At 70.7% G+C, this 111,038-nt stretch carries 108 protein-coding genes, 2 tRNA genes and 4 pseudogenes (1 of these 114 running past the window's edge); 47 read left to right on the top strand and 67 right to left on the bottom strand.

Annotation, left to right across the window (positions count from 1 at the left end; translation table 11 throughout):
• Positions 1-80 precede the first annotated feature (80 nt).
• From NBT67_RS13215 to NBT67_RS13200, 4 genes are all read left to right on the top strand, one after another.
• Positions 81-512 carry a hypothetical protein gene (locus NBT67_RS13215; RefSeq protein WP_251342237.1) on the top strand — a complete coding sequence of 144 codons (432 nt, stop codon included), beginning with the start codon at positions 81-83 and terminating at the stop codon, positions 510-512.
• 122 nt (positions 513-634) lie between these two features.
• Positions 635-2,086 (top strand): single-stranded DNA binding protein, encoded by a 1,452-nt coding sequence (locus NBT67_RS13210; protein WP_251342236.1) that lies wholly within the window; start codon positions 635-637, stop codon positions 2,084-2,086.
• A 184-nt stretch (positions 2,087-2,270) separates the two neighbouring features.
• Entirely contained in the window at positions 2,271-2,702 is a 432-nt protein-coding gene (locus tag NBT67_RS13205; protein WP_251342235.1) for a histone family protein, read from the top strand.
• A complete protein-coding gene (locus NBT67_RS13200; RefSeq protein WP_251342234.1) occupies positions 2,703-3,704 on the top strand; it encodes a histone deacetylase family protein in 1,002 nt (333 codons plus the stop codon).
• Here the strand turns inward: NBT67_RS13200 and cca are convergent.
• The gene (gene cca, locus NBT67_RS13195) at positions 3,701-5,050 is read right to left on the bottom strand and encodes a CCA tRNA nucleotidyltransferase (protein WP_251342233.1); all 1,350 of its coding nucleotides are present in this window, start codon (positions 5,048-5,050) and stop codon (positions 3,701-3,703) included. The genes NBT67_RS13200 and cca overlap by 4 nt on opposite strands.
• A gap of 112 nt (positions 5,051-5,162) precedes the next feature.
• Here cca and NBT67_RS13190 point away from each other — a divergent pair.
• The 3 genes from NBT67_RS13190 (at position 5,163) to NBT67_RS13180 (ending at position 8,031) form a co-directional block, all read left to right on the top strand.
• Positions 5,163-5,235, top strand: a tRNA-Asn gene (locus NBT67_RS13190).
• Between the two features lie 132 nt (positions 5,236-5,367).
• Complete coding sequence (locus tag NBT67_RS13185; protein ID WP_251342232.1) at positions 5,368-6,474, top strand: ABC transporter substrate-binding protein; 1,107 nt, start codon at positions 5,368-5,370, stop codon at positions 6,472-6,474.
• Positions 6,475-8,031 carry an ABC transporter permease gene (locus NBT67_RS13180; protein WP_251342231.1) on the top strand — a complete coding sequence of 519 codons (1,557 nt, stop codon included), beginning with the start codon at positions 6,475-6,477 and terminating at the stop codon, positions 8,029-8,031. It begins immediately after the preceding gene.
• A 54-nt stretch (positions 8,032-8,085) separates the two neighbouring features.
• On the opposite strand, the gene NBT67_RS13175 is transcribed toward NBT67_RS13180, so the two are convergent.
• Both NBT67_RS13175 and NBT67_RS13170 read right to left on the bottom strand, forming a co-directional pair.
• Positions 8,086-8,520, bottom strand: coding sequence for a GtrA family protein (locus NBT67_RS13175; protein ID WP_251342230.1), 435 nt, complete (start codon positions 8,518-8,520; stop codon positions 8,086-8,088).
• Between the two features lie 8 nt (positions 8,521-8,528).
• On the bottom strand, positions 8,529-9,962 hold the full coding sequence (locus NBT67_RS13170) for a sulfatase family protein (RefSeq protein WP_251342229.1): 1,434 nt from the start codon (positions 9,960-9,962) through the stop codon (positions 8,529-8,531).
• A 168-nt stretch (positions 9,963-10,130) separates the two neighbouring features.
• Here NBT67_RS13170 and NBT67_RS13165 point away from each other — a divergent pair, with 168 nt between their 5' ends.
• Together NBT67_RS13165 and NBT67_RS13160 are read left to right on the top strand one after the other, a co-directional pair.
• Positions 10,131-11,033 (top strand): ABC transporter substrate-binding protein, encoded by a 903-nt coding sequence (locus tag NBT67_RS13165; RefSeq protein ID WP_251342228.1) that lies wholly within the window; start codon positions 10,131-10,133, stop codon positions 11,031-11,033.
• Between the two features lie 74 nt (positions 11,034-11,107).
• A tRNA-Ile gene (locus NBT67_RS13160) sits at positions 11,108-11,215 on the top strand.
• A 543-nt stretch (positions 11,216-11,758) separates the two neighbouring features.
• On the opposite strand, the gene NBT67_RS13155 is transcribed toward NBT67_RS13160, so the two are convergent.
• Entirely contained in the window at positions 11,759-12,286 is a 528-nt protein-coding gene (locus tag NBT67_RS13155; RefSeq protein ID WP_251342227.1) for a hypothetical protein, read from the bottom strand.
• A gap of 81 nt (positions 12,287-12,367) precedes the next feature.
• Between NBT67_RS13155 and NBT67_RS13150 the strand changes: the two genes are divergently transcribed.
• Entirely contained in the window at positions 12,368-13,030 is a 663-nt protein-coding gene (locus NBT67_RS13150) for a CRISPR-associated protein Cas4 (protein WP_251342226.1), read from the top strand.
• Here NBT67_RS13150 and NBT67_RS13145 read toward each other — a convergent pair.
• Genes NBT67_RS13145 through NBT67_RS13135 form a run of 3 tightly spaced genes read right to left on the bottom strand, consistent with a single transcriptional unit; the run spans position 13,013 to position 14,390 of the window.
• A complete protein-coding gene (locus NBT67_RS13145; RefSeq protein ID WP_251342225.1) occupies positions 13,013-13,594 on the bottom strand; it encodes an L-threonylcarbamoyladenylate synthase in 582 nt (193 codons plus the stop codon). The two genes, NBT67_RS13150 and NBT67_RS13145, sit on opposite strands and share 18 nt — an antisense overlap.
• Positions 13,594-14,106, bottom strand: coding sequence for a redoxin domain-containing protein (locus tag NBT67_RS13140; protein ID WP_251342224.1), 513 nt, complete (start codon positions 14,104-14,106; stop codon positions 13,594-13,596). Before NBT67_RS13140 ends, NBT67_RS13145 begins: the two co-directional genes overlap by 1 nt.
• Positions 14,106-14,390, bottom strand: a complete 285-nt coding sequence (locus NBT67_RS13135) for a glutathione S-transferase N-terminal domain-containing protein (RefSeq protein WP_251342223.1) — start codon at positions 14,388-14,390, stop codon at positions 14,106-14,108. The genes NBT67_RS13140 and NBT67_RS13135 overlap by 1 nt, the downstream gene beginning before the upstream one ends.
• A gap of 103 nt (positions 14,391-14,493) precedes the next feature.
• Between NBT67_RS13135 and NBT67_RS13130 the strand changes: the two genes are divergently transcribed.
• Positions 14,494-15,873 carry a hemolysin family protein gene (locus NBT67_RS13130; RefSeq protein ID WP_251342222.1) on the top strand — a complete coding sequence of 460 codons (1,380 nt, stop codon included), beginning with the start codon at positions 14,494-14,496 and terminating at the stop codon, positions 15,871-15,873.
• A gap of 1 nt (position 15,874) precedes the next feature.
• On the opposite strand, the gene NBT67_RS13125 is transcribed toward NBT67_RS13130, so the two are convergent.
• The 3 genes from NBT67_RS13125 to NBT67_RS13115 form a co-directional block, all read right to left on the bottom strand.
• Positions 15,875-17,047, bottom strand: a complete 1,173-nt coding sequence (locus NBT67_RS13125; protein ID WP_251342221.1) for an inorganic phosphate transporter — start codon at positions 17,045-17,047, stop codon at positions 15,875-15,877.
• A 51-nt stretch (positions 17,048-17,098) separates the two neighbouring features.
• On the bottom strand, positions 17,099-17,257 hold the full coding sequence (locus NBT67_RS13120; RefSeq protein ID WP_251342220.1) for a DUF7859 family protein: 159 nt from the start codon (positions 17,255-17,257) through the stop codon (positions 17,099-17,101).
• A gap of 442 nt (positions 17,258-17,699) precedes the next feature.
• Complete coding sequence (locus NBT67_RS13115; protein WP_251342219.1) at positions 17,700-18,260, bottom strand: metallophosphoesterase; 561 nt, start codon at positions 18,258-18,260, stop codon at positions 17,700-17,702.
• A 75-nt stretch (positions 18,261-18,335) separates the two neighbouring features.
• On the opposite strand from NBT67_RS13115, the gene NBT67_RS13110 reads away from it, so the two are divergent.
• Entirely contained in the window at positions 18,336-19,277 is a 942-nt protein-coding gene (locus NBT67_RS13110; protein WP_251342218.1) for a cation diffusion facilitator family transporter, read from the top strand.
• 145 nt (positions 19,278-19,422) lie between these two features.
• Here NBT67_RS13110 and NBT67_RS13105 read toward each other — a convergent pair whose 3' ends face one another.
• The 6 genes from NBT67_RS13105 to NBT67_RS18025 form a co-directional block, all read right to left on the bottom strand.
• Complete coding sequence (locus NBT67_RS13105; RefSeq protein ID WP_251342217.1) at positions 19,423-20,445, bottom strand: threonine aldolase family protein; 1,023 nt, start codon at positions 20,443-20,445, stop codon at positions 19,423-19,425.
• Between the two features lie 38 nt (positions 20,446-20,483).
• Positions 20,484-20,777 (bottom strand): GYD domain-containing protein, encoded by a 294-nt coding sequence (locus NBT67_RS13100; RefSeq protein ID WP_251342216.1) that lies wholly within the window; start codon positions 20,775-20,777, stop codon positions 20,484-20,486.
• Positions 20,778-20,900: 123 nt separating this feature from the next.
• Positions 20,901-21,869 (bottom strand): electron transfer flavoprotein subunit alpha/FixB family protein, encoded by a 969-nt coding sequence (locus NBT67_RS13095; RefSeq protein ID WP_251342215.1) that lies wholly within the window; start codon positions 21,867-21,869, stop codon positions 20,901-20,903.
• 2 nt (positions 21,870-21,871) lie between these two features.
• Complete coding sequence (locus NBT67_RS13090) at positions 21,872-22,624, bottom strand: electron transfer flavoprotein subunit beta/FixA family protein (protein ID WP_251342214.1); 753 nt, start codon at positions 22,622-22,624, stop codon at positions 21,872-21,874.
• 2 nt (positions 22,625-22,626) lie between these two features.
• Positions 22,627-25,161, bottom strand: a complete 2,535-nt coding sequence (locus NBT67_RS13085; protein ID WP_251342213.1) for a GcvT family protein — start codon at positions 25,159-25,161, stop codon at positions 22,627-22,629.
• A 139-nt stretch (positions 25,162-25,300) separates the two neighbouring features.
• Positions 25,301-25,435: a hypothetical protein gene (locus tag NBT67_RS18025; RefSeq protein WP_256474650.1), complete on the bottom strand. Its 135-nt coding sequence runs from the start codon at positions 25,433-25,435 to the stop codon at positions 25,301-25,303.
• 98 nt (positions 25,436-25,533) lie between these two features.
• On the opposite strand from NBT67_RS18025, the gene NBT67_RS13080 reads away from it, so the two are divergent.
• From NBT67_RS13080 to NBT67_RS13065, 4 genes are all read left to right on the top strand, one after another.
• Positions 25,534-27,687, top strand: a complete 2,154-nt coding sequence (locus NBT67_RS13080) for a 4Fe-4S dicluster domain-containing protein (protein ID WP_251342212.1) — start codon at positions 25,534-25,536, stop codon at positions 27,685-27,687.
• Between the two features lie 54 nt (positions 27,688-27,741).
• The gene (locus NBT67_RS13075) at positions 27,742-28,830 is read left to right on the top strand and encodes an aminopeptidase (protein ID WP_251342211.1); all 1,089 of its coding nucleotides are present in this window, start codon (positions 27,742-27,744) and stop codon (positions 28,828-28,830) included.
• A gap of 246 nt (positions 28,831-29,076) precedes the next feature.
• Positions 29,077-29,661, top strand: a complete 585-nt coding sequence (locus NBT67_RS13070; protein WP_251342210.1) for a carboxymuconolactone decarboxylase family protein — start codon at positions 29,077-29,079, stop codon at positions 29,659-29,661.
• Positions 29,662-29,769: 108 nt separating this feature from the next.
• Positions 29,770-31,053 carry an L-lactate MFS transporter gene (locus NBT67_RS13065; protein WP_251342209.1) on the top strand — a complete coding sequence of 428 codons (1,284 nt, stop codon included), beginning with the start codon at positions 29,770-29,772 and terminating at the stop codon, positions 31,051-31,053.
• Between the two features lie 39 nt (positions 31,054-31,092).
• On the opposite strand, the gene lrp is transcribed toward NBT67_RS13065, so the two are convergent.
• Positions 31,093-31,551, bottom strand: coding sequence for an HTH-type transcriptional regulator Lrp (gene lrp / locus NBT67_RS13060; protein WP_251342208.1), 459 nt, complete (start codon positions 31,549-31,551; stop codon positions 31,093-31,095).
• Between the two features lie 126 nt (positions 31,552-31,677).
• Here lrp and glnA point away from each other — a divergent pair, with 126 nt between their 5' ends.
• The gene (glnA, locus tag NBT67_RS13055; protein WP_251342207.1) at positions 31,678-33,054 is read left to right on the top strand and encodes a type I glutamate--ammonia ligase; all 1,377 of its coding nucleotides are present in this window, start codon (positions 31,678-31,680) and stop codon (positions 33,052-33,054) included.
• Here the strand turns inward: glnA and NBT67_RS13050 are convergent.
• The 5 genes from NBT67_RS13050 to NBT67_RS13030 form a co-directional block, all read right to left on the bottom strand.
• Complete coding sequence (locus tag NBT67_RS13050) at positions 33,051-33,938, bottom strand: phosphatase PAP2 family protein (protein ID WP_251342206.1); 888 nt, start codon at positions 33,936-33,938, stop codon at positions 33,051-33,053. The genes glnA and NBT67_RS13050 overlap by 4 nt on opposite strands.
• Positions 33,939-34,061: 123 nt before the next feature.
• Positions 34,062-35,312, bottom strand: a complete 1,251-nt coding sequence (locus NBT67_RS13045; protein WP_251342205.1) for a YihY/virulence factor BrkB family protein — start codon at positions 35,310-35,312, stop codon at positions 34,062-34,064.
• Between the two features lie 49 nt (positions 35,313-35,361).
• On the bottom strand, positions 35,362-36,042 hold the full coding sequence (locus tag NBT67_RS13040) for a class I SAM-dependent methyltransferase (RefSeq protein WP_251342204.1): 681 nt from the start codon (positions 36,040-36,042) through the stop codon (positions 35,362-35,364).
• Between the two features lie 290 nt (positions 36,043-36,332).
• Positions 36,333-36,866: a hypothetical protein gene (locus NBT67_RS13035; RefSeq protein WP_251342203.1), complete on the bottom strand. Its 534-nt coding sequence runs from the start codon at positions 36,864-36,866 to the stop codon at positions 36,333-36,335.
• A gap of 287 nt (positions 36,867-37,153) precedes the next feature.
• Complete coding sequence (locus NBT67_RS13030) at positions 37,154-38,275, bottom strand: tRNA (guanine(26)-N(2))-dimethyltransferase (protein ID WP_251342202.1); 1,122 nt, start codon at positions 38,273-38,275, stop codon at positions 37,154-37,156.
• A 126-nt stretch (positions 38,276-38,401) separates the two neighbouring features.
• On the opposite strand from NBT67_RS13030, the gene NBT67_RS13025 reads away from it, so the two are divergent.
• The 3 genes from NBT67_RS13025 (at position 38,402) to NBT67_RS13015 (ending at position 40,318) form a co-directional block, all read left to right on the top strand.
• Positions 38,402-38,749 carry a hypothetical protein gene (locus NBT67_RS13025; protein WP_251342201.1) on the top strand — a complete coding sequence of 116 codons (348 nt, stop codon included), beginning with the start codon at positions 38,402-38,404 and terminating at the stop codon, positions 38,747-38,749.
• A 33-nt stretch (positions 38,750-38,782) separates the two neighbouring features.
• Positions 38,783-39,943 (top strand): acyl-CoA dehydrogenase family protein, encoded by a 1,161-nt coding sequence (locus tag NBT67_RS13020; RefSeq protein ID WP_251342200.1) that lies wholly within the window; start codon positions 38,783-38,785, stop codon positions 39,941-39,943.
• 78 nt (positions 39,944-40,021) lie between these two features.
• On the top strand, positions 40,022-40,318 hold the full coding sequence (locus tag NBT67_RS13015; RefSeq protein WP_251342199.1) for a DUF7853 family protein: 297 nt from the start codon (positions 40,022-40,024) through the stop codon (positions 40,316-40,318).
• Here NBT67_RS13015 and NBT67_RS13010 read toward each other — a convergent pair.
• Together NBT67_RS13010 and NBT67_RS13005 are read right to left on the bottom strand one after the other, a co-directional pair.
• Positions 40,297-40,776, bottom strand: coding sequence for a cupin domain-containing protein (locus tag NBT67_RS13010; protein WP_251342198.1), 480 nt, complete (start codon positions 40,774-40,776; stop codon positions 40,297-40,299). The genes NBT67_RS13015 and NBT67_RS13010 overlap by 22 nt on opposite strands.
• Positions 40,777-40,805: 29 nt before the next feature.
• Entirely contained in the window at positions 40,806-42,671 is a 1,866-nt protein-coding gene (locus tag NBT67_RS13005; RefSeq protein WP_251342197.1) for a PAS domain-containing sensor histidine kinase, read from the bottom strand.
• A gap of 222 nt (positions 42,672-42,893) precedes the next feature.
• Here NBT67_RS13005 and NBT67_RS13000 point away from each other — a divergent pair, with 222 nt between their 5' ends.
• Positions 42,894-44,153 carry an MFS transporter gene (locus NBT67_RS13000; RefSeq protein WP_251342196.1) on the top strand — a complete coding sequence of 420 codons (1,260 nt, stop codon included), beginning with the start codon at positions 42,894-42,896 and terminating at the stop codon, positions 44,151-44,153.
• Here NBT67_RS13000 and NBT67_RS12995 read toward each other — a convergent pair.
• From NBT67_RS12995 to NBT67_RS12975, 6 genes and pseudogenes are all read right to left on the bottom strand, one after another.
• Entirely contained in the window at positions 44,091-45,023 is a 933-nt protein-coding gene (locus NBT67_RS12995) for a CPBP family intramembrane glutamic endopeptidase (protein ID WP_251342195.1), read from the bottom strand. The two genes, NBT67_RS13000 and NBT67_RS12995, sit on opposite strands and share 63 nt — an antisense overlap.
• 40 nt (positions 45,024-45,063) lie before the next feature.
• A complete protein-coding gene (locus NBT67_RS12990) occupies positions 45,064-47,142 on the bottom strand; it encodes a heterodisulfide reductase-related iron-sulfur binding cluster (RefSeq protein ID WP_251342194.1) in 2,079 nt (692 codons plus the stop codon).
• 191 nt (positions 47,143-47,333) lie between these two features.
• Positions 47,334-47,574 (bottom strand): annotated as a pseudogene (locus NBT67_RS18185) (IS6 family transposase); the annotation flags it as partial.
• A 416-nt stretch (positions 47,575-47,990) separates the two neighbouring features.
• The gene (locus NBT67_RS12985) at positions 47,991-48,695 is read right to left on the bottom strand and encodes an energy-coupling factor transporter transmembrane component T family protein (RefSeq protein WP_251342193.1); all 705 of its coding nucleotides are present in this window, start codon (positions 48,693-48,695) and stop codon (positions 47,991-47,993) included.
• Positions 48,692-49,393 carry an energy-coupling factor ABC transporter ATP-binding protein gene (locus tag NBT67_RS12980; RefSeq protein ID WP_251342192.1) on the bottom strand — a complete coding sequence of 234 codons (702 nt, stop codon included), beginning with the start codon at positions 49,391-49,393 and terminating at the stop codon, positions 48,692-48,694. The genes NBT67_RS12985 and NBT67_RS12980 overlap by 4 nt, the downstream gene beginning before the upstream one ends.
• Positions 49,390-49,974, bottom strand: coding sequence for a biotin transporter BioY (locus tag NBT67_RS12975; protein ID WP_251342191.1), 585 nt, complete (start codon positions 49,972-49,974; stop codon positions 49,390-49,392). The genes NBT67_RS12980 and NBT67_RS12975 overlap by 4 nt, the downstream gene beginning before the upstream one ends.
• A 170-nt stretch (positions 49,975-50,144) precedes the next feature.
• Here NBT67_RS12975 and NBT67_RS12970 point away from each other — a divergent pair, with 170 nt between their 5' ends.
• Genes NBT67_RS12970 through NBT67_RS12940 form a run of 7 tightly spaced genes read left to right on the top strand, consistent with a single transcriptional unit; the run spans position 50,145 to position 58,887 of the window.
• Positions 50,145-50,654 carry a conditioned medium-induced protein 4 gene (locus NBT67_RS12970; protein ID WP_251342190.1) on the top strand — a complete coding sequence of 170 codons (510 nt, stop codon included), beginning with the start codon at positions 50,145-50,147 and terminating at the stop codon, positions 50,652-50,654.
• 49 nt (positions 50,655-50,703) lie between these two features.
• Positions 50,704-55,968, top strand: a complete 5,265-nt coding sequence (locus NBT67_RS12965; RefSeq protein ID WP_251342189.1) for an LAGLIDADG family homing endonuclease — start codon at positions 50,704-50,706, stop codon at positions 55,966-55,968.
• Positions 55,968-56,249, top strand: a complete 282-nt coding sequence (locus NBT67_RS12960; protein ID WP_251342188.1) for a DUF7854 family protein — start codon at positions 55,968-55,970, stop codon at positions 56,247-56,249. Before NBT67_RS12965 ends, NBT67_RS12960 begins: the two co-directional genes overlap by 1 nt.
• Positions 56,250-56,300: 51 nt before the next feature.
• Positions 56,301-56,639 carry a DUF7855 family protein gene (locus NBT67_RS12955; RefSeq protein ID WP_251342187.1) on the top strand — a complete coding sequence of 113 codons (339 nt, stop codon included), beginning with the start codon at positions 56,301-56,303 and terminating at the stop codon, positions 56,637-56,639.
• Positions 56,640-56,699: 60 nt separating this feature from the next.
• Positions 56,700-57,524 (top strand): DUF7856 family protein, encoded by an 825-nt coding sequence (locus NBT67_RS12950; protein WP_251342186.1) that lies wholly within the window; start codon positions 56,700-56,702, stop codon positions 57,522-57,524.
• 17 nt (positions 57,525-57,541) lie between these two features.
• Positions 57,542-58,222 carry a DUF7857 domain-containing protein gene (locus NBT67_RS12945; RefSeq protein ID WP_251342185.1) on the top strand — a complete coding sequence of 227 codons (681 nt, stop codon included), beginning with the start codon at positions 57,542-57,544 and terminating at the stop codon, positions 58,220-58,222.
• Positions 58,219-58,887, top strand: a complete 669-nt coding sequence (locus tag NBT67_RS12940) for a nucleotide-binding protein (RefSeq protein WP_251342183.1) — start codon at positions 58,219-58,221, stop codon at positions 58,885-58,887. Before NBT67_RS12945 ends, NBT67_RS12940 begins: the two co-directional genes overlap by 4 nt.
• A 12-nt stretch (positions 58,888-58,899) precedes the next feature.
• On the opposite strand, the gene NBT67_RS12935 is transcribed toward NBT67_RS12940, so the two are convergent.
• Positions 58,900-59,763: a transcription initiation factor IIB gene (locus NBT67_RS12935; RefSeq protein WP_251342181.1), complete on the bottom strand. Its 864-nt coding sequence runs from the start codon at positions 59,761-59,763 to the stop codon at positions 58,900-58,902.
• A gap of 162 nt (positions 59,764-59,925) precedes the next feature.
• On the opposite strand from NBT67_RS12935, the gene NBT67_RS12930 reads away from it, so the two are divergent.
• The gene (locus NBT67_RS12930; RefSeq protein ID WP_251342180.1) at positions 59,926-60,441 is read left to right on the top strand and encodes a DUF7858 family protein; all 516 of its coding nucleotides are present in this window, start codon (positions 59,926-59,928) and stop codon (positions 60,439-60,441) included.
• Here the strand turns inward: NBT67_RS12930 and NBT67_RS12925 are convergent, their stop codons facing one another.
• Positions 60,442-61,188: an AAA family ATPase gene (locus NBT67_RS12925; protein ID WP_251342178.1), complete on the bottom strand. Its 747-nt coding sequence runs from the start codon at positions 61,186-61,188 to the stop codon at positions 60,442-60,444.
• 444 nt (positions 61,189-61,632) lie between these two features.
• On the opposite strand from NBT67_RS12925, the gene NBT67_RS12920 reads away from it, so the two are divergent.
• From NBT67_RS12920 to NBT67_RS12910, 3 genes are read left to right on the top strand one after another with little or no spacing between them, the layout of a single operon-like run.
• Positions 61,633-63,597 carry a peroxidase family protein gene (locus tag NBT67_RS12920; protein ID WP_251342176.1) on the top strand — a complete coding sequence of 655 codons (1,965 nt, stop codon included), beginning with the start codon at positions 61,633-61,635 and terminating at the stop codon, positions 63,595-63,597.
• A 33-nt stretch (positions 63,598-63,630) separates the two neighbouring features.
• Complete coding sequence (locus tag NBT67_RS12915) at positions 63,631-64,545, top strand: hypothetical protein (RefSeq protein WP_251342173.1); 915 nt, start codon at positions 63,631-63,633, stop codon at positions 64,543-64,545.
• 47 nt (positions 64,546-64,592) lie between these two features.
• Positions 64,593-65,033 carry a peroxiredoxin gene (locus NBT67_RS12910; RefSeq protein ID WP_251342171.1) on the top strand — a complete coding sequence of 147 codons (441 nt, stop codon included), beginning with the start codon at positions 64,593-64,595 and terminating at the stop codon, positions 65,031-65,033.
• An 11-nt stretch (positions 65,034-65,044) separates the two neighbouring features.
• Here the strand turns inward: NBT67_RS12910 and NBT67_RS12905 are convergent, their stop codons facing one another.
• On the bottom strand, positions 65,045-66,256 hold the full coding sequence (locus NBT67_RS12905; protein WP_251342170.1) for an iron-containing alcohol dehydrogenase family protein: 1,212 nt from the start codon (positions 66,254-66,256) through the stop codon (positions 65,045-65,047).
• Positions 66,257-66,353: 97 nt separating this feature from the next.
• Between NBT67_RS12905 and NBT67_RS12900 the strand changes: the two genes are divergently transcribed.
• The 4 genes from NBT67_RS12900 to NBT67_RS12885 all read left to right on the top strand — a co-directional run bounded on the left by NBT67_RS12900 (position 66,354) and on the right by NBT67_RS12885 (position 69,910).
• Positions 66,354-67,820 carry a hypothetical protein gene (locus NBT67_RS12900; RefSeq protein ID WP_251342168.1) on the top strand — a complete coding sequence of 489 codons (1,467 nt, stop codon included), beginning with the start codon at positions 66,354-66,356 and terminating at the stop codon, positions 67,818-67,820.
• A gap of 63 nt (positions 67,821-67,883) precedes the next feature.
• Positions 67,884-68,426, top strand: a complete 543-nt coding sequence (locus tag NBT67_RS12895) for a TlpA family protein disulfide reductase (protein WP_251342166.1) — start codon at positions 67,884-67,886, stop codon at positions 68,424-68,426.
• Entirely contained in the window at positions 68,427-69,158 is a 732-nt protein-coding gene (locus tag NBT67_RS12890; RefSeq protein ID WP_251342164.1) for a cytochrome c biogenesis CcdA family protein, read from the top strand. It abuts the gene before it with no gap.
• Positions 69,155-69,910 (top strand): hypothetical protein, encoded by a 756-nt coding sequence (locus NBT67_RS12885; protein WP_251342163.1) that lies wholly within the window; start codon positions 69,155-69,157, stop codon positions 69,908-69,910. The genes NBT67_RS12890 and NBT67_RS12885 overlap by 4 nt, the downstream gene beginning before the upstream one ends.
• A 2-nt stretch (positions 69,911-69,912) precedes the next feature.
• On the opposite strand, the gene NBT67_RS12880 is transcribed toward NBT67_RS12885, so the two are convergent.
• Positions 69,913-70,422 carry an MOSC domain-containing protein gene (locus NBT67_RS12880; protein ID WP_251342161.1) on the bottom strand — a complete coding sequence of 170 codons (510 nt, stop codon included), beginning with the start codon at positions 70,420-70,422 and terminating at the stop codon, positions 69,913-69,915.
• A 326-nt stretch (positions 70,423-70,748) separates the two neighbouring features.
• Here NBT67_RS12880 and NBT67_RS12875 point away from each other — a divergent pair, with 326 nt between their 5' ends.
• Positions 70,749-71,003: a helix-turn-helix domain-containing protein gene (locus NBT67_RS12875; protein ID WP_251342160.1), complete on the top strand. Its 255-nt coding sequence runs from the start codon at positions 70,749-70,751 to the stop codon at positions 71,001-71,003.
• 453 nt (positions 71,004-71,456) lie between these two features.
• Here the strand turns inward: NBT67_RS12875 and NBT67_RS12870 are convergent, their stop codons facing one another.
• From NBT67_RS12870 to phnD, 9 genes are read right to left on the bottom strand one after another with little or no spacing between them, the layout of a single operon-like run.
• Positions 71,457-71,876, bottom strand: coding sequence for an HIT family protein (locus NBT67_RS12870; RefSeq protein WP_251342158.1), 420 nt, complete (start codon positions 71,874-71,876; stop codon positions 71,457-71,459).
• Positions 71,877-71,934: 58 nt separating this feature from the next.
• A complete protein-coding gene (locus NBT67_RS12865; protein WP_251342156.1) occupies positions 71,935-72,579 on the bottom strand; it encodes a uracil-DNA glycosylase in 645 nt (214 codons plus the stop codon).
• A 3-nt stretch (positions 72,580-72,582) separates the two neighbouring features.
• Positions 72,583-73,434, bottom strand: a complete 852-nt coding sequence (gene prs / locus NBT67_RS12860; RefSeq protein WP_251342154.1) for a ribose-phosphate diphosphokinase — start codon at positions 73,432-73,434, stop codon at positions 72,583-72,585.
• A 37-nt stretch (positions 73,435-73,471) separates the two neighbouring features.
• Complete coding sequence (locus NBT67_RS12855; protein WP_251342151.1) at positions 73,472-74,257, bottom strand: HVO_0234 family beta-propeller protein; 786 nt, start codon at positions 74,255-74,257, stop codon at positions 73,472-73,474.
• 58 nt (positions 74,258-74,315) lie between these two features.
• Entirely contained in the window at positions 74,316-75,074 is a 759-nt protein-coding gene (locus NBT67_RS12850) for an HAD family hydrolase (protein WP_251342149.1), read from the bottom strand.
• A 7-nt stretch (positions 75,075-75,081) separates the two neighbouring features.
• A complete protein-coding gene (gene phnE, locus NBT67_RS12845; RefSeq protein ID WP_251342147.1) occupies positions 75,082-75,882 on the bottom strand; it encodes a phosphonate ABC transporter, permease protein PhnE in 801 nt (266 codons plus the stop codon).
• Positions 75,882-76,682, bottom strand: a complete 801-nt coding sequence (phnE, locus tag NBT67_RS12840; protein ID WP_251342145.1) for a phosphonate ABC transporter, permease protein PhnE — start codon at positions 76,680-76,682, stop codon at positions 75,882-75,884. The genes phnE (NBT67_RS12845) and phnE (NBT67_RS12840) overlap by 1 nt, the downstream gene beginning before the upstream one ends.
• Before the next feature lies 1 nt (position 76,683).
• The gene (gene phnC / locus NBT67_RS12835; protein WP_251342143.1) at positions 76,684-77,526 is read right to left on the bottom strand and encodes a phosphonate ABC transporter ATP-binding protein; all 843 of its coding nucleotides are present in this window, start codon (positions 77,524-77,526) and stop codon (positions 76,684-76,686) included.
• On the bottom strand, positions 77,523-78,716 hold the full coding sequence (phnD, locus tag NBT67_RS12830; protein WP_251342141.1) for a phosphate/phosphite/phosphonate ABC transporter substrate-binding protein: 1,194 nt from the start codon (positions 78,714-78,716) through the stop codon (positions 77,523-77,525). Before phnD ends, phnC begins: the two co-directional genes overlap by 4 nt.
• Positions 78,717-78,915: 199 nt before the next feature.
• Between phnD and NBT67_RS12825 the strand changes: the two genes are divergently transcribed.
• Positions 78,916-79,740, top strand: a complete 825-nt coding sequence (locus NBT67_RS12825) for a DUF8054 domain-containing protein (protein ID WP_251342139.1) — start codon at positions 78,916-78,918, stop codon at positions 79,738-79,740.
• Between the two features lie 122 nt (positions 79,741-79,862).
• On the opposite strand, the gene NBT67_RS12820 is transcribed toward NBT67_RS12825, so the two are convergent.
• The 8 genes and pseudogenes from NBT67_RS12820 to NBT67_RS12785 form a co-directional block, all read right to left on the bottom strand.
• Entirely contained in the window at positions 79,863-80,567 is a 705-nt protein-coding gene (locus NBT67_RS12820; RefSeq protein ID WP_251342137.1) for a type 1 glutamine amidotransferase, read from the bottom strand.
• Positions 80,568-80,606: 39 nt separating this feature from the next.
• Positions 80,607-81,380: an alpha/beta fold hydrolase gene (locus tag NBT67_RS12815; RefSeq protein WP_251342135.1), complete on the bottom strand. Its 774-nt coding sequence runs from the start codon at positions 81,378-81,380 to the stop codon at positions 80,607-80,609.
• A gap of 25 nt (positions 81,381-81,405) precedes the next feature.
• Positions 81,406-81,657 (bottom strand): hypothetical protein, encoded by a 252-nt coding sequence (locus NBT67_RS12810; protein WP_251342134.1) that lies wholly within the window; start codon positions 81,655-81,657, stop codon positions 81,406-81,408.
• A 67-nt stretch (positions 81,658-81,724) separates the two neighbouring features.
• On the bottom strand, positions 81,725-84,493 hold the full coding sequence (gene alaS / locus NBT67_RS12805; RefSeq protein WP_251342133.1) for an alanine--tRNA ligase: 2,769 nt from the start codon (positions 84,491-84,493) through the stop codon (positions 81,725-81,727).
• Positions 84,494-84,602: 109 nt separating this feature from the next.
• Complete coding sequence (locus NBT67_RS12800; RefSeq protein ID WP_251342132.1) at positions 84,603-86,060, bottom strand: globin-coupled sensor protein; 1,458 nt, start codon at positions 86,058-86,060, stop codon at positions 84,603-84,605.
• Between the two features lie 88 nt (positions 86,061-86,148).
• A pseudogene (locus tag NBT67_RS12795) lies at positions 86,149-86,760 on the bottom strand (replication factor C small subunit); the annotation flags it as partial.
• Positions 86,761-86,763: 3 nt separating this feature from the next.
• Positions 86,764-88,044, bottom strand: a pseudogene (locus NBT67_RS12790) (NUMOD3 domain-containing DNA-binding protein); the annotation flags it as partial.
• A gap of 21 nt (positions 88,045-88,065) precedes the next feature.
• A pseudogene (locus tag NBT67_RS12785) lies at positions 88,066-88,425 on the bottom strand (AAA family ATPase); the annotation flags it as partial.
• A gap of 82 nt (positions 88,426-88,507) precedes the next feature.
• Here NBT67_RS12785 and samp2 point away from each other — a divergent pair.
• Positions 88,508-89,128, top strand: coding sequence for a ubiquitin-like small modifier protein SAMP2 (gene samp2 / locus NBT67_RS18180; protein WP_425498858.1), 621 nt, complete (start codon positions 88,508-88,510; stop codon positions 89,126-89,128).
• A gap of 62 nt (positions 89,129-89,190) precedes the next feature.
• Here the strand turns inward: samp2 and NBT67_RS12770 are convergent, their stop codons facing one another.
• From NBT67_RS12770 to NBT67_RS12760, 3 genes are all read right to left on the bottom strand, one after another.
• Positions 89,191-89,883 carry a DUF7546 family protein gene (locus NBT67_RS12770; protein ID WP_251342131.1) on the bottom strand — a complete coding sequence of 231 codons (693 nt, stop codon included), beginning with the start codon at positions 89,881-89,883 and terminating at the stop codon, positions 89,191-89,193.
• A gap of 90 nt (positions 89,884-89,973) precedes the next feature.
• The gene (locus NBT67_RS12765) at positions 89,974-91,215 is read right to left on the bottom strand and encodes a DUF2238 domain-containing protein (protein WP_251342130.1); all 1,242 of its coding nucleotides are present in this window, start codon (positions 91,213-91,215) and stop codon (positions 89,974-89,976) included.
• 49 nt (positions 91,216-91,264) lie between these two features.
• Positions 91,265-92,632, bottom strand: coding sequence for a phosphoglucomutase/phosphomannomutase family protein (locus NBT67_RS12760; RefSeq protein ID WP_251342129.1), 1,368 nt, complete (start codon positions 92,630-92,632; stop codon positions 91,265-91,267).
• Between the two features lie 131 nt (positions 92,633-92,763).
• On the opposite strand from NBT67_RS12760, the gene NBT67_RS12755 reads away from it, so the two are divergent.
• On the top strand, positions 92,764-92,925 hold the full coding sequence (locus NBT67_RS12755) for an FmdB family zinc ribbon protein (protein WP_251342127.1): 162 nt from the start codon (positions 92,764-92,766) through the stop codon (positions 92,923-92,925).
• A gap of 17 nt (positions 92,926-92,942) precedes the next feature.
• On the opposite strand, the gene NBT67_RS12750 is transcribed toward NBT67_RS12755, so the two are convergent.
• From NBT67_RS12750 to larB, 3 genes are all read right to left on the bottom strand, one after another.
• Complete coding sequence (locus NBT67_RS12750) at positions 92,943-93,194, bottom strand: GIY-YIG nuclease family protein (RefSeq protein ID WP_251342126.1); 252 nt, start codon at positions 93,192-93,194, stop codon at positions 92,943-92,945.
• A gap of 83 nt (positions 93,195-93,277) precedes the next feature.
• Positions 93,278-93,427: a DUF7563 family protein gene (locus NBT67_RS12745; RefSeq protein ID WP_251342124.1), complete on the bottom strand. Its 150-nt coding sequence runs from the start codon at positions 93,425-93,427 to the stop codon at positions 93,278-93,280.
• Positions 93,428-93,568: 141 nt separating this feature from the next.
• Complete coding sequence (larB, locus tag NBT67_RS12740; RefSeq protein WP_251342122.1) at positions 93,569-94,327, bottom strand: nickel pincer cofactor biosynthesis protein LarB; 759 nt, start codon at positions 94,325-94,327, stop codon at positions 93,569-93,571.
• A 152-nt stretch (positions 94,328-94,479) separates the two neighbouring features.
• On the opposite strand from larB, the gene NBT67_RS12735 reads away from it, so the two are divergent.
• Complete coding sequence (locus tag NBT67_RS12735; protein ID WP_049937578.1) at positions 94,480-94,647, top strand: DUF1931 family protein; 168 nt, start codon at positions 94,480-94,482, stop codon at positions 94,645-94,647.
• Positions 94,648-94,694: 47 nt separating this feature from the next.
• Here NBT67_RS12735 and rpiA read toward each other — a convergent pair whose 3' ends face one another.
• The gene (gene rpiA, locus NBT67_RS12730) at positions 94,695-95,387 is read right to left on the bottom strand and encodes a ribose-5-phosphate isomerase RpiA (RefSeq protein WP_251342120.1); all 693 of its coding nucleotides are present in this window, start codon (positions 95,385-95,387) and stop codon (positions 94,695-94,697) included.
• Positions 95,388-95,483: 96 nt separating this feature from the next.
• On the opposite strand from rpiA, the gene NBT67_RS12725 reads away from it, so the two are divergent.
• The gene (locus NBT67_RS12725) at positions 95,484-95,903 is read left to right on the top strand and encodes a CopD family protein (RefSeq protein WP_251342119.1); all 420 of its coding nucleotides are present in this window, start codon (positions 95,484-95,486) and stop codon (positions 95,901-95,903) included.
• Complete coding sequence (locus tag NBT67_RS12720) at positions 95,896-96,483, top strand: DUF7965 family protein (RefSeq protein WP_251342117.1); 588 nt, start codon at positions 95,896-95,898, stop codon at positions 96,481-96,483. The genes NBT67_RS12725 and NBT67_RS12720 overlap by 8 nt, the downstream gene beginning before the upstream one ends.
• On the opposite strand, the gene NBT67_RS12715 is transcribed toward NBT67_RS12720, so the two are convergent.
• The 4 genes from NBT67_RS12715 to NBT67_RS12700 all read right to left on the bottom strand — a co-directional run bounded on the left by NBT67_RS12715 (position 96,480) and on the right by NBT67_RS12700 (position 101,402).
• Positions 96,480-97,838 carry an outer membrane protein assembly factor BamB family protein gene (locus NBT67_RS12715; protein ID WP_251342116.1) on the bottom strand — a complete coding sequence of 453 codons (1,359 nt, stop codon included), beginning with the start codon at positions 97,836-97,838 and terminating at the stop codon, positions 96,480-96,482. The two genes, NBT67_RS12720 and NBT67_RS12715, sit on opposite strands and share 4 nt — an antisense overlap.
• 58 nt (positions 97,839-97,896) lie before the next feature.
• Positions 97,897-99,021 (bottom strand): ORC1-type DNA replication protein, encoded by a 1,125-nt coding sequence (locus tag NBT67_RS12710; RefSeq protein ID WP_251342115.1) that lies wholly within the window; start codon positions 99,019-99,021, stop codon positions 97,897-97,899.
• A gap of 91 nt (positions 99,022-99,112) precedes the next feature.
• A complete protein-coding gene (locus tag NBT67_RS12705) occupies positions 99,113-101,092 on the bottom strand; it encodes a MutS-related protein (protein WP_251342114.1) in 1,980 nt (659 codons plus the stop codon).
• 49 nt (positions 101,093-101,141) lie between these two features.
• On the bottom strand, positions 101,142-101,402 hold the full coding sequence (locus tag NBT67_RS12700; RefSeq protein ID WP_251342112.1) for a hypothetical protein: 261 nt from the start codon (positions 101,400-101,402) through the stop codon (positions 101,142-101,144).
• A 90-nt stretch (positions 101,403-101,492) separates the two neighbouring features.
• On the opposite strand from NBT67_RS12700, the gene larE reads away from it, so the two are divergent.
• The gene (gene larE / locus NBT67_RS12695) at positions 101,493-102,365 is read left to right on the top strand and encodes an ATP-dependent sacrificial sulfur transferase LarE (RefSeq protein WP_251342111.1); all 873 of its coding nucleotides are present in this window, start codon (positions 101,493-101,495) and stop codon (positions 102,363-102,365) included.
• 18 nt (positions 102,366-102,383) lie between these two features.
• Here the strand turns inward: larE and NBT67_RS12690 are convergent, their stop codons facing one another.
• Entirely contained in the window at positions 102,384-103,013 is a 630-nt protein-coding gene (locus tag NBT67_RS12690; RefSeq protein WP_251342109.1) for a histidine phosphatase family protein, read from the bottom strand.
• A 97-nt stretch (positions 103,014-103,110) separates the two neighbouring features.
• A complete protein-coding gene (gene tatC / locus NBT67_RS12685) occupies positions 103,111-104,499 on the bottom strand; it encodes a twin-arginine translocase subunit TatC (RefSeq protein ID WP_251342107.1) in 1,389 nt (462 codons plus the stop codon).
• Between the two features lie 112 nt (positions 104,500-104,611).
• On the opposite strand from tatC (NBT67_RS12685), the gene tatC (NBT67_RS12680) reads away from it, so the two are divergent.
• On the top strand, positions 104,612-106,789 hold the full coding sequence (tatC, locus tag NBT67_RS12680) for a twin-arginine translocase subunit TatC (RefSeq protein ID WP_251342105.1): 2,178 nt from the start codon (positions 104,612-104,614) through the stop codon (positions 106,787-106,789).
• Here tatC (NBT67_RS12680) and NBT67_RS12675 read toward each other — a convergent pair.
• Together NBT67_RS12675 and eno are read right to left on the bottom strand one after the other, a co-directional pair.
• Complete coding sequence (locus NBT67_RS12675) at positions 106,786-108,135, bottom strand: glycerate kinase type-2 family protein (protein WP_251342104.1); 1,350 nt, start codon at positions 108,133-108,135, stop codon at positions 106,786-106,788. The genes tatC (NBT67_RS12680) and NBT67_RS12675 overlap by 4 nt on opposite strands.
• The gene (gene eno, locus NBT67_RS12670; RefSeq protein WP_251342103.1) at positions 108,132-109,403 is read right to left on the bottom strand and encodes a phosphopyruvate hydratase; all 1,272 of its coding nucleotides are present in this window, start codon (positions 109,401-109,403) and stop codon (positions 108,132-108,134) included. The genes NBT67_RS12675 and eno overlap by 4 nt, the downstream gene beginning before the upstream one ends.
• A 156-nt stretch (positions 109,404-109,559) precedes the next feature.
• On the opposite strand from eno, the gene NBT67_RS12665 reads away from it, so the two are divergent.
• Both NBT67_RS12665 and NBT67_RS12660 read left to right on the top strand, forming a co-directional pair.
• On the top strand, positions 109,560-109,736 hold the full coding sequence (locus NBT67_RS12665; RefSeq protein WP_251342101.1) for a ribbon-helix-helix domain-containing protein: 177 nt from the start codon (positions 109,560-109,562) through the stop codon (positions 109,734-109,736).
• Positions 109,733-110,467 carry a queuosine precursor transporter gene (locus NBT67_RS12660; protein ID WP_251342100.1) on the top strand — a complete coding sequence of 245 codons (735 nt, stop codon included), beginning with the start codon at positions 109,733-109,735 and terminating at the stop codon, positions 110,465-110,467. Before NBT67_RS12665 ends, NBT67_RS12660 begins: the two co-directional genes overlap by 4 nt.
• On the opposite strand, the gene NBT67_RS12655 is transcribed toward NBT67_RS12660, so the two are convergent.
• A protein-coding gene (locus tag NBT67_RS12655; protein ID WP_251342098.1) for a 23S rRNA (uridine(2552)-2'-O)-methyltransferase crosses the window boundary here: on the bottom strand, positions 110,464-111,038 show its 3' portion. It continues 190 nt past the right edge of the window; the window shows 575 of its 765 coding nt (coding positions 191-765); its start codon lies beyond the right edge, outside the window — the gene reads right to left on this strand; the stop codon is at positions 110,464-110,466. The genes NBT67_RS12660 and NBT67_RS12655 overlap by 4 nt on opposite strands.

The raw sequence follows: 111,038 nt of genomic DNA, 5'->3' as shown, positions 1-111,038 counted from the left end.
ACGATCCGTCCCCGTCGGAGAGTCAAAGGATCCTTTGAGGGTACGGAAAGGGTATGTCGTCGCCGGTCAACGGACGAGGCATGGACCGACGGACGCTGCTCGGAACGCTCGTTCCCGTCGTCCTGGGGGGCTGTATCGAGGCGCCCAGGGACGACGAGGAACCACTCCGCCTCGACGAGGCGTCGCTCCGGGACACCGGCCGGTGTGCCGACGCCGAGACGGCGTCGGTGGACGTCTCCGAGTCGCGGGTGCGGGTGACGGGATGTGTCACGGGGCCGAACGGCTGTGCGGTCGCGAGTTTCGGGTCGGCGACGGTGAGCGGGCGGACGCTCGACGTGGTCGTCACGACCCGGCGCGACGCGCCGCCGGACACGGCCTGCACGCAGGCGCTCGTCCCCCGGGGGTACGAGGCGACGATTCGGCTGGCTCGCGGCCGACCGGATCGGGTGCGCGTGATCCACGACGCGGCTGGCGGGAGACGACAGGTCGCCGAGACGGCCGTGGATTCATAGGCGAAGGCGGGGCAAGCGGCGGCCGTGAGCCGGAGCGAACGAGCCCGGGAATCGGGCGACGAGAGCCGGAAAACCGGGGAAGGACAACGCTTAACGGGAGGGTCCGCCTGTTGCACGGTACGATGGGTGTAATCGAGGACGTCTACGAGGACCTCGACACCGACGTGGAGTTCGAGGAGTTCGAGGCCGCCGTCCACGACAAGGTCGAGCAGATGGGGGGACTCGCCGACGAGGAGACGGCGGCGATGCTCATCGCTCACGAACTGGAAGACGAGGAGGTGAGCGGCGTCGCGGACATCGACCCGGGGATGGACGAGGTGAAGTTCCTCGCGAAGGTCGTTGGGATCGGGGATCTGCGGACGTTCGAACGCGAGAGCGACGGCGACGACGACGAGGAGGCCGACGAGGGTCGCGTCGTCAACGTCGACGTGGCCGACGACACCGGGCAGGTGCGCGTCTCCTTCTGGGACCGGATGGCCCAGTCGGTCGCGGACGGCGAACTGGAGGTGGGCGACGTCCTGCGGATCAAGGGCCGTCCACAGGAGGGGTACAGCGGCGTCGAGGTGAGCGTCGATCAGGCGGAGGTCGACGAGGACGCCGAGGTGGACGTCCAGATCCAGGACACCTACCGCATCGAGGACCTCTCGCTCGGCCTGTCGGACGTGACCCTGCAGGGACTGGTGCTGGCGACGGACACGGTACGGACGTTCGACCGCGACGACGGCTCCGAGGGCCGGGTCGCCAACCTGACGCTCGGCGACGAGACGGGGCGCGTCCGGGTGACGCTGTGGGACGAGCGCGCAGACCGAGCCGAGGAACTCGACGCCGGGACGAGCGTCGAGGTGGTCGACGGCTACGTCCGGGAGCGGGACGGCGACCTGGAGTTGCACGTCGGCTCGCGGGGGGCGGTCGAGGAGATCGACGCCGACGTCGCGTACGACCCCGAGACCACGGACGTGGCCGACCTCGAACTCGGCGCGACGGTGGATCTGGCGGGCGGCGTCATCGAGACCGACCCGAAGCGGACGTTCGACCGCGACGACGGCTCCGAGGGGCAGGTCCGGAACGTCCGCCTCAAGGACGAGACGGGCGACATCCGGGTGGCGCTCTGGGGCGAGAAGGCCGACCTCGATGTCGACCTCGCGGACTACCTGGTCGTCACCGACGCCGAGATCCAGGAGGGGTGGCAGGACGACCTGGAAGCCTCGGCGGGGTGGCGATCGACGGTGACGGTCACCGATCCGCCGGCGGACGCGCCGGGTGCCGACGGCGAGAGCGGGAGCGGGAGCGAGAGCGAGAGCGAGAGCGGAAGCGACGGAACCGGACTCGACGCCTTCGGCGACGACGGCGAGAGCGGGAGCGGCGGCGCGGACGACGGCGCGAGCGGCGCCCCCGCCGACGGCGAGACGGTGCAGTTCACGGGGACGGTCGTGCAGGCTGGCGATCCGGTCGTCCTGGACGACGGGACGGAGACGCGGAGCGTCGACACGGACGCGGACCTCCGGTTGGGCGAGGAGGTGACGGTTCGCGGGCCGATCCACGGCGGGCGGATCGACGCGGACGAGGTGTACTGATACGGATCGTTGTAACCGGTTACCGGTGGGTTCGCCGGATCGTCTCGGCGAACCATCGGTACTGACGTACAATAAACCGTATGAGCGGGCGTCGATTCCCGTCCGGGACGACGACCGTACAGTGCCGGAGAGGGGCGTTCGGCCGACGGAAAGGATTATACCCGATACGGACGGGTATCACGGTATGAGCGTCGAGTTACCGTTCGCCCCGGTGGACACGATCATCCGGCGGAACGCGGGCGACCTCCGGGTGAGTGCGGGTGCGGCGGAGGAACTCGCCAGACGCATCCAGTCCCACGGGGCGGACCTCGCCGTCGACGCGGCCGAGCGGGCGACGGCGGACGGGCGAAAGACCCTGATGGCCGCCGACTTCGGCGTGGAACAGGTGGTCGACAGGGGGTCGCTCGAACTGCCGGTGGCGCCGGTCGACCGCATCGCTCGCCTCGAAATCGACGGGCGCTATCGCGTGTCGATGAACGCGCGGATCGCGCTCGCCGACATCCTGGAGGATTACGCGGACAACGTCGCGGCGGCGGCGGCGACGCTCGCGGACCACGCCGACCGACGCACCATCCAGGCGGAGGACATCGAGACGTACTTCGCCCTCTTCGAATAGATGCAGTTCGGCTACACCGAAGCCTGCATGGGGCACGACACCGGGGATCGGCATCCGGAGACCGCCGACCGACTGCGGGCGATCCGCCAGCAACTCGCCCGGCGCCACGGCGTCGAGTACGTGGACGCCGATCCCGCGGCCGTCGAGGCCGTCACCGCCGTCCACGACGCCGGCTACGTGGACGATCTCCGGGAGTTCTGTGCGGACGGCGGCGGCAACTGGGACCCCGACACCGTCGCCTCGGCGGGCACCTGGGAGGCCGCGCTGGCGAGTGCGGGCCTCGCCCAGTGGGCCGCGGAGCGGGCGCTCGCGGGCGACGACGGGCGGGAGACGCCCTTCTCGCTCGGTCGCCCGCCGGGTCACCACGCCGTCGTCGACGACGCCATGGGGTTCTGTTTCTTCAACAACGCCGCCGTCGCCGCCCAGTCGGTCGTCGACGACGGGGCGGCCGAGCGGGTCGCGATCTTCGACTGGGACGTCCACCACGGCAACGGCACGCAGGACATCTTCTACGACCGCGGCGACGTGTTCTACGCCTCGATTCACGAGCGGGGGCTGTTCCCCGGAACCGGCGACGTCGACGAGACTGGATCGGGCGACGGCGAGGGGACGACGTTCAACGTGCCGCTCTCGGCGGGCGCCGGCGACGCCGACTACCTGCTGGCGTGGGAGGCGACGGCGGCCGCGATCGAGCGGTTCGATCCGGACCTCCTGCTCGTCAGCGCGGGGTTCGACGCACACCGCCACGACCCCATCTCGCGGATGCAGGTGTCGACGGAGGGGTACGGCCGCCTCACCGACGCGGTGCGGACGACGGCCGACGAGACCGGCGCCGGCCTCGGGTTCGTGCTGGAGGGAGGGTACGGCCTCGATACGCTCTCGGAGAGCATCGCGACCGTCCACGAGACGTTCGACGGCCGATCGCCGGTCGAGGACGACGGCGACCCGAACGACGCCACCCGCGAGCTACTGGACGAGGTGCGGGCGGCCCACGGTCTCTAGGGTTCGGGGGCGAAGTAGCGGGCGAGTTCGACGCCGAACTCGTCGGCCAGGTCGGCCACCGCGTCGTCGACGAGCAGGTCGTAGCCCTCCGCCAGTGCCGTCTCCACGTGGGCGCCGAGCGCCACGTCGAAGATGGCGTCGCCGCCGAGCAGGGCACGGGGCGTCGTGAACTCGCGGTCGCGTTCGACGACGTAGCGATCCCCGTCGAGGAAGGGGCCGTACACGTCGGCGTCGGCGTAGGCCTCGTAGAACCCGGTCGCGTGCTCGCGGACGTGAACCGGGGGGCCGCCGTGTCGCTGGACGCTCGGGAGTTCGTCGACGGCGAGTTCGACGAGGAGGACGGCCCGACCGGCGGCGAAGGTGGCCGAGCGAACGGGGGCGAACCCCCGGCGGTCGAGTTCGCCCGCGATCCCGCCGAGCGATTTGCGCAGCTGTGGGTAGAGCTGGTCGTCGACGAGGTCGGGCGTCTCGAAGACGACGGCCACCGGGGTGGTGCCCCGGCGGTCGAGGTGGGCGCGGACGTCGGCCGGGTCGACGGGGGCGGGCTCCGAGGGGACGAACGGGTCCTCTCGGGGATCCGAGAGCAGGTCACGGGCGTAATGCTGGAGGCGGGCCACGTTCTCCGACGAGCAGACGGCGGCGACGTTGCGCTCCGGATCGGTGGGGTCGATCACGACGAGCGGGTCGTCGAACGTCGCGGTCCCGTGGTCCTCGGGGTCGAGGCGGACGGGCGGATGCCAGTCGGCGGCGGCGCGAACGAGCGGGACGAACCCGCCGTACTCGAGGACGAGGAGTTCGGAGAGATAGCCCGAGAACCCGCGGGTCCGGAGGTCGCTCCCGTAGGCGCCGATCCCGGTGAGAAAGGCCTTGAACAGGCGCACGTCGCGCGTCAGGTCGTCGTCGAGACGCTCGCGCAGGTAGGCGTCGTGGAAGGGGGTGCGGTCGACCGCCGACTGGATCGCCGCCGCGTCGGCGACGTCGTAACAGGGGACGAGGTCGACGTCGAAGCCGCGGACCTCGCCGGTGACGTAGGGGTGTTCGGCGTACTCCTCGCGGCCGTCGGGGAGGGCCGCGCGGCCGACCGCGAGGCCGTATCGCTCCAGTTCGGCGCGGTCGAGATCCGGCGGGAAGCAGACGAAGAGGTCGATGTCGCGGTCGTCGGCCAGCCACGTGCCGCGGGCGGTCGAGCCGACCTGGACGACGCGCGTCTCGACCGGGAGGTCGGCGGCGGCGTCCCGAACCCGGTCGGTCAGGTCGTCGACGGCCGCCCGGAGCCGCTCCCGTTCGGCGGAATCGGGCGTCACGCGGTCGGCCACCCGCGCGAGCACTCCCTCGAAGTCGCTCATACCGTGGGCATCCGCCCGGCCGGTCGAAAGGGTGTCGGTCGCACGGGACCGACCGACGGGGGGCGGGTGAAAACGAAAGCCCTTTGGGGCGAGTTCGACTACCAGTATCCGAGCCGTCGTAGCTCAGATGGTAGAGCACCTCGCTGTTAACGAGGTGGTCCCAGGTTCGAGCCCTGGCGACGGCGTCTTTCTCCGAGTTCGTACCGGGAGCGACACGTTCGCCAGCGACCGGACCGAGGCGTCGCCGCCACCGCCGTGTCGCAAAAATATACCGATGAAATGTTTAAGTGGGATGGATGCTATCGGCACGCAAGGGTATGCCTTGGCCAACCACCACACGCCGCGGTGCGTTGCGCGCGGCGGGGGCAGCGCTCGGCGTCGGGCTCGCGGGCTGTGTCGGCGGGACGGGGGGATCCGGCGGTTCGGGGGCGACGGGGACGCCAGCCGACCCGACGGACGTCTCGGTCATCCTGAACTGGAAGCCAAACGCGACGCAGGCGGGGTACTTCGTCGCCGACCGGAACGGGTTCTACGCGGAGGAGGGGCTCTCGGTCGACCTGGTGTCGGGGCAGGGCGGGAGCTTCGCCGCCAAGCAGGTCGGCCTCGGCAACCAGGACGTCGGGCTGGGGACGGGCATCGCGCTGTTGCAGGCGCGGAACCGGGACCTCGACGTACGCGCCTACGCGGCGGCACAGGACTCCAACGCCGTCATCTACACCGTCGAGGAGCAGTTCGGCGGCCGGCTCACCGACCCCTCGCAACTGGCGGGCAAGCGCGTGGCGGTCGTCACCGAGTCAGCCAAGACGTTCTCCTACCTGAAGATGCTGCTCGCCCAGGAGGGGATCGGAGAGGAGGTGGAACTCGTCAGCGTCGGCGTCGAACAGCAGACCTCCCACCTCCTCTCGGGCAACGTCGACGCCGCGGTCGGCATCTTCTCCGACCCGCTCGGCCTCGACGCCGAGGGGTACGAGGCGTCGATGCTCTGGCTCGCGGACTACACCCCCTCCATCGGTCGGACGGTGTTCACCCGTCCCGGCTACGCCGCGGAGCACCCGGACGTCGTCCGGGGGTTCCTGCGCGGGACCGCCCGCGGGTGGGCGTGGGCGTCCAACCACCCCGAGGGGGCGATGGACCGGATGGTCGAGGCCCGCGAGAGCCTGTCGAAGTCGCGTGACATCGGCCTGCTCAAGCTGAAGTACACGGCGAAGAACCTCGTGTTGACCGAGACGGTCCGGAACCACGGCTGGGGCTACCAGCGCGGGGACGCCTGGGAGCGGGTGGTCTCGAACCTGGTCGAGGGCGACGTGATCGGCGACGGCGGGTCGGCCGCGAGCGCCTGGTCCAACGAGTACGTGGATTCCGAGGCCGAGTACGTCGGCGACTACGCCGCACAGGTCTCCGTCGACTACGACCTCCCCGTCTGAATGCGGGCGGTTCGCGTTCGGCGGGCCGTCGACGGACTCGCGCGCCCGGCCGTCGCCGCGTTCTCGCTCGCCGTCGCGGTCGGCCTGTGGCAGGCCGCGACGGTCGTCTGGGGGATTCCCTCGATCCTGCTTCCCGCGCCGACCGAGGTGGTCGCCGCCCTGCGGGAGCGACCGGGTCAGGTTGCCGGTCACGTCCTCTATACGAGCTACGAGATCGGTCTGGGGTGGGTCGCCGGCGTCGGCGCCGGGATGGCCGCCGCGGGCGCGATGGCCGCGTCCAGACGCCTCCGTCTCGCGGTCTATCCGCTCCTGGTGTCCGTCCGCATCGTCCCGCTGATCGCCATCGCACCGCTCCTGATCGTCGTCTTCGGGGCGACCCTCCGGACGCGCGTGCTGCTTGCGGCCATCCTCACCTTCTTCCCCGTCACGGTGGCGACCCTCGACGGGTTGCGCTCGGTGCCGCAGGGGCAACTCGACCTCCTGCGGTCCGTCGAGGCGTCGACCTGGAAGCGGATCAGGTACGTCCGCCTGCCCAACGCCCTTCCGAGCGTCTTCGCGGGCGTGAAGATCGCCACCCCGTTCGCCGTCGAGGGGGTGTTGATCGCCGAGTTCCTCGCCGCCTCCCGGGGGCTCGGCCACGCCGTGTTGCAGGCGGCCGCGGCGCTCGACACCCCCCTGCTGTTCGGGGAGGTGACCCTGATCGTCGCCCTCGGCCTCGCGCTGTTCGGCCTGGTCGTCCTCGCCGAGCGGTCGATCCGCTGGGCGGACGACGCGGCCGGCATCGACGGGGTCGGCACCGGTGGCGTCTCGGCACCGACGCCGGAGCGACTCGTCTTCGGCGGCGTCGCGCTGGCCGCGCTCGTCGGGGTCTGGCTGGTGGGCACCGTCACGGTCCCGAACGCGGGCGTGTTCCTGCCGCCGCCGGCGGCCGTCGCCGCGTCGCTCGCGGAGACCCCCGGTCTGTTCCTGCGGGCGTCGGCGTCGTCGCTCCGGAAACTCGTGGTCGGGTGGGGGATCGGGGGCGCCGTCGGCGCGTCCCTCGGTGCCGCCCTCGCGTTCGCGCCCCGGAGCCGGCCGGTGATCGGCCCGTTCCTCGTCGGCGCGCGCGTGACGCCGAGCATCGTCGCCGCGCCGCTGTTGCTGGTGTGGCTGGGTATCTCCGTTACCGCCGGGATCGTCCTCGTCGCACTCGCCACGTTCTTCCCCGTCGCCGTCGCGACGGCGAGCGGGCTCACGACCCTCCCCGAACGCCACCGCTCGCTGCTCGATTCGGTGGCCGCCCCCCGGCGGACGCGGCTGGTCGTCCGACTTCGGTTCGGACTGCCGACCGTGATCGCCGGCGTGAAACTCTCGCTGATCAGCGGGCTCTCCGGGGTCGTCATCGCCGAGTGGTTCGTCGCCAACGGCGGCCTCGGCGTCCTCGTCAATCAGGGGATGCGGAACCTCCAGCCGGCGCTCACCTACGCGGCCGTCGCCTGTCTGTTCTCGCTCGGCATGCTCCTGTTCGGCGGGGCGAGCCTCCTCCAGCGACGCCTCGACTTCTATAGTAGCGATTGAAAGTCATTGCACAGTTGACCGTACACCGTACTGCGATCCGCTGTGCAAACAGTTTCAATCGCTACTATAGCCCCAGGTCCACCGCGAGTCGAGGACGTAGCGGTAGACGCCGCTGACGACGATGCCGACGCCGTTGGCGACGAGGTAGGGGATGGTCGCGGCCGAGACCAGCGCGTACAGGACGCCCACCTGGATCGGGATGGCGGAGCCGCGGACGAGGTTCGTCCGCAGGAGGCCGCGGCCGTACTCCCGCCAGCCGTCGTGTCTGGAGTCGTAGAACGTCCAGCGGTTGTTGACGCCGTACTGGAGGACGATGGTGACCTCGATGGAGCAGACGGCCGCGAGCAGATACTGGACGTTCCCCCACTCGACGAGCGTGCCGAGCAGCGCCGTCTGGAAGGCGGCCGCGACGGCACCGACGGCGAAGAAGCGACGGATCTGCGGCGCCTCGGGACCGACCAGTATCGCCCGCAGCAAGCGCCTGAGCATCGTGTGTGCTACCTGTACCCCAGCGCTTCCAGTCGCGTCTCGAGGTCCTCGTCGACGGCCGCCTCGCCACCCTCGGCGTCGACCGCCGCCAGCGTCTCCGCGTGGTCGACGGTGACCCCGCGGAGGCGGGTTCGGGCCGCGACGACCGCCGGATCGTCGTCGGCCGACAGGTCGGTTCGCTGCTCCGGGTCCGCCCGGCGGTCGTACAGTTCCTCCTCGTCCGTCTCCGTGTTGCGGATGTAGATCCAGTCGGCGTCGCGGGCGCTCACCAGCAGGGCACCCTCGTCGAGCGACCGGGGGATGGGCTGCTGGGTCACGTCGTCGCCGCGGACGGTGACGGTCACCACCGGATCGTCGGGCGGGGCGACGCCGTCGCGGATCGTCGGCAGGAGGCTCTCGCCGGCCCACTCGGGCGCGGGGTCGACGCCGAGCAGGTCACAGACCGTGGGCGGGATGGCGTCGAGGCCGACGTGGGCTGCCACCCTGCGGGCCGGCATCCCGGGCACGTCGACCAACAGGGGGACCTGGACGAGTTCGTCGTAGAGCTTGGGGTAGTGGGCGAGGTGGCCGTGGTCCATGAACTCCTCGCCGTGGTCGCCGGCGACGACGACGGCGGTGTCCTCCGCGACGCCCGCCGCGTCGAGCGCGGAGAGCAGACGGTCGAGGCTGTCGTCGACCTGCCGCACCGCGCCCTGGTACAGCGTGCGAAGGTCCGCGAGGGTGCCGTCCCCGACGGACCACCCCAACCCCGTGCGCACGTGGGCGACCAGCATCCGGACCTTGCCCACCCGGCGGTCGGAGAGGTCGCGGAGGTACCGCGGCGCGGGCACGTACGGCGTGTGGGCGTCCATGTAGTGCACCCACAGGAAAAACGGGTCGTCGGTTCCCTCGACGAAGTCGGTGGCGCCGCGCTCCACGTCGAGCATCCGCGAGGCGTCGGTGAACGGGCGCTCGTCGTCGCCGCCGCGCAGGAGGCTGCCGGCGCGACGGAACGGCGAGGTGAACAGTTGGAGCCACGCGCCCCACGTCGGGTGGGCGGCGACGAACTCGCCGGCGCGGCCGTCCGTCCCGCCGCCGACGAACGCGTCGAAGACGTCGAAGCCGTCGTCGTACCCCCAGTGTTCGGTGAGGAAGCCGTTGGCGGCGTTGAAGCCACCGGTGGCGACGCCCGCCGCGCGCAGCCGTTCGGCGAGGGTGGTCACGGCCTCGCCGTCGACGCCGATGCGACCCGTGTCGGCGAAGACCGGCCGGGAGGCGAGGATGGAGGGAAATGACATGGGCGTCCAGTTGCCGTGGGCGAAGGCGTTCTCGAAGACGGTGCCGCGATCCGCGAGCGCCGCGAGCGTCGGGGTGTCGTACTCGCCGCCGTAAGGTTCGATCGCGTCGGCTCGCAGGGAGTCGACGGTGACGAGAAGGACGTTGGAGACGGGCGTGTCTGTCATGGGCGGATGCGACGGTGAGCGCCGTCGACGCGCCGACCCCCGACGCCGTCGACGACCACTGTTGTCCGTCACAAGGGGGACGACCGTACTCAAGGTTTTGATCGGCAGCCGTCGACGAGACGGTGCGCCATCACGGGGGTTTACCCCCCTCCACCCCGATCACCCTCCGTGCGCGTCGTCTCGCTCCTCCCGTCGGCGACGGAGACGCTCGCGGCGCTCGGTGTCGACCCCGTCGGCGTCTCCCACAGCTGTGACTACCCGCCCTCGGTCCGGGATCGGCCGACCGTGACGGGGACCCGCATCGAACACGAGAACCGGTCGAGCCGGGAGATCGACGAGCAGATGGGGGCGGTCGAGGGTGCCGTCTACGACCTGCACGCGGACCGCCTCGAAGCGCTCGATCCCGACCTCGTCGTCACCCAGGCCACCTGTGACGTCTGTGCCGTCGAGGCGTCGGCGGCCGTCGACGCCGTGTCGTCGCGGGGCCTCGACGCCGACGTCCTGACCCTCGACCCACACTCCCTCGGCGACGTCCTCGACGACCTGCGACGGATCGGCGCGGCCGTGAATCGGGGCGACGAAGCGGAGCGGCTCCGGGAACGGTTGCGGGACCGCGTCGAGTCGGTTCGGTCGAGCGTCGACGACCGCGACCGGCCACGGACGGCCCTGCTCGACTGGACCGATCCGCCGATCAGGGGCGGCCACTGGGTGCGCGAGATGGTGCGACTGGCCGGCGGCGAGGCGTCGTTTCAGCCGGACGGCCCCTCGGAACCCGTCGCCTGGGACGACCTCCGTGCGTACGATCCGGAGCGCCTGATCGTCGCCCCCTGTGGCTTCCCGACGGAACGGGCCCACGACGCCGCGACGACGCTCGCCGCGCGCACGGACTGGACGGGGATGAGCGCGGCCGAGTCGGGGGCCGTCTACGCCGTCGACGGGAACGCGCTGTTCAACCGCCCGGGACCGCGGCTCGTCGACTCGCTGGAACTCCTCGCGGACTGCCTCCACCCGGACCGGCGGGGGGCGAGCCCCGGGACCGACGCCCGGACGCGCCGGGTCGCGTCCCCGTGAGCGGGCGCGCGGATGGGACCCGGCGACGCCGCTCCGGCACGTTCAAGGCGCCGGGGCGTCGACTGGGAGCGTACGGGCCCTTAGCTTAGTCCGGTTAAAGCCCCCGGCTCATACTGGCTGGCGACGCCGCGTCGCCGTCATGGGACACCGGGTGATCGCTGGTTCGAATCCGGCAGGGCCCATCGATTTCCTGCGAACGTCAGTGAGCAGGAAATCGTCCGCTCTGCCGGTTCGAGCCAGGGAGTGAAGCGAGCGGAGCGAGCGGAACGACCGAGGTTCGAATCCGGCAGGGCCCATCCCACTTTTTCCTCGGTCGCTTCGCTCCCTCGCGAAAACGTGGGGAAAAGACCGCAGGATGGACTCGAAGCGAGGAGCAACGCGAGCGGCACGACCGAGATACGGTCCCGGACCGAAGGCCGCTCGGACGCCGCGACGGCCGAGGGGGACGGCGAACCCCGCGGCGCGTTCGCGGTCGTCGTTCGCCCGCAGAGCCTCGGCGACGGGGGTGCCCTCGGCGAGGCCGGCGACGTAGATCCCGCGGGGGCGGTCCATGCCCGGGGGAGGACGACGGCGTCGCCGTCGGTCCCCCTTTCGGTCGGACCGGAACAGCCGGCCAGTGCGGTCGCGAGCGCCGATCCCGTCAGCGTGAGAGACCGCCGCCGCCGTGACACCGGCGACGGGTTCGGCCGCGGGAGGATACGCCCGCCGCTGGCGAGACGCCGGGATTAGTACCGGACGACGGCGTCCAGGATGCCGACGGTCTGGCCGGCACCGACGAGCGCGAGGCCGAGGAGGGAGGAGACGGGAGCGACCGGCGCGGCGGCGTAGACGGCCGTCCCGAGAGCGCAGACGGCCCCGCCGCCGAGGTACGGGATCGACGCGGGAGTCACGGAGCGACCACCCGGCGAGTCGGCGGCGACGGCCACGCCGGTCCGGAGCAGGCCGCCCGCTGGCAGCACCATCCACGCGTAGAGCGCGAGAGCGAGCAGCGGGTCGGCGTCGAGGCGGAAGCCCGCGACGCCGAGGGCCGTGGCGACGACGCCGACGGCGACGATCGACCACCAGGTCCGGAGGACGCCCTCGCGCATCTCCGCCCGACCGGTGACGGCGAAGCCGACGAGGAGCGCGGCCATCACGACGTGGGCGACGAACAGCGCGTGGGTGGAGACGGCGCCGAGGTGGGCACCGGCGACGACGGTCCAGGCGAGGGGCACGAGGAGGCCCGGACCGGTTTCCCGGAGGCGACGGAGCACGGTGGACGGTGGGGGCGGAGCCACAAAGAAGGTCGACTCCCGAGCGGAGGGTTCAAACCCGATGGCGCGGCCACGCTCGCCGTGGCAGAGATCAGCTTCGCTGCCCTCGCCCGGGCGGCGTACTGTCCGCGCCAGTACTACTACGCCCGTCGGGAGGAGGGTGATCGACCGCCCCCGGCGGCCCGGGAGCGGCGCGACCTGGCGTTCCGGTATCCCGAACTCCGGGATGCGGGCGACGCGGCATTGGCGTCGGAACCGATCGAGCCCCCGCCGGCGGCGTATCGCACGGCGCTCGACCGACTCGCGACCCGCGAGGACTGGGCGGCGCTGGTCGACCCCGGATCGAGAGAGGTGGTCCTCTCGGGCCGGGAGTGTCGGGGACTGGCCCACAAGGTGCTGGATGGGGAGCCGCCGACGCCGACGTTCGTCTCCCCCGGGCGGCCGCCGGAGCGGGGGGTGTGGCGCCCCCAGCGGGTGCGGGCGGTGGCGATGGCGAAGGCGCTCGCCTGGGAGCGCGGCCGCGAGGTGCCGGCGGCGCTGGTGGAGTATCCGGCTCACGGCGTCGTCCGGCGGGTGCGGCTGACGACGCGGAACAAGGCGGCCTACCGGCGGACGGTCCGGACGGTCCGAGGGGTCGACGGCCCGCCGCCCCGGATCGACGACGCGGCCAAGTGCGAGGCCTGCGAGTACCGCGAGCGGTGTGGCGTGCGAAGCCGGTCGCTCAAGTCACTGCTCGGCCTCTAACCAGGCGTCGATGTCGTCGGCCATCGCGCCGCGGCGGTGGACGACGCCGCGACCGGGGTCGACGACGGTGCTCTCGGTGCCCGGCGTCTCGCCCCCGTCGAGGACGACGGCGACGCCCTCGCGGACCCGGTCGTCGAGGTCGGCGACGCGGGTGACGCTGGGCGATCCGGAGCGGTTGGCGCTGGTGGCGGTGAGCGGCGGCGTCCGGTCGAGGAGCGACCTCGCGGTCCGGTGGTCGGGGACGCGCACCCCGACCCGGTCGCGGCCGGCGGTGAGGGCCTCGGGGAGCGCCGGCCGGCGTTCGACGACGACGGTCACGGGACCGGGGAGGAAGCGGCGCATGAACCGCTCCTCGCGGTCGGTGGGACGGGTGTGATCGAGCGCGGCGTCGACGTCCGGGACGGCCAGCGAGAGGGGCTTGTCCCGCGGCCGGTCCTTCAGGTCGAAGACGCGCTCGACGGCGTCGGCGTCGGTGGCGTCGGCGCCGAGGCCGTACACCGTCTCGGTGGGGTAGACGACGGCGCGGCCCGCGCCGACGGCGGCGACGGCGTCGTCGACGGACATCAGTCGGCGAGCGCGCGGATCTCGCGCTCCAGGTCGTCGTAGGGCGGGAAGTCCGGCCACTCCTCGGCCACCCACGCGTACCGGACGGTGCGGTCCTCGTCGAGCAGGAAGGTGGCTGGCCGGGGTTCCGAGACGCCGGCCATCCCGTCGAGGTCGTGTGCGACGCCGTACGTCCGGGCCACCTCGTTCGCGGGGTCGGAGAAGAGGTCGAACGCCATGTCCCGCTCCTCGATGAGTCGCTTGTGTTCGTAGGGCGTCGAGATGGAGACGCCGACGACGGTGAGGTGCTCGCCGAGGTCGCGGTCCCGGAGTTCGTTCCAGATGTACGTCGCGGGGAAGGCGCCGTCCATCGGGTAGAAGACGAGACAGACGGGGCCCTCGTCGGTGAGGTCGGAGAGGGCGGCGTCCGCCCAGAACTCGGCGTTGACGAGGGGGCGGGTGAAGTCGGGGGCGCGGTCGCCCTCGGCGACGTGGTCGGTCTCGGGGAGGGAGACCACCTCGAAGTCGACCATCAGGCGTCACCTCCCGCGTCGACGAGGCCGTCCCCGTAGGTGGACTCCAGGTACTCGACGACGTTGGCGGACTCGGACATCGTGACGCCGGTTCGCTCGTCGACGATGGCGGGGACGGGACGCGACCCCGCGACCCGCTTGACGACGTTCCGCTCGGAGTGCATCGGCTCGACGAACCGAGAGGCGTAGTCGAGGTCGAGGTCCTGCAGCGTCCGGACGACGCGCTCGCAGTACGGACAGGCCTGCAGGCGATACAGGGTGATCGGTGGGTCGCCGTCTGACATGTCCCCGCGTACGGCAGGCGGCGGCCTAAGCCCTTCGCTCGGGGCGTTCGGGTCGCGTGAGGGCAACGCTTAATTCAGGGCCGTGATTAGGAAGGGTACTTCCATGGGTTTGTCGTCGACAGCGAGCGCCGCCGGAGTCGGGCCCCCGGCGCAGATCGCCGACATCGTGCCGCTGACCGACACGACCGTGACCATCGCCGGATCGGTCGCGATACTCGTGTTGATCGCGCTGTCGGCGTTTTTCTCCTCCTCGGAGATCGCGATGTTCTCGCTGGCCCGCCACCGGGTCGAATCGCTCGTCGAGGACGGTGTGCCCGGCGCGACGGCGGTTCAGGAGCTGAAATCCGACCCCCACCGGCTCCTCATCACCATCCTCGTCGGCAACAACATCGTCAACATCGCCATGTCGTCGATCGCGACCGGGCTCTTTGCCATCTACCTCTCGCGGGGGCGGGCCGTGATCGCGGCGACGTTCGGCATCACCACGCTCGTCCTCCTGTTCGGTGAGAGCGCGCCGAAGTCCTACGCGGTCGAGAACACCGAGTCGTGGGCGCTGCGGATCGCGCGCCCGCTCAAGTACTCGGAACTGGTGCTCCTGCCGCTGGTGATCGTCTTCGACAACCTGACCCGGGCGATCAACCGCGTGACTGGCGGGCGGTCGGCCATCGAGACGAGCTACGTCACCCGTGACGAGATCCAGAACATGATCCAGACCGGGGAGCGCGAGGGGGTGATCGAGGAGGAGGAACGCGAGATGCTCCAGCGCATCTTCCGGTTCAACCGCACCATCGCCAAGGAGGTGATGACGCCGCGTCTGGACATGACCGCGGTCCCGAAGGACGCGGCCATCGACGAGGCCATCGAGACGTGCGTCCAGAGCGATCACGAACGCATCCCGGTCTACGAGGGCAACCTCGACAACATCATCGGCGTCGTCACCCTGCGCGACCTCATCCGGCAGAAACACTACGGCGAGGGCGACGTCGACCTGACGGACGTGGTCCAGCCGACCCTCCACGTTCCGGAATCGAAGAACGTCGACGAGTTGCTGGAGGAGATCCAGGACAACCGGATGCGGATGGTGATCGTCATCGACGAGTTCGGCACCACGGAGGGACTGATCACGCTGGAGGACATGGTCGAGGAGATCGTCGGCGACATCCTCGAAGGCGACGAGGAGGAGCCGTTCGAGTTCGTCGAGGACGACGTGGTGATCGTCCGCGGCGAGGTCAACATCGACGAGGTGAACGAGACCCTCGGTCTCGACCTCCCGGAGGGCGAGGAGTTCGAGACGCTCGCGGGCTTCATCTTCAACCGCGCCGGCCGCCTCGTCGAGGAGGGCGAGAAGATCGAGTACGACAGCATCACGATCCGGATCGAGCAGGTGGACAACACCCGGATCATGAAGGCCCGAATCACGATCCACGAGGAGGACGAAGAGGAGGAGGAGGAGCCGGCCGACGAGGCCGAGGCCGAGGGGTAGGTCAGACCACGACCGCGTCGATGGCGGTGAAGGCGCCGAACCCGACCGCGAAGGCCAGCAGGAGCGACCCGATCCACGCGAGCACCGTGTAGGCCATCTTGCGGCGACTGACGCCGCTGCCGCCGGCGGCGTAGCCGGAGCCGATGATCGCCGAGACGACGATCTCGTTGAACGAGACGGGGATGCCGAACGCGACGGCGGTCTGAGCGATGGCGAAGGAGGGGATGAGCGCCGCGATCGAGCGCCGAGGACCGAGCGAGGAGTAGTCCTGTGCGAGCGCCTTGATCATGCGCGGGGCGCCGGTCCACGAGCCGAGCAGGAGGCCGAGGCCGCCGCCGGCGAGCACCGCGGGCAGCGGGACCGACACCGTATCCAGCAGGGGGACCAGCGGGCCGATGGCCAGCCCCACCTGACTCCCGCCGGCGGAGAAGGCCACCAGCCCGCCGAGGACGAGCAGGAACCGGCGCTGGGTCGCCTCGGGATGGGTGACCAGTCCGCGGAAGAGGACAGCCGTCACGAGCAGCGCACAGCCGAGGGTGACGGCCGGGGCGCCGCCGGGGACGGCCGGACCGAGGGCGTCCGCGACGGAGCCGCCCTCGCCGGCCGGACCGAGCAGCGTGAACTCGACGGTGGCCACGAGGGCGCCGACGAGGCCGCCGAGCGGGGCGATGGCGTACCGCTCGGGAACGGACGGCGAGCGGAGGATCCGGGCGGTGGCGTACGCGACGCCGCCGCCGGCGAACGGGGTAAGCACCCAGAGGGCCGCGATCTGTCGGTACTTCGCCCACGCGGGGTCGCCGCCGAGGGCGAGGCCGACGCCGACGACGGCACCGGTGACCGTGAAGGCGGTGGCGATTGGGTAGCCCGTGAAGACGCCGACGGCGACGAGGACGGCCGCGGTGAGCAACCCGACGATGGCCGCGGTGGCGGTCAGCGAGACGCCGTCGATCAACCCCGTGCCGACCGCTTCGGTGACGTTCGCACCCTGAAGGACGGCGCCGGCGAAGCCGAGCAGGCCGACGACGAAGCCGGCACGCATCACGGAGATGGCGTTCGCGCCGACGGCGGCGGCGAAGGGAGTCGACCCCGAGGAGCCGGCGCCGATGGCCCACGCCATGAACAGACTCGCTAGCGCGGCGACCACGAACGTCAGCAGCGTCCCAGTGGCGACCATCCGTCCGTGCCCTTCTGAGGGAGGGGGGTACTAAGCCGTACCGGGAGCCGGCTACCGGTACCCCTCGTCGTACCCCTCCCGGAGCGAGAGGAGGGTCCGGCGGACGAGCAGGTAGCCGAAGAAGACGAGCAACAGCATCAGCCCCACGAGCGCGAGGAAGAAGGGGTCCCCGAGGAGGTCCGAGTACTGGAGCACGACGGAGGGAGCCATGGATGGAAGGTGACCCGGGCCGCACAAAGCCGTTTCGCCGACCCGGCGTATCGGGAGCCGTCGGACGTGGTCGACGGAGGGGAACCGCCGACGAGCGGGGGGGTGCCTCCGCGACGGGGGGAGAGGGCTCGCGGCGGTTCCCAGGGAGCCGTACGCCACGAAGACGGACGAGTCCGGTGCTTGAATGAGCCACCAGTTTATCAGTGCCGGCGGCGGCGCGACGAGTGGCTCGACGGCGGGACCGTCTCCCGGCGCGAGCAAACTCAAATGGGCGTTTGAGCCTACGGTGTTTATATTATGGCGTCGGACGTATCCGTGAGTGCGTGGTCCCCCGACCTCGCTTCGGCCCTCCATCGCCGACGCTTCGGCCCTCCATTTCGTTCCCTCTCGTCGCGACCGATCGGGTCCCCGACCGCGGGGGCGACGGCCGGAAGCGACGAACTCAGTCGAGCGGCGGAACGTGAACCGACTCGATCACGTCGCCGTCCGGCGTGCGAACGACGCCGACCAGCCCCGTCGTCGCCGCGACGCGCTCCCGAACGTCCGCGGGGACGTCCGCCTCGGCCGCCCACAGTTCCGCGTGACCGGGGCGGTTTCCGCGCGGGTCGGCGTGGCTCCCCGGGTTGAGCAACACCGGCCCGTCCGCGTCGTCGACGACGGCCGGGCGGTGGGTGTGTCCCGAGACGACGAGAGCGGCGCCGCGCTCCCGGCCGAACAGGGAGAGCGCGGTCGGCCCGCCGCGCTCCGTGTGGGTGACCGCGATAGGGACGCCGGCGTAGGTCGTCGAGGCGGCGGGGGGCAGACGCGCTCGCACGGCCTCGCGGTCGGCGTTGCCGTGGACGGCGACCAGTCGGGGCGACGCCTCGCGGAAGGCGTCGAGGACGGCTGGCGTGGTGAAGTCGCCGGCGTGGATCACCAGATCCGCGGCGGCCACGGCCTCGCGCGTGCGGCCGGTCAGGCGGGGGTCGTCGGTGCCGTGGGTGTCGGAGCAGACGGCGAGCATGGCGGGGTGAAGGGACCGCGACGACAACTCGGTTGCGGTCGGAAGGTTGAATCGGGGGCCGTCCGAGGGACGCACATGGCCGGGAGCAGGTCCGTGGTGATAGCCGCACTCGTCGCGAACGGCGCCATCGCGGTGCTGAAGTTCGGCGCCTTCCTCCTCACGGGGAGTCCCTCGATGCTCTCCGAGACGTACCACTCCATCTCGGATACGGGCAACCAGGTGTTCCTCCTGATCGGGATTCGATACAGCAAGAAAGAGCCGAGCCGCGGGCACGCCTTCGGCTACGGGAAGGCCCAGTTCTTCTACAGCTTCCTGGTGTCGGTCCTGCTGTTCGGCATCGCGGGGTGGGAGAGCCTGAAACACGGCTACGGCGCCATCGTCCACGGACACTCGGCCGCGCCGGGGATGGTGACCTTCGGGGGCGTCACGTTCGACGCCGTCTACGTCAGCGTCGTCGTCCTCCTCGGCGCTATCGCGTTCGAAACCTACGCGTTCGTGAAGGCGAACGCCGAACTCCGGCGGCAGATGGAGGAGTACGGCTGGTCGAGCCTGGTCGAGGCGTTCAGATCGACCAGCGACGTGACCACCCTGACCGCCTTCACGGAGGACGCCATCGCCCTCGGCGGTGCGGTGATCGCTCTGGTGGGCATCCTCCTCACGCGGGCGACGGGCAACTACATCTACGACGCCGTCTCCGCGGCGCTGATCGGCGTCCTCCTGATGGGGTTCGCGCTGGCGCTGGCGTGGGAGAACAAGCGCCTCCTGCTCGGCGAGAGCGCGCCGAAGGGACTCGAAGACGACTTCCAGTCGATCATCGCCGACCACCCGGGCGTGACCCACGTCGACCGGTTCCGGACGATGTTCGTCGGGGCGAGCGCCATCCTCGTCGCCGCCGACGTGAGCTTCGATCCGGCCCTCGACACGGACGACCTGGACGCCGACGTCAGCCGCATCGAGGAGAAACTCCGGGCTCGGGACGACCGGGTGCGGTTCGTCTACCTCGAACCGGAGCTGTGAACCGCCTCGGGATCGAGCCCCGAAGCACTCGCCTTGCTCATCTGTAGCGGACGCCCCGAGCCGCCCGGGACGCCCAGCGGGAGCGACAGTCCGCCGGCGGCGAGGGCGTCGGGGACCACGGGTCGGGGGGCGGTGCCGCGGCGGATCACGCCACCGATTCGACGACGCCGGCGATCCGCTCTATCGCCCGGTCCACGTCCTCGCCGTCGACGTCGAGGTGGGTACAGAACCGCACGGTCGTCCCGCCGAAGGGCACACAGGCCACGTCGCGGGCGGCGCAGGCGTCGACGAACGCCGCGCCGTCGAGGCCGGTGCCCGCCACGTCCGCGACGACGATGTTGGTGTCGGGGTCCCGCGCCGACACGCCGTCGATGGCGTCCAGTCCGGCCGCGAGTCGGGCGGCGTTCTCGTGGTCGGTCGCGAGGCGATCGCGGTTCTCCAGCGCTCGGAGGCCGGGCGCGGCGACGATTCCGGCCTGCCGCATCCCGCCGCCGTAGCGCTTCCGGACCCGGCGGGCCGCCTCGACGAAGTCCTCGCTCCCCGCGAGCATCGACCCGACGGGGGCGCCGAGCCCCTTCGAGAGACAGAAGAGGACGGAGTCGACGGGCGCGACCATCTCGGCGGGCGGGGTGTCGAGGGCGACGCAGGCGTTGAACAGGCGGGCGCCGTCCAGGTGGACGGGGACGTCCCCGGCGGCCTCGGCGGCCGCCTCGATCCGGTCGCGGGGGACGGCCACGCCGCCGCGGGCGTTGTGCGTGTTCTCCAGCCACAGGAGGCCGGTCCCGGGTCGGTGGAGGTCGCGGTCGTGGCTGCCGTCGCGGATCTGTGCGGGCGAGGGGACCGCCCGGTCGCCGGCGTCGACGGTGCGGGTCTGGAGGCCGGCGCCCTGCGCGAGGTTGCCGAGTTCCCAGCGGACGACGTGGGCCTCGTCGTCGACGACGACCTCGCTGCCGGGGTCGGCGTGGACGGCCGCCGCGACCTGATTGCCCATCGTCCCCGTCGGGACGAACAGCGCGGCCTCGCAGCCGACGAGGTCGGCCGCCCGGCGTTCGAGTTCGTTCACCGTCGGGTCGTCGCGGTAGACGTCGTCGCCCACGTCGGCGTCGCGGGCGGCGTCGCGCATCGCGTCGGAGGGCTTCGTCACCGTGTCGGATCGCAGGTCGATCATGCTCCGAGTCGGGGCGGCGACGGCAAAAAACGAGTCGGTCAGGGGAGCCCGGCGATCAACTCGCGGTACTCGTCCTCCGGGAACGCGCGGAGGGTTTCGGTCCGGACCGCACCCTCGCCCGAGATCGTGATGCCGGCCTGCGTGGCCGTCTCCGCGTCCGGAAACGCCATGACGACGACGGCGTCGTACTGCCCCATCGTGAGGAAGAACTCGCGGAGTTCGCCCCCCAGCGACTCCACGACCTCCCGGGCCGCGTCGAGGCGGTCCGGGCTCTCGTCCATGTGCTGTACGCCCTCGGCCGTGTAGTTCACGAGGCTGATGTACGTCTCCATGCTGGATCGGTCGCCCGAGCGAGCGACCGCATGGTATTTGTCACCGAAGCACAAGAAAGTGCGCCACCCCGTGACACGACGGATCCGCGTCCGGTGTGGAGCCGCCGGATCGACGGGGGTGCGTCACTCGGTGCGCCGCTCCAGCTCCTCGGTGACCGCCGGAACGACCTCGTGGAGGTCGGCGACGACCGCCCAGTCGGCCTTCCCGACGATGGCCGCGTCCGGATCGGTGTTGACGGCGAGGACGTTTTCGGCGCCTTTGCAGCCGACCATGTGCTGGACGGCGCCGCTGATGCCACAGGGAACGTAGATCTCCGGGGCGATCTTGGCTCCGGTCTGGCCGATCTGGTCGTCGTGTGGCCGCCACCCCTCGTTGACCGCGGCGCGGGAGGAGCCGACCGCGGCGTCGGGGAGCCGGTCCGCGAGTTCCTCGAGCGCCTCGAAGTCGCCGTCGGTGCCGCGACCACCGGCGACGACGACGCGGGCCTCGCTCAGCGGGACGCCCTCGACGTCCGACTCCTCGACGCGCGTGCGGCGGACGCGGAGGTCGCCCGCTTCGAGGTCCGGCGCGAACGGGTTCACGTCGGCCGGGCCGTCGTCGGTCGGGACCGCCGACACCTCGTTCGGCGCGACGGTCAGTACCTTCGTGTCGGCGTGGAGTCGCGCGTGTTCGAGGAGCGTCCCGCCCCAGCGCTGGCGTGTGAGTTCGTAGCCGTCGCCGTCGGGGGCGACGTCGACGACCTCCGCGGCCATCGTCTCGTCGAGTTTCGCGGCCGCGTGGGCGAGGACCTCCGACCCCCGGTCGGTGCCGGGGGCGACGACCGCGTCGCTGCCAGTCCCCTCGGCACACTGGACGACGGCTCGGGCGTACGCTTCGGGCGCGTAGTCGTCGAGGTCGTCGCCCTCGACGGCGTTGACGACCGCGGCCCCGTAGGCGCCGGCGTCGTCCGCCACGCCCGCCGCCTCCGGGCCGAAGGCGACGGCTTCGAGGGGTTCTTCCACCGCCGCCGCGAGGTCGCGTGCGAGCGTGAGCGCCTGGGCGGAGGCGTCGTCGATCACCCCGCCGTCGTGTTCGACGACGACGAGCACCATCGTCAGATCACCTCCAGTTCGTCGAGGACGTCGACGACGTCGGCCGCGGCGTCGGGGCTCTCGCCGAGGATCTCGGCGGGGCTGTCGTCGGTCTCCGGCACCTCCAGTGCCACCAGTTCGAGTCCGTCATCGCGCGGGTCGGGGTCGCGGCGGTCGATCTCGGTCTTCCGGGCCTGCATCTTCGCGCGCATCGAGGGGTAGCGCGGCTCGTTCGTGCCCTCCTTGACCGTCACGACGGCCGGGAGTGCCACCTCGTAGACCTCGGTTCCGCCGGGAATCTCCCGCTCGGCGACCGCCGTGCCGTCGGTCACGTCGAGCCCCTTGACGCCGGTGACACAGGGGAGATCGAGCGCCTCGGCGACGCGGACGCCGACCTGGTGGTTCGCGGCGTCGGCCGACTCGTTCCCGAACAGGAGGAGGTCGAAGTCGGTCCCGTCCTCGTCGGCCGCGGCCGCGATGGCGTCGGCCGTCGCGGCCGGCCCCCACCGCTCGTCGGTTTCGAGCAGGATCCCGTGGTCGGCACCCATCGCGATGGCCGACCGGAGCTGTTCGGTCGCGTCCGCGCTCCCGAGCGTGAGTGCGGTGACCGCGCCGCCGTGCTCCTCGACCAACTGGACGCCCGCCTCGACGGCACACTCCTCGTGGGGGCTGACCGTGAACCCGAGCGAGCTGGTGTCGATTGCCGTTCGATCCGCCGTCAGCGTCACCTTCGATCCCGTTTCCGGGACCCGTTTGATCGCCGTGAGTATCTCCATTGTCAGTAGTCGTTGCGGAACAGTCGGTCGCCGTCGGGGTCGAAGACGCCGCCGTGGCCGACGACTTCGACGTCGACGGGGTACTGCTGGCCGAAGTACTCCACCCACAGCCGCTCGCCCTCGGTGGCGTGTTCGGGGGGCAGGTACGCCAGGAGGAGGTGGTCCCCGACCGAGGGGCCGGTGCCGGCCGACGTGACGTAGGAGCGCCGGCCCTCCTCGTCGACGAGGACGTCGCCGTCGGCGTCGAGGATCGGTTCGCCGCCGGTCATGAATCGGGGCTCGCCGCCGTCGGGGGCGTGATCCGCGACCGACAGCGTACACAGCGTCGCGGCGTTCGCTCCGTCGATCCCCGCGGCGTAGGCGTCCTTGCCGACGAACTCGGCGTCCTTGATGCCGTGGAGCGTCAGTCCGGCCTCCGCCGGCGTGTACTCGATGTCGAGGTCCGCGCCGATCAGGCGATACCCCTTCTCCATGCGGCCGGTCTCGCCGTAGACGCCGGTGCCGATCGGGCGGACGTCGTGCTTCTGGCCGGCCTCGTAGATGGTGTCCCAGAGGCGCTGCCCGCGGTCCATCGGGGCGTAGATCTCCCACCCGAACTCGCCGACGTACGAGATCCGGAACGCCGTCGCGTTCACCGGGCCGATCGTGACCTCGCGCATCTCGGCGAAGTCGAACGAGTCGGCGGTCATCGGCTCCTCCGCGACCTCGTCCATCAGCGCCTCGGCGTTCGGTCCCCAGACCCCCAGCGTACACAGCTCCGACGAGCGGCCGAGGAGTTCGGCGTCACCGTCCAGGTGGCGGCGGAACCACGTCTTGTCCTGCCCGGCGTGTGCGCCGCCGGTGATGACGCGGTAGTGGTTCTCGCCGAGCCGGGCGACCGTCAGGTCGGCGACGAACCCGCCGTTCGGCGCGAGGATCGGCGTGTACGCGGCGTCGCCGGCGTCGATGTCCATCGGGGCGACACAGAGTCGCTCCATGTTCGCGGCGGCGTCGCTACCGACGATATCGAAGATGCCGAAGCCGGTGTCGCCGATCATCCCGACCGCGTCACGCAGGTGCAGGTGTTCGCCGAGAACGATTTCGGACCACCAGCGGCTGTCCCACTCGTTCGGTCGCCGGAGGTCGGCGATCTCCGCTTCGTACGCCTCGACGAGGTCCGCGTTGGACTCGTACCAGCGGGGGCGCTCCCAGCCGCCGGCCTCGAAGAACTCGGCGTCGAGGTCCCGCTGGCGGTGGTAGAACGCGCTCGTCCGGAGCGGCCGAACCGACTCCCACTGCTCGCGCGGGTGGACGATCCCGTAGATCTTCTGGAACCCCTCGTGGGCACGGGATTTGACGAACTCGCGGGTCTCGCCGTACTCGTCGAAGCGGGCGACGTGATCGTGGGCGACGATGTCGACGTCGGGGTGGCCCTTGGTCATCCACTTCGACACCTCGCGGGCGATGGCGGGGGCCTCCTTGATCCAGATGGCGGCACAGGACCAGAGCCCGTCGACCTCGGGAACGGGACCGAGGAGGGGATGGCCGTCGGGCGTGACCGACAGCAGCCCGTCTATCGAGTGGCGGATCCCCGCGTTCGGATCGTCGAGGAGGTCCGGAACGATCTCGAGGGCGTGTTGCATCGAGTCCTCGAAGGCGTCCTCGGTGAGCGGCGGCTGGGTCGGCGACAGCGGCGCCTCCTCGATGGAGGGCACGTCGTCGACGTCCCACAGGATCGGCCGGTGTTCGTAGGAGCCGACCTCGAGGTCGTTGCCGTGCTGGCGCTCGTACATCCGCGTGTCCATGTCGCGGACGACGGGGTAGTTGATCTCGCCCTCGCCCTCCTCGAAGCGCTCGATGGGGCCGACGGAGACCATCTGGTGGACGGCGGGCGTCAGCGGGATGTCGACGCCGGCCATGTCGGCGATCTTCGGACTCCAGAGCCCCGCCGCGACGACCACCTCGTCGGCGGCGACCGTGCCGCGGTCGGTCTCGACGGCCCGGATCGTGCCGTCCTCGACGTGGAGGTCGGTCACCGCCGTGTTCGGCGCGGTCCGGAGCGCACCCCGGTCGGCGGCCCGCTGGCGGTACAGGTCGGCGGCTCGGAGCGGGTCACAGGTCCCGGCGTCCTTGCTGTAGAAGCCGCCCTCGATCAGGTCGGTGTCGACGTACGGGACCAGATCCTCGACCTCCGAGGGGGTGAGCAGTTCGGCCGCCTCGCCGAAGGACTTCGCGGAGACGACGCGCCGTTCGAGCTCCGCCATCCGCTCGTCGGTGCGGGCGACCTCGATGCCGCCGGAGTTGGTGAACGTGTCGAACTCCCGGTAGATGTCGCGGCTGTCGGCGGTCAGCCGCGTCATGTCCTTGCTGTGCTCGACCGGGAAGATGAAGTTCGACGCGTGGCCGGTCGAGCCCCCGGGATCGGAGAGGGGTCCCTTGTCGATCAGGAGGACGTCGTCGCGGCCGCGTTCGGCCAACTCGCCGGCCAGGGAACTCCCGACGATGCCGGCCCCGACGATCACCGTCCCCGCGTTCGACGGGAAGTCGTCGTCGCTCATCGGCGCTCGTCCTCGCTCGCCGTCGTGTGTTCGTCCGTTCTAGTCGCGGACACGCGTGTCTCGATGGGTTCTCTCACTCTCACCCGTGAAGCTCGCCGAGCGACTGACAACTAGCTAGTCCCGAACATCTACGGCCGCGTTATCCGAGCAGGAAGAGCAGGAAGGGAACGACGAAAAGGAGGGTAAAGAGGGCGAGCAGTCCGAGCCCGTAACTGGCGGCCGTCGCGGCGGCGGCGGTCCACGCGGGGTGGTCGAACCGATCGAGTGCGGTCATCGTGGCGTGTGCACGGCCGCCCGACGGATATCGGTGTCGACGCCGAACCGGTCCGTTCGTGACAACATTTATTCCGGGATTGGGGAACGTTTCGGGCAATGGCTGCTCAGGAAGGAGTCGTGACCAGACCGACGTTCTGGGGTATCGGACACGCCGGGGAGCTAGCCTTCTACGGCCTCTCCGCCGTCGCGATCCTCGTCTTCGCGTACGGGGTCTACCGGCGGATCGAGCGGATCACGGCCGGGCAGGCGGACCCCGTCGACCGCCTCGACGACCTGCCGGATCGGATCGTCGCCTCGATGCGGGTCGTCCTCTCGAACCGGACGCTCTTCGACCGGGACGCGGTCGGGGGCCTCATGCACGCGTTCATCATGTGGGGCTTTCTCACCCTTTTGATCGGGACGACGATCCTCGCGATCGACATGGACGTCTGGACCAAGCTGTTGGGCCAGCCCTCCTTTTTCGTCGGCGACTTCTACCTCTCGTACTCGCTGGTGATGGACGCGATGGGGCTGCTGTTCGTCGTCGGCGTCGGCGTGGCGCTGTACCGCCGGTACGCCGCACGGAAGTGGCGCCTGCGGGGGAACCACACGGGGCTGGAGGACGACCTCTTCGTCTGGACGCTCTTCCTCCTCGGCGTCGGCGGCTATCTGACCGAGGGGGTCCGCATCCTCGGCACCGGCTTCCCCGCCTTCGAGACGGTGAGCTTCGTCGGCTGGTTCGTCGCCGACGTGCTGGCCGCAGCGGGGATGAGCGAGGCGACGGCCGAGGCCGTCTACCCGGTCGTCTGGTGGTCGCACTCGCTGCTCGCGCTCGCGTTCGTCGCCGCGATCCCGTACGGCAAGCCGTTCCACATGCTCGCGTCGTACGCCAACGTCGTCACGCGGGACGAGAAGGCCGGCGTCCGCCTCCCGGGGATTCCGGCCGACCTCGACGCCGACACCGGCGCCGAGACCGTCGGGGACTTCACCTGGAAGGAACTGCTCGATCAGGACGCCTGCACGAACTGCGGGCGCTGTTCCGCGGCCTGTCCCGCCGAATCCGTCGGTCGCCCGCTCGATCCGCGGGAGGTGATCCTCGACCTGAAACGGTATCGGGACGAACGGGACGCCGGCGAGGCCGAAGACGTCGACATCGTCGCCGACGGCGGGACGAGCGTCGTCGACGCCGCGACGATGGAGTCCTGTATGGGGTGTATGGCCTGTATGGACGCCTGTCCGGTGGAGATCGAGCACCTCAGCTCGTTCACGCGGCTGAATCGCCAGCTCACGGACCAGGGCGACGTCGACCCGAACGTCCAGGACACCTTCGACAACGTCATGCGGAAGGGCAACACCTTCGGCGATCCGGCCGACGAACGCGCCGACTGGACCGACGACCTCGACTTCGAGGTGGCGGACGCCCGCGAGGCAGACGTGGAGTATCTCTGGTACGTCGGCGACTACCCGAGCTACGACGAGCGAAACAAGAAGGTGGCCCGCTCGCTGGCGACGCTCCTCGAACGGGCCGACGTCGAGTACGGCATCCTCTTCGAGGACGAGAAGTACGACGGCAACGACATCCGCCGTCTCGGCGAGGAGTTCCTCTACGTCGACCTCGCCGGGCACCACGTCGAGCAGTTCGAGGCGGTCGATCCGGAGGCCATCGTCTGTACGGACCCACACTCCTACAACACGTTCGAAAACGAGTATCCGGAGGTGGACTTTGCCGAATTCGCCGACGATCCGCTGATGGGATTCGACTACGACGGCGAGTGGAACGCGGACGGCGAGGTGGCGGTCCTCCACTGGACCCAGGCGGTCGAGGAGCTGGTCGCGGACGGACGACTCGACCTCACCGGGGACGAACTCGACTACACGGTCACCTACCACGACCCCTGTCACCTCGGCCGCTACAACGACGAGTACGAGGCGCCGCGGGAACTCATCCGGGCGACGGGGGCGACGCTCGCGGAGATGCCCCGCAACCGGGCGGACTCGTTCTGCTGTGGGGGTGGCGGCGGTGGCCTCTGGATGGACCTCGAGGAGGAGACCAAGCCGAGCGAGGAGCGGATGCGCGAGGCCCTCGAGGACACCGACGGCGACGTCGAGAAGTTCGTCGTCGCCTGTCCGATGTGCATGACGATGTACGAGGACGGTCGCAAGACCGGCGGATACGAGGACGACATCGAAATCGTCGACGTCGCGGAGCTACTCGTCGAGGCCGTCGACGCCGGCGGCGGGGAGACACGGGCGGCCGGCCGAGTCGAGTAGCCGCCGGCCGTCGGACTCCGAAAGGCTTTGCCGCCCGGGGCGGAACCCCACCACATGGACCCGCGCATTCGCACGCACGCAGAGATCATCGTGGACCACTCGGCGCGGATCGAGTCGGGTGACGACGTGGTGGTGAGCATGCCTGCCGTCGCGGAGGACCTCGCCGTCGCCCTCCACGAGGTGCTGGGCGACCGGGGGGCCAATCCCGTCTACCTGAACAACTCCGAGCGGGCGAGTCGGGCGTACCTCCGGGCGAGCGACGACGAGGACTTCGAGACGCCGGCCCACCAGCTGGCGCTCTACGAGGAGGCGGATGCCGCGATCATCGCCCGCGGCGGGCCGAACGTCTCGGAGCAGAGCGACGTTGCCCCCGAGACCAACGCCGCCTACCGCCGCGCGATGCGGCCCGTCCTCGACGAGCGGCTGGGGACGCGCTGGTGTCTCACGCAGTTCCCCTCCTCGGGGCACGCCCAGTTGGCGGGCATGAGCACCGAGGCCTACGAGAACTTCGTCTGGGACGCCGTCACGCTCGACTGGGACGCACAGCGCGAGCACCAGTCGCGGATGGTCGACATCCTCGACGGTGCCGACGAGGTGCGGATCAGGAGCGGCGCGGAGACGGACGTCACCATGTCGGTGGCGGGCAACCCCACACTGAACGACTACGGCGAGCACAACCTGCCCGGCGGCGAGGTGTTCACCGCGCCGGTCACGGAGTCGGTGGAGGGGGACGTCCACTTCGACATGCCGCTGTACCGGAAGGGGAAGGAGATCGAGGGCGCCCGCCTCCGGTTCGAGGACGGCCGCGTCGTCGAGCACAGCGCCGAGCGCAACGAGGAGGTGCTCACCGGCATCCTGGACACCGACGAGGGCGCGCGCTACCTGGGCGAACTCGGCATCGGGATGAACCGCTCCATCGACCAGTTCACCTACAACATGCTGTTCGACGAGAAGATGGGCGACACCGTCCACATGGCGGTGGGCAACGCCTACGAGGACACCGTGGGCGAGGAAAACGAGCGCAACGAGAGCGCCGAACACGTCGACATGATCGTCGACATGTCCGAGGACTCGGTCATCGAGGTGGACGGGGAGGTCGTCCAGCGCAACGGCACCTTCGTGTTCGAGGACGGCTTCGAGTAGCGGAAGGCGGGTTTTTGGTCCAGCTTTTTGCGCGAACGCAGTGAGCGCCAAAAAGGTGGAACTGGCACCGTCGTGTTCGAGGACGGCTTCGAGTAGCGGAAGGCGGTCTTTTGGTCCAGCTTTTTGCGCGAACGCAGTGAGCGCCAAAAAGGTGGAACTGGCACCGTCGTGTTCGAGGACGGCGTCGAGTAGCGGAAGACGGTCTTTTGGTCCAGCTTTTTGCGCGAACACCCCGTAGCGGGGGGCATGGCGGGACGACCGGACAGCCTTCGACCGGAAGACGTCGACGACGAACGGGCCGCGGAGTTGCTGGAGGCGGCCGCGGACGACTGGTACGGGGACAGCGCGTTCTTCGGCGCGATGGCGTGGACGCCGACGATCTTCGAGCGGATCGTCGACGTGTTTCGAGCGTTCCCGCGGAGCGAGGGCATCGACGCGGAACTGCTCGAACTGATGCGCCTCAAGATCGCCGAAGTGAACGGGTGTACGTACTGTGCGACGGTCCGGACGCTGTCGGTTCGCGACGGGATCGCACCCACGGAGGCGGCGGTCTTCGGCACCGTCGACGAGGACGCGCTCGACCGGCGGACGTATCTCGCCGTCCGCCTGGCCGAGCGGTTCGCCGAGGACCCCCACCGGCTCACCGAGGAACAGTTCGAGGCGCTCCGGACGGAGTACACGGCCGCCGAGGTCGTAGAGCTGTTGCTGTTCGCCGGCCTCGAAGTGGGGCTGGACCGGTTCTGTATCGCGCTGGAACTCGACACGACGGCCGAGAGCGAGTACCCGAGCGGTCTCGACTACCCGCTGGAGGACGAGCCGCGGTCGGAGTGAGTCGGATCGCGGGCGGCCACGCCGCGTCGACGTCGGAGGCGAGGCGGACTCCGGCGGATCGTATCACTCGTCGGATGTTTTTTCGTGGCCACCGTCGTTACGGGAGATATGACCACGACGACCAAGAACCGCTGGCTCATCGCCGTCTCGGCCATGCTGATCCACCTGTCTATCGGGTCGGTGTACGCCTACAGCGTGTATCAGCGACCGCTCCAGGCGACACAGGGGTGGAGCATCGGCGACGTGACCCTCGGGTTCACCGTCGCCATCTTCACCCTCGGCGCGTCGACGGCGCTGCTCGGGCGGTACGTGGAGCGGTACGGACCGCGCGTGTCGGGGACGGCCGCGGCCGTCGCGTTCGCCGGCGGAACCGTCCTCGCGGGCGTCGCCGTCCAGTACGGGAGCCACGTGGGGTTCGTCCTGACCTACGGCCTCGTCGCCGGGGTGGGACTCGGCCTGGGGTACATCAGTCCCATCTCGACGCTCGTGAAGTGGTTTCCCGACCGTCGCGGCCTGGCGACCGGACTCGCCGTGATGGGGTTCGGCGCCGGGGCGCTGGTGACCGGGCCGGTGGCCAACTGGCTGATCGAGACGACGAGCATTCCCACGACCCTGTACGTCCTCGGGGCGGGCTACTTCGTCGCGATGGCGGCGGGTGCGAGCTACCTCGAAACGCCGCCGGCGGGGTGGGTGCCGGAGGGGATCGATCCGGACGCGGTCGTCGAGACGGAGGGTCACGGGGTGATCGTCGCGTCGGACCTCGAACAGCGCACCGCGAGCGAGGCGCTCCGCACGCCGCAGTTCTACCTGGTCTGGATGGTCGTCTTCGTCAACGTCTCGGCGGGGATCATGCTCCTCTCGGTGGCGTCGAACATGACGCAGGCGGTCACGGGGGCGAGCGCGGCCGTCGCGGCGGGGGTCGTCGGCCTGATCGGCGTCTTCAACGGCGCCGGGCGGATCATCTGGTCGAGCCTCTCGGATTACCTGGGCCGGACGACCACGTACGGCGTGTTCTTCGTGCTACAGATCGGCGCCTTCCTGGCGCTCCCCCGCCTCACGACCGTCCCGCTGTTCGCGGGGGCGATATTCCTGATCATCACCTGCTACGGCGGGGGGTTCGCGTGTCTGCCGGCGTATCTGGCTGACCTGTTCGGCACCGAGGAACTGGGAGCGATCCACGGCTACGCGCTGACCGCGTGGTCGATGGCCGGCGTCGCCGGGCCGACGCTGGTGGCACGGATCGTCGAGCGGACCGGCGGCTACGAACTCGCCTTCTACGTCGTCGCCGGCGCGCTCACGGTCGGGCTCGCGTGCGTCGGACTGCTCCGCTGGCGGGTGAGCGTCGTCCGCGAGGCACGGCTCCACGGAACGCCGCACGGCCTCCGGCGGTAGGTGCTCGTCGCCCCGTGGCGACCCGCCGGAGGTGGCGGCTCACTCGTCGACGTCGAGTTCGAACTGCTTGTTCTCGACGACGGCGTTGAGGACGACGCTGGTGTTGGACTCGCGGATGTCGGCGTCGGTCAGCAGGGTCTTGATCTGCTCGTTCATGCCGTCGGTGTCCCGGAACTTGCCGATGGCGATGACGTCGTAGTCGCCGGTCACCTCGTAGACGCTGGTCATCTGCTTCTGGTCGCGCAGGTCGTCGGTGATGTCCGGCAGGGCGCTCCCCTCCACCTTCAACTGGAGGATGGCCGTCACGTCGTAGCCGAGCGCGTCGTAGTTCACGCGCGGGGTGTACCCCTCGATGACGCCCTCGTCCTCCAGGTCGCGGAGGTGGTTCGAGACGGTGGTGACGGAGACGTCGAGCTCCTCGGCGAGGCTCCTGAGGCTCGCGCGACCGTCGCCCAGGAGTGCGTTGATCAGCTTGGCGTCGAGATTTTCGTACGTCATGGCAGTTACGCACGGCCCGGGGGGTATAGAAGTTTACGAATATCCAATTTCGAACGAAGCGGAGAGGAAATTGCAGCCAACAAAAAGGGCTTAATACTAGGAGTATAGATTAACCCTGTCCAGAACATGACGGACGAAACTGCGGCGGCTGACGGCGGTTTGACGGCGGAAGAACAGGACGTCATCGACGAGATCGACGAGGAGAACGTCGACTTCCTGCGGCTCCAGTTCACCGACATCCTCGGCACAGTCAAGAACGTCTCGGTCCCGGCCAGTCAGGCGGAGAAGGCGTTCACCGAGGGTATCTACTTCGACGGGTCCTCCATCGACGGGTTCGTACGCATTCAGGAGTCCGACATGCGGCTCGACCCCGACCCCTCGACGTTCGCCGTCCTCCCGTGGCGGAACGGCGACGACAACGGCGGGGCGGCCGCGCGACTCATCTGTGACGTGATCGACACCTCGACCGGCGAGCCCTTCTCGGGCGACCCGCGGGGCGTCCTCAAGGACGCCATCGCGCGCGCCGAGGAGATGGGCTACGACGTGAACATGGCCCCCGAGCCGGAGTTCTTCCTGTTCGAGGAGGACGAGGAGGGCCGCGCGACGACGAAGACCAACGACGCCGGCGGCTACTTCGACCTCGCGCCGAAGGACCTCGCCTCGGACGTGCGCCGTGACATCATCTACGGCCTGGAGAGCATGGGCTTCGACATCGAGGCCTCGCACCACGAGGTCGCTCAGGGCCAACACGAGATCAACTTCACGTACGACGACGCCCTGTCGACGGCCGACAACGTCGCCACCTTCCGTGCGGTCGTCCGCGCCATCGCGGCCGAGCACGACCTCCACGCGACGTTCATGCCCAAGCCCATCGCGCGGATCAACGGCTCGGGGATGCACACCCACATGTCGCTGTTCAAGGACGGCGAGAACGCCTTCCACGACGACGACGACGAGTTCAACCTGAGCGACACGGCGAAGAGCTACGTGGCGGGCATCCTCGATCACGCCCCCGCGATCACCGCCGTCGCCAACCCGACGGTCAACAGCTACAAGCGTCTGGTTCCGGGCTACGAGGCCCCCGTCTACGTCGCCTGGTCGGACCGCAACCGCTCGGCGCTCATCCGCAAGCCGGCGGCGCGCGTGCCCGCCGCCTCGCGGATCGAACTCCGCTCGCCCGACCCGTCGTGTAACCCCTACCTCGCCTTCGCGGCCATGATCCACGCCGGCCTCGACGGCATCGAGCGTGACCTCGACTGTCCCGACCCGGTCCGGGAGAACATCTACGAGTTCGACGAGGGGAAGCGCGAGGAGTACGGCATCACGACGCTGCCGTCGAACCTCGGCGAGGCCGTCGACGCCCTCGAAGCCGACGAGACGATCCAGAGCGCGCTCGGCGACCACGTCACCGAGAAGTTCATCGAGGCCAAGTCCCAGGAGTTCGGCGAGTACATCGTCGAGGTCTCCGAGTGGGAACTCGACCGCTACCTCGAGAAGTTCTAACGGCCGACGTCCAATCCTTTTTTCGCGACCGTCCCGGAGAGCCCCGGCACCGCGATCAGCAGGGCGACCACGCCGACGGTCGTCGCGGCCGCGACGGCCAGCGGGATCCCGCCGTCGAGGACCGCGGCCGCGCTCGCGACCACCACGCCCAGCGTCACGACCGAGATGGCGAGCTGTGGGGTCGATCCGCGGGCCGCGACGACCCGGTCGGCGGCGAGGTGCCACCCGAGCAGGCCGCCGCCGGCGGCGGCGACGGCGACCACGGTGTTCCTGACGACGGCCACGGCCACGCCAGCGAGGCCGACGGCGAGGGCGACGGCGAAGACGCGGCGGGCGTCGGCGACGGTCACGCGCTCGGGCGCCAGCCCGGGGCCGATCCGGAGCGCGGCGACGAGATACGCGAGGCCGACGGCGACGCCGGCGATCACGTCGACCAGGTAGTGGACGCCGATGACGACGCGGGAGGCGGCGACGAGGGCGACGAGCGACCCGGCGGCGGCGACGACGGTCGGGGAGCGACGCTCGGCGGGGAGCAGCGCCACCAGCCCGCCGTAGACGGCGGTGGCGCCGATGGCGTGACCGCTGGGGAACCCGTAGCCGTCGACGCCGGCGCCGGGCGGGCGCGGGAGCGCGAAGGCGTGTTTGAGCGCCAGGGTCAGCGCGAACGCGCCGACGGTGAGGGCGAGCGCGGTCGCCATCCGCGGGGCGGCCACGCCGAGGCGGTTCGCCAGCAGGTAGGCGGCGGCGACGACGACGATCAGGGTCAGCGGATCGCCGAGGCGGGTGACGAGTCCGGCGGCCGCGACGAGGGCCTCCGGGAGCGTCTCGACGACGCCCGTCTCACCCACGCCGCGGTCGGCGACGGCTCGGTCGACGAGCGACATGGGTCGGGCGTGTGGTGGAAGGAACATATATTCCCGCGGTTCGGCACGGGCGTCGGGAGGAGCGGCCCGACACCCGATGGGCGCCCCGTTGCCGACGGCATCGGCCGCGGGCGACCCCGGGAGTCAGCGCCGGAACCGGCGCACGGCGTCGAGGGCCTCGCCCGGTTTGCCGAGCAGCGAGAGCCCGGCGCCGAAGAGCACGAAGAGGACGTAGAGCCCGAGCGTCGAGAGGAAGATGACGACCATCGCGACGAGGGCGATCAGGTCGTCGAGGAGGTAGAAGGCGCCGAGGGTCAGGACCGTCCCGTAGAGGAGGACGAGGTAGGGACCCCAGCCCCGGGCGTGGCCGCGGCGCATCCGCCGGCGGACGTACGCCTTCAGCTCGCCTTCCAGTTCCGGCCGGTCGACCGTCCGGTCTTGCACGTCGGCCTCGAAGGCGTCCAGATCGGCACGGACCTCCTCGACCCGGTCGGCGAGGTCCTCGATGTCCGGTGCCGGGGAGGGATCGGAGTCGCCTTCCGTGTCGTCTCCGGTCATTGCCGTCGTCACGTGGTCTCGGTCCCGCGGGTGTTGTACCTGCCGATTCGGGGCGGCCGTTCGGTCGGCGAGGACGGCGTTGAGCGTCGCGCCGACGAGGAGGGCCAGCCCCGCGAGGTAGAACCACGTCACGAGGAGGAGGACGGCACCGAGGGCGCCGTAGAGCGCGAACCGCCCCGCCGACGCGACGGCGGCGTAGACGGCGAAGGCGGTTCCGAGCAGCGTCCAGCAGAGCGCGCCGACGAGGGTGCCGGGCAGCGCCTCGCGCGGCGAGAGATCGACCGCCGGCAGCAGGTAGTAGACCGGAAAGAGGGCGGCGACGAGGACGGCGAAAAAGAGGAGGGGCGCGAGGACGGCCACGGGGGGCAGTCGGAGGACGGCGACGGCTCCGACGAGGGCGACGCCGCCGAAGACGCCGACGCCGACGGCGACGAGGACGGTCACGCCGACGCGGATGCTCCGGAGGAAGCCACGGGGGTCGACGTCGTAGACCCGGGCGAAGGCGGTGTCGACGCCCCGAAAGAGCTTCAGCGACCCCCAGCCGAGGAGCGCGAGGCCGACGAGGGTGACGCCGCCCTGTCCGGTCGTGTTCGCCAGCGCGTCGGCGACGAGGTCCTGGCCGACGGGCAGGAGGTAGCGCCCGGCGAGGGCGACGACGGCCGTCCGGAGCGACGGCCCACCGAGCGTCGTCGCGACGACGGCCGCGAGGACGAGCAACGGGAGGACGGAGACGAAGGCGTAGTAGGCGACGCTGGCGGCCAGCAGGGTGACGTCCCGCGCGCGAGCCTCGCGGACGACGGCACGCGCGGCGGGGAGCACCCGGGCGAGTCGGGTCACGGCGTGTCGGTTCGGTCGGCGGGCGGAAAAGGGCGCGGGCGCCGGGGACCTACGGCGCGACGCCGACGGTCAGCAGGGTCCCCCACGTCCGGTAGCGGTCGATCATCGCCTCGCGGGAGTCCCAGTCGTCGGTCGGGAAGGCCTCGGCGGGCGGAATCTCGATTTCGCGGTCGGGGATGGTGTCCTGTTCGGCCACGTGGAACCCGGCCGAGCGGAACGCCTCGCGATACTGCGCCCGGTCCCACAGTCGCATCTCGACGCCCACCTGCTCCTGCCACTCGTGAGTGTGTTCGCTCTCCTCGAAGAAGTTCACGGCACAGAAGAAGGTGCCGCCGGGTCGGAGGACCCGCCGGAGTTCGCGAAGCACCGCGTCGGGGTCCCGCGCGTAGTAGAACGCCTCCATCGACCACACGTGGTCGACGCTGTCGTCCCGGAGGGGCAGGTGCTGGAAGTCACCCGCGAGGAAGTCGACGGCCCCGTCGTCGGTGTACTCGCGGGCGTTGCGCACCATCGCCCCCGAGGCGTCGAGGCCGACGCCGCGGCCGACCTCCCGCGTCTCGCGGAGCGCCCGGAGGGCGTACCCCGACCCGGTCCCCAGATCGAGCACCGTGTCGCCGGCCTCGGCGGGCATCCGGGCGAGTGCCTCCTTGGCCGTGTGCCAGTGTCGCTCCTCCATCCCTCGGTCCTTGCCTGCCGCCGCCCACGCGTCGAACTCCGCTTGGACACTCATCGGTCGGGCACACGGGGCCGGGACGCAAACCTCTACTGGAAGCCGGGCGGCGGGCACCGGAGCGTGGCTCTCGGTCGACGAGGTGACCGAGGGATGGACGGGGGGCGCCGCCGGCCCGCGATGGCGAGGGGCGGCGACCGAACGCGACGGTGGCGGCCGCGGTGCCGGACGGCGAGCGGATGCCCGCGCGGTCGTCGCCCCGACCCCGACGACGAGGCGACGTCCGGCCGCCGTCCGCACGCTACCGCCACGGCCACCCGCAGCCTGCGGAGCAAAGTCGGCCCGGCGAACTACAGCAGGCCCTTGACGGTGTTGATGACCGTCCACGTCGCCTGTTTCACGAGTTTGCCGTCCTCGCCGTTGATGACGATTCCGCGGACGGTGCGCTCGCCGTCGCGCCGGACGACCGCCCCGTTCCGGACGGCGTCGACGAACTGCGGCACCGGGTCCGGGAGCGCGACCAAGTCCTCGGCGGTGTCGCGCGTCATCTGCATCTTCAGGCCCGCGTCGTCCCGGCGGGACTGCCGGAGGTCGGTGATCGTGCCGTCGGGGCGCATCCGGAAGGAGAAGACCACGTCGGTGTCGACGAAGTAGACGTTGACGACGTTGCCCGCGAGCTGGTTGAACACCTGCCGCTCGGCGAAGTTCATCTCGGCGTCGGTGACGTTGGCGTTGAACCGGGGCTGCATGTCCTGCAGGTCCGCGAACAGGTCGTCGGCCCACGCCGGCTGATCGCTCGACTGGGCGGCGACGGGCGCCGGTCCGGCGGCCAACGCGACGGTCACGACGAGGGCGGCGACGATGCGTCCGACGGCAGTGGTCATACGTACCCCAACGCGGGCTGCGTATATGGCGGTTTGGGCGGGTCGGGGCGTGCACTCGGTCGGGACCCGCCCAGAACGGCCGCCTCGACGGGCGACGATCGTCCGAACGGCGCCGAGGGGGAAGGGGAGGGGGATGACCCGACGCCGTTACCGGTCGCCCGAGGCGTGTTGGCCGGATCGAGTGCGAGTAACCGACGACGGCAGTATGTCACACGTCGTCCAGCCACGTCGATCATGGGCGCAGTGAGACATAAGGGTACGACCTCTGTGGAGGGGTACCGCGGGGATCACTCGGCCGTCGCGTCCCGAATCTCCACGACCGAGGCGTCCGTCTTGAACGTCGTGCCGCCGTAGTGGGCGCGGGAGGCGTCGTAGCCGGCGGCCCGGAGGTCCGCGAGGAACTCGTCCATCGCGTTGGCGGAGCGCCCCCACTGCTTGCAGAGACGGTGCTGGTCGTAGTGAGTGGGGCGGTCGAGTTCGGCCTCGACCGTCTCCAGCAGTCGGCGGGCGCGGGCGGCCTCGCCCATCCCGTCGTCGATCCGGTCGCGGACGGCGGCGACGAACGCGCGGTCGCGGATCGCCCCCAGCCACAGGGGGCCGGCGGTGACGACGCGGGACCCCCCGCAGGCCGGACAGGTCTCCGGTGGGTGGGGAATCAGGCCGTCCTCGGCCTCGCGGGTGAGGCAGTCCTCGCAGTGGTGGACGTAGCCGAGTTCGTCGATGCAGTCGTCCGCCTCGGTCGCCCGGCCGTCGAGTTCGAGGTACGTCCGCGCGTAGTGCCGGGAGACGTGCGAACAGATCGGACGGGCCGCCTTGTCGTAGCGGGCGGCCGTACGGACCATGGCCGAGAGGAGGATCCGGAGCCCCATCTCGGGGTGGTAGTCGGTGTTTCGGGGGACCGCCGCGTACTTGCGGACGCCGGAGTCGAAGTGCGCGCCACAGAGCGGCGCGGTGTCGGTGGCGGTGACACAGACGAGGTTGCGGGCGTTGGCGAGCGCCGCGTCGGCGAAGGGGATGGGCGTGCCGAAGGGGTCGATGTCGACCACGTCGAACACCGTCGCCGAGTCGTAGAGGAGCGCGTTGACGTTTCGCTCGACCACCGACCCCGGCAGGTCGTTGTGTGCGAAGTTCTCGCGGGCGAGGGCCACGGCGTCCGGGTCGAGGTCCGCACAGGTCACGTCCCACCCCTCGGCGGCGGCACGGAGGCCGCGGACCCCGCTCGCGGCCATCGCGTCGAGATACGTCTCGGCGCGGGGTTCGCGCTCGGCGTACGCCCGGAGGACGGCGACGGTCACGTCGCGGTTCAGTTCCTGCGTGGGGTTGTAGAAGACGCCCTCGCCCTGTCCCTCGCTCGCCCCGTCGCGGGCGTCGGGAACGTCGAGTTCGACGCCGCCCTCGGTGACGCGCATGGGTGGGGAACGGGGTGGCGGCGAAAAAGTCGGTCGGTTCGGCCGAGTGGCCGGCGTCTGCCGCCCGTCGTGCGGTCGTCCGACCGACCGAACCCCTTTAGACGCCGAGGCCCGACGGTTCGGGTCGTGAGCGAGGTGGAGGACTGGCGGGCGGCGCTCTCGGCGGCCGGAGAGCTATCCGGCCCCATCGTCGACGCCATCCTCTCGGCCCACGGCGACCGGGGTCAGCGAGCCATCGAGGCCGTCTCCGAGGAGCGCGTCAAGCAGTACCGCGACTTCACGGTCGTCGTCGGCCACGACGACGAGTACGTGGTCGAGGACGGCGGCTGTACCTGCAAGGACGCCGAGTACAACCTCGATACGGCCGATCCGAGCCAGCGGTGCTGGCACGCCCTGGCCGTCGAGGTGGCCGAGCGCGTCGGCGCCGTCGACCACCACGACATGTGGTACTCCGAGGTTCGGGAGTTCCTGTAAGGGGTTTTTCACGCGAGCGGTCCCATCCCCGCCATGCTCGACTACGTCGACCTGGAGGCCGACCTCGGCGAGGAGGAGCGCCTGATCCGGGACACCGCCCGCCGATTCGTCGACGAGGAGGTCCGCCCCGACATCGGCGAGCACTTCCTCGAGGGAACCTTCCCGACGGAGCTCGTCCCCGAGATGGGCGACCTGGGGTTCTACGGGCCGAACCTCGACGGCTACGGCCTGCCGAACGTCAGCGAGACGGCCTACGGCCTCCTGATGCAGGAACTCGAAGCCGGTGACTCGGGGCTCCGCTCGATGGCGAGCGTCCAGGGGGCGCTGGTGATGTACCCCATCCACGCCTTCGGCACGGACGAGCAGAAAGAGCGGTGGCTGCCCGACCTGGCGACGGGCGAGGCGGTCGGCTGTTTCGGCCTGACGGAGCCCGAACACGGCTCGGACCCGTCGTCGATGGCGACGACGGCCGAACGCGACGGCGACGGCTACCGGCTCTCGGGGTCGAAGACGTGGATCACGAACGCCCCCATCGCCGACGTGGCGGTGGTCTGGGCGCGCGACCGGTCGGCCGAGGGGACGCCGATCCGTGGCTTTCTCGTCGAGACGGACCGCGACGGCGTCTCGACCGAACCCATCCACGAGAAACTCTCCCTCCGGGCGTCGATAACGGGGGAGATCGGCCTCGCGGACGCGTGGGTTCCCCAGGCGGACGTGCTGGAGGTCGAGGGGATGGCGGGGCCGCTCTCCTGTCTCACGCAGGCCAGATACGGCATCGCGTGGGGGGCGGTCGGCGCCGCCCGGGACTGCTTCGAGACGGCCCGCGAGTACGCCACGGAGCGGGAGCAGTTCGGCCGTCCCATCGGCGGCTTCCAGCTGCAACAGGAGAAGCTCGCGGAGATGGCGACGCAGGTGACGACCGCCCAACTGCTCGCCCACCGCCTCGCGGACCTGAAAGAGCGGGGGGACCTCCGGCCACAGCAGGTGTCGATGGCCAAGCGCAACAACGTCCGGATGGCCCGCGAGCAGTCACGCGTCGCCCGCGAGATGCTCGGCGGCAACGGCATCACCGTCGACTACCCGCCGATGCGCCACCTCGCGAACATGGAGACGGTGTACACCTACGAGGGAACCCACGACGTCCACTCGCTGATCCTCGGCGAGGACCTGACGGGGCTGTCGGCGTTCGAGTGAGCGGTCGTGCGCTACGTGTGCCCGAGTGACACACCCACAAGGCGCTCGGTCACGTACCGTCGACCGAGGTGACCCACCGTGTCCCCGTCCACCTGTCACGGCCCCGACGGCGTCGACCTCTCGCGCGAGGAGGCGTGGGTGCTCCACGCGGCGGTGCTCGATCACGTCGAGCGCACGGTCGAGGCCGGTCGCTCGCCCGATCGAGGGGTCGCGATCCTGAAGCGGATCGAGGCCTGTGAACCGCTCGATCCGGCGGACCGTGCCATCGTCCGCGACGCGCTCGCGACGTACCTGCCGGACGCGCCGGAGCGCGACCGGGCGTCGGCGCGAGCGATCCTCGCGGCGCTCGACGGTCAGGCCTCGTCGAGCCAGTAGTCCACGTCGTCGTCGCGGCGGTAGTAGCCCGAGACCGTCCGCGAGTCGTCGCTTCCGGGCGCCGACCCCGCGTAGACGCCGATCTTCTCGGAGTCGGGATACACCGTCACGTCGGGGTGGTTCATCGTCGACAGCGCGAGATACCGCAGGGGCTCGTCGCCGTCGTTGACGACGCGGTGGCTCCCCTCGGGGCCGACCGGGAAGGCCGCGTAGTCGCCCGGCTCCAGGGGTTCGGTGCCGTCGTCGGTGCGGAGGTGGCCCGTGCCCGCGAGGACGTAGATGGCCTCCTCGTTGCCGGCGTGGAAGTGGAAGGGCCAGGACTTCCTGCCCGGCGGGAGTTCGTAGAGCGAGCAGCCGAGTCGGTCGCCGCCGGCCGCCGCCGCGAGTCGCTTCCGGCGGAACGACGTCTCGTCGCGCTCGGTCACGTCCCAGTCGAGGTCGGCTTCGTTGACGCGCATGGGGGCGCTTCGGGGCCCGACGACAAATGTCAGGGGGTCACCGGGAGGTCGGTCCCGGCCGCGTCGGTGACGACCTCGAAGCGGGCGCCGCCCGCCTCGCTCTCGGTCACGACCACCTCCCAGCCGTGGGCGTCCGCGATCTCGCGGACGATGGCCAGGCCGAGACCGCTCCCGTCATCGTCGTCGGTGTGTCCCAGTTCGAACACGCGTTCGCGCCGCTCCGGCGGGATGCCCGGACCGTCGTCGGCGACGTAGAACCCCTCGTCCCCGTCGAGGGGGCCGAGGGTGACGGTCACGCCGTCGCCGGACTGCGTCCGGCCGTCAGTAGAGCCGTGCTCCACACTGTTGGCGAACAGGTTCTCCAGCAGTTGCTGGAGGCGCGTCTCGTCGGCCGTCACCGTCCCGGCGTCGGGCGTGACGTCGAGGGTGGCGCCGCCCGGATCGACGATGGCCCACGCCCGGTCGGCCACGGCCGGGAGGGCGATGCGTTCGGGGTCGAGGACGTCCCCGCCCGCCCGCGAGAAGGCGAGGACGTCGTCGATGAGGTCGAAGGTCCGATCCAGGGCGGCGGTCGCGGCGTCGAGGTCCTCGTCGTCGTACCGTTCGGCCGCGAGGTCCAGCCGGCCCTGGACGACGTTCAGGGGGTTGCGGAGGTCGTGAGAGAGGATGCTCGCGAAGTTGTCTAGCCGCTCGTTTTGCCGTTCGAGCCGTCGCTGGTACTGGGCCTCCTCGAACTCGTAGGCCAGCCACCGCGCCGCCAGTTCGACGAACGAGCGCTCGCTGTCGGTGAACGCCCGGGCGCGGGGGTCCGTGGCCGCAAAGCAGAGCGTCCCGTACAGCTCGCCGTCGACCTCGATCCGGCCACCGACGTACGAGCCGAGGTCGAACCGCTCGTAGGCGGGGTCGTCCTCCCACCCGGCGTCGGCGGCGTCGCGGATGGCGAGCAGGCCGTCGGTTTCGAGGGTCTTCCGGCAGTAGGACTCCTCGATGGGACAGGAGTTGCCGGCGCGGAGCAGCGAGTGGTCCCCGACGGCGTCGACGATGACCTGCTTGTCGTCGGTCATGCGCGTGACGAACCCGTACGGCAGATCGAGATGTCGGCGACCGGTTTCGAGCAGCCGGGACTGCTTCTCGGCGAGCGTCAGATCGGTCGCGGCCGCGATCTCGTGGAGCCCGTGGAGCGTCTCGACCGTTCGCTCCAGTTCCCGCTTGATCCGCCTGGCCTCGGTCACGTCGCGGAAGTACACCGACAGCCCCGTCGGGGAGGGGAAGACCCGGACCTCGATGGTGGCGTCGAGCGCCGGCACGTGTGACTCGAAGGAGACCGGCTCCTGTGTCGTCATCGCCTCGCGGTACTGGTCGTGGAAGACGGCGGGGGTCTCGTGTTCCAGCGACTCCCGGACGTCCTCGCCCACGAGGGCCTCGGCGGACGTGTCGAGCAGGCGCTCGGCCTCGTCGTTGAGGTAGGTCACCTGCCAGTCGTCGTCGATGCCGAGGAACCCGTCGCCCATGCGGTCGAGCAGGCGCTCGCGCTCGCGCTCGGTGCGCTTTCGACGGGTGACGTCGCGGGAGGTGCTGACGTAGCCGCCGGCGTCGGCGTCGTAGTCGGGCGAGCGGCGGGTCTCCAGCCAGACCCAGGATCCGTCGGCGTGTCGGAACCGGTGTTCGACCGAGTCGCGTTCCGTGCCGACCGAGTCCGTCGCCGCGAAGATGTGGCGGACCGCCTCCCGGTCCTCCGGGTGGACGTATTCGAGGAGACACTCGTCGAGCAACGCCTCCTGGTCGTAGCCGAGGACGCGCTCGACCGACGGGCTCTGGTACTTCACGACCCCGTCGGCGTCGACGACGGAGACGACGTCGGTCGAGCGGGCGAGAAGGGACTCGTGGTCGATCACGACGGAACGGCTCGGGCTGCGAACGGGTTCGACACGGTCAGTCACCCCGACAATCACACCTCGCCCACATTAGTGGTCCGGTTCGTTCCGGCGAACCCCGGTTCGGGGGGCGGAGCGGCCCGTTCGCGGACGACAGGGACCGGAGGTCGGCGGCCTCGGCGGGCGGAAGCTCCGGCCGGTGCGAAAATATATATTACTATAGACTGTTATCCATGACAACAGATGTCACAGTTGTCGTCGGGCGGGTGGGACGAGCGCCACACGGCGCTGTCGGTCTGTGTGGGGTCGTACTTCGCGGTCCGGCTCGCGCAGTTGCTCGTCAGTCCGGTCGTCCCCTCGCTCCGGGAGACGTTCGGCGTCACCAGCGGCACGGTCGGGGCAGTCCTCACCGGGATGTGGCTGGTGTACGCCGTCACGCAGTTGCCGAGCGGCGCCGCCGGCGACCGGTACGGGCCGCGGCGGGTGGTGCTCGCCGCGCTGGCCTGTACGGCCGTCGGGGCCGTCGCCCTCGCCGCCGCTCCCTCCCTCCTCGCGTTCGCCGCCTTCGCCCTGCTGCTCGGCGCGGGGGCGGGGCTGTACTACACGCCGGCGACGGCGCTGCTGACCGACCGCTTCGACGCGACGGGGGGCGTCATCGGCGTCCACCGCGTCGGGGGGCAGGTCGCGGGGCTGGCCGCGCCCGTCCTCGCGACGCTGCTCGGCGCCCGGTTCGGGTGGCGGGGCGTCGTCGGGAGCGGGGCGCTCGTCGCCGCCGCGCTCGTGGCCGTGGTGGTCGCGGGCAGGGAGGGGGAACGGCCGACGGCGACGACCGACGGCGGCCGGACGGTCGACCCGCGGGCGCTGGTCGGCGTCCTCTCGCGACCGCCCGTCGCGTTCGCCGTCTTCCTCGCCGTCGTCGGGGAGTTCGCCGCGCTCGCGACCGTCTCCCTGCTCCCCGTCTTCCTCGTCGACCACCACGGGCTCTCGATGGCGCGAGCGGGGCTGCTGTTCTCGGCGTACTTCGTCGTCGTGGCGGCGTTCCAGCCGGTGAGCGGGCGGGCGTCGGACCTCGTGGGCCGGGAGACCGTGGTCGCCGTGCTGTTCGCCGCCGGCGCCGCCGGCTACGCGACCCTCGCGCTCACCACGCGACTCGCGCTCGCGGCCCCCGCGGTGGCGCTCGTCGGCGCCGCGATGGCGTGGGGGCCGCCGGTCCAGTCGCGAGCGGTCGACGCGCTGGCCGACGCCGAACGCGGCGTCGGCTTCGGACTCTTCCGGACGGGCTACATCCTGCTCGGGGCGCTCGGGCCGCTGGTCGTCGGCTCGACGGCCGACGCCGCCGGGTGGGCCGTCGCGGTCGGCCTGCTGGCGGGGCTTCTCGGACTCACGGCCGCCGTCCTCGTCCTCGACCGCCTCGTCGCCCGGAAGCGCCGTCCCCTCGGCTCATCGGCGTTCGGGCTCTTCGTCGCGGCGCAGGACGGCGACGGCGGCGGCGGCCCAGCCTAGCGTGGCGACGACGCCCACCGCCGCCGGGCCGAGCAGGGGCGTCGGATTCCCGGACACGAGGAGGACGCCGAGCCCCCCGACGCCGTTGACGACGGCGTGGCCGACGACGGCCGGCCAGACGCTCCCCGCGCGGATCGTCACCCACGCGAGGAAGGCGCCGACGACGACGGTGAACCACGTCATCGCGAGCAGCCCCGTCCACGGCGCTCCGGGGTAGTCGAGCCCGTAGTTGTACCCCATCGCGATCACGGGCCAGTGCCAGACGCCCCAGACGGCACCCGAGACGAGGACGGCGCGACGCCAGCCGAGCGGCAGGAGTTTCGGGAGGAGGTAGCCCCGCCAGCCGAACTCCTCGCCGAACGCGAAGGGGGCGTTGACCACCGGTGCGACGAGGAGGGCCTGGGCGACGACGAGGCCGACGAGGACGGGCGGACTCGCGGGGAGCGGCGCCCCCGCGGGGAGGCCGAGCGCCGACCGGAGCGTCCCGAGCGTCGGATCGAGGTGCGCCGGAAGGAGGAGGGCGTAGGCGCCGACGCCGACGAGGACGAGGGCGACGGGAGCGACCCAGGCGACGACCCACACCGGCCACTCCGCACGGCGGGGTCGCAGACGGAGGTCCGTCCACCCCTCGTCGGTGACGACGCGGGTGACGGCGTTGGCGACGGCGGGGCCCCACATGTAGCCCGTCGCGAGGAGGGCGACGGCGAGCGTGATCCGCGGCGTCCCGAGCAGGACCGGGCTGTCGCGGAGGCCGCCGGTCAGGTAGATGGCGAGGCCGACGGTCCACGAGAGGCCGAAGGCGACGAGACAGAAGACGGCGATCCGTCGGCGTTCGAGGGAGGCCGGCGGGGGCTCGGGAGTGAGGGACACACCGCCCACCACGTCGCGAGCGAGCAAAAAAGCCGGGCGCTCAGTCGGCCACGGCCGGGGCGTCGGCGTCCATCGCCTCCACCAGCAACTCCGTCAGATCCAGAATCTCCACGTCGTCCTCGAACCCGCCCGTCTTGCGGCCGTCCTCGAACATGGTCGTACACATGGGGCAGGCGACGACGAACGACTCAACGTCGCCCGCGGTGTCCGCCACGGCTTCGCGAAGGCGCTCCTCGCTCGGCTTCACCTCCTCCTCGACTTCGGTCCAGACGCCGCCCCCGCCGCCGCCACAGCAAAAGGAGTCCGAGCGGTTGCGCGGCATCTCGGCGAGGGTCGCGCCCGTCGCGCACACCAGGTCGCGGGGCGCTTCGTAGACGTCGTTCATGCGCCCGAGGTGACAGGGGTCGTGGTACGTGACGGTCCGGTCGAGGGAGGCGGGCACGTCGAGGCGCCCCTCGCGGACGAGGCGTTCGACCACCTCGGTGTAGTGGGAGACGGGGTAGTCGAACTCCGCGGCCATCTCGGGGTACTCGTGGGTGAAGGTGTTGTAGCTGTGCGGGTCGGTGCAGACGATCTCCTCGAACTCGGCGTCCGCGACGGCGGCGGCGTTGTCCTCGACGAGCATCTCGTAGAGCCCCTCCTCGCCGACGCGGCGCACGTCGTTGCCGTCGTTGGCCTCGTCCTCGTAGAGGATGCCGTAGGAGACGTCCGCGGCCTCGAAGATGCGGGCGAGCGACCGTGCGACCCGCCGGTTCCGGTCGTCGTAGGAGGGGTAGTCGCCGACGTACCACAGCAACTCGACCGACTCCTCGCGAGCGTCGGGCACCTCGAAGTCGAGGGCGTCGGTCCACTCGGGGCGCTTCCGGGCGGGGTCGCCGAAGACGTTGCCCTGCTGGAAGGCGTTCATCATCGCGTCCTGCACGTGGGGGTCCATCTGCCCCGACTCGGTGAGCCGGCGGTTCATGCCCGTGAACTGCCGGACGTGCTCGATGTCGACGGGACAGGCGTCCATGCAGGCCATACAGGAGAGACAGGCGTTCATGGACTCGGCGGCGATCACGCTCTCGCCGCCGTCGGCGACGATGGGCAGGTCCTCGCCCTCGCCCGCCGCTCGCCGCTCGCGGTAGGCCTTCAGGTCGAGGATCACGTCCCGGGGGTCGAGGTTGCGGCCCACCTCCTCCGCGGGACAGACCGACGAACACCTGCCGCAGGTGGTGCAGGCGTCCTGATCGAGGAGTTCGCGCCAGGTGAAGTCGTCGACGGAGCCGGTGCCGATGTCCGCGGGGTCGGCGTCGGCGGGGACGCCCGGCAGCCGCTTGCCCGCCTTCCCGTCCCGGGTCACCACGTTCGCCATCGAGGTGAGCATGTGGACGGGTTTGGCGTAGGGGAGGAGGGCGACGAACCCGAGCGCCAGCAGGGCGTGGCTCCACCACGCGACGGTGTAGACGGCCTCGGCGGTCCCCGGGGCGACGCCGGCGGCCCGGCCCGCGAGCGCGAGGCCGTAGCCGACGAAACTCACCGTCTCGAAGGCCGGGAACCCGGTGCCGAGGATGCGAAGCGCCTCGACGACGTAGCCGCCGACGCCGAGGACGAAGAGCGTCCAGACGAAGGCGTCGTCCTCGAGGTCGGTGTGTTTCCCCCACAGGCGCGGGTCGCGGACGCCGTAGCGCCGCCAGAGCGCCATGCCGACGCCGACGACGAACAGCAGCCCCATCGCGTCCATCACCAGCGAGTACGAGAGGTAGAAGTCGCCGACGAAAAAGGAGTCCCGACCCAGGAGCTTCGTCCAGACGTCCATGTCGACCGCGAGGATGGTCGTCCCGATGAGCAGGGTGAGAAACCCCCACACGATGAACGTGTGCATCACGCCGGCGTAGACGTCGCGGTCGAACTGCGCCTCGTTCGTGAGCAGGAGGCGGGTGGCGCGGGCGACGCGCCCGGGCAGGTCGTCGAGGCGGTCGAAGGGGTCGGCCGGCGCCGCGGCGTAGGTGCGGACCCGCGCGTAGACGCCGTACAGGAAGACGAGGACGGCGACGGCCGCGAGGTAGTAGAAGGCGGCCTCGCCGACCGGACCGATGGTCCAGAACGTCTCCCGGGTGACGGTTTGGAGGACGGGCATACGTAGTGGGCGACCCAGGTGGAGGTTAAAGGTTGGCACGCCGGGCGAAAACAGACGGAGCGAACTATTTCAGAGGGATGTGCCGGAGGATCGAACTACGGTCTAGCTTCCACGGTCGTCACTCGTCCGGTTCGGTGCTCCCGGTATCCCCGCCGAGACCGATAGCCACCTCTTCGCCGTCCACTCGCATCCGCGAGTTGATCCGCACTCACCGTCGAAATCGGCGGTAGATCGGCCTTGTGCACCCAGTCGTGAACGACGACGTGACGCGCGTGACTCCCAGTTCATCGGGACCCCGACTGGCACCCCTCGGTGCTATACCGGCGAGATGACACCGGATGCCCACTTGGCCCACTCGGGAGTCCGCTTTCGCGCCACAAACGACGAGTCGATCCGCTCGATACACTCGCTGAGGCGGTCGGATTCTGCCATAGACACTCAGAAATCGAACGCTTCGTTCGCTACTCGTCGCAGTTGGGACAGACGCGGCGTTGGACGCCGTCAACGGCAAGCGTCCATTCCAGTTCGCTTCCGCAGTTGTCGCAGACACCGTCTCTGTCTCCCCGTCCTTCGTGGCCGTGTCCGCCGTGTACTTCCTCGCAGCGGCAGTCCTCGCCAGGGAAGCTATGCATGGTCCGCCGTGTACCCCGAACCGGCAAAGTCTTTGCTGGACCGCCGGGACCCCGCGTGTCTGATGACTGCGTCGAGTCCGAGGCCGTACCACCTCGCTGTCCGAAGGCGGCGGCTCGGGGAACTCAAAACGGAGGGGGGGGGCTTCGTCGACGGCGCGGTCACCCGTCTCACGACGGCCAGCCGCGGGGAGCGTCGTCGAATACGCCCGGTGAGCGTCACCAGACGGCCCACGCGAGCGCGCCGACGCCGACGAGGAGCGCGGGCCAGTCCCGCCACGTCGGATCGAGTTCGGGCAGCGTCGGGTTCCAGGCGAAACACCGGGCCTGCAGGGCGAGCGCGAAGCGGTCGGCGCGGACGAACACCCGGCGGAGGCCGGTGACGCCGATCAGGCGGATCCGCTCGCGGAGCGACCGCTCGGAGCCGAGGCGGGCGTCCATCGCCTGCCGGATGGTCGACAGGTCGTCCCGGAGCACGGGGAGAAATCGGAGGACGAACCCGACGCCGGCACCGAGGACGACGCCGGGGCGACCCGGCAGCAGCCACTGGATGGCGGCCCGCGACTCGCGGACGCGGGTGGTGCGGATGTACGCCGTCGAGACCAGCAGGAGGAGGACCACCCGATAGCTCGCCAGCGCGGGCGCCACGGCGTCCGCGGGGACGAACCACGGCGCGCCGAGGGTCGCCCCCTCGACGGCCGGTCCCGCGACGAGGAAGGGGAGGAAGGCGCGGTAGGAGCGCAGGCTGGCGAGGACGGGCGTGGCCGCCAGCCAGCAGACGCCGGCGACGAACGCGGTCAGCAGCGCCAGTCCCCGGGGTGTCGTGTGCGCGAAGGCCGCGACGGCGACGGCCGCCTGCACGAACAGCTTGGTTCGGGGATCGAGGCGGTGGACGGGGGTGTCGCCGGCGACGTACCGGATCATGGTGGCCGGACGCCGAGGGCGGTGAGGTCGTCGGGAGCGGGGTCGGCCGAATCGAGCGCGATCGTCCCGTCCGCGAGGACGACGGTTCGGTCCGCGAGCGCCGCGACGTCGCGCAGGTCGTGGGTGACGACGACGACCCCCACGCCGTCGGCGTGGAGCGCGCGCAGTCGCTCCAGCACGGACTGCCGGGCCGCCCAGTCCAGGCCGGTGAAGGGTTCGTCGAGGACGAGGTGGTCGGGCTCCATCGCCAGCGCGCCCGCGATGGCGACGCGCTCGCGTTCGCCGCCGGAGAGTTCGTCGATGCGCTCCTCGCCCCGGCCGGCCATGCGGACGGCGTCGAGGGCGTCCGCCACCCGGCGGTCGATGTCCGCCCGCGCGAGGCCGAGGTTCTCGGGGCCGAAGGCCACGTCGGCGCCGACGGTGGCGGCGACGAAGCCGTCGCGGGGGTTCTGGAACACCATGCCGACGCTCGACCGGGCGGCGACGGGGTCGTCGTCGACCGGGCGGCCGTTCACGCGCACCGACCCCTCGGCGGGCGTCAGCAGGCCGTTGAACCCGCGGACGAGCGTGGTCTTCCCCGAGCCGTTGGCGCCGGCGAGGACGAGGAACTCGCCGTCGTCGACGGTCAGCGAGACGCCGTCGACGGCGAGGACGTCGTCGCCGTACCGGTAGGTGTAGTCCTCGACCGCAATCGTCATCGAGCGACGATGGCCTCGCTGCGGACGATGGCGACGGTGCCGGCCATCTTCAGCCCCGCCACGGGCAGGAAGGGCACGACGACGGCCGAGACGGCGGCCACGAGGCCGATGGCCTGCACGACGGCGTAGCCAACGGCGCCGGCGGCGTAGACGACGGCCGTGCCGGCGAGCAAGGCGAGGACGAGTCGCGGCACGGGAACCTCGCCGGGGGCGGTGAGGCCGTCGGTCCCGTGGGCGACGGCGCCGATGGTCATCGCGCCGAGCGGGAAGCCGATCAGGAAGCCGCCGGTGGGGCCGAGGATGACGCCGAGACCGGCGTTGCCGCCGGCGAACACCGGCAGCCCGATCAGTCCGGCGAGCAGGTAGAGCGTGAACGCCACGCCCGCCCACAGGGGGCCGAGGACGATGCCCGCGAGATACACCCACAGCGTCTGGAGCGTGATGGGGACGTTCGGCGCGAGCGGGTGGACCATGTCCACCGGCGCCGTCGCGCTCGTCGCGGCCGCGAACAGCACCGCGCGGGCGACGTTGCCGGTCACCTCCTCGCCGACCAGTTCGACCGAGTCCGTCGTGGCGGTCATACCGACCCCGACTTTCGTAAACCACTTAGTTTGTGGTGGTTGACGAAGCCGGAGCGGTCGCCGCTCGGCCCCCCGGCCACGGTCATGGACGCCTGGGGGTCGGCGCCGACCGGGAGCCGCTCCGAACGACCCGGCGATGGGTTTTTGCCCACGAACGGACTTCCTGAAGCATGGACGACGAGACCGCGGAGCTACGGGACATCTTTCTCGACGCGACGGGCGAGGAGACGGTCACGGAGCGACAGGCCGAATCCCGCGGTTCGCTCGTCGACGCGGACGACCCCGAGGCGGTGGACGCCCGCCTGCGTGACCTCGTCCGGACCATGCGCGAGCGCTACGACTTCGAGACGGAGCTCCGGACGGACGCCTACGTCCGCCTGATCCGGGAGTTCTACGACGGCGACGACGACGCGGCACTCGCGGACGCCCTCGACGTCTCCACCGAGACCGTCCGCCGGGCGCGACTCGACTGTCACCTCGTTCGCGACGCCGACCGGGCGAACGAGGACGCGGCGGTTCGCGAGACGGAGCGCGAGGCCACCCGCGCGAACGACCGCTTCCGCGACGCGTTCGCGGAACTCCTGACGGACGCCGACCTCGAGGGGCGCCTCGCCAGCGACTCCCGCGAGGACGGCCTGCGGGAGGCGGCCGAGGACATCGAGACGGACGTGTCGTTCTGATCGGCGACCGAGCGAAGACTCTTAGGCGATCCGGCACGACCGAGTAGCAATGGCGCAGTCGTCGCAGAACCAGGAGTTGATCGACCGGTTCGTTCGCTTCTATCGGAACTACTACCGCGACGAGATCAGTCGCCTCGCACAGCGCTACCCCAACGAACAGCGCTCGCTGCACGTCGACTACGACGACCTCTACCAGTTCGATCAGGACCTCGCCGACGACTTCCTCTCCCAGCCCGATCAGATCGGCGAGTTCGCGGAGGAGGCCCTGCGCGTGTACGACCTGCCCGCGGACGTCTCCCTCGGCCAGGCCCACGTCCGCCTGCGGAACCTCCCCGACACCGTCGACATCCGCTCCATCCGCGTCCACGACAACCACGTCGGCCGGATGATCGCCGTCTCGGGCATCATCCGGAAGGCGACCGACGTCCGGCCGAAGATCACCGAGGCCGCCTTCGAGTGCCAGCGCTGTGGCACGATGACCTACATCCCCCAGTCCGACGGCGGCTTCCAGGAACCCCACGAGTGTCAGGGCTGCGAGCGACAGGGCCCCTTCCGGGTCAACTACGACCAGTCGGAGTTCGTCGACTCCCAGAAGCTCCGGGTACAGGAGAGCCCGGAGGGCCTCCGCGGCGGCGAGACGCCCCAGAGCATCGACGTCGACATCGAGGACGACATCACCGGCGAGGTGACCGCCGGCGACCACGTCACCGTCACCGGCGTCCTCCACATCGAGCAGGTCACCGACGGCAACGAGAAATCACAGCTGTTCGACCTCTACATGGACGGGGTGAGCGTCCAGATCGAGGACGAACAGTTCGAGGAGATGGAGATCAGCGAGGCGGACAAGAAGGACATCGTCGACCTCTCGAACCACCCCGACATCTACGACGAGATGGTCGCCTCCGTGGCCCCCTCCATCTACGGCTACGACCAGGAGAAACTCGCGATGATCCTCCAGTTGTTCTCGGGGGTGACGAAGAACCTCCCCGACGGATCGCGGATCCGGGGGGACCTGCACATGCTGTTGATCGGTGATCCCGGTACGGGAAAATGTCAGAAACATGATACCAAGATCGTTCTCGGAGACGGGACGGTGCGAACGCTCGGAGAACTCGTCGAATCGCGGCTGGAAAATCCGGTATCGGTCGACGACGGAGTGTACGAGCCGGTCGATTTCTCCGTCCAGACGGTGACTGCCGACGGGAACATCACCGTCGGACAGGCGACGAAGGTGTGGAAACGGGAAGCGCCCGAGCGGATGTACCGCATTCGCACCAAATCCGGTCGCGAGGTGGAGGTAACGCCGTCACACCCTCTGTTCGTTCGGAATAATCTCGGAATGGAGCCCCAGAACGCCGAAGAACTGAACGAAGGGAGGTTCATCGCACTTCCGAGGCGTCTCGATAGCGAGTGGGACGACTCGCTCGATATCGATCATTATCGCGTGAAAAGTGGCCCGGCAAATCGAATCGACACCCCCGAAAAATTGTCCCCGGAACTGGCCCGATTGCTCGGGTATCAGATTGGAGAAGGACACGTAACTGGACCCGCATCAAGCGCGACAGCAACAATTACGAACGCCGACGAAGCGGTCCTCAGTGACGTCGCCGATTGTCTCGATCTGCTCGGTCTGCACTGGTGGCGCAAGCCACACCATGATCGAGACGGCGTCGAGATGATCGGCTGTTCCTCGGTCGAATTCGTCGACTTCCTCAGAGAAATCGAACCGGCAATTCTGAAACGCTCGGCTGATCAACGCGTTCCAGATTGTCTGTTCCGCGCCAGTCCCTCAATCAAACAGGCATTCCTGAAGGCATACGTCGAAGGTGAGGGGCACGTCTCACGAAAGGAGCGCGAAATTACCGTAGCGTCGATGAGCCGGGAGTTACTCGAAGGCGTCCGCAGTCTGTTGCTCGGCCTCGGAATCGAGGCTTCGCTCGGAGGTCGTCAAAACGGGAGTTACCGGCTTCGGATCAGCGGAACCGACTTCGTCAGCTACGTCGAAGAGATCGGATTCGTCACCGAACGAAAGACGGTCGCGTCAACCGCGTTCGCGGACGTTTCCGAGAATACGAATACCGACATCATTCCGGATGTTTCCGTACCACTCCGACGTATCCGCGAGGCACTCGCACTATCACAGTTTGACTGTGGCATCCCACGGACGACGTACCAGCACCACGAACGCGGCGATCGAAATCCGAGTCGAAGGAACCTTCGGACGGTCCTCGGCCAGTTCGAAGCGAGACTCGAGTGGCTCAACGACATGCGAGAACAGTTGGAGAGGGGGGACTGGAGCGACATCGAACGTCTTCGTCGAGAGCTGAATCTCTCTCAGGACGAACTCGCAAACGCAGCGGGCGTTTCACAAAAGTCGATCAGCAACTACGAGCGGAACGTCGTGACACCCGATGGAGGGGTCACCCAAGACGCGCGGAACGCAGTCCGAGATCGGATCAACGAAGCGATGACGGTCGCAGACGAGATCGGAGCACTCCAGCAGCTCGTCGAAAGCGACGTTTCGTGGGACCGTATCGAATCGATCGAGACAGTCGACCCCGACTACGACTGGGTGTACGACCTCGAAGTCGCCGGCACGCACACGTACCTCGGCAACGGCATCGTCTCGCACAACTCACAACTCTTATCGTATATCCGGAATATCGCCCCCCGCTCCGTCTACACCTCCGGGAAGGGATCCAGTTCGGCCGGCCTGACCGCAGCGGCTGTACGCGACGACTTCGGCGACGGACAGCAGTGGAGTCTGGAAGCCGGGGCCTTGGTGCTGGCCGATCAGGGGATCGCGGCCGTGGACGAACTCGACAAGATGCGGCCGGAGGACAGGTCGGCCATGCACGAGGCGCTCGAACAGCAGTCCTACCATCCGAGTTCTGAAATCCTGCTCGCCGACGGCCGGCGCGTCGAAATCGGCGACTTCGTCGACGAGGCGATGGCCGACCGACCCGAGGACGTGGTCGACGGCGTGAACTGCGACATCCTGCCCGTCGACGACGTCGGCGTCCACTCGGTGGATTTCGAGACGAACGATGTCGGAAAAGAGCCGGTCGACCGGGTGAGCCGGCACGAGGCGCCCGACGAGTTCGTCCGCGTCACGTTCTCGAACGGACGGAGCGTCCTCGTCACGCCCGAGCATCCGATGTTCGTCGAACGGGACGGCGAGACGACGACGGTCGACGCGAGCGACGTCGAGGAAGGATCGTTCGTCCCCGCGCCGCGGAAACTGCCGAACTCGACGGCCGGCGTGTCGCTGGACGAGGAGCCACACCGCGGAAAGGAGAAAGACGTTGGACTCCCCGACGAACTCACGCCGGACCTCGCGGAGATCCTCGGCTTGCTGGTTGCGGAGGGGCACTCGTACGCCGGCAGCAGCCACGAAATCGGGTTCTCGAATCAGGACGAACGGCTGCTGAATCGCATGGAGCGCCTGATGAGTGACGTGTTCGGGATGACGAGCAGCGACACGACGAACGCCGCCGGGACGGTGACACAGCAGTACATCTCGAGGAAACTCTACCGCTGGTTCGAGTCGAACGTCCCGGAGGTGATGCACACCGCACGAGGGAAACGCATCCCGGCCGCGGTACTCGGCGCCTCGGAGGAGGCGATCCGCCGATTCCTCGTCGGCGCGTTCGCCGGGGACGGCGGTGTCGAGAGCGAAGCCATGTCGTTCTCGACCGCCTCGGAGGGTCTGGCCGAGGATTACGCCGACGCGTTGGCGAAGATCGGCGTGGCGTCGCGTATCCACCACGATGCGGCGGAGGATGCGTGGAAGACGTACGTGATGGGCGACTCGACGGCGCAGTTCGTCGACGCCGTCGTCGAACCGGCTGACGATCGCTCCGCGAAAGCACGGGCGTTCGCGGAGCGAAGCGAGGCGACGAAGCGGCACCACGACGTGTTGCCGTCGAGCGCAGCGGCGGAGATTCGGTCGCTCAGGCGGCTGCTCGGCCTCCAACTCACCGGCGAATTGAAATCGAATCTCGACGAGGGTTACGGCGTGCAGATCGAGACGGTCGAACGGCACGTCGAGACGCTTCGTGACCGGGTGCGAGCGGTTCGGTTCGCCCTCGACGAGGCCGGAACGCTCGGCGACGTGCGAGCGGCAGTGGACTGGTCGGGTCGACAACTCGCCGATCGACTCGACGGCGAGACGACGAGCGCCGTCCACTACGCGGAGAGTGGCGGCTACGATACCGAGCATCGGGCGACACTAACGGCTGCGGCACAGGAGGCCGTCTCGAATGCACTCGACGACGCCACGAAGCGATTGGACGCGCTCGAAGAGCGGTGTGAACTCCGATACTACCGGGTGAGTGAGGTAGAATCGGTTCCCAACGAAGGGGAGTACGCGTGCGACTACGTCTACGACGTGACCGTCGAACCGACGAACACGTTCGTCAGTCAGGGCGTCGCGCTCCACAACTCCATCTCCATCTCCAAGGCCGGCATCAACGCCACCCTCAAGTCCCGGTGTTCCCTCCTCGGCGCCGCCAACCCGAAGTACGGCCGCTTCGACCAGTACGAACCCATCGGCGAGCAGATCGACCTCGAACCCGCGCTGATCTCGCGGTTCGACCTCATCTTCACGGTGACGGACCAGCCCGATCCGGACGAGGACGCCGCCCTCGCCGAGCACATCCTGCGCACGAACTACGCGGGCGAGTTGAACACCCAGCGGACGGAGGTGGCCAACCCCGACCACACCGAGTCGGAGGTGGAGTCGGTGACCGAGACGGTCGAACCGGCCATCGACCCCGACCTCCTGCGGAAGTACATCGCGTACGCCAAACGGAGCTGTTTCCCGACGATGAGCGACGGGGCCAGGGAGGCCATCCGCGACTTCTACGTCGACCTGCGGGCGAAGGGGGCCGACGAGGACGCCCCGGTGCCGGTCACGGCCCGGAAGCTGGAGGCGCTGGTGCGTCTGGCGGAGGCGAGCGCCCGGGTGCGGCTCTCGGATACGGTCGAACGGGACGACGCCGAGCGGGTGATCGAGATCGTCCGCTCCTGCCTGCAGGACATCGGGGTCGACCCCGAGACGGGCGAGTTCGACGCCGACGTGATCGAGACGGGCACCTCCAAGAGCCAGCGCGACCGCATCAAGAGCATCAAGGACGTGATCGAGACGGTCGACGCCGAGTACGAGGGCGAGGCGGGCGCGCCGCTGGACGCCATCGTCGAGCGGGCGGAGGCGGAGGGCATCGAGGAGGAGAAGGTGATGGATCAGATCGAGCAGTTGCGCCGCAAGGGCGACGTGTACAGCCCCAGCAACGACCAGTACAAGGTGGTCTGATGGACCGCATCTCCGCGATCAGGAACGTCGAGGAGGCGCTGCGGGCGTTCGAGTCGGGGGAGGCGGACCTCGCGGCGACCGAGGAGCGCGTGCTCGCGACCCTGCGGACCTACGCGACGGAGTTCGACGACGAGAGCGGCCTCGGGGCGTACGTCGGCCGGGGCGCCGAGGGGGTCGAGGACGTGGTCGTGATCGCGTCCTCGCGCGCCGAGGCGCGGGACCGGATCGGGGACCACGCCCCGGACGCGCCGGACTCGTTCGACGTCGAACGCCTCGACTGACTGCCGGTACCCACAGGGTTAGGTGATCGGTGCCGCCAGGGGACGGCACCCGTGCTGCTCGTCGTCACGTACTCGCGGGGCGCACGGACGACGCTCCGCAACGTCTGTCGCAGTCACGAGTCGACGGTGATCCGGCGGTTCGGCCGCGCGGCGCTGCTCGCGGAGACGGAACTGGGCGCGTTTCTCGCCCTGCGTCTCCGGGCGAAACACGACGACGACGTGCAGATCGAGCGCACGCGCCCGCTCAACGAGTTCGAGGCGGTCCCCGAGTCGGTTCGGGAGGCGGCCGAGGCGTACGAGAACCGAGAGACACAGAGCACGCCGTACGCGAAGTTCGCCGCGGGGAGCGACCATCCCGATCCGGAGGCCATGCGCGACGCCGACCTGTAGGGGCGAAGCGACCGGCGGTCGCGGCGAAGGATATAGTTGGGTGGCGGCGGTGGGGTCGGTATGCGCGTGACCGTCGCCGGCCGCGTCCACGAGGGACGGGCGGTCGACCTCGACGGCGTCGACGCGACGGCGGTCGTCCGGGCGGTTCGAGGGGCGGAGGCACCGGTCGGCGTCGAGTGTCCGACGCCGGGGACCGTCCACGACCACGTGGGGTTGCTCCCGCCGTCGTCGTTCGACCGGCGGGGGGCGCTGGCCGCCGCCGCCCGGGCGCTGGGTCACGAGTCGGCGGCGGCGGCGGCGCTGGCGGAGGCGCGGGCCGAACTGGCCGAGGCGTCGGCGCCGACGGTCGACCTCCGCGAGGCGCGACGGCGGGTCGCGGAGGCGGGGACCGAAGCGGAGCGCCTCCGTGAGCGGGTCGCCGAACTCCGAGGACGGGTCCAGGCGCGCCGCGAGACGGGCGCGGACACGACGGCGGTCGAGGCGCAGTTAGAGGAGGCGACGGGGCGCCTCGCCGAGGCCGAAACCGAGCGGATCGCGGCCGAACAGGCGCTCGACCGCGCGGAGGCAGCCGCCCGGGAGGCGCGCGACCGGCGGGAACGACGCCTCGAACTCGAGGACCGGGTGGCGAACCTCGAACGGCGGGTGCGCGAGGAACTGGCGGCGGCGGTGTGGGAGCGGTTCCGATCGGCGGTGGAGGCTGTCCCGGGGACGGCGACGGCGGGAGCGTCACCGGGCGAGTACGAGGGCGATTCGGTGACCGCCGCGCTCGGCGTCGCGCGGGTCGCCCCGCTCGACGCACCGGTCGTCGTCGACGGCCTCGACCGCTTCTCGGGGGCAGGGCCGGCGGCAGAGGCGCTGGAGGCGCCCGTGATTTATACGCGGTGACGCGCCCAGAGCGGGCCATGGAGTCCGACTGGACGCTCACGCGACTCGACGGTCGCGACGACGTCGCCCTCGTGACGGTCGACCTCCGCAACCCGTCGCCGGTCGACCGGCGGGTCAGGGTAGAGAATCGCCTCGACGGGCCGGTCCTCCCACCGCGGCGGGCCGGCGTTCCCGAACCCGGCTGGGACGACGACGGGTTCACGGGCGTGGTCCCGGCGGGGGAGCGCCGGGCGCTCGGCTACGCCTGTCCGGCGCCCGGCGAGCGGCCGCCGGTCTCGGTGGCCGACGAGGGGCGAGCGACGGACGGGGAGCCAGTATCGGCGGTTGCGACCGCGGTCAGGGAACTGGCGGACGCGCGGCCGCCGGCCGACGCGGTGCCGGACGCGTCGCCGCCGGCCGCGACGGACGACGACGAGGGCCGTGGGACGCCCGCGGACGACGACGCGGCGGCGCCGGAGGCGGTCGAGGCGTGGCTGACCGCGGCCGAGCGGCGGATCGAACGGGGGGAGCGACTGACGGACGCGTCGGCGTCGACGGCGGCGGCCGCGCTCGAAGGGGCGGACGACGTGACCACCCTCGACGCGCGGGTGGCGGCCGACGCGGACGCGCTCCGCGCCGTCTCGGAGCGGGCGGCGGCGCTCGCGGATCGGGCGACGGCGGTCGACGTGCCCGTCGACGCGCTCCGGAGGCTGGCGTGATCGTCGCCGTCGCGGGGGGGAAAGGCGGCGTCGGGAAGACGACGACAGCCTACAACCTCGGGGCCGCCCTCGACGCCGCCGTCGTGGACGCAGACCTCGGGATGGCCGACCTGCCCCGGGATGGGGGGCCGGACCTCCACGACGTCCTCGCCGGGCGAGCGGCGGCGTCGGAGGCCGTCCGCGGGGGCGCCGTGTCGCTGCTGCCCTGTGGCCGGTCGCTGGCCGGCGCCCGCGCCGCGGACGTCGGCGACCTCGCGGAGGTACTGCGGACGGTGGAGCGGGAGACGGGCGGCGTGGTGGTGGACTGCCCGGCCGGCCTGCGCGCCGACGTGGGCGTCCCGCTGGCCGTCGCGGACGCCTGCGTCCTCGTGGCGTCGCCCCGGCGGTTCGCCCTGGCCGACGTCGTCCGGACGCGCGAACTGGCGCGCGAACTCGACGCCGGAGCCGTCGGCGTCGTCCTGAACCGGACGACCGGGGCCGACGATCCGCCGGAGGACGCGCTCCGACGGGTTCTCGGGGCACCCGTCTCGACGGTGCCGGCCGACCCGCGCGTCGGGCGGTCGGTCGACGAGGAACGGCCGGTGGTGTCGGCGGCGCCGGAGTCGGCCGCCGCCGACGCGTTCCGGTCGCTCGGCGGCGCGGTTCGTTCCTGCGAGCGCGTCTGAAACGGCGGTCGGCTACTCCGTCAGCAGCGTGTAGGTGTTGCGCACGGTGACGGGCGTGACGCCGGCAACGTCCGCCGCGGCCTGCTGAGTGAGGTCGGCGCCGGCCTCGCGGGCGGCGGTGTAGAGACACGCCGCGGCGACGCCGCTGGGGTTCCGGCCCGCGGCGTCGCCGGACTCGCGGAGCCGCCGGGCGTGGTCCTCCGCCGCCCGGCGGACGGACTCGTCCACGTCGAGTTCGCTGGCGTAGCGGGGGACGTACTCGGCCGGGTGGATCGGCCCGGTCGCGACGTCGAGGTCGCGGTTGAGCGCCCGGTACGCGGCCCGGTGTTCCTCCTCGCTCGCCTTCGCGGCGTCGACCACCTCCTCGACGGTCCGGGAGACCGAACAGACCCGACAGGTGGCGTAGACGACGGCCGAGGCGAACCCTTCGAGCGACCGCCCGCGGAGCAGGTCCGCCTCCTGGGCCGTCCGGAACAGCGAACACGCCGACTCGCGGACGTGTCGGGGGAGCGACAGCGCCCCGACCAGTCGCCGAATCTCGGTGAACGCGTACACCTGGTTGCGCTCGCGCTTCGTCGAAATCCGTGCCCGCTGGTGCTGGGTCCGCATCCGAGACAGTCGGCGGCGCTTCCGACCTTTCACCCGGGTCGACCGGCCGATGTCGGTCGAGAGCCCACGGTCGTGACGCGAGTGGGTGAGCGGCGCACCCGTCCGCTCGGGTGACGTCTCGTCGTCCGCGAAGGATCGCCACTCGGGTCCGTGATCGATCCGATACTCGTCGACGACGAGTCCGCACCGACCACAGACCGTCTCGGTACCCTCGGCGTTCAGTCGTCCGCTGCACTCCGGACACTCCGTGTCGCGTGCCTGGCTCATCACAGTCGAAAGTTGGTCCCGATGGAGTATTTAAACAGGGGCGCGAGCCCGGGGAAACGGGACGATCACCGCGAACGAACCTACCGGTCACCGGTACGTTCCCTCGCGGTGACCCCGGTACGGCGGTGGGTTTTACAACGAGCGAGTCACCACTGTGGGGCGATGGCCCTGTCGGACATCGCCGCGGGAATCGAGGTACACGACCGCCAGCGCGAGCGTGGGGTGCCGACGGTGGACGCGACTGGTGACGACCTGGTCGCCCGCCTCGAGGACCACGACGACGCACTCCCGTGTACGCCCGAGGCGGCGGCGACGGTACTGGAGGCGTACGCGGCCGGGACGAGCGTCGGCGACTGCGCCCGCGAGGCGGGGGTCGCGCCGATGACGGCCGCCAAACTCCTCCACCGGTGTGGGGTCACGGGGCTGTCCCCGCTCGCCCCGACCGCCCGCCGCGTGCTCCGGGACTGGCTGAACGGCGACCTCCCCCGTTCCGAGGCGGTCGAACTCGCCGGTGCCGACGAGGCGGACTTCGCGCTGGCGGCGTACGTCGAGACCCACGACCCCGTCCCGGACCTGTCCGACGCCGTCGAGGGCGTTCTCGAACCCGACTCGACGGCGACCGTCGACAAGCGCGACGCGCTGGCGGAGACGATGAGTTCCGTCGGCGACCTGCGGTAGCTACCGCGAGACGAACTCGCCGACCGACCCGAGCAGTCCGGGGTCTTCCCCGGAGGACGGGTCGACGCCGACGGCGACGCTGGCGACGTCGGCGACGGCGGCCGCGACCGACCGCTCGTCGAGACACGTCGGTGCGTCGGTCACGGCCGCCGCCGTCTCGGGGAAGACGGCGTCCGCGACCGACAGGTCGCCGCGGGTCGCCACGGCAGCGTCGACGGACGAGCCGACGTCGTCGAGTCGCCCGCGCATCCGCTGGACGGCGTCGCGCCCGCGGGTCGTCGCCGGGGCGACGACGACGACACGGTCGGCGGCGTTCACCGCCGCGACCGACTGGTTCGCGGCCACGGGCGGCGTGTCGACGACGACGTGATCGAACGTCTCGGCCGCCGTGGCGATGCGGGATTCGAGGGCCTGCGCCGAGTCGGCGGACTTCGCGCGGGCGAGGCGCTCGAACGGCGCGGCGGCGGGACAGCAGGCCAGCCGGCCGGCGTCGGTATCGATCGGAACGTCGACCAGTCCGTCCGCGAGCGGCGCCTCCCGGCGGTCGGTCAGCAGCGCCGTCAGGTCCGGATCCAGCCGCCCGGAGAGGTAATCGGAGAGCCCCTGCGTCGCGAACGCGGCGTCGAGTAGTGCGACGTCGCGCCCGTCGGCCGCGAGGAGCGCGCCGAGTTCGACCGTCAGTCGCGTGGTGCCCGCACCGCCGGTCGCGCCGACCAGCGCTACCGTTCCGACGTCACCGTCGCTCATGGGACGGCATGGCGTCGCCGTCCGACAAAAACGTGGGGGCGAGAGCCGGGGGGACGAGCGAGTATCGCCGTCTCCGTCGTCGCCGCCGCCGGAGCGGCGACTTCCCCGTCCGCGTCCCGAAGCGCGAGCGCCTCCCCAACGCACTGGCCGGCGTGTACGCGACGACCCACTGGCTGTATCGCGACGTCGGCCGTGCGGTCTTACGCACCGACCGACGACCACCCTCGCCAAAGTGACAATTGACCATCAGTATTTCGGCCGACACGCGCTCGTCACCTGCGGGCGTCGGCCGCGGGACGATCCGGCGCCGATCGACGGACGGCACCGGAATCCGCGGCTCGCCGCCCGGCGACGCCACGAGGCGCGTGCGGTCGGGAAGTGGTCACTGCGGATCTATGTTCCGATAGCTAACATTTATCTGTGAGCCATTTGTTGTCGATCCACATGGAGAGGCACCACGGGAGTCTGGAACACCGCGGACTGAACGAGGCGGCGACGACGAGGAGCGGGCGGGTCAGGAGCCACCGGTTCGCGAACCGGTTCGCACACCTCGACCCGTACGTCCGGGACGACGCGTTCCTGGACGCGCTGGGCGAGTACGAGGTCGACGGGGACGAACTCGTCGGGCCGATGCTCGGGGAGCCGGGGGCGAGGGCGGACGCCGACGTGCCCTCGGGAGTGGCCTTCTTCGGCCAGTTCGTCGACCACGAGATCACGTTCGATCCCACGTCGGCGCTGGAGCGTCGGAACGATCCGGAGGCGCTTCGGAACTTTCGGACGCCGGCGCTGGATCTGGATTCGATGTACGGCGCCGGGTCGGAAGTGCGGCCCTTCCTCTACGACGACGACGACCCCCACGAGGCCAAACTCCTCACCGGGCCGGCGGCGGGCGCGTCCCCGGCCGACGAGTCGGCGACGCGGGCGGCGCGGTTCGGGGCCACGGACCTCCAGCGAAACGGGCAGGGGAGCGCGCTCATCGTCGACCCGCGCAACGACGAGAACCTGGTCATCTCGCAGTTGCTGTTGACGTTCCTGAAGTTCCACAACCGCGTCGTCGACTACGTCCGCTCGGGCGACGGGCACGACCTGATCGAGGACGAGGAGGACGCCTTCGGGGCGGCCCAGCGCCTCGTCCGCTGGCACTACCAGTGGCTCGTGCTCCACGAGTTCCTCCCGCGGGTGTGTGACAACACGGTCCTCGACGACGTCCGCGCCCACGGCCGTCGGTTCTTCCTCGACCCGGACGATCCCGTGGCGATCCCCGTGGAGTTCGCCGTCGCGGCCTACCGCTACGGCCACAGTCAGATCCGCGACGCCTACACGGTCAACCGCGACTCGGGGGACGTGCAGTTCTTCCCGGGACCGGCGCCGGAGAAGACGCTGAAGATGGCGGCGGGGACGGAGGGGCCGGACCTCCCGCCGGGGGTGATGGAGGCGGAGACGGACGACCACCTCGACGGGTTCCGGCCCGTGCCGGACCGCCTCGTCGTCGAGTGGCCGTACTTCTTCGACCACGGAGCCGAGACCGACGAGTCGCCCCAGCCCGCGGCGAGAATCGACGCGGAGTTGCCGCCGGCGCTGCACCTGCTCCCGTTCGTCGACGAGGAGCCGGCGTCGCTGGCGGCCCGGAACCTCCGGCGCGGGAAGGCGCTCGGCCTGCCGTCCGGGCAGGCGCTGGCGCGGGCGATGGACGTCGACCCCCTCTCCAACGACGACCTGCCCCTGGGGAGCGGCCGGTCGTTCGGCGACTACCTGACCGACGTCCACCGCGGCGCCGACACCGAGGCGCCGGCGTGGCTGTACGTCCTCGCGGAGGCCGACCGGCAGAACGACGGTCACCGGCTTGGCGCGGTCGGCAGCCGTATCGTCGGCGAGGTGATCCGCGGACTGGTCGACGCCGACGAGCGGCCGTTCGTCGACGAGACGCCGGACTGGCGGCCGGTCCTCCCGCGAGCGGTGACCGAGGTTCCGGACGACGAACCGGAGCGGGCGGCGCCGTACCGGTTCGGCGACCTCCTGCGGTTCGCCACGGGACCGGCGCCGGACGGGCTGACGATCCACGAGGTGGACGCCGACGGCACCGGGTCGGCGCCGGACACGCCGGCCGGCGACCCGACGAACGGCGAGGCGGTGATCCTCGAACACGCGGGGAGCGGGGACCTGCCCGTCGACGGCTACGTGGTCGACTTCGAGGAGCAGACCGGGACGATAACGGGCGAGGGGCTGGAGCCGCTGCCGGACCTCCGCCCCGGCGAACGGCTCGTCGTCTACACGGGCGAGGGGCCGGAGGGCGACCCCGGCGTGCGGACGGTCGCGTTCGACCGGGACGCGGCCGCCATCGACGACGACGGCGAGACCGTCACCGTCCGGACGCCGACGGGCGAGGTGAGCGCGTTCGCTGAGGGGTAAGAGCCTTGGCGGCGCCCGCCGGATAGCCGGGCGATGTCCGACGACGCCGAGGACGGCCACGTCGTTACGTGGGCAGCGTATCCGGACCGCGACGCCGACCGCTTCCGGCTCGCGGTGTGGCACCTCCTGGCGGGCGTCGCCGGGCTCTTCGCGCTGGGCCTGCTGGCGCTGCTCGGACTCCTCGTGGTTCGGGGCGTCGGCGGCGGGGACGCGCGGATCGCCGTCCTCGTCGGGGTGCTCCTCCTCGTCGGGGGGCCGGCGTCGCTGTGGTACGTCCTGCTGTCGGCCGAACACGGGACCGCGCGCGAACGCGAGACGCTGCTGCCGTCGACCGGGTGGCTCCGGCTCCGCTACCTGCCGATCGGCCTGTTCGGCGCCGCGCTCCTGTTCCTGCCGCTGGCGGTCCAGCCCGCTCTCCTGCTCGCCTACCCCGTCGCCGTCGCCGTCTGCCGGGCGGCGGTGGACGTGCGGTACACGGTGGGCCGGCTCGATCCGGAGACGGCGCGGCTCCGGCTGGTGACCGGCGCGGCCGCCGCCGAGTACGTCGCGACGGCGGCCCCCGACCCGGACGACCGGTCGGTGCGGACGTTCGACCTCTCGCCGCTTCGGCGGGTTCACCGCCGCCGCGTCGGCGACTACGTCGTCTTCGTCCCGCGATACCGGCGCCGGGGGTGGTGGGGTCGGCCGCTCCTGCTGGTCGTGCCGGTCGACGCCGCCGACCGGGTCGCGGACGGCCTCGACACCGTCGCCCGGACGAGCGACTGGCATCCGGATGGGGGGCTCGACCGGGCGGTCAGGATCGCCCTCGGCGGTCTCGGGCTCTGCTTTCTGGGCGCGGCGGGCGCCTTCGTCGTCTTCGCGGGGGAACGGGAGTCGATCGTCGCGTACGCGCTGGGGACGGTCGGCCTGCTCGGTGCGGCGCTGTTGCTCGCGGCGATCCGGGGGTAGTCGCCGGTGGCGAACCGGTTATCCCCGTCGCGACCGAAGGGCGGCCGATGCTCGACCCCGGCGATCCGGTCCCGGACGTCTCGGCGCCCAACCAGCACGGCGAGTCGGTGACACCCGACTTCTCGGAGCCGACGGTCGTCTTCTTCTACCCCGAGGACTTCACCAAGGGGTGTACCGTCGAGGCATCCGAGTTCCAGGAGTCGCTGTCGGCGTTCGGCGAACTCGGCGTGACGGTCTACGGCGTCTCGATGGACGACGTCGAGCGCCACGCCGAGTTCGCGGCGGCGGAGGGACTGGCGTTCGACCTGCTCGCCGACCCCGAGGGCGAGGTGGCCGAGGCCTTCGGCGTCTCGACGGACCTGGGCTACGCCGACCGGCGGACCGTCCTGATCGCGGACGGCGAGGTCCGGGCGACCTACGCTCCCGATCCGGGCGGGCACGCCAGCGAGGTACTCGACGACGCCCGCAGCGAGTTCGGCGGCGAGTAGGCGACGGATCCTCACCACGCGTCTTCGAGAACGGCCAGGATCTCCGCCCGTGTCGGCTCGACGGGCGCCGCGTCCACGAGGCCGTCGGCGCGGATCTCGTCGGCGATCCCGGGCAGGTGCGCGCGGTCGAGACCGTCGAGTTCGCGGAGTCGTGACGGGAGCCCGAGGTCGGCGGCGACCCCCGCGACGGCGTCGACGACGGCGACGGCGGGGTCAGCCGCGTCGTCGGCGACGCCGAGGGCCTCGGCCAGCAGGTCGCGCCGCGCGTGGGTCCGGTCGAAGACGTAGCGGAGGACGTGCGGCGCGAGGACGCCGTGAACCACCCCCTGGTGGGCGTCGTAGTCGTGGGAGAAGCCGTGGCCGAAGGCGTGGATGATCGACGCGCGGTACGTGCCCGGCGTCGAGATGCCGTACTGGGCGAGGACGACCCCCGAGACGGCGTCGTAGAGCTTGCCCTCGTCCATCGACTCCTCGGGGAGGGTCGGGAACCCGGACGACGCGAGCGAGAGCGCGCGGGCCGCCGTGGCGTCGGTCACGGGCGTGGCGTGCGGCGAGTAGAGACACTCGACGGCCTTGTCGAAGCCGTTCATCGCCGAGGCCGTGAGGACGGATTTCGGCGTCGTCTCGAAGAGCGCGAGGTCGTAACACAGGGCGGTCGGCATGAGTCGCGCGTCGCTCACGGAGCCGTTGGGGACCTCGTGGGGCGGCCTCCCCGCCGAAAGCGAGAGGCCGACGCCGGCGATGACCGAGAGGTCGGCGCCGGCGAGCGTCGTGGGCACGGCGACGATGGGCAGGGGGTCGTCGTCGACCGGGACGCGCTCCGACTCGACTGCGCGCTCGGCGGCGGCCGCGGGGTCGGCGTGGCTCTCGAGGGCGGCGATCACCTTCGCCACGTCGAGGCTACTGCCGCTCCCGACGGCGACGAGGGCGTCGACTCCCTCCTCGCGGGCGCGTCGGGCGCCCGCCAGCCCCGTCGCGAGCGACTTCTCGGGGGTGGTCTCGTCGAAGACGCCGGCGAGGCGGCCGTCCAGACCCGCCTCGACCGGGTCCATGACCGCACGGTTCGCGCCGACGTTCGACCCGGTGACGACGAGGGCGCGGGCGCAGTCGCGGGCGGCCAGCAGGTCGCCCAGGTCGGCCGCGCGGCCGCGCCCGCAGCGGAGTTCGCCGGGGTCGTAGTCGAAGGTGAACTGCCGGTCGGGCGGCGCGTCGGGGGACGACATACCCCCCGTAGGGTCGGGACGGTGTTAAGCCCGGGTCGGACCTCGCCCCCGGCACGCGGGCCGACCGGATTAAGACCCACCGCCCCAATCGCTACCCGTGTCCGCCCTCCAGCGTCTCGGTCGATGGATAGCGACCCGTCGGTGGCACCTCCCCGCGGCCGGCCTCGCCGTCGTCGGGGAGGTGGGACTCCGCGGACTGCTGGGCTGGCTGCTCTCGCCGCCGGCCGCCGTCCTCTGGCCACCGGTCGTCACCCTCGTCGCAGTCGGCCGCCGCGCCGACCGGTCGCCACGGTCACTCCTCGCCCTCGCCGTCCTCGGCCACCTCCTCGCGGTCCCCGCTGGAGCGGCGCTGTTCCTCCTCGTCGACACGCCGGTCCGGGCGGCGCTCTACTGGGCCGGCTGGACTCCCTCGACGGAGGTGATCGTGCTGTCGCCGCTGCTCGGCGTCGCGCTCGGAACCGTCGTCGCGTGGGCGGTGCCGGCGACGGCGCTCGGGGCCGCGAGTGCGTCCGTCGGGACGGCGCTCCGGGACGCGGTCGGCGCGGCGGTCGAACGGCCGCGGCGCCTCGGCGTCGTCCTCCTCGCTCACCTCGGCGGCGGCGTCCTCGCCGGCGGCGTCGCCGCCGCGGGGGTCGGGGCCGTGCTCGCGACGCGGTCGGTCGCCGTCCTCGCGGCCACGAGCGGCGGCGTCATGATCCTCTGGATGGGCGTGCTGGCGGCGCTCGCGAGCCTGCATCTCGACGGTCGTCCACCCGACACGACCCGCCCGTCGCCCGTCGCCGTCGGACTGGCGCTCGCGGTGGTCGTCGCCCCGGTCGTCGGCGCGGGCGTCGTTCGCGTGGGCGAACACCGGCCGATGGACGCGTCGCCCGCGGGACTCCCGGAGGATCCGGGGGCGGCGTACGCGACGGCGCTGTCGAACACCGAGCGACGGGACCACCGGTTCCGGATCACGGTCGGACCCGGAGACGCCGAGCCGTTCGTCGTCGAACACCGGGTGGACCGGACCGACCGGCAGTACCGCCAACTGCTCCGCGGGCAGGCGGTCGGACCGTCGATATACGCCGACACCGGGACGGGGTCGCCGCCGGTCCGTGGCCTCGACCGCTTCGCCCTCGGGCAGCGAACCGTCGGCGACGGACGGCCCGTGCGGGCGTCGCCCGACTACGTGCAGTGGATGGCCGACTACGACCTGCACGACGAGGGGGGACTCACGCCGCCCGACCCCGGCGTCGAGGGCTGGCGCGTCGCCGAGCGCAACGACACGGCGGTGGTCGTCGAACTCACGGATCCCGAGGCGGTGTTCGCGACGGCACAGACGCGGCCGCCGAACCGGGTCACGAACGTGACGGCCGCCAGAGTGCGGGCCGTCCTCGACGCGGAGCGGGGCACCGTCGAAACGATCACCTACCGCTTCGAAGCGACGGTGGGGACGGGGGCGTCGGAGACGCGGATCGACGCACGGGTCCGCTACACCTTCGAGGTGGGTATCGACGTGCGCCGGCCCGAGGCGCTCGGCCCGCGGTCCCTCGGGGAGTGGACCTGGAAACTGTTCGCCTACTGACCGTCGTCCCGCGAGACGGCCCACCAAGCTATTTGTATCGGCGAGCGAAACCGCCCGAATCGCATGCCCTCCAGACAGCGCCGGCTCCTCCTGGGAGCCATCGGCACAGCGATCAGCGGCGCCGCCGGGTGTCTCGGCGGGTCGTCGACCGACCCCGCCGGAACGCCGAGCGACGACGACCCGCTCGCCCTCCCCTCGGTCGTCACGCGGGGGGACTTCCCGGACGGCGAGGTGCGCCTCGTCGAGCCGGGGACGGTCACCCTGTTGAACTTCTTCACGACCTGGTGCAAGCCGTGTCAGCGCGAGATGCCCGACTTCCGGAAGCTCCGGGCGGCCTACGGCGCCGACGCCTTGCACATGGTGTCGATCACGCCCGAAGTCGACGAGACGCTCGTCCGGGAGTTCTGGACGGAGTACGAGGGGACGTGGCCGGTCGTCTCCGACCCCGCGCTCGAAGCCACCCAGCGATGGAACGCCAACAGTTACCCCACGAACCTCCTGTTCGACGCGGACGGGACGCCGGCGACGGGCGACGACCCCGAAGTGCGGGCGCGCACGTTCGAGGAGTTCGACGCCCTCGTCGCGCCGCTGGTGGGGGAGTCCTGAATGGGCGGGCTCGCGCTGCCGGCCCTGTTCGGGCTGGCGTTCTCGGCGGGGACGGTGACCTTCTTCGCCCCCTGTGCCTTCCCCCTGCTTCCCGGCTACCTCTCGTATTTCCTGGGCGACACCGCGTCGCGGATGGACGACGAGGCCACGGCCGGGCGGCTCACCCGCCGGGTTCGGGGTCCCCTCGCCCGGGCGGGGCTGATCAGCGTCGCCGCGGGCCTGGGCATCACGCTCGTGTACGTCGGGTTGGCCGGGACGACGGTCGCGCTCGGCGCGCGAGCGCTGGCGGACATCGCGGTCCTCGAAGTCGTCGTCGGGGGACTGTTCCTGCTCGTCGGCGGCGCGATGGCGCTCGGCTGGCGGGGCGGTTCGCTCGTCCACGTGCGGCTGCCGGAGCGACGGCGGTCGGTGGTGGGGTTCTTCCTCTTCGGCGTCCTGTACGCGGGTGCGGCCGCGGGCTGTACCGCGCCGCTGTTCATCGCCGTCGTCGCGAAGGGGCTGGCGTCGGCGCCAGCCGTCGGCGTCGGCATCGCCGTCGCCTACGCCCTCGGGATGAGCGTCGTCCTGACGACCCTGACCGGCGTCTCCGCGCTCGGGGGGTCGTCGGCCGTCTCGATCCTGCGCGACCACACCGAGCGGATCTACCGCGCGTCGGGCGTCCTGCTCGCTGCGTCGGGGGTCGCGGAGATGTACTACTTCTTCTACGGGTTCCCGGAGGTGGTCCCCCGATGAGTCGCCGGATCGCGGTGCTGACCTGTCTGCTGGTCGTCGCCGCGGGCTGTACCGCACCGACGGGAGGGTCGGGGCCGCCGCCGGGCCTCTCGGAGGACGGCGTGACCGACACGAGCGCGCTGATCGGGGCGCACACGGACGCCCTCCAGTCGCAGCCGTTCACGGTGCGGTCGACGACGACGATGCGGCCGACGAACGGCTCGTTCCGCGTCGTCAGCAACCGGACGTGGCGCGTGGATCCCGGTGACCCGATCCGCGGCCGGGTGGTGAGCAGTCGGCGTGTCGTCGGCGACGCACCGCCCCGCTACGCCGCCGGCCCGACGAGCGTCGCCGCCTGGCGCAACGGGACGACGACCTACCGACGGGTCCAGCGGAACGGCACGGCGACCTACCGACGGGTCCCGCTGTTCGACTCGTCGGTGAAGCTGAACGGCGCGCTGCGGCGGAACTCGCTCTACCGCCTGAGCACCCGGCGGACGGCGACGGTCGAACCGGTCGACCGCGACGGCCGGCGACTCTACCGCGTGACCGCCGCGCTCAACGACACCGCCGTGGCCTCGAACGCCTCGATGACGCTCCTGGTCGACGCGGACGGCGTGGTCCGAACCCTGCGGACCGAGGCGACGGTGCAGTATCGGACCGGGAAGCGCGACGTCTCGACGACCGTTCGGATCACCGGCGTCGGCACGACGACCGTCGAACGGCCCGACTGGTACGGGGACGCGGTCGACGCGACCGCGGACGAGGAGTGACCTCACTCCTCGGAGCGCAACCGCTCGACGACGGCGTCGGTGCGGTCCCGCGAGCCGAGGTCGGTCACCGCGTCGCCGACGGCGACGGGACCGCCCTCGACCACGTCGGCACAGATGCCGCCCCGGCCGTCGCCGAGCGCGCGAGAGACCCCCTCCTGGTCGGCGAGTTGCTCGACGTGCGCGCAGGGCGGACGGGGGCGGGTGCCGACGAGCGTCGCCTCGCCGACCCGGAACCGGTGGTCGAGCAGGTCGTGGAGGTCGACGCCGGCGACGACGACGTTGCGCCGGTGCTGTCCGTCGGTCAGGTCGATGCCGGCCTCGCGCTCGATTTCGGCGACGTCCTCGGCGGCGACGAGGGTGACCTGGCAGGTGTCGTAGGGGGCGTAGTACCCCTCGCCGGTGCAGTAGCGATCCCCGCGCAGTCCGCCGTCGGCGACCGCCTCGACGCGGTCGACCGCCTCCATGGGAGCCGATCCCTCGGGCGCGACGAAGAGGTCCGTGACGCGAGCCATACGGCCCCTCGGCGGGCGGAGCGCATAACCGTTCGGTCGGCGGTCCCGGGACAGCGCCGCGGACGGGGGCGGCGAGACGGGAACGGTCACGCCGACCGACCGAACTATCACGAACCTAGTAGGTGTGGGGGATCCTTCCCGAAAGATAACGGAGAATGGACGCGGCGAGTGCGTACCGAATACCCAACGGTCAGCCCCTATCCAACCTATATATCCGTATCGAGTGGATCGTTCACGATCGTCACTGAAGGGGAACGTCCGGATCGTTCACGACATATCATATCGCAGAAACATTTATGGATCTGTAGGAAAGTGAACTAGTCGAGATGAGCACCACCCACCTCGATACGACCGGTCCCGACGCGTCCGACGACACCTCCCTCGACGTTCCCGACGGGCTGAACTCCGCGGAGTCGAAACTCGTCTACGTGTTCCTCGCCGCCGCCGAGGGCGCGACGGTCGAGGAACTCCACGAGGCGCTCGACCTCCGGAAGATCACGCTGTTCCCGGTTCTCGACACGCTGGCCGAGCGCGAGGTTATCGACCGCGACGGCGCGCGATACGTCGCCACGGCGTCCTGACCACCTCGCAGGCCGAAGCCGTGGGCTCACCGCGCACGCCTGTACCGGGCGGTCGTCGGGCGGCGTTCGGTTTCGACGAACGGCGGCGACTCGGCGTCGGGAGAATCGTCGGTGGACCGTCGCCCGCGGTCAGCGGGCGGCGTGTGGCATGTCGCGAAAACAGGGTGGACGCCCCACGGGAGTGGGCGGGGCGTCGGCCATGAACGAATACGGGTAGCATTCCCAGTCGTATCACCCTGGAGACTGACCGTCTCGTGTGGCGTTGACGACGCAGTCGATCCGACCGGCGGTCCGGCCACGGATCGGTTACGGATCGTGCGGAATCGTTCGTATTTCGATCACCTCTCCCATATTGTGCCACGAGTTTGCAGTATAAATGCGTTTGCTTGGATATCCTAGCATACATTTAGATATTTAATGAATGCTCGTGGATATCTCTCGTCGCGGGCGAGCTCAGGCGGATTCGATGGCGGCGGCGACGTCGACGAGTTCGTCGTCGTCCACGTCCGGTCGCTCCTCGATCAGGGCGTGGATCGGCCGGCCACCGTCGCCCTCGAACCGGGGGACGATGTGGACGTGGACGTGGGGCACCTCCTGACCGGCGAGTTCGCCGTTGTTGACGGCGACGGTCGTCGCCTCGGCGTCGACGGCCGCCTCGACGCGGTCGGTCAGGTCGTGGACCGCGGCGAAGAGGTCGGCCGCGAGGTCCGCCGGCAGGTCGTTGAGCCGCTCGTGGTGGGCCTTGGGGATGACCAGCGTGTGGCCGCGGGCGAGGGGGTTGGCGTCGAGGAACGCGGTGACGGCGTCGTCCTCGTGGACGGTGTGGCTGGGTATCTCCCCGTCGACGATCGAACAGAAGATGCAGTCGCTCATACGCGAGTGATGCGCGGCAACGCTCAAAAGCGTCCCGGCGCGAGGCGGTGCGCGCCGATCAGCCGTCGGCGTCGACGCCACAGGCCCGGAGCGTCCGCGCCAGCGCCGTCCGATACCCCTCGCGGTCGTACCCGAGTCGCGACCGCCACACGTCGGCGTAGGAGGGGTGGAGGAGGGGGACGGCCGTCGTGTCGAGCGTCGGGCAGTCGACCGGGTCGAGGACGCGGTCGACGAACCCGTCGAGTTCCCGGCCCTCGACCGCGAGCAGCGAGGCGGTCGCGTGTCTCCCGGTCGGGAGGACGACCGCCGGGTCGACCGTCTCGACCTCCGTCCGGAGGTGCGACCGGCAGTTCGCCCGCTCGGCGGCCGTGGGTTCGCGGTTCGACCCGTCGCCGTCCGCGGGGAAACACTTCACCGCGTTCGTGTAGAAGGCGTCGTCGATGCCGAGGTCGGCGAGGAGGGAGCGGATCCGGCGCCCGGAGTGTCGCGAGGTGTAGGCCAGCCCCGAGCGGTTGCCGCCGGGCCACTCGGGAGCGTCCGGATCGCCCGCCGCGGGCGCCTCGCCGACCACCACCACCGCGGCGTCGGTCGGGCCGTTCCCCCACGCGATCCGGTCGCGGGACTCGACGAGGGCGGGACAGCGCCGGCAGTCGGGCGCGAGGACGAGGGCGTCGTCCGGGGCGGGTCGGTCGGGGTCGGCCATCGCCTACAGGACGTCGGCGACGGCCGGGGCGACGGAGACGGCCGTCACGTCGCGTTCGATGGTGTCGGTGGCGTAGATCCCCTCGACCCCGGCGCGTTCGAGTTTCGCCCGGGCCGACCGCGCGAACAGCGGGTGGACGCAGGTCACGTACACGCCCGCGGCCTCGCGGTCGTTCAGGACCGCGATGGACTCGCTCATCGTCGACCCCGTGGCGACGATGTCGTCGACGACGACCACGTCCCGCCCCTCGACGCCGGCGTCGCTCGGCGTGATCTCCACCTCCGTCCCGGAGTGGCGCACCTTCTCGAAGTAGTCGACGGCGCCGCGACCGTAGGCGTCGCGCACGGACTCGGCGAGGCCGATGGCGCCCGCGTCGGGCGAGAGAAAGAGCGGGTCGGTCAGGGCCGACGGGAGCGGGGCGGCGAGTCGCGACGCCGCCCGAACCACGTCACAGGGGACGTCGAAGAAGTCCGTCACCGACGCCTCGTGTGGGTCGACGAGGACGACCCGATCCGTGCCCGTCGACACGGCGCGGGCGACGGCGCGGGCCGACACCGGCTGCCCGGGTTCGAACGCGCGCTCCTGTCGGCCGTACCCCATGTAAGGGAGGACGGTCACCACCTCGTCGGCGCCCGCCTCGCGAACCGCGTCCTGTAACTGCAGGAGTTCGACGTGTGCGGCGTCGGTGGTCGTCGCGGCGACGACCACCGCCCGACCGACGCTCTCCGGGGCGCCGACGGACGCCATCCGTTCGCCGTCCGGGAACCGCTCGTAGCTCACCTCGGCGAGCGAGTCTCCCGTCTCGGCGGCCAGCGCCGCGCCGAGTGCCTGTGACTCCGAACCGGGAACGATCATACCGACGGGTCGACGGCCGCCCCGAAAACCGTTTCCGTTAGGCCTGCACCGCCAGCCGAGAGACGCCCGTGACGCCCAGTGCCCGCGTCCGCCAGCCCTCGCCCGCGTCCGCGAGCAGCGACCCCTCGGCCGTCACCGCCACCGTCGCCGCGTCGGTGAAGCCCACGTCGACGACGTCGGCTGGCGCCTCGACCGGCGACCACTCGCCGACGGCCTCGCGGACGAGGAGTCCGGACTCGCCGACGGCCGCGGCCCTGTCGTCGCCCGCGTCGGCGCTCACGGCCGTGAAGGCGCCGTCGCGTTCGTCCATCCAGCCGTTGCCGAGTCGGTAGAGACCGGCCGCCGTCGCCGCGAGCGGCATCCCCCGGCCGTGGACGTCGGCCACCGCCGAGAGGCCGACGTCGCGCAGGCCGCCGTCGACGGTGTACGCGCCGTCGGCGGCGGCGACCATCCCGCCGTCGATGGCCCGGGGCTCCTCGACGGTGCCGAGCGTCGTCCACCCGTCCGAGAGGCGGGCGATCCGGCCGTCCGGGCCGGCCGCGAGCGGCGCGCCCCCGTGATCGAAGCCCACCGCGACGGCGGGGCCGAAGTCGGTGGGGTCGTAGCTCCCGACGAGGACGTCCTCGTCGGTGGCGACGACGCGGCGATCCCCCGTCGCGGCCACGTCGCGGACCGTCGCCCGGTGATCGAGGCCGAACTCCCCGACGAGGTCGCCGGAGAGCGACGCGACGACCAGCCCCTGTTCGGCGGCCACGAGCACCTCGGCGGCCCCCGTCCGGTCGGCGTAGACGCGCTTCTCGTCGATGGTCAGGTCGTGGTCCATACGGACCCTCCGTCGGCGGCGGTGAAAAACGGTGGTGGGCGGGAGCGACGGCGGCGTCTCAGAGCCGGTCGGCGAGCGCGCTCAGCGAGTCGACCTCGACCGTCGGCTCCACGGGAGGCACCAGCCCGTCGTTGTGCGGTCGGCGCACGAGGACGGGATCCAGCCCCGCTCGGGTCGCCGCGAGCAAGTCGGTGCCACGGTCGCCGACGTAGCAGCCGTCGGCTCCGCCGAGCGAGTCCAGCGCATCGAGGAGGTAGTGGGGGTCGGGCTTGCGACGGTAGAACCCGCGGACGCCGGTGTCGCGGCCACGGACGTGTGCGAACGCGTCGAGGCCGTGGTGGTCGACGACGAACCGGACGACCCCGTCGTAGTTGTTGCTGACCACCCCGACGGTGTATCGCTCGGCGAGTTCCTGGACGACCGTCGCGTCGGGGTAGAGCGTCCGGACCCCCGATTCGAGCCGGTCGATGACCCGGCGCTCGCCGTGGCGTTCCCGCAGGCCGTAGAAGGCGACGGGGTCGACGCCGAGGCGGGCACAGCCGCGTGCGAAGTCGGCGTCGTACTCGTAGCCGGAGAGCAAGGCCCGCGTCTCGGGGTCGACGTCGAGGCCGCGCTCTGCGATGGCGTCGTCGAGCGCGCGCTCGTGGACCGTCTCGTCGGTGCCGCGTCCCTCGACGAGCACGCCGTCCATGTCGAACAGGAGGATCGGCGGGTCGTCGTGGGCGGCGTCGTCAGGGGCGGCGTCGTCGGGGGCGGCGTCGTCGGGGGCGGCGTCGTCGGGGGCGGCGTCGTCGGGAGCGGACGTGGATGGCGTCACGGCTGTCTCACCGGACCAGCGACCGGGCGTACGCCGAGAGGGCCTCGCTGACGACGACCACGCCGAGGATGACCAGCAGGACCGTCGCCACGGACTGCCAGGCGAAGGCGTTGACCGCCCGGAACAGTTGGACGCCGATGCCGCCGGCGCCGACGAACCCGAGGATCGTCGAGTCGCGCACGTTGATGTCCCACCGGTAGACGCTGAGGCCGACCAGCGCCGGCTTCACCTGCGGGAGGATCCCGTACAGGAGCAGCTGTGTCGGCGAGGCACCCGCGGCGCGGACGGCCTCGACCTGCCCGAAGTCGATCTCCTCGATCTCCTCGCCGATGAGTTTGCCGAGAAAACCGACCGAGCGGAAGGCGATGGCGACGGCGCCGGCGAGGGGGCCGGTGCCGAACACCACGACGAAGATCAGCGCCCAGATGATGGTGTTGACCGACCGACTCACCGTCACGATGACCTTTCCGAGCCAGTAGGTCGCCGCGTTCGGCGTCGTGTTCTCGGCGGCGAGCAGCGCGACCGGGACCGCGAGCACGAGCGCCCCCGCGGTGCCGAGCGCGGCGATGTGGATCGTCTCGATCAGCGGGCGGACGATCTCGGCGGTGTAGGAGACGTCCGGCGGATACATCCGCGTCAGGAGGTCGTTGATCTCCCGCGGGATGGTTTCGGGTCTCGTGACGCCCGTCTCCAGGAACCGCCAGGAGGCGACGAACACGATCAGCGCGGCGAGCCAGCCGAGATACCGCCCGAATCGCCGCCGTCGGTCGAACCGCTGCCACGTCCGCGTCTCGTTCGTTCCGGCCATCACTGGTACCTCCGTCGAACGACCGCACTGACGCCCTCGGCGACGAGCACGACCAGGATGATCGCGAGGAGGATCGCCGAGACGTACGGGTAGTCGTAGCGGTTGAACGCGGTGAGCAAGACCGAGCCGATGCCGCCCGCGCCGACGATGCCGACGATGGTCGAGGTGCGGATGTTGATGTCCCAGCGGTAGACGCTGAGACCGGCGAACCGGGGGACGATCTGCGGGACGACGCCGTAGAGCAGGGTCTGGACCGGCGAGGCGCCGGCCGCACGCACCGCGTCCACGCTGCCCATGTCGATGTCCTCGATGTCCTCGGCGAACAGCTTCGAGAAGAAGCCGACCGTCTTGAACGTGATCGTGATGATGCCGGCGAGGGGGCCGAGGCCCACGGCCTTCACCACGAGGATGGCGACGATGATGGCGTTGAACGCCCGCGAGATGGAGATGAATCCGCGGTTGAGGTAGTACAGCGGTTTCGGAGAGAGGTTCTCCGCCGCCATGAACGCGATCGGAACGCTGAGGACGATCCCCGTCACCGTCGACACCATCGCCATGGCGACGCTCTCGACCATCTTGTCCACGATGCGCTGTGTCTGCCGGGGCGTGGCGTCCGGTGGCAGGAAGTCACCGAGCAGCGTCGCACCGCGTCCGACCCCCCGGACGACGCGGGAGAGATCGAGACCGATCCCCCACGCCGACCAGAGGAAGAAGGCCACGATGCCGGCGTAGACGGCCCACTTCATCTCCCGCCGGCGGAACGCCGTCGGCCGCCGCCAGGTTCGCTCGTCGGTCGCCATCTCAGGAGCCACCCGGTACCGACCGCTCCGGATCCGCCCCGACGGCGGGTCGCGCGTCCTCCGTCCCCGAGGACGTGGACCCGGACGTGCCCGAATCCGGCACCTCGGCGCCCCGATACACCCGATCGAGCGTCTCGTCGCCGATGTCTGCGGGCGTGCCCTCGAAGACGAGTTCGCCGTCGTGGAGGCCGACGACGCGGTCGGCGTACTCCAGTGCGAGGTCGACCTCGTGGATGTTGATCAGCACGGGGACCTCCCGCTCGGCGGCGATGTCGGTGAGCAGTCGCATCACGGTGTTCGAGGTCTCGGGATCGAGGCTGGAGGTCGGCTCGTCGACGAGCAGGATCTTCGGCTGCTGGATGACCGCCCGGGCGATGCCCACCCGCTGGCGCTGCCCGCCCGACAGTTCGTCCGCCCGCTTGTTCTCCATACCGTCAAGGCCGACGCGGTCGAGGATCTCGTAGGCCCGCTCCACGTCATCGGGCGGGAAGTTCCGTCGAAACGCACGCCAGGGTGAGACGTAGCCCAGCCGCCCCGTGAGGACGTTCTCCATCACGGTGAGCCGCTCGACCAGGTTGTACTCCTGGAAGATCATCCCGATGTTTCGCCGTGCTTCGCGGAGTTCGTCGTCCGCCAGGGCCGTCAGTTCGGTGCCGTCGAGACGCACGCTGCCGCCGCTGGGCTCCGTGAGTCGGTTGACGCATCTGACGAACGTGCTCTTGCCCGCACCGCTCGGTCCGATCATCGCCATCGTCTCGTCGCCCTCGATCGAGAGGCTGACGCCTTTCAGCGCCTCGTCGCCCGTCGAGTACGTCTTCCTGAGATCGGACACTTCGAGCGTCATTCGCCGAGGGCACTCTGGGTGTATTCGACGCCGTTGTACCGCTGGATGACCATGATGTTGTACCAGTGTCGCCGGTACTCGATGGGAACGTACTCGTCGTAGCCGGTGCGCTCGGCGTACGACGTGCCCTCGAAGTCGGTCTCGAGCCAGGCGGTCCGGATCCCCTCGACGATGTCGGGATGCAGGTTGTAGCGGAAGGCGACGGGACCGTTCGGGAACGGGTCGGACGCCCAGACGACCTTGAAGTCGTCGAAGCTCAGGTTGCTGTCGGCCTCGACGGTGTCCTTGAAACAGGTCGAACAGATGGGGCCGGCGTCGTAGTCGCCGGCGGCGATCCCCCGGGTGGTCTGGGAGTGGCCGCCCGAGAAGTTGATCTCGTAGTCCTCGCCGGCGGTCACGTCGAAGTACTGGTCGAACAGCGCGGAGGGCGCCTGGTGGCCGGAGTTCGACGCGGGTTCGGCGTGGGCCATCTTCACCTCGTCCCGCGCGAAGTCCTCGACGCTACGGATGCTGCTGGCGTCCGCCCGCGTCGTCGCGAACAGGCGGTACCCGAAGGAGCCGTCCGGCGCGATGCCGGCGGCGAAGGGCACCGCGCCCGCGAGGTTGACCGCGAAACACGTCGTCCCGGTCGAGAAGTTCGCGATGTGGGCCCGCTCGGAGCGCATCGCCTCGACCGAGGCGGCGTAACTGTTGACGCTGTTGAACTCGACCGGCTTGCCCGTCTCCTCCTCGATCCGGTCGAAGACGGCCTGGAAGTCCTCGGCGTAGCGGCCCTGGACGTCCTCGCTCGGGCTCTCCGTGAAGACGAGCGTGTCTGGATCGAGCAGCTCGCTCTCGTCCTCGGGGGGCTCCCTGACCGGGTCGCCGTGCGGAATCTCCTCGACCTCCCGGCTCCCCATCCGTTCGAGGTCGGCCTGCGTTCCGCGCTCGTACCCCGCCTCGACGAGCGGCGCCGACAGGTAGTTGTTCTCCCGCCAGGCCGGCTCCGCCGGATCGAAGGCGCTCGCCTCCGCCAGTTTCGGGTCGCTGCCGCCGCTGCCACCGCTGCCATCGCTGCCGCCGCTACCACTCCCGCCACCGCCGCCACCGCCACCGCCGACGCCGCCGGCACACCCGGCGAGTCCGGCGGCGATCGCGGCTGCGGAACTACTCAGGAACGTCCGCCGTCGGGAACTGTGGTCCTCTGACATCGGTTACACCCGGGAAGGATTTTTAAAAAATAGTTTATATGACTGGCAAGTTCCGCTCGATACCGGTCACTTCTGAACATTTTCGAACCGATCCGTATGTTTTCTATATATCGTTCGAACGGCAGTACGACGACGTGGGGTGCCAAACGGTGTCGTCCCCCGTCAGCGATTTGTCGGCTCGGGCCGCAGGGATCGACGAATGACGGGATCCCTCGTCGACCGACTTCGGGAACCGGCGTACATCGGCGAGAACCGCTGTTATCCGTGTACCGCGATCAACGTGGCGCTGGTGGGCGCCGCGGCGGCCCTGATCGGGGCCGTCGCCCTTCCGGCCGGGGTCGCCGTCGCGTGTGGCGGCCTCGCGGTCATCGGCTTCAGGGGGTACGTCGTCCCCGGGACCCCGCGGCTGACCCGACGGTATCTGCCGGATCGGCTGCTCGCCGCGTTCGGGAAGTCCCGGCCCCGACGCGGCGGCTTCGCGGTCCCGAACGGGTCGGTCTCGGCGACCGACGACCCGACCGAGATGCTCGTCGAACTCGGGGTGCTCGCGCACCCCGACGAGCCGTCGCTGTCCGCGTCGTTCCGGGCGTCGTGGTCGACGGCCGCCGGTCGACTCGCCGGCGACGACGCGGCGGTCCGGGAGGCGGCCGCCGAGGCGCTGTCGGTCGCCCCCGAGCGCGTCGCCGTCGACGACGCGGACGGCGGCGTGACCCTCGCCGTCGACGGCGAGTGGGCCGGCGACTGGCCGTCGCGGACCGCCCTCGTCGCCGACGTCGCAGCCGAACTGACCCTCGACGGCGACGCCTGGGCCGACCTCGACCGGGTGGTGCGGGCGGACCTGACGGCGCGGATCCGCGGCCTCGCGGCGACGTGTCCGGTCTGTGGAAGCGAGACGACCGCGTCGGACGACACCGTCGAGTCGTGCTGTCGGTCGGCGGACGTCGTCGCGGTCACCTGCACCGGTTGCGGTGACCGACTGGCTGAGTTCGAGCGCTCGCCGGCGGCGTTCGCTCCGGGTGCGTGAGGGGGGTCCGAACGCCGGGCGACCGAACGGCGCACGGACTCGCGTCGGCCGCCGATTCTGCCGTCGGGTGGGGATCGGAGACCTCGGGTCGATCCGATCGACACGGTCGTATCGTCGACGAACTACGCGTCCGACGCCGCCACGCCCTCGTCCTCGGCCACCCGCCGCACGTACTCGGTGAAGTTGTCGAACAGCGTCTTGGTCCGGCAGGCCGCGGCGTAGTTGTCGTCGTCGATGCCGTCGACGACGGCCGCGATGCGTTCCTCGGGGAGGTCCTTCCGGCGCGTGACCCGTTCCGCGCTGTCGCGGTCGTACTCCGGGTGGAACTGCACGCCCCAGCAGTCGCCGCGGCGGAACGCCTGCACCCCCCGCTCGTTCTCGGCGAGGAGCGTCGCGCCGGGCGGGAGGTCGACCACCCGATCCGAGTGGGTCTCGAAGGCGACGAGCGGGGCGTCGACGCCCGCGAACAGCGGGTCGTCCGCGCGGTCGATCTCGCGGTAGCCGATCTCGATGTCGTCCATCGCTTCGACGCGCCCCCCGAGGGCCGTGGCGAGCGCCTGGTGGCCGTAACAGACGCCCAGGATGGGCAGTCCGCGGTCGGCGGCCTCGCCGATCCAGTCGAGCAGGTCGTCGATCCACGGCTCGTCCCAGTAGACGGAGGCCCGCGACCCGGTCACGACGGCGCCGTCGTACGCGAACCCGGGCGGGAGGTCGCCGGCGGTCACGTCGAACTCCGCCAGGTCGGCGTCCAGTTCCCGCCGGAAGTTGCGGCGGGTGTGGTCGGCACCGTGGGAGGCGTCCAGTAGCGCGAGACGGGGGCGACTCATCGGTCGAACGAAGGGGGTCGAGCCTGTTGGCTCTTGTGCCTACCGGCCGTCGAAGAAGCCGGCCAATCGGTCGTTCACGGCGCGGGAGCGTTCGATCCCGATCAGGTGGCCGCCGTCCAGCGGGACGAACTCCCCGCGCGGCAGTCCCTCAGCGAGGCGGCGCCCCCGCTCGATCGGCCAGACGGCGTCGTCGCGGCCGTGCAACGCCAGCGCCGGAACGTCGATCTCGTACAGGCGATCCGAGACGTCGAAGGCCTCGACGGCGGCGACCTGGGCCGCCCACGCTTCCCGGGGTGCGTCCTCGGCGGCGCGCCAGTCGACGATCCGCTCGACGGCGTCGGGATGGGAGTCGAGGAACTCCCGGGAGAGGGCGGCCGCGAGCGACGATTCCAGGGCGTCGGGGTCGTCGGGCGCGCCGAACAGCGGGTCGAGCGTCAAGCCGGCGCCGACGGGGGCGGTGCCGAGGAGGGCGAGCGACCGGGGCCGCGAGGAGACCCGCGCGAGTTCGAGCGCGACCATCCCCCCGAGGCCGGCGCCGACGACGTGGACCCGTCGGGTCCCGTGATCGGCGAGGACGGCCTGCACGTCGGCGACGAGGTCGTCGACGGCGTAGGGCCCGGGCGGGGCGTCGGAGCGCCCGGCGCCTCGGAGGTCGGTCACCAGCGTCTCGAAGGGGCCCGTCAGACCGGCGTGTTGCCAGCCCCACTGCCAGGCGCCGTACCCCGCGTCGCCGAGGAAGACGACCGTCTCGCGGTCGGAGTCGCCGTCGGTCTCGTAGTAGAGGGACACGGAGCCGTTGGACGCGGTGGGCATGGGCGGGGCTACGTTCCGGGTGGACTTAGGACACGCGAGCGAACAGCAGCGCCAGGCCGAGGGCGACGGCCGCGACGCCGACGGCGAGCAGTCCGCCGCCGAAGGCGAGCGACGGGAGGTCGATCGGGTTCGTACCGGTCACCAGGGCGGCGGGCGACACCTGCTTCAGCAGCGATCCGCCGGGGAGCGAGACGCTGACCAGCGCCAGCGCGCCCGCGGCGAGCAGGCCGTACACCGACAGCGCCGAGGCGCTCGGAACGCGCGACGACGATTTCACGGGGGAACTGTCGTCGCGATCGTATATCAATACTCGGCTGTCAGTTTCACTGATGATATCGGCCCGGTCAGGCGTTCCGGATCGCCCGGAGCACGTCGGGCGCCTCGTCGAGGGCTTCGTCGAGGGCGTCGACGTCGGGGCCGCCGCCCTGCGCGAAGTCGGGGGGGCCGCCGCCGCCGCCGCCGACGCGACTCGCGAGGCGGCCCACGACGTCACCGGCGTTCAGGTCCACGTCGTCGGGAACGCCGACGACGAACTGGGCGCTCCCGCCCGCGGCGCTCCCGAGGACGGCCACCGATCCCTCGTCGACGATGGCGTTCGCCGTCGCGCGCAGTTCGTCGGCGTCGGCGTCCATCCGCCGGATCACGGCCGGGACGCCGCCCACGTCCACCTCGTCGGCGTCGGCGGCCGCCGCGCGCACCTCCGCGAGTTCCTCCTTCAGGCGGTCGATCTGTTTGCCCCGCTCCTTCCACTCCTCGAAGAAGCGTTCGGCCGTCTCGGGCACCGCGTCGGGGGAGACGTCGAGGGTGTGGGCGGCCGCGTAGAGGGCGTCCTCGGTCCGCTGGGTCGCCTCGATGGCGGCCTCGCCGGCCGCGAAGACGATGCGCTCGACGCCGTCCTGGATCGGCTCCGTCTTGATGATCTTGATCGCCCCGATGTCGCCCGTCCGCGAGACGTGGGTGCCCGCACACGCCTGCACATCGTCGTCGACGTGGATGAGTCGGATCTGCTGTCCCGGCGGGACGCCGCCCTGGTAGAGGTCGAAGCCGTGTTCGGCCTCGGCCTCGTGGCGGTCGGGCCACTCCTGGGTGACCGGCAGGTTGTCGGTCACGATCTCGTTGGCGACGCGTTCGATCTCCTTGACCTCCTCGCGGCTGATCCGCCGGAAGTGGCGGACGTCGAGGCGCGACTGGTCGGTGCCCTTCTGCGCGCCGGCCTGTCGGACGTGGTCGCCGAGCACCTCCCGGGCGGCGTGGCCGACGACGTGGGTCGCGGTGTGGTGTCGCATCAGGCTGAACCGGCGGTCGGCGTCGATCCGCCCGCGGACGAACTCGCCTTTCCCGGGATTGCCGGTCGTCCGGTGGAGGACCACGCCGTCGCGCCGTCGGACGTCCGTCACCTCGACGGTCGTCTCGTCGGTCGAGAGGATCCCCGTATCGGCCGGCTGGCCCCCGCCCTCCGGGTAGAACATGGTCTGATCGAGCACCACGTCGTACCCCTCCTCGCGCTCGAACACGTCGAGGACGACCGCCTCGAACTCGGTGCGCTCCTGATCGTCGTAGAAGAGGCGCTCCGTCTCGGGCAGGTCGGCCAGTCGGTCGTCGCGCTCCGTCGACGACTCGGCGCCGCCCCCGCTCTCGTGGCGGGCGGCGACCAGGCCGTAGAAGTCGTCCGGCACGTCGACGGCGGCGCCGTGTTCGCGCGCGATGTCGGCGACCATGTCCGGCTGGATGCCGTGGGAGTCGTAGAGTTCGATCAGCGTCTCCCGGGGGATGGGCTCGTCCCGCTCGGCGTACTCCTCGGCGATGCTCTCGACCTTCCGCGACCCGCGTTCGAGCGTCTCGCGGTACTTGCGCTCCTCGGTGCGCACCATGTCGCGGATGGTGTCGCGGTTGGTGTACCCCAGGCGCTCGGCCTGCATGTCGACGAGTTCGTCGAGCGGGGCGTCGATGTCGAGGCCGTCGACGAGGCGTTTGGTCCGCCGGAGCACCATCCGGGCGAGGTAGCCCGTGCCCACGTTCGAGGGGACGATGCCGTCGCCGAGCATGTACGCGAGCGTCCGGCAGTGGTCGGCGATGGCGTAGACGTCCTCCATGGGTTCGAGGAGGGCGGTGAGGTCGGCGGCGTCGACGCCGAGTTCCTCGGCCACCTCCGCGCGGGCCGAGGAGAGGTCCTCGACCTCGTCGACGTCGAGATAGCCCGAGAGGCGGGCGGCCTCGCGGATCAGGTCCCGCTCCTCGTCGGAGTGGTCGATCCCCGCGTGCTCCGTGAGGAAGTCGATCATCTCGGGGTAGACGGCCTCGTACACCGTCGGCGTCCCCTGACTCATCCACGTCCACCGCTCCAGCCCGTAGCCCGTGTCGACGATGTAGGTGTCCATCGGGCTGTAGCGGTTACCGTCCTTCATCTCGTACTCGCCGTCGGGGTCCTGCTCCATCGACATGAAGACGAGCGTGGCGAGTTCGAGGCCACGGTAGATCACCTCGAACGCCGGGCCGGCGTTGCCGCCGCCGACCCACGGGTCCTCGATGTAGGTGATCTCCGTGAGGTCGACGCCCATGGACGCGAAGAACTCGTCGCAGTACCGGACCGTCTCGTCCTTCCAGTACACCTCGCCCTCGTAGGCGTAGTCGTCTTCGGCGTCCTCGCGGGTGTTGAACGCGTGGTGGGCCATCATCTCGAAGGCCATCGTGTGCCGGCCGGTCTTGCCCACGTTGTCGATGTCCTGCATCCGGATGCAGGGCTGGGAGATGGTCAGGGGGTTGGCTGGCGGCGGCGTCTCGCCGGACGTGACCAGCGGCTGGAAGTCGTAGATGGAGGCCTGCGTCAGCAGCACGTCGTCCCGCCAGCGGTTCGCCGCGACGGGGTAGGGGTCGATGCGCTCGTGGTCGTGATCCTCGAAGAAAGAGAGGAACGCCTCGCGCATCTCCTCGAGCGTGTACGCCTCGTCGAACCCGGGGGAGCCGATGAACGCGTAGTCGTCACAGGGGGGTTCACCGCAGGTGTCGCGCTCGATACGCGACCAGAAGTGAACCCCACACGAGGAACACTCCTGGCGTGTGAACCCCTCCTCCTCGAAGTAGTCGAGGCGGTAGGCGTCTTCGAGTTCGCTCATTACACCCTCTTTGGCCCGTCTCCGCCTAAAACAGTTCCGGGAAGGCGGCTCGGCGGGTCCCGTGGGGCGACACGCGGCGTCGTGACTGGTCCCGGCGGATCACCGCGGCTCAGCTCCGGGTCAACTCCTCGACGGTGTCGGCGATGTCGTCGAGCCGCCCCGTCTGTTCCCGATTGGCGGTCGCGATGTCGTCGACTTCGCTCTCGATCCGAGCGGCCTGCGTGCTCGCCTGGTCGATCATGGACGCGAGTTCTTCGGTGCTTGCGGCCTGGTCGTCGGCCGCGTCGGCGACTTCCGCGATGCCACTGGACGCCTCGGTGACGGCGTCGTCGATGTCGTCCAGCAGCTCCATTGCCGACGCCACCCGTTCGACGCCGACGTCGAGCCGGTCGGTCGTCGTCTCGAGGCTGTCGACGGTGTTCGCCGTCTCCGCCTGAATCTCGTCGATCATCGTCTCGATCCGTCCGGCCTGGCGCTGGGACTCCTCGGCTAGCGACTTCACCTCGTCGGCGACGACGGCGAAGCCCTCGCCCGCCTCGCCCGCCCGGGCGGCCTCGATGGAAGCGTTCAGCGCGAGCAGGTTCGTCTGGTCCGCGATGTCGTCGATCACCTCGACGACTTCGTCGATGTCGTCGATGCGCGTTTTGAGGTGTTCGACGTCCTCGGTGACGTCCTCGGCGGCGACACCGACCTCGTCCATCACCGCCATCGCGTCCTCGGCGGAGTCCCGGCCGTCGGCGGCGAGCTCCTCCGCCCGCGCACTCGTCGCCGCCACCTCGTTCGCGGTCGACGCCACCTCCTCGACCGTCGCGCTGAGGCTGGATATCTCGCCCGAAATCTCCGTCATGTTGGTCGCCTGGTCCTCCGTGATGTGGCCGATCTGTCTGGTGCTTTGGGCGACCTCCGCGGACGCGTCGTGGAGTTCGGCGACCGCGGACTCGACGTCTTCGGCGACCGACTGCTGGCGCTCCAGTTCCGACTCGATCTGCTCGGTGTACGAGTGGAGATACGTGTCCATCGCGATCTGCTGGTCGAGGTTGATGAGCTTGAGCGCCGAGAGGGAGCGCTCGACGACCCGATCCACGGCCTCGTCGACGGACTGGTCTCCCATCTCCTCTTTGACGTCCGTCGCGATGGCGTCGAGGATCCCCTCGTAGTAGACGGAGTACGCGCCGAGATAGATTTTGGGTCCCAGATCGAGCATGTCGTGAATCTTCCCGATCCGGGCCCGACGGTCGAAGTACGACTGGCCGTAGTCGCCCCGTCCCAGATCCTTCAGGTACTCCGTCTGGCTCCGCTTCAGCGCCTCGACCGACTTCGACGACGAGTCCAGAATCGCGACCGACTGCGAGTACGACTGGATGTGGTCGTAGAACTCCTCGACCAGGTCGTCGGCGACCGTCTCGAACACGTGTGACAGTTCCGCGAGTCGCTCCTCGTCGTCGCCGTCGAACTGGGTGAAATCCTTCCGCCAGTTGATCTCCCCGTCGTCGATGCCGATCCGATCGGTGAGCCGCTCCCCACTCACGTCCTCCCGCTCCCGCTCCGTGATTTTGAGGTCCGTCACGAGGGGGCGTGATCCGCAGACCAGTATATACGCAACGCATCTCGTATCGCGGATGATAATCGGCCGCTGCGACGGACCGCCCCGCTCCCTACTCCTCCAGCGCAAGCGACGCCAGCAGCGCCTCCAACTGCACCCGCTCGTTGGCGCCCTCGGTGATCCGGTAGTCGGCCTCGCCCAGCCGCTCCATCAACTGGACCGTCCGGCGGTCGTCGAGGTCGAAGTCCCACGCCGAGCGGTGAAGCTGGTCGATCACGTCGCCGCCGGCCATCCCCGCGTCGACCAGGAGGGTTTCGAGCGTCGAGCGGGCACGGGGGAAGTCCCCCTCGATGGCCGCCTCGACCATCGACTCGATCTCCTCGGGACGGGCGGTGCTGGTGACCGTGTAGACCGCCTCCTCGTCGACCGTCTCACCCGTCGTCGCCGCGGCCTGCAGCGTGTTGATCGCGCGGCGCATGTCGCCGCCCGCGGCGTAGACCAGGGCGTCGAGGCCGGCGTCGGTCATCTCGATACCCTCCGCGTCGGCGACCTCCCGCGCCTGCGCCGCGATGGCCTCGTCGGGCAGGGGCGAGAACCGGAAGACGGCACACCGCGACTGGATGGGGTCGATGATCCGGCTGGAGTAGTTACACGAGAGGATGAAGCGGGTGTTGTCCGCGAACTGCTCCATGGTTCGGCGGAGGGCCGACTGGGCGTCGTCGGTATTGTGGGTCAGAACCCCGTTGCCGAGCATGAAGTTGGGCGTTCCCTCCATGCTGATGTTGTAGGCCTTGCCACGGTGGCTGTAGTCGATGCGCTCGATGCCCACGGTGCGAACCGCTCGGAGACCACCGTCCGAGAGAACGCCAGGCTCGAAGTCCGCTCGGTCGTAGTGTTCGTGATGTGGGAGGTCATCGTCCCCGACGACGACGAACGTATATTCGTCGCCGTAGGTGTCCAGAAACTCCTCTACCTTCTCGGTCTGTCCCCACAGTTCGGCGACTCCCTTGACCTCAATGACCGTATCGTCGATCAAGAAGTCAGGATGATACACCGATTCGGAGAGTTCGAACGAGGGCTCGTACTCGTATTCGATGCCGGCGTCCTGTAGGGCCATCCCGACTTCGTACTCCCAGTCGGATCGGACGAGATGGCCGAGTTCATCGCTGTGTCTGACGTTGCCACCTGTGGGCTCGTGCCCTTGCAGTGCATCCGAGACCTTCCGTGCGACCTCGGGGTCACGCATCGGGTTGTCGTCGCCGCTGATATCACAGACCGGATAATCGCAGTTCTCGACGCTTCTTTCGATGATATCGGCTCGTTCGTCGTCGTCGAGATCTGCCCACCACTCGGCCGAGGCAGCCCCGATGTCCTCTTTGACCCGCTCGGGATCGGCGTCGACGACCCACTCCTCCCACGGAGTGCCGGAACGCATCTCGCTGATCGTTTCGCGGACCCGCTCCACCGTCTCCTCGTCCATCTCCCAGACATGGATCCCGTGGAATTCTCCCCCGTAGTTCGGGTTGTTATCGCCCGCAAGTCGTCCGTCAGAGAGTTTCTCGACGATCTTTCCTCGCCGCTCCGCCGACCACGTGGTCCCGTACATCGGATTCTTCTCACCACGCATCTCGCGGCTGTGTCCCTCGTTCTTGCAGTCGACGGAACAGAACCGTCCCCCGGTCCAGGCGTCACAGATGTCACACCGTGACACGCCGATTTCGTCGCTGAAATCCGCGATCTCGTCCCCCGGCGACAGATCCCGTAGCTCCGTTTCGACGAGTCGGCCGTCCTCGTCGACGACGAAGAACGGATGTGTCGGACTCGCCACGGTCGTCCGCCCGTCCTCCAGTTCGACCTCGAAGAAGTCCGCGACGCCGGAATCAACCAGTCGCCCCTCGTCGGACTGGATCTCGTTCGTCTCGAAATCGACGGACGGGATCGGTTCACCGTCCTCGTTCACCTCCTCTATCGGTTTTACCTCGGGGCTCGACGGATATCCCGTAACCACCTCGGTTCCCGGCGGCACGCACAACGAGTCGGCCTCGTCGAGGAAGATGATCCGGTAGTCGAACCCCCCGAAACTGGAGCGCGCGAAGTTCTTGATCCGGTCGCGCACCACGTCGATGCCGCGCTGGTCCGAGGCGTTGAGTTCGAGGAAGTTGCCCCGCCAGTCGTCGCCGTACACCTCGCGGGCGATGGCCGTGGCGCAGGTGGTTTTTCCCACGCCAGCTGGGCCTGAAAATAAAAGGTGCGGCAGGTCGTCGCGGTCGATGTAGCTCGACAGGCGGTCGACGATGTCGTCCTGTCCCTTCACGTCGTCGAGGGTCTCCGGGCGGTACTTCTCGATCCAGATCTCCCGTCCCGCCGACGACCCCTCGGCCTCACTCATGTAGGAACGAAGGGGCCGGTCGGCACATAAACTCCCCGAGAGGATCCGAAGCTTCAGGGCCGTCGACCGTCTCCCCTCGACCATGCCGACGGTTCGTGTCGAGGTGGTCGGCGAGGGGACCCGGACGGTGGACCTCGACGCCGACGCCACGTACGGCGACCTGCTCAGGGAGCGGGGGTTCAGCCCCCACGAGGCGGCCGTCCTCGTCGACGACGCGCCCGTCCCCGAGGATCGCCCGGTCGACTTCGAGCGCGAGGTGCGGGTCCTCCGACTGGTGAAGGGGGGCGCGGGGGCGGACGTCGGGGGCGGGAAGCCGGCCGTCGACGACCGCGTGCGGGTCCGCGCCGCCGCCGACGAGGGCCTCGACGTCGTGCGGGTGCTCGACGGCGCGATGCTCGAAACCGACGCCGCGGCGGTGCGAGAGCGGATCGGGAGCGACGAGGTGCTCGTCGCGACCGTCGAGGACCGAGTGGTGGGGGCGCTGGTGTGCGACGGCGACCGGGTGACCGCGGTGGCGACGCGCCGCCGGTGGCGGGACCGGGGCGTCGGCACCGCGCTGGTGTCGGCGGCCGCGAGGGGCCGGGAGCGTCTCGTCGCCGAGTTCGACCCCGGCGTCCGGCCGTTCTACGAGTCGCTGGGGTTCGAGATCGAACCGGCGGGGGACGGCGACCGCCTCCGCGGGCGGTTAGCTGAATCGAGCTGAATTGAGGCACTAAGCCACCTTCCTCAGCGAGCGACCAACGGGAGCGAGTAGGGTAGGGTAGTTCACAGCGGTAGCCGCCGCCGAACCGCGACCCCCACCTCGTCGGCCCAGTAGAGCAGGGCGACGGTGAGCAGGAAGACGAGCGTCGAGAGGTCCCACGAGAGGCCGGTGAGCGTCGAGCCGAACAGCGTCGTCGCGCCGAGCAGGGGCAACAGGAGCGAGAAGGCACAGCCGACACAGGAGAACAGTCCCAGAACGCCGGAGAGCACCGCCCGGGTCGCGTCGAGCAGGCGGGCGTAGACGAGGTAGGACATGGCGACGTATCCGATCACCTTGAACGGGATGATCGACAGGCGAACCCGGGGCGTCCCGTAGACGATGATCGGTCCCAACCCGGGAATGTTCCAGTGGATCGAGGCGACGGCGCCGCCGGCGAGCGGGCCGCCGATTCCGAGCTGGAGGGTGCCGCCGACCACCAGCAGGAGCAACAGGTACCCCCCCGACAGGGCAGCCGCGACGGCCCACTGCCGGCGGTCGACGCTCGGCGTCGCCGTTCGAAGCATCGCCCACACGCCGACGTTGATCCAGACGAACGGGTAGACGACGTACCGGGGTTCGGTCACGATCACGTCGGAGACGGCGAGGTAGGCGGTGACGAGGGCGAGTTCGGCCGCGACGACGAGCAGCCACCACCGGATGGCGGCCGTCTCGGCCGCGAGCAGGCGCCGAACCCGGGAGCGGTGGGCGCCGCTCACGCGTCGATCACCCGCGGGTCGGTGTCGGCCGCGTCCATACCGGGGCTCGGGGACGGAGGACTATGGAAATGTCGACTTCGGCGGCGGCCCTCACTCGCTGCCGTGGACGACGACGCCGAGGCGACCGGCGAGGCGGCCGGCGAGCGTCTCGAAGCGGGCGGTGCTCCCGCCAGCCACCAGGAGGGCACCGACGGCGTTGAACACGAGGTCGTTGACGATGTCGGCAGTCCCGTACTGTGCCAGCAGCGCCTCGCCGCCGAGGACGGCCGACAGACCGCCGCTGGCGAACTCCAGGATCTCCCAGCCGACGCCGACCGCGAGGACGAACAGGACGACGAACGCCGCCCGGAACCGCCGGTCGAAGTCGACGCTGCGGGAGTGTCGCTCGACGGCCCGGGCGACGGCGTAGCCGCCGACGGCCACCAGCGACGCCGACAGCGAGTGTGCGAGGCTGTCGTACCACCCGAAGGCGGTGTAGAGGCCGGCGGCGCCGGCGCCGTGGAACGCCGACGCGAGCGTCAGCCAGACGACCAGCCCGGCGTCCATCGTGTACCCGTACTCCCGGCGCAGGAGCGCGGGGAGCAGCGTGAGGCCGAGTGGGACGGCGCTGTTGAGAAGGAGGGTGACGTTGCCCGCGACGGCGGCCCAGGCGGCGATGGCGGCGAGGAAAAACTGCAGTCCCCGGACGGCGAGGACGTGGCGTCGGTCGGCGTCCAGGCGGTCGCGGTCGGAGCGGTCGCCGTTCGGGTCGCGACGCGAGGCGGCGGCGCGGGAGAGGCGACCGATCCGATCCGAGTGTTCGACGTACAGGTCGAAGACGACGCCGGCGAGGACGCCCGCGCCCGTCGCCGCGACGAGGTCCCACATCAGTTCCGTCCGCCCGGTCACGAACGCCGTCCCGAACAGCACGTCCGCGGCGAAGACGACGACGGTCCACGCGCCCGCGAGAGCCATCGTCGCGACGACGACGAACACGGCGGCGAACCGCGGCGTCATCGACAGCGAGGTGAAGGCGTCGAGGACGACGACGACGAGGAGCGTCAGCGCCGCCATCGCCAGGAACGTCGTCACGCCCGGGAACAGGCCGGCCGCCCGCACCACGAAGGGGAGGGCGGCGAGCGCCAGGAGTTCGCCGGGGACGGTGACGGTGGGATCGCCCGCGAGCGCCGGGACGAGCGTCGCGACGCCGGCGGCGAGGAGCGCGAGCGCCGCCCAGTCCGGTTCGCCCAGACGGACGAGGGCGACGGCGGCCGCCGGGAGGGCCGCGGTGACGGCCCACGCGACGCCGGCGTCGACGCGGCGGTTGACGAGCAGCGACCGGAGCGACGTCATCGGCCGGCAGTACCGGGAGCGGGGTGTAAAGCCTTCGGGCGCGAGGCGATCAGACCAACGCGACGACCAGGTCCCGCCCCTCGTCGAGGATGGCGTCCACCCGCTCGCGGCTCTCGGCCTCGGCGTAGACCCGCATCTTGGGTTCGGTGCCGCTGGGGCGGACGAGCAGCCACGAGCCGTCCGAACACAGGAGCTTGAAGCCGTCGAGGGTCACCACGTCCTCGACGGCCCGCCCGGCGACGACGTCGGGGATGTCGTCGCCGAGGGCGGAGACGACGGCCGCCTTCCGGTCGTCCGGGCAGTCGACGCTCACCTTGTCGGCGACGACGTCGCCGTGGGCGTCGAGCAGGCGGTCCACCCGGTCGTCGAGCGGGTCGGCGGCGGCCACGTCGGCGGCGAGCAGCGCCATCAACACCCCGTCCTTCTCGGGGACGTGCCCGCGAACGGAGAAGCCGCCGGACTCCTCGCCGCCGATCAGGGCGTCCTCGGCGACCATGGCCTCGGCGACCCACTTGAAGCCGACCGGCGTCTCGATCACCTCCTCGCCGTGGGCGGCCGCGATCCGGTCGATCAGGAAGGTGGTGGAGACGGTGCGGACGGCGGGTCCCGAATCGTCCTCCAGGAGGGCGTCGTAGAGGGCGGCGAAAAACAGGTTCTCGTCGAGGAACCCGCGGTTCGGCGTGACGACCGCGAGGCGGTCGGCGTCGCCGTCGTTCGCGATCCCCAGATCCGCGTCGTGGGCGTCGACGGCCTCGACGAGGCCGCCCAGATGCTCCGCGCTCGGTTCGGGGGGGACGCCGCCGAAGGACGTGTCACGCTCGCAGCGGCGGCGGACCACGGTCGCGCCCGCGGAGTCGAGGAGGGCGTCGGTGACGCCGCGACCGCTGCCGTGCATCGCGTCGTAGACGACCGTCAGTCCGGAGAGGTCGGCACCGGTCAGGTCGCGGGCGTGGGCGGCGTGGGCGGAGACGAGGTCGGCGCGCTCGACCGACCCCCTGGGGCCGTCGGCGCGGGGCTCGGCGAGGCGGGCCTCGATGGCGTCGGTCACCTCGGGGAGGGCCGGCGCGCCGTCGGACGGGATGAACTTCACGCCGTTGTACTCGGGGGGGTTGTGGGAGGCGGTGACCATCAGCGCCCCGGCGAGGTCGCGGTCGACGACCGACCACGCGATCACGGGCGTCGGACAGTCCCGCTCGGGGAGGACGGCGTCGACGCCGTTGGCCGCGAGGACGTCGGCCAGCGATTCGGCGAACCCCTCGGAGGTCGCGCGGGCGTCGTACCCGACGGCGACCGGGGCGTGCGCCCCCTCGTCCGCGAGGTAGTCGGCGACCGCCTGCCCGACCATCCGCACCCGCTCGTCGGTGAACGCGTCCAGACGGGCGCGCCACCCGTCCGTGCCGAAGGAGATGGCGTCCATACGGTGACCTCCACCGGCGGTGGGAAAAAGGTGGGCGTCGGACGGTCGGTGGACGAACGTCCACTCTCACGGGGCGGGCGAAAGCGTGTTACCGTGGCACGCGGTAGCTCGGAACGGGGAGGGGAGGCGACATGGCAATCGTCGAAACCCTGAAGCGGATGTTCACCGCGGACGAACGCGTCGTCTACCGGTGTGACGGCTGTGGGGAGACGTTCGACGTGGGAGCGGACGTCGACGATCCGTCGTGTTCGGCGTGTGGTGGGACCGAGGTACGGCAGATCAACCGCATCTAGGCGGGCGACGCGGGCGGTCACTCGCCGTCCGCGTCGGTGACCAACCGTTCTTTCGCCGGGCGCGACAGCGACTTGATCTCGTGTTCGCGGGACATCGCCGCCGAGCGCGTCCCGTAGCGCTCGGTGTGGACGAGTTCGACGGGCGTCCGACCGCGGGTGTACTTCGCGCCCTCGCCGGCGTCGTGTTCGGCCACGCGTCGCTCCACGTCGGTCGTGTAGCCCGTGTAGTAGGTGCCGTCGGCACATTCGAGGACGTAGACGTAGTGCACGGTCGTGGGACACGCGGGCCGTACCTATAGTCGCCGGTGCGTGGAAGGTGGCTTCGCGTGGTGGTCGAACGGCGCTGCAGTGGTTACGCGTTCGGGGTGCGGCGTCGGGAGGCTTCGGCGATGCCGGCGTTGGCCGAACAGCTCGGACAGGCCAGGATGCGCCCACTCGCGTCGGCGAACACCCGTGCGAAGCGCTCCGAGACGTGTGACCCGCAGTGATCGCAGCGTGCCATGATTGAACCGGCTACCACCGGTGCCGGTATCGCGGGTTGGGAACCCACACCTAAATGGGTTGCGCGCGCGTGCGCCTGTGCTGACCGTTCGTCCAGAAACCCCGCGTGAAAGGGACGATATCTTCGCGTTCCGCCGGCCGATCACTCCTCGCGGGCGGCGGCGACGGCCCGGGCGATCAGCCCGGCCTGCGCCCCCGCCGAGAAGCCGTCGTCGATGTTGACCGTCGAGAGGGCGGTACAGGACTGGAGCGTGCTCGCCAGCGCCGACTCGCCCTCGCCGCCGTAGCCGTAGCCCGTCGACACCGGCAGCCCGATCACCGGCGTGTCCACGAGGCCGGCGACCACCGTCGGGAGCGCTCCCTCGCGGCCGGCGGCGACGACGGCCACGTCCGCCGCGCGCACCGTTTCGAGGTTGTCGACGATCCGACCCAGGTGGGCGACGCCCACGTCGTCGACGCGGTCGACCGTCGCGCCGACGGCGCGGACGAGCGTCGCCGCCTCGCCCGCCGCCGCCGCGTCGGAGGTGCCCGCGGTGACGATGGCCACCGTCGCCGGGATGGTCGGCGCCTCGAACCCCGGCGCCTCGACGACGAGCGTCCGGGCGCGTTCGTCGTGGTCGACCGTCGCCTCGGCCGACAGGCCGTCCGTGACGGCCGCGACGTGGGCGTCCTCGGCACGGGTGACGACCACCCGGCCCGTCGTCTCCAGCGCCGCGTCGGCCATCGAGGCCACCTCGTCGGGCGTCTTGCCGTCCGCGAGCACCGCCTCGGGAATGCCCCGGCGGCGCTCGCGTGCGGCGTCGAATCGTCCGGCGTCGGTCGTGGCGTAGCCGGCGAGTCGGGCCTCCGCCTCCGCCGGCGACAGCTCCCCCGCCGCAACCGCGTCTAGAACCTCGCGCATACCGGCCGTCCGACCGTGAGCTACTCGTAGGTGTCGATTTTCTGCCCCAGTATTTATGTATCTGGGATGAAACGCGCGAGAACGGCCCCTGTGGCGGTACGTGCGGCCGATTTGGGAAATCTTATTAATAAGGGTGGGTATGTTCCCCTCGTATGGCAGACCTCATCGTCAAAGCCGCCGTCAAGGAAGCGCTCCAGGACAAGAACGTCGCTTCGGACTTCTACGATGCCCTCGACGAGGAAGTCGAGGAACTGCTCGCGGACGCCGCCCGGCGTGCCGAGCAGAACGACCGAAAGACCGTCCAGCCGCGCGACCTGTAAGTCGGTCCGCAGTTCTTCGATTTTTCGCGACCGGATAGCGACGCCGATCAGTCGGCCGTCCGGACGCGGACGCCGTCGGCGTGTCCCACGTGGACCTCGTCGGCCAGGCCGACGAACAGGCCGTGAGCGACGACGCCCGGCAGCGCCGCGAGTTCGGACGCGAGCGCCGCCGGGTCGGGGACGACCCCGAACTCGCAGTCCAGCACCAGGTTGCCGTTGTCGGTCACCACGGGGCCGTCCTTCCGCTCGGCGGCCCGGAGCGTCGGCGTCCCGTCCAGGTCGCGGATCGCTCGGCGGACGGTCGCCCGGGCGTCCGGCAACACCTCGACCGGGACCGCGCCGTCGAGACGGTCCGTCTCCTTCGAGGGGTCGACGACGACGACGAACCGGTCCGCGGCGGCGTCGACCACCTTCTCGCGGGCGTGGGCCGCGCCGCCCCCCTTGATCAGGTCGAGGTCGTCGCTCACCTGGTCGGCGCCGTCGATGGCGACGTCGATGCGCTCGACGGCGTCGAGGTCGACGAGCGGCACCCCCACCTCGCGGGCCAGGTCGCGGGCGGCGTAGGAGGTGGCCACCCCCCGCACGTCGAGGCCGGCGTCGACCGCACGCCCCAGCGCCCGGATGGCGTGGGCGGCGGTGCTGCCCGTCCCGAGGCCGACGACGTCGCCCTCACCCACCAGATCCGCGGCGTGTTCCCCCGCACGACGCTTCGCCGCGTCCGAGCCACCGTGCGTCTTCATGCCCACCGCTGCGGGGGCAGCGGTCAAAAGCGCCGTGGTCCGGGCCGTGAGACGCCGGCCGAACGTATAGGTGGCCCCGGGCCGTCGGGGGCCGGTATGGTCCCCCTCTCACACCTGCTGGTCCGCTGGCTCCACCTCCTGGCGATGGCCGTCGCCCTCGGCGGCACCGCGCTCGCGTGGTGGGTGAGCCGAACCGCCGACGCGACGACGGCCCTCGTCGTCGCGGGGCGCTACGAGGGCGCGTTCTGGGGCGCGCTCGGCGTCCTCGCCATGACCGGCGTCGGCAACCTCGGCGCCCTCGCGCCCGCCATCCCCCGCGGCCCGTGGGGGGCGGCGCTGGTCGCCAAACTCGGCCTCGTCCTCGCCGTCCTCGTCGGGTCGGCGGTCCGGACGGCGACGGTGGTGGCCGCCCGCGACCGGGACGCCGCCGCGGCGCCGCTCGAACGCGCCTACGCCCTCACGGCCGTCGCCCTCGTCGCCGTCGTCGGTCTCGCGGAGGTGCTGGCGCATGGCTGAGGCGGGCGGCGAAGCGGCCGACGGCGAGGCCGGAAGCGTCGAGGGGCCCGACGACGGGGCGACCGAGGGAGCGGCCGACGAGGGGCGGGCGTCGGGGGCCGACCCCCTCCTCGCGTGGACGCTGGCCTCGTTTCACGCCGCGACGCTGGTGGTCGGTCCCGTCCTCCTGCTCTACGCCGTCGACGCGCTCGGATCGCTCCTCCAGGGCGTCCGCACCGTGACCGGCCTCGGGCTCTATCTCGCGCTCTGGGTGTTGACGTGGTGGACGAACCGCCGGTGGCTGGCCGCGACGGATCTCCGGGGGCTCCGGGGAACGGTCGTCCCCGGCGCGACGTGGGGAGCGATCACCGGCGTCGGCTTCCTGCTCGTCCTGCTGGTCGCCGTCGGGGTGATCGTCCGCGAACCCCTCCTCGTCGCCGCGCTGGCGGTGGGCGGGATGCCCGTCTCGGCGCTGGTCGGCGCGCTCGCCGGCGCGGGCTTCGCCGTCCTCGACCTGCTGATCGTCGAGGCGGGACGGCGGCTGGCGGGCGGCGAGCGGGCCGAGGCCGGGTCGGTGGGCCGATCGGAGCCACCGAGTTAGACGCTGCTGAACGCGAACAGGCGGCCGTCGGAGGTGATGCTGTAGAGGTAGCCGCCGGCCGCCATCACGTCGACGATGGGGTCGTATATCTCCTGTTGCCAGCGCGGGGTGCCCGTCCCCGCGTCGACGGCGGCGAGGAGGATGCGCTGGCTCGTCGGGTCCGTCCGCCCGACCGCGTAGAGGACGTCGCCGACGACGATCACGTCGCCGCGCACGCCGAAGGGGAGCGACCAGCGCTCGGCCCCCGTCGCGACGTCGAGGCCGTGGAGCGTCCGCCGGGTGCCGTAGACGGCGACGCCGTCCGCCACCGCGAGCGTGGCCGGGCGGACGGACGACTCGGCGGTGGCGGCCCACAGCCGCTCGCCCGCCCGGGGATCGAAGCCGACGACGCCGTTGCCGGTCGTGGCGACGACGGCGCCCTCGGCGGCCGCGACGCGGCCGACCGGGCCGTCCACGGGCGCGTGCCACCGCATCCCGGGGATGGAGGGATCGACCGCGTACAGGTGACCCACCCCGGTCGTCGGCTGGCCGTCCGGATAGCCGGTGCCGACGAACGCGGCGCCGTCGGCGACGGCGGCCGCGCGGATCTTCCGGTCCCGGCGCTCGCTCCCCCGCAGGGCGTTCGGTGCGAAGGACCAGCAGTGCTCGCCCGTGCGGGCGTCGACGACGCGGTAGGCGTCCTCCGTCGGCATCACCAGGCTCGTGCCGGCGGTCGCCAGGCCGCCCACGAACCGGCCGGGGAGGTCGTAGACGTTCCGGAGCGACCCGTCGGCGCGGTCGATGGCCTGGACGCGCGCGCTCTCCGGGGTGCCGAAGGCGACGTACACCGTCCCGTCGGCGGTGACCGGCGGGCCGATGGGCACGGCGTCGACCCGACGGCGCCACTGGATCTCGCCGTTGCGTCGGGGGTCGTGACACAGCACGGCCGAAACCGGGACGCTCGGGTCGGTGTCGGGGTCGGCCGCCACGAGGTAGACGAACCGGTCGTCGGCCACGGGGAAGGTGACCTGCGCTTCGAGCGCCGACATGGTCCAGCGCTCGTTGAGCGGGAATTCGGTGGGGCCGTTGACCGCGGGCGCGGCGTTCGTCCCGGCGGGGTCGTGGTGGGTCATCGGCCACGTGCCGTCGGGGATGGCCGCCGCGTCCAGCGCACAGGTCCCCGACCCCCGCTCGAACGCCGCGCCGAGCGAGGCCGCCGCCTCCGCGGTCGGCTCCGGCGACTCCGTCTTGATCGGTTCGGCCGTGGCGGTCGCCGACGGCGTCGGCGCCTCGTCCGCACGCCCCCCACAGCCGGCGGTCAGTCCCCCCGCGACGGCGGCGAGGTACGTGCGCCGTGTGAACCCATCCCAACCCATGCTCGCTTCGCAAGCGGGATCGAGCGGGTAAATGTGTTCCGGCGATCGCGACGCCGGGTCACAGCCGGTCGAGAACCGCCTCGGCGTCGTAGGAGAGGGTGAGCGACCGGGAGCGTCCCCGGCCCTCGACGTCGGCGTAGTCGGCCTCGATGACGCCCAACTGGTCGAGTTTGTTGACGATTTCGGAGTATCTGGTGTAGCCGAGCCCCGTCGACTCGTGGAACGCCTCGTACACCGTGCCGGCCTGCTGGCCGTCGTGTTCGGCGATGGTCTCGACCAGCGCCCGTTCGGACTCCGTGAGTTCGCGCAGACACCGGGAGAGGTGGACGTACTTCGACTTGTCGTAGGCCTCCTCGACGTCCTCGACGCTGACCGTCTTGCTGGCGCGCATCTCGGCGTTGAGGCCGGCGCGACGCAGCAGGTCGATGCCGACCCGGAGGTCGCCGCTCTCGGCGGTGAGTTCGGCCACGCGGTCGAGTTCCTGCGTCCCGACCACGCCGTCGTGGAAGCCGCGGTCGACCCGTTCGCCGAGGATGTCGACGATCTCGTCGGCGTCGTAGACGGGGAAGTACACCTCCTCGGGCCGGAAGACGCTCTGGACGCGCCCGTCGAGTTCCTCCATGATGTCCAGCCCCAGATCGGAGGAGACGACGATGACGCCGATGCGCGTCCCGGCCGATCCCTCGTGGGCGCGAAGCAGCGAGTAGAGGGTATCGGAGGCCTCGTTCTCGTAGAACAGGTAGTTCACGTCGTCCAGCGCGACGACCAGCACCTCGTCGTCGTCGACGAGGCGGTCGGTGATCTGCCCGAACAGCTTCTTGAACGAGATGCCCGACGAGGGGGGTTCGTAGTCGAAGACGTGCTCGAACACGCGGGAGAAGACGGCGTAGCGCGTCGAGTCGAGCTGGCAGTTCACCCGGACGGTCCGCACCCCCGGCTGGCCGGAGAGTTCGCCGAACAGCTTCAAAACGGCGGTTGTCTTGCCGGTCCCCGGCGGCCCCCGGACCATCGTGTTGAGCGGGCGGGAGCCACGCACCGCGGGACGCAGGGCGTACTTCAGGTTCTCCAGTTGCGTCTCGCGGTGGTCGAACGTCTCGGGCACGTAGTCGATTTCGAAGACGTGTTCGTCCCGAAACACGGACTCGTCCCACGACAGCATCCCCTCGTCGGGGTCGTCTGTCATCAGTTTCACCTCGCTCGTCGGCCCACTTAACAGTTGCCGCGAGGCCGTCAGACGGCGTCCTGCGGCCGTCGGACGCGCGTCCGCCGTCGTGTCAGAATTTCTCCAAAAGCCGGCTGTAGAACTCGGCGTCCTCCCCCTCGTCGGTCGCCAGTTTCTCGACGATGAGTTCGGGCGTCGACCGCGCGAGGTGGTCGGTCACGGGCGAGCGGTTCACCCGGAGTTCGCCGTCGACCAGTCCGACGGCCTCGATGCCGTCGACGGCCACGTCGATCCCCGCGGCGTCGCGGATCTCGCCCGCGAGGTGGGAGACGAAGACGGCCGTCACGTCGCCCCGGTCCAGGGATTCGAGGATGCCGGCGATGATCTTCGCGCTCGCACCGGGTTCGGTGATGCTCTCCAGTTCGTCGACGAGGACGAGCCGCGAGTCCGTTCCGGTCGCCAGGTCGGCGAAATCGCGGAGCGTCGCCTCGAACGCGCCGGCGTCGAGGGTGCCCTGACTCTTGGCGTAGTAGTGGAGTTCGGAGACGCGCTCGATTTCGGCCGACTCGGCCGGCACCGGCAGCCCCATGTGTGCGAGAATCGTCACCAGCGCCAGCAGGTCGAGCGTCGAGGTCTTCCCCCCGCTGTTGACCCCGGAGAGGAGCGTCACGCCCGAGACGGCGTAATCGACGGGCTCGACGTCCTCGAAGGCCACGTCCAGCAGCGGCGACCGGCCGCCCTCGACGGCGACGCCCGACACCTCGTCGTCGATGCGGGGGAGCGTACACTCGAAGTCGGCGGCGAAGCGGGCGATCGCCAGTTCCACGTCGCGCTCCAGCGCGGCGCGGACCAGGTCCTCGGCGGGGTCGCGGAGCGCGCCCAGGTCCTCGGCCAGGTCGGCCTTCAGCCGCGCGGCCCGGCGGTCACGGGCCGCCGTGAGTTCGGTGCGGAGCCGCGAGACGGCCTCCTCGTCGTGTTCGAGGGGGAAGGTGGGCTCGCCGCCGAAGACCCGTTCGGCCAGGTCCGCCTCGTCGGCCAGGTCGAGGCTGTCGATCAGGTGATCGCGGGCCTTCTCGACCGCGCGGTCGAACTCGTCGGCGAGTTCCCGGGAGAGCAGGGCGTCGACGCGGGCGCCCTGCTCGACCAGCGAGAGGAAGTCCGTCCCCTCGATGGTCACGTCGCGCTCGCGGATGGCGGTCCGGAGGTGGTCGTTGGCGACGGACTCGGCGGTGCCCACCGCGGCGTCCAGGTCGTCGACGGCGTCGGTGAGGCGGTCGAGTTCGTCGTCGCCGACGGGCGTGCCGTCGTCGTCGAGTCGCGAGAGGGCGTCCCGGAGCGCGTCGAGGTCACAGGGCGGGGCCATCCCCGCGGCGTCGTGGACGCGGGCCGCCGCGAGCAGGGCGTCGCGGTTGGAGGCGAAGAAAGCGAGGAGGCGCTCGGGCACCACCTCCGTGGGGTTCGCGAGGGCGTCGGGACGGACGCGAACGTCGCCGGTCACGTCGACGCCGGCGAACGACTCGTCCAGCGCGATCACCGTCGCGTACGACCGGGCGAGTTCCGCCAGGTCGCGGGCGTCGTCGACCACCTCGACGGAGAGTTCGGGGACGGCCTCCTCGGCCGCGGCGTAGCGCTCGGCGTCCGCGGTGGCGAGACAGCGGTCCCGAACCCGGGTCGGCGGCGGATCCGTCAGGGGTTCGACGTCGGCCAGCGCGTCCAGCGTCTCGGGGTCGACCTCGCGGGCCGTCGCCCGGTCGACGAGGTCGCGGACCTCCTCGATCCGGGACTGGGCGCCGGTTGGGACGAACGTCGCCACCCGGCTGGCGGCGTAGTCGGTGACCGTGCGCTCACGCAGGAGGTCGAGGAGCCGCTCGTGGACGTCGCGGGCGCGGTCGGTCGCGAGGAACTCGCCGTCGGCGCCGTGTTCGTGCCGGACGGCCGCGCGGGCGATGGCGGCGGCACGCCCGGGCGAGATTCCCGGCGCCCCGGCGAGCGCCGCCACGTCGCCCTCCCGGAGCGCCCGTTCGGGGTCGTCGAGGTCAGCGAGCGCGGCCGCCGTCTTCTCCCCGACGCCCGGGATGGCCGTGAGTTCCATGCGGGCACGAGTATCGCCCCATCCGGCAAAACGTTGCGGGTCGCGGGGATCAGTTCCCGTCCCCGTCCCCGTGCCGGGCGAAGTGATAGAGGACGCCCCACACGAACGACAGGAGGAGGACGACGACGAGTCCGCCGGTCACGTCGCGGGACAGCGGCGTGCCGACGACCGCCGAGAGGTGGCGGCCGGCGACGGCGCCGGCCTCGGCGAGCGGCGGCGTGTAGGTCCAGATGTACTTCGAGAGCATCGTCCCGACGATCAGGCTGACGAAGGCTGACAGCGCGTGTGAGGCCCCGGTCTTTGCTGGCATACTCCCCTCCGTACGCTGAATTGACGCGACGGTGGGATGAATCTTCCCCCGTCAACGCGCTTTTCACCGTCGGCGCGGTACGGGGGTGCAATGACCTCCCTCGATGCGAAACTCGACGCCGCCCGCGACGACCTCGCGGAGCGCGACGGCGTCCTCGTCGCCTTCTCCGGCGGCGTCGACTCGGCGGTCGTCGCCGCACTCGCCCACGACGCCCTCGGGGACGACGCGGTGGCCTGCACGGCCAGAAGCGAGACGCTGCCCGCGGACGAACTCGACGACGCGGTCCGGGTGGCCGAGGAGATCGGCATCCGCCACGAGACGGTGACCTTCTCCGAACTCGACGACCCCGACTTCGTCGCGAACGGCGACGACCGGTGTTACCACTGCCGGACGATGCGACTGGGGAAGATGTACGACGTCGCCCGCGACCTCGGCATCGGCACCGTCTGTGACGGGACGAACGCCTCGGATCCCGGGGAGGGCCACCGTCCCGGCCTGCGCGCCGTCGAGGAACTCGACGTGTTCTCGCCGCTGCTGGCACACGACCTGACCAAATCGGAGGTCCGGGAGGCGGCCGAGCGGTACGACCTCTCCGTCGCGGACAAGCCCTCGATGGCGTGTCTCTCCTCGCGCATCCCGACGGGGCTGGAGGTGACCGAGGAGCGACTGACGCGCGTCGAGAAGGCCGAGCGCCTCCTGCGGACGTGGGGCTTCTCGCAGTTCCGGGTCCGCGACCACGACGGCCTCGCGCGCATCGAGGTCGCTCCCGACGAACTCGACGCCGCCCTCGACCGGGAGTTCGTCCGCGCGGCCCGCGAACACCTCACCGACGTCGGCTTCGATCACGTGACCCTCGACCTGCACGGCTACCGGACGGGGAGCGTCAGTCCCGAGGGGGAGGCCGACGACGACCCCGTCGTCGAGGACGTGTTCGCCCAGGAGTACCCCACCGGCGGGAACTGACCGCCGACGCCACGGCGCTCACGCCGAGAGGGCGTCGAGGAACTCCGTCCGGTTCTCCGCGACCAGTCGCGCCTCCCCGTCGGCGACGCGCAGTTCGTTCAGCCCGCAGTTGTGCTGTTCGCCCTCGACGATGGCGTCGACGACCCCGCGGTCCTCGACGGCGCCGAGGAGCAGGTGGAGCGGCCCGCCGTGGCTCACCACGGCCACCGTCTCGTCCGGCCCGCTCTCGGCGAGTACCCGCTCCCAGCCGGAGAGGACGCGCTCGCGCACGTCGCGGAGGCTCTCGCCGCTCTCCGGTCGGGCGTCCACCGCCGCACGCCCCGCCCGCGAGAGCGACAAACGGTCGTGCTCCTCGAACACCGCCTCGCAGGGGAGCCCCTGGTAGCGGCCGAAGTCCCGCTCGCGCCACGCGGATTCGAAGGCGGGGTCGTGGCCCACGTGGTCGGCGAGGTGGGCGGCGGTCTGTCTGGCCCGCCGCAGGTCGGAGGCGAGCACCCGGTCCACGTCGTAGTCGTCGGCGACGGCGGCGGCGAGCGCCCGCGCCTGCTCGTGGCCGCGGTCGGTCAGCGGGGTCGGCGCCCACCCCTGCAGGCGGCCCTCGCGGTTCCACGTCGTCTCGCCGTGGCGGGCGAGCAAGACGGTCGTCATGGGGCGGGGTAGGACCGTCCCCTACAAGAGCGTTCCTCGGGACGCGAGTGGACGACACCCCGCGGGTTCGTTCGTGAACTGTTGGCAGGGGAGCCGCTCAGTTGCCCGTCCACCGGAGGAGGGCGAGCGTCCCCTCGAACAGCGTGATCATCGTCGCGGCGACGATGATGGGGGCCATGCCGGTCGGGTCGGGGCTGACGAGGAAGGAGAGCCCGAGGAAGCCACCCCAGAACAGCAGGCGCCGGCTCTCCATCCACTCCCGGGTGGTGAGGTTCATCATGATCGCGAGCATGATGAACAGTGGAATCTGGAAGACGATGGCCATGTAGCCCATGAGCACGAGGATGAGGCCGAACGTCTCCTTGAGTCCGAAGGCGATGAGTTCGACGGACTCCTCGGTGTACTCGGTGAAGTACAGGAAGATGGCGGGGAGGACGACGAAGTGGGCGAAGCCGACGCCGATCAGTGCGAGGACGAGACTGGTCGGCACGGCGGCGAGGTAGTAGCGGCGTTCGCGGGGGAAGAGTCCGGGGCGCATGAAGAGGTACGTCTCGTAGACGGCGATGGGGAGGCCGACGACGAAGCCGGCGAGGGCGGATACCTTGAGTTCGGTGATCAGGAGTTCGAGCGGGCCGTACAGCCGGGGCCGCAGGTTCGGGTTCGTCGCGGCGCCCGGGATGTGGGCGTTCCAGAGGTAGTTGATGATCCGGTCGGCGACCGGGAAGACGGCGAGGGCGACGACGCCGCCGACGACGAGGACGACGGCGAGTCGTTGCACCATCTCCTCGATGTGGGCCGCGAGCGGCATCTCCTCGTCGGAGGCCGGACTCGCGCCGACGAGGCCGTCGTCGAGGTCGTCGTCCAGGTCGTCGGACTCCTCGACGGGAGGGCTGGGTGCGGGCTGCGACGGGGGCGTCTCGGTCGCCGAGTCGGCGGCCACCGCCTCCGACTCCTCCCAGGGATCGTCTCCCGTCTGCACGACCGACTCGTCGTCCGGTTCCACGACCGACTCGGACGCCGCCTCGCGGGTCCACTCCTGGGGGGCCGCGTCCGCCCCCGTCTCGCGGTCGGTCCGGGGGGCGTCGTCGGGAGCGTCGTCGTCGGCCACGTCGGCGGCGAGTTCGAGGTCCGGGTCGTCGGCGAGTTCCTCGTCCGGGGCGGGCGCGCCGATGGCGTCGGAGACGCTCCGGCGTTCGTCGATGTCGAAGGGGTCGTCCCGACCGGTCGCGCCCTCCGGCGCCGTCGCGTCGGTGGCGGCGACCGAGTCGTCGTCGAGGAAGTCGTCGATGGAGCCGCCGGCCTCCGGAGCGTCCTCGGGCGAGTAGACGGTGTCGGTTTCGGGGTCGATGGCGGGGTCGGCCGCGTCGTCGGCCGTCCCCCCTGCCTCGCGGCTGTCGGACTCGGTGGTGGCCTCGTCCGCCGGATCCGACGAATCGCCGTCCGCCGCCCCCCCGGACGGCGATTCCGACTCCGATTCCTCAGCCATTCACTCGAACTATCCCCCCGGCTGTTATAGGCCTTTTTCCATCGAGCGAGCGCGCGGTCGTCTCGGCGCCGGAGAGAAAAGATTGATGACGGCGAGACGGGTTCGGTGAACTATGTCGAGCGCGCTCGATGAGGACACCCGTCGGACGCTGGACGCCGGGCGGGAGACGGCCGGTGCGATGCTCCGCTCCGCCCAGAAGGACCTCCAGAAGGTGTTCATCGTCTTCCTCGTCGGGTTCATCGGGTCGTTCTACGCCCTCCGGCTCTACATCTGGGAGTTCCTGCGGTCGATCACCGAGTCGAAGATGTCCGAGGCGACCGCGAGGGAACTCGTGATCATCGCCCAGACGCCGTTCGACGTGATCCTCCTGCAGGCGAAAATCGGCCTCGTCGTCGGCATCATCGTCGGGCTCCCCGTCTTCGTCTACTTCTCCCGTGACGCCCTCGTGGAACGCGGGCTGTGGCCGTCGGTGCCGGTGTCGCGGTGGAAACTCGTCGCCGGCGGCCTGCTGTCGGCCGCCCTGTTCGTGACCGGCCTCACCTACGGCTACGCCGTCTTCTTCCCCGTGATGTTCGCCTTCCTCGCGAACAACGCCATCGCCGCGGGCTTCACTCCCACCTACTCCATCGTCCTCTGGGCGCAGTTCATCTTCCTGCTCACCCTCTCGTTCGGCCTCGCGGCGCAACTGCCGCTGGCGATGAGCGCCCTCGCGTACGCCGAAATCGTCCCCTACGAGACGTTCCGTGACCGCTGGCGCTACGCCGTCGTCGCCATGTTCGCCTTCGGGGCGCTCTTCACGCCGCCGGATCCGTTCACGCAGATCATGTGGGCCATCCCGATGCTCGTCCTCTACGGCTTCAGCCTCTATCTGACGAAGGTGGTGGTGACGGCCAAGCGCGGGAGCGAACGGATCGACGTGTGGACCGCCGCCGGCCGCCACTGGAACGTCATCCTCGGCGTCGGCGGCGTCGGCGGACTGCTGGTCTATGCCTTCTACACCTACGGCGGCCGCCCCCTCGCCAACGACCTGCTGGCGTGGATGGGAAGCAGCAGACGCCTCCTGGCCCCGGGGGCGACCCTGCCCGTCTCCGAGACGGCGGGGCTCGCGGTCTGGACGGCGCTCGGCGCCCTCCTCGCCGGGGTGTGCGGGTTCATGTACTACGTCTACGCCGAACTCGAGGCCGCGGTCGAACCCATCGAGGTGGGCGACCCGACCGAGATCGACCTGTCGGAACTCGACGCCGACGGGATCCGGGCGGCGCCGCCGGAGGCCTTCGCCGAGTTGAGCGAGGCGGAGGCGACGGAGATGGCCGGCGACGCCGTCGACGCCGGCGACAAGGAGAAGGCCCGCGCCATCTTCGAGCGGTTCGACGAGGCCGAGGAGCTACGGGAAGCGAAAGACGGGGACGAGGGGACGCAGTCGACGACCGAGGAACTCGGCGACCGGGCGAGTCGCGCCGGCGGCACCTTCCTCGACGAGTTCACCGGCGGCGAGAAAGACGAGGACGACATCGGCGGCTACTACGCCGACGTCGCCTTCATCCTCGATTCGCTCACCTCGCGGGCCTTCCGCATCGCCGCCGTGTTCGGCATCGTCCTCGCGGGGACGTTCGGCTGGCTCTACACCGGCGGCATCGGCCGCGTGTTCGACCAGTTCCTCTCGCAGATGCCGGAGCAGGTGGTCGAGAACAACCAGATCGACGTCGTCGCCCTCCATCCGATGGAGGCGCTGATCTTCGAAGTGAAGTTCTCGACGCTGATCGCCGTCCTCGTCACCCTCCCGATGGTGACGTACTACGCGTGGCCGGCACTCCGGGATCGGGGCTTCGTCCGCGGGAACCGTAACGTCATCTTCGGGTGGACCGTCGCCCTCGTCGTCGGCCTGTTCGGTGGGTTCGCCCTGGGCTACACCGTCGTCGCGCCCAACGTCATCTCCTATCTGGTGGCCGACGGCGCCCGGGCGGACATGGTCATCGCCTACCGCATCAGCAACTTCTTCTGGCTCATCTTCTTCACCACCGCGGGCATCGGCCTCCTCGCGGACGTCCCGGTGTTGATGCTCCTGCTCAACACCGCCGGCGTCTCCTACCGGTCGATGCGGAGCCGCTGGCGCGAGGTGACCGTCGGGATCATGGCCTTCGCCGCCGTCGCCACGCCCGCCGACGTGATGACGATGTTCCTCGTCACCATCCCGCTGATGGTCGCCTACGGCGTCGGCCTCGCCGTCCTGTTCGTGGTGACGCTCGGTGGCCGGCGCGACCTCTCCAGGGGCGAGACGGCGAAGGCCTAACCCCCGACGAGCGTCAGGCGGAGGTCCATCACGTTCGTCCCCGTCGGCCCGGTCACCACCGCGTCGTCGACGGCCCGGAGCGCCGCCGTCGAATCGTGCCGCCGGAGGTGGGCCTCGGCGTCGATCCCCGCCGCATCGAGGCGTGAGACGGTCGTGTGGTCGACGAGGCCGCCGGCCACGTCCGTCGGTCCGTCGGTGCCGTCGGTCCCCAGTGCGAGCGTCGTGACCGACGGGTCGTCCGCGAGGGCGAGCGCCGACGCGAGGGCGAACTCCTGGTTCGGCCCGCCCTCGCCGGCGTCCGGGCCGACCTGCACGGTGGTCTCGCCGCCCGAGATCAAAACGCAGGGCGGGGCGACCGGCCGTCCGTGCGTCGACGCCTCGCGGGCGACGGCGGCCAGACAGGTGGCGGCCGTCCGGCTCTCGCCTTCCACCGTCGAGGAGAGGATCAGCGGCTCGTGGCCGAGTTCGGCCGCCCGGTCCCGCGCGGCCTCGACGACGTCGGTCGGGCCCGCGAGGACGGCGACGTGGCCGGCGGGGACGGTCCGCGGCGGCGTCTCCGGGTGGCTCCCCTCGGCGCCTCGGCGGAGGTGACGGCGGACGGCGGCCGGGACGGCGTCGGTCAGGTCGTGGCGGTCGAGGACGGACAGCGCGTCCGCGAACGTCGTGTCGTCGCCGACGGTCGGCCCCCAGGGCTCGCCCGCCGGTTCGTCGACGACGACGAGCGTCGCGAGGGTGGCGGGCGCGACCCGCCGGGCCAGTCGGCCGCCCTTGATCGTCGAGCAGTGTTTCCGGACCGCGTTGATCTCGTCGATGGGGAGGCCGGCGTTCAGGAGCCGGTCGGTCGTCGCCGCCAGGTCGTCAAGGGAGAGGTCACCGGCCGGGGCGGCGAGCGTGGCCGACGCGCCGCCGGTGACGGCGGCGAGCACCAGGTCGTCGGGGCCGGCCGCGTCGGCCAGTTCCCGGACTCGCCGCCCGGCCCGCAGGCTCGTCTCGTCGGGGACGGGGTGGCCGGCACCGACGACGGTGAGGCCGTCGACGTCCGCCTCGCCGCCCGCCTTCTCGGCGACGAGTCCGTCCGTGAGTCGGTCGCCGACGACGGCGGCGAGTTCGGCGGCGACGGCGGCCGACCCCTTGCCCGCGCCGACGAGGTACACGTCGTCGACGGCGGCGAGGTCGAAGGTCCGGTCGCCGATCCGGAGGCGGTCGCCGTCGCGCTCGACGGCGGCGGGGACGGTCCGCCGCGGGTGGACGGCGTCGACGGCCGCCTCGGCGACGTCGAGGAGGTCCGCCCGGGCCTCGCGGTTGCCGTGATCGGTGAGCGCCGACCGGTTGCGGACCGTCGTCATGGATCGAGCGCGCCGTCGGCCGGCGGGCCGAAGGCGGCGACGTCGCCGAGTTCGGCCTCGATTTCCAGGAGCCGGTTGTACTGCTCGGTGCGTTCACCGCGAGTGACGCCGGTCTTGATCTGGCCGGCGCCGAGTCCGACGGCGAGGTCGGCGAGCCACGTGTCGGGGGTCTGGCCGGAGCGCTCGGACACCTGGACCGCGTAGCCGTTCCGGGTCGCCAGTCGCGCGGCGTCGACGGCGTCGGTGACGGTGCCGACCTGGTTCACCTTCCACAGGAGGGCGTTCGCGGCGCCGCGGTCGATCCCTCGCCGGAGTCGGTCGGCGGAGGTGACGAACAGGTCGTCGCCGATCACCTGCACGTCGAGGCGGTCGGTCAGCGCGGCGACGCCGTCGAAGTCGTCCTGGTCGAGGGGGTCCTCCAGGGAGACGACTGGGTAGGTGGCGACGAGGTCCTCGTAGAAGTCGAGGAGGTCCGCCCGGGTCATCCGCTCGCCGAGCAGCGCGTAGGTCCCCGTCTCGGGGTCGTAGAAGTGCGACGCCGCCACGTCCGCCGCGAGGGCGAACTCGCCGCCGTAGCCACACTCCTCGACGGCCCGGAGTTCGAGGTCGAAGGCCGTCCGCGGGTCGTCGACGCCGACGGGGTTGTACCCCCCTTCGGCGCCGACGTTGAGCGACGCCTCGCCGTACTCCGCGCGGACGATGTCGCCGAGTTCGTAGTACACCTCGGCGGTCATCCGGACGGCCTCGGCGACGGAGTCCGCGCCGACGGGCACCACCTGGTGTTCCTGAAAGGGGAGGTCGCCGCCGGCGAGTTCGCCGCCCTCGATCAGGTCGAAGAAGGGGAGCGGGAGGACGTGGGCGTCCGCGCCGCCGACGTACCGATAGAGGGGACGGTCGGTCGCGGCCGCGCCCGCCCGCAGGACGGCGAGCGAGACGCCGGTGAGGGCGTTCCCCCCGAGCGGATCGTCGGGGTCGTCCAGGTCGGCGAGGGCGGCGTCGACGGCCCGCTGGGCGGTCGCGTCGCGGCCGACGAGTTCGGGGGCGATGCGCTCCTCGACGTTCGCGGCCGCCTGCCTGACCCCGCGACCCCGATATCGGTCGTCGCCGTCCCGGAGGTCGAGGGCCTCGTGGGTCCCCCGGGAGCGGCCGCGGGGGACGTCGGCCCGACCGCTCCCGGCCGGCGTCTCGACGGTCACCCGCAGGGTCGGCTCCAGTCGGTTGTCGAGGATCTCCCTGGCGTCGATGCGCTCGATTGGAGCGGCTGGCATGTCGTTCGACCGTCCGCGGGCCGGCGGTATAGTTGTGCCCCCGAATCCGTCGAATTTAAACGTCGAGTCCTCCGAGTATTCCCCAGCGAACACCATGAGAGTACGACAAGCACACCACGGCCGGCGCGTGGCCGCGGGACGAAGAGGGGGATCGGCGTGACCAAGATCAGCGTCGAGGTGCCCGACGAACTGCTCGCGGATCTGGACGAGCACGTGGGCGAGGACGGGAAGTTCGTGAACCGGAGCGACGCGATCAGGGCGTCGATCCGCAAGCACCTGGATCTGCTCGACGACATCGACGCCCGACACGGACGGCTGGAGTCCGAGGAATGAGCGCCGACCGGAACGCGTGGCCGGTGGGGCGGGTCGCGATCCTCGCGCTCTTCGTCACGGCCCTGGTGACCGCACAGTTGACCGCCTCGAAGGTGCTGGCGATCCCGCTGCCGACGCCGCTGCCGCGGATCGGCGAGACGGTGTTCCTCCCCGGGGCGGCGCTCGCGTACGCGCTCACCTTCTTCGCCTCGGACTGCTACGCCGAACTGTACGGTCGGCGGGCGGCGCAGGTGATGGTGAACGTCGGCTTCGCGATGAACTTCGTGTTGCTGGCGCTGGTGTGGTCGACCATCCTCGCGCCGGCCGCGGGGAACTCGCCGGTCGCCCCCGACGCCTTCGCGGCCGTCCTCGGCGCGAGCACGAACATCGTCGCCGGGAGCCTGCTCGCCTACCTCGTCAGCCAGAACTGGGACGTGATCGTCTTCCACCGCCTCCGCGAGGCGACCGAGGGCGACTTCCTCTGGCTCCGGAACATCGTCTCGACGGGGACGAGTCAGGCCATCGACACCGTCATCTTCGTCGGCGTCGCCTTCTACCTGCTCCCGACGTACGCGGGTCTGGGGAGCCCGACGCCGTGGTCGGTCGTCGTCGGCCTGATGCTCGGCCAGTACCTCCTCAAACTGCTCATCGCCCTCGTCGACACGCCGTTCGTCTACGCCGTGGTCGGCCTCGTGCGATCGCGGGCGGACGCGGCCGCGAAGGCCGCTGCGACGGCGAGCGAGCAGAACTAGTCGCGCCGTTCGGCGAAGGCGAATCGCGGCTTCACGTCGTCGATCCGCACCGCCACCCGGTCGCCAACCTCGGCGTCGGGGACGAAGACGGTGAACCCGTCGACGCGGGCGATGCCGTCGCCCTCGTCGCCCTCGTCGCTGATCTCGACGACGAGTTCGTCGCCGGGGGCGACCGGCGCGGTGAGATAGCCCTTGGCGACGAGGTACACCTCCGAGGAGGAGTCCCGGGAGGCGTCCGGGCGGATCGACCGCACGTACTCGAAGGACTCCTCCATCTCGGCCCGGAGGTCGGCGAGGTCCGGGCCGTCGAAGGCCTTGACCACGAGGTCGCCACCGGGGGACAGCAGGTCGCGTGCGACCCCGAGGGCCTGTCGGGCGAGGTGGATCGACCGGGCGTGATCCACGGAGTACTCGCCGGTCATGTTCGGGGCCATGTCCGAGACGACGGCGTCGGCCGAACCGACCGCCTCGCGGAGGAGATCGACGGTCTCCGCCTCGGTCATGTCGCCGCGAATCGTCTCGACGGCGTCGTGATCGAGCGGGCGGATCCGCTGGCGGTCGACGCCGACGA

The sequence above is a fragment of the Haloplanus sp. GDY1 genome (assembly GCF_023703775.1).
In the GTDB taxonomy this organism is placed as follows: domain Archaea; phylum Halobacteriota; class Halobacteria; order Halobacteriales; family Haloferacaceae; genus Haloplanus; species Haloplanus halophilus.
This window is presented reverse-complemented; position numbering and strand designations above follow the sequence as displayed.

Coding starts and splice junctions, on each gene's coding strand:
- NBT67_RS13215 (WP_251342237.1), top strand. CDS start 81: ATGGACCGACGGACGCTGCTCGGAACGCTCGTTCCCGTCGTCCTGGGG.
- NBT67_RS13210 (WP_251342236.1), top strand. CDS start 635: ATGGGTGTAATCGAGGACGTCTACGAGGACCTCGACACCGACGTGGAG.
- NBT67_RS13205 (WP_251342235.1), top strand. CDS start 2,271: ATGAGCGTCGAGTTACCGTTCGCCCCGGTGGACACGATCATCCGGCGG.
- NBT67_RS13200 (WP_251342234.1), top strand. CDS start 2,703: ATGCAGTTCGGCTACACCGAAGCCTGCATGGGGCACGACACCGGGGAT.
- cca (WP_251342233.1), bottom strand. CDS start 5,050: ATGAGCGACTTCGAGGGAGTGCTCGCGCGGGTGGCCGACCGCGTGACG.
- NBT67_RS13185 (WP_251342232.1), top strand. CDS start 5,368: ATGCCTTGGCCAACCACCACACGCCGCGGTGCGTTGCGCGCGGCGGGG.
- NBT67_RS13180 (WP_251342231.1), top strand. CDS start 6,475: ATGCGGGCGGTTCGCGTTCGGCGGGCCGTCGACGGACTCGCGCGCCCG.
- NBT67_RS13175 (WP_251342230.1), bottom strand. CDS start 8,520: ATGCTCAGGCGCTTGCTGCGGGCGATACTGGTCGGTCCCGAGGCGCCG.
- NBT67_RS13170 (WP_251342229.1), bottom strand. CDS start 9,962: ATGACAGACACGCCCGTCTCCAACGTCCTTCTCGTCACCGTCGACTCC.
- NBT67_RS13145 (WP_251342225.1), bottom strand. CDS start 13,594: ATGTCCGTCGACGACGCCGTCGCCGCCGTCGGCGCGGGCCGCGCCGTC.
- NBT67_RS13140 (WP_251342224.1), bottom strand. CDS start 14,106: ATGGTCGACTTCGAGGTGGTCTCCCTCCCCGAGACCGACCACGTCGCC.
- NBT67_RS13135 (WP_251342223.1), bottom strand. CDS start 14,390: ATGTCAGACGGCGACCCACCGATCACCCTGTATCGCCTGCAGGCCTGT.
- NBT67_RS13130 (WP_251342222.1), top strand. CDS start 14,494: ATGGGTTTGTCGTCGACAGCGAGCGCCGCCGGAGTCGGGCCCCCGGCG.
- NBT67_RS13125 (WP_251342221.1), bottom strand. CDS start 17,047: ATGGTCGCCACTGGGACGCTGCTGACGTTCGTGGTCGCCGCGCTAGCG.
- NBT67_RS13120 (WP_251342220.1), bottom strand. CDS start 17,257: ATGGCTCCCTCCGTCGTGCTCCAGTACTCGGACCTCCTCGGGGACCCC.
- NBT67_RS13115 (WP_251342219.1), bottom strand. CDS start 18,260: ATGCTCGCCGTCTGCTCCGACACCCACGGCACCGACGACCCCCGCCTG.
- NBT67_RS13110 (WP_251342218.1), top strand. CDS start 18,336: ATGGCCGGGAGCAGGTCCGTGGTGATAGCCGCACTCGTCGCGAACGGC.
- NBT67_RS13105 (WP_251342217.1), bottom strand. CDS start 20,445: ATGATCGACCTGCGATCCGACACGGTGACGAAGCCCTCCGACGCGATG.
- NBT67_RS13100 (WP_251342216.1), bottom strand. CDS start 20,777: ATGGAGACGTACATCAGCCTCGTGAACTACACGGCCGAGGGCGTACAG.
- NBT67_RS13095 (WP_251342215.1), bottom strand. CDS start 21,869: ATGGTGCTCGTCGTCGTCGAACACGACGGCGGGGTGATCGACGACGCC.
- NBT67_RS13090 (WP_251342214.1), bottom strand. CDS start 22,624: ATGGAGATACTCACGGCGATCAAACGGGTCCCGGAAACGGGATCGAAG.
- NBT67_RS13085 (WP_251342213.1), bottom strand. CDS start 25,161: ATGAGCGACGACGACTTCCCGTCGAACGCGGGGACGGTGATCGTCGGG.
- NBT67_RS18025 (WP_256474650.1), bottom strand. CDS start 25,435: ATGACCGCACTCGATCGGTTCGACCACCCCGCGTGGACCGCCGCCGCC.
- NBT67_RS13080 (WP_251342212.1), top strand. CDS start 25,534: ATGGCTGCTCAGGAAGGAGTCGTGACCAGACCGACGTTCTGGGGTATC.
- NBT67_RS13075 (WP_251342211.1), top strand. CDS start 27,742: ATGGACCCGCGCATTCGCACGCACGCAGAGATCATCGTGGACCACTCG.
- NBT67_RS13070 (WP_251342210.1), top strand. CDS start 29,077: ATGGCGGGACGACCGGACAGCCTTCGACCGGAAGACGTCGACGACGAA.
- NBT67_RS13065 (WP_251342209.1), top strand. CDS start 29,770: ATGACCACGACGACCAAGAACCGCTGGCTCATCGCCGTCTCGGCCATG.
- lrp (WP_251342208.1), bottom strand. CDS start 31,551: ATGACGTACGAAAATCTCGACGCCAAGCTGATCAACGCACTCCTGGGC.
- glnA (WP_251342207.1), top strand. CDS start 31,678: ATGACGGACGAAACTGCGGCGGCTGACGGCGGTTTGACGGCGGAAGAA.
- NBT67_RS13050 (WP_251342206.1), bottom strand. CDS start 33,938: ATGTCGCTCGTCGACCGAGCCGTCGCCGACCGCGGCGTGGGTGAGACG.
- NBT67_RS13040 (WP_251342204.1), bottom strand. CDS start 36,042: ATGAGTGTCCAAGCGGAGTTCGACGCGTGGGCGGCGGCAGGCAAGGAC.
- NBT67_RS13035 (WP_251342203.1), bottom strand. CDS start 36,866: ATGACCACTGCCGTCGGACGCATCGTCGCCGCCCTCGTCGTGACCGTC.
- NBT67_RS13030 (WP_251342202.1), bottom strand. CDS start 38,275: ATGCGCGTCACCGAGGGCGGCGTCGAACTCGACGTTCCCGACGCCCGC.
- NBT67_RS13020 (WP_251342200.1), top strand. CDS start 38,783: ATGCTCGACTACGTCGACCTGGAGGCCGACCTCGGCGAGGAGGAGCGC.
- NBT67_RS13010 (WP_251342198.1), bottom strand. CDS start 40,776: ATGCGCGTCAACGAAGCCGACCTCGACTGGGACGTGACCGAGCGCGAC.
- NBT67_RS13000 (WP_251342196.1), top strand. CDS start 42,894: ATGTCACAGTTGTCGTCGGGCGGGTGGGACGAGCGCCACACGGCGCTG.
- NBT67_RS12990 (WP_251342194.1), bottom strand. CDS start 47,142: ATGCCCGTCCTCCAAACCGTCACCCGGGAGACGTTCTGGACCATCGGT.
- NBT67_RS12985 (WP_251342193.1), bottom strand. CDS start 48,695: ATGATCCGGTACGTCGCCGGCGACACCCCCGTCCACCGCCTCGATCCC.
- NBT67_RS12980 (WP_251342192.1), bottom strand. CDS start 49,393: ATGACGATTGCGGTCGAGGACTACACCTACCGGTACGGCGACGACGTC.
- NBT67_RS12975 (WP_251342191.1), bottom strand. CDS start 49,974: ATGACCGCCACGACGGACTCGGTCGAACTGGTCGGCGAGGAGGTGACC.
- NBT67_RS12970 (WP_251342190.1), top strand. CDS start 50,145: ATGGACGACGAGACCGCGGAGCTACGGGACATCTTTCTCGACGCGACG.
- NBT67_RS12965 (WP_251342189.1), top strand. CDS start 50,704: ATGGCGCAGTCGTCGCAGAACCAGGAGTTGATCGACCGGTTCGTTCGC.
- NBT67_RS12960 (WP_251342188.1), top strand. CDS start 55,968: ATGGACCGCATCTCCGCGATCAGGAACGTCGAGGAGGCGCTGCGGGCG.
- NBT67_RS12950 (WP_251342186.1), top strand. CDS start 56,700: ATGCGCGTGACCGTCGCCGGCCGCGTCCACGAGGGACGGGCGGTCGAC.
- NBT67_RS12945 (WP_251342185.1), top strand. CDS start 57,542: ATGGAGTCCGACTGGACGCTCACGCGACTCGACGGTCGCGACGACGTC.
- NBT67_RS12935 (WP_251342181.1), bottom strand. CDS start 59,763: ATGAGCCAGGCACGCGACACGGAGTGTCCGGAGTGCAGCGGACGACTG.
- NBT67_RS12930 (WP_251342180.1), top strand. CDS start 59,926: ATGGCCCTGTCGGACATCGCCGCGGGAATCGAGGTACACGACCGCCAG.
- NBT67_RS12925 (WP_251342178.1), bottom strand. CDS start 61,188: ATGAGCGACGGTGACGTCGGAACGGTAGCGCTGGTCGGCGCGACCGGC.
- NBT67_RS12920 (WP_251342176.1), top strand. CDS start 61,633: ATGGAGAGGCACCACGGGAGTCTGGAACACCGCGGACTGAACGAGGCG.
- NBT67_RS12915 (WP_251342173.1), top strand. CDS start 63,631: ATGTCCGACGACGCCGAGGACGGCCACGTCGTTACGTGGGCAGCGTAT.
- NBT67_RS12910 (WP_251342171.1), top strand. CDS start 64,593: ATGCTCGACCCCGGCGATCCGGTCCCGGACGTCTCGGCGCCCAACCAG.
- NBT67_RS12905 (WP_251342170.1), bottom strand. CDS start 66,256: ATGTCGTCCCCCGACGCGCCGCCCGACCGGCAGTTCACCTTCGACTAC.
- NBT67_RS12895 (WP_251342166.1), top strand. CDS start 67,884: ATGCCCTCCAGACAGCGCCGGCTCCTCCTGGGAGCCATCGGCACAGCG.
- NBT67_RS12890 (WP_251342164.1), top strand. CDS start 68,427: ATGGGCGGGCTCGCGCTGCCGGCCCTGTTCGGGCTGGCGTTCTCGGCG.
- NBT67_RS12885 (WP_251342163.1), top strand. CDS start 69,155: ATGAGTCGCCGGATCGCGGTGCTGACCTGTCTGCTGGTCGTCGCCGCG.
- NBT67_RS12880 (WP_251342161.1), bottom strand. CDS start 70,422: ATGGCTCGCGTCACGGACCTCTTCGTCGCGCCCGAGGGATCGGCTCCC.
- NBT67_RS12875 (WP_251342160.1), top strand. CDS start 70,749: ATGAGCACCACCCACCTCGATACGACCGGTCCCGACGCGTCCGACGAC.
- NBT67_RS12870 (WP_251342158.1), bottom strand. CDS start 71,876: ATGAGCGACTGCATCTTCTGTTCGATCGTCGACGGGGAGATACCCAGC.
- NBT67_RS12865 (WP_251342156.1), bottom strand. CDS start 72,579: ATGGCCGACCCCGACCGACCCGCCCCGGACGACGCCCTCGTCCTCGCG.
- prs (WP_251342154.1), bottom strand. CDS start 73,434: ATGATCGTTCCCGGTTCGGAGTCACAGGCACTCGGCGCGGCGCTGGCC.
- NBT67_RS12855 (WP_251342151.1), bottom strand. CDS start 74,257: ATGGACCACGACCTGACCATCGACGAGAAGCGCGTCTACGCCGACCGG.
- phnE (WP_251342147.1), bottom strand. CDS start 75,882: ATGGCCGGAACGAACGAGACGCGGACGTGGCAGCGGTTCGACCGACGG.
- phnE (WP_251342145.1), bottom strand. CDS start 76,682: ATGGCGACCGACGAGCGAACCTGGCGGCGGCCGACGGCGTTCCGCCGG.
- phnC (WP_251342143.1), bottom strand. CDS start 77,526: ATGACGCTCGAAGTGTCCGATCTCAGGAAGACGTACTCGACGGGCGAC.
- phnD (WP_251342141.1), bottom strand. CDS start 78,716: ATGTCAGAGGACCACAGTTCCCGACGGCGGACGTTCCTGAGTAGTTCC.
- NBT67_RS12825 (WP_251342139.1), top strand. CDS start 78,916: ATGACGGGATCCCTCGTCGACCGACTTCGGGAACCGGCGTACATCGGC.
- NBT67_RS12820 (WP_251342137.1), bottom strand. CDS start 80,567: ATGAGTCGCCCCCGTCTCGCGCTACTGGACGCCTCCCACGGTGCCGAC.
- NBT67_RS12815 (WP_251342135.1), bottom strand. CDS start 81,380: ATGCCCACCGCGTCCAACGGCTCCGTGTCCCTCTACTACGAGACCGAC.
- alaS (WP_251342133.1), bottom strand. CDS start 84,493: ATGAGCGAACTCGAAGACGCCTACCGCCTCGACTACTTCGAGGAGGAG.
- samp2 (WP_425498858.1), top strand. CDS start 88,508: ATGCCGACGGTTCGTGTCGAGGTGGTCGGCGAGGGGACCCGGACGGTG.
- NBT67_RS12765 (WP_251342130.1), bottom strand. CDS start 91,215: ATGACGTCGCTCCGGTCGCTGCTCGTCAACCGCCGCGTCGACGCCGGC.
- NBT67_RS12760 (WP_251342129.1), bottom strand. CDS start 92,632: ATGGACGCCATCTCCTTCGGCACGGACGGGTGGCGCGCCCGTCTGGAC.
- NBT67_RS12755 (WP_251342127.1), top strand. CDS start 92,764: ATGGCAATCGTCGAAACCCTGAAGCGGATGTTCACCGCGGACGAACGC.
- NBT67_RS12745 (WP_251342124.1), bottom strand. CDS start 93,427: ATGGCACGCTGCGATCACTGCGGGTCACACGTCTCGGAGCGCTTCGCA.
- larB (WP_251342122.1), bottom strand. CDS start 94,327: ATGCGCGAGGTTCTAGACGCGGTTGCGGCGGGGGAGCTGTCGCCGGCG.
- NBT67_RS12735 (WP_049937578.1), top strand. CDS start 94,480: ATGGCAGACCTCATCGTCAAAGCCGCCGTCAAGGAAGCGCTCCAGGAC.
- rpiA (WP_251342120.1), bottom strand. CDS start 95,387: ATGAAGACGCACGGTGGCTCGGACGCGGCGAAGCGTCGTGCGGGGGAA.
- NBT67_RS12725 (WP_251342119.1), top strand. CDS start 95,484: ATGGTCCCCCTCTCACACCTGCTGGTCCGCTGGCTCCACCTCCTGGCG.
- NBT67_RS12720 (WP_251342117.1), top strand. CDS start 95,896: ATGGCTGAGGCGGGCGGCGAAGCGGCCGACGGCGAGGCCGGAAGCGTC.
- NBT67_RS12715 (WP_251342116.1), bottom strand. CDS start 97,838: ATGGGTTGGGATGGGTTCACACGGCGCACGTACCTCGCCGCCGTCGCG.
- NBT67_RS12710 (WP_251342115.1), bottom strand. CDS start 99,021: ATGACAGACGACCCCGACGAGGGGATGCTGTCGTGGGACGAGTCCGTG.
- NBT67_RS12705 (WP_251342114.1), bottom strand. CDS start 101,092: ATGGAACTCACGGCCATCCCGGGCGTCGGGGAGAAGACGGCGGCCGCG.
- NBT67_RS12700 (WP_251342112.1), bottom strand. CDS start 101,402: ATGCCAGCAAAGACCGGGGCCTCACACGCGCTGTCAGCCTTCGTCAGC.
- larE (WP_251342111.1), top strand. CDS start 101,493: ATGACCTCCCTCGATGCGAAACTCGACGCCGCCCGCGACGACCTCGCG.
- NBT67_RS12690 (WP_251342109.1), bottom strand. CDS start 103,013: ATGACGACCGTCTTGCTCGCCCGCCACGGCGAGACGACGTGGAACCGC.
- tatC (WP_251342107.1), bottom strand. CDS start 104,499: ATGGCTGAGGAATCGGAGTCGGAATCGCCGTCCGGGGGGGCGGCGGAC.
- tatC (WP_251342105.1), top strand. CDS start 104,612: ATGTCGAGCGCGCTCGATGAGGACACCCGTCGGACGCTGGACGCCGGG.
- NBT67_RS12675 (WP_251342104.1), bottom strand. CDS start 108,135: ATGACGACGGTCCGCAACCGGTCGGCGCTCACCGATCACGGCAACCGC.
- eno (WP_251342103.1), bottom strand. CDS start 109,403: ATGCCAGCCGCTCCAATCGAGCGCATCGACGCCAGGGAGATCCTCGAC.
- NBT67_RS12660 (WP_251342100.1), top strand. CDS start 109,733: ATGAGCGCCGACCGGAACGCGTGGCCGGTGGGGCGGGTCGCGATCCTC.